The following is a 115343-nucleotide window of genomic DNA, read 5'->3' on the forward strand; positions in this document are numbered from 1 at the left end:
TCATGTATTCAACACTCCCATGCAATTTTAAAAAATAAAAAACCTCTTCAAATAAGAAGAGGTTAAGGGCTTTAACAACTTCTTATTTCTCAGCCATCGGTTCTGGCTGCAAGAATTAGCACCGTGTCCACCATTGGACCGGTTGCCGGGTATCATAGGGCTTGTCCCTCCACCTGCTCTGAATAAGAAAGATATGAAATTGGGTAAGTTTTTTGGGCTGGTCCTACTTATAGAATCTCAGCGTAAAAAGAAATGATCGTTCGAAATGATAGAACTGCTTCAATAGAGTAAAGTAATTCTGATTATTTCATGCGCACCGAAATCTGTCAACAGCATTGTTGCAAAATTGTTTTTATTTAAAAAATGTGATTGACAGTCAATTCTGAATCGTGATAGGATTCATTTCAGAACTTAATAGCACGACAAGCAGTACTCTTATCAAGAGCTGGCAGAGGGATTTTGGCCCGATGACGCCCAGCAACCGACCGTAATACCGTTGTGAGACGGGGCGCTTTGGCGCCAGGATGAATATCCTGTAAGGCACGGTGCTAATTCCATCAGAAATTTATTTTCTGAAAGATAAGAGGCATGGGATCTCTTATTCTGGCCTCTTTCTTTTGGAAAGAGGCTTTTTATATTGCAGAGAAAGGGAGATTGACCATGACACTTACGGCTCCAACCACCTATAAATCATTAACCGAAGAAGCTGCCATCGAATTGGCGAAAACTATTCAAGCATTTGATCATACAGCTCAATTGACGTGCCGGGAAATCGGCGACGGCAATTTAAATTATGTTTTTCAAATTGAAGAGGCAGCCACAGGCAAGAGGCTGATCATCAAGCAGGCTTTGCCATATGCCAAAGTCATCGGCGAAAGTTGGCCGCTGACATTGAAGCGTGCGACGATCGAAGCCAATGTTCTGAAGAAGCACGGCGAGTTTGTGCCGTCTTTGGTGCCGGCCGTCCATGCAACGGACGAAGCATTGGCTATAACGGTGATGGAAGATTTATCGCATCTCGAAATTGCGCGGGAAGGCTTGATCAACGGCCGGCAATTTCCAAGGCTGTCACAGGATATCGGCGAATACCTGGCACAGACTTTGTTCCACACTTCTGATTATGGGCTGCATCCTTTTGAGAAAAAACGCTTGGCTGCTGAGTTTTCCAATCCGGAGCTATGCAAAATCACAGAAGACCTGATTTTTACCGATCCATTTTTTGATGTTGATACCAATGATTACGAACCACAGCTGCAGGCAGCAGCAGAAGCGATTTGGAACGACCGCAAACTGCAGCTGGAAGTGGCGAAATTGAAGAAGAGTTTCTTGACTGAAGCGGAAGCGCTGCTTCACGGAGACCTTCACACCGGCAGTATTTTTGCGGGGCCGGCCGAAACGAAAGTCATTGATCCGGAGTTCGGCTTTTACGGCCCGATCGGCTTTGATGTCGGATTGTTTCTGGCCAACTTGATTTTCCAAACGATTACACGGGAAGGCGAGGAGCGCCAGGAAATCGTAGCCCACATTGAAAAAACATGGGAAGTATTCGCTTCTTCATTTACGGAACTGTGGCAAACGCAGAGCGTTGAATCGTTCAAGGAGACCGAAGGATATCTTGAATATGTCCTCGGCAAAGTACTGGCCGACGCCGTTGGTTTCGCAGGCTGCGAATTGATCCGCCGGACGATTGGCCTGGCGCATGTCAAAGACTTGGACAGCATCGAAGACAATGATAAGAGAATTTCCTTCAAGAAGCAGGCATTGCAGACTGGGCGGGAATTAATCCTTAAGCGCGAGCAAACTGCTTCCATCAAAGACTTGGTGGAAATTCTGAAGGAGGCACGCATATGAGCATTCCGTTATCCATCAAATGGGATGGGCAGCAGCTGACCATCCTGGATCAGCAGAAACTGCCGCATGAGATTGACTATTTAACACTTGAAACGGTAGAAGATGTGTACAACGCGATTTTCTCCTTGAAGGTGCGCGGAGCTCCGGCCATCGGCATCACCGCTGCGTATGGATTAGCGATAGGAGCACAGCGGCACGAGGCAGTTTCCTTGGAAGCTTTTCAGCAATACGTCGAAAAAGATGCAGCGTATTTGAATTCTTCACGGCCGACTGCCGTTAACCTGGGCTGGGCGCTCAGCCGCTTGAAAGACAAGGTGCAAGAAGCGGAGAACGTGCAGCAGGCAAAATTGCTGCTGCTTGCGGAAGCTGTGAAAATCCATAAAGAAGACGAAGAGTCCTGCCGCAGCATTGGTGAACACGCTTTGGTATTGCTGCAAGGAAAGACGAAAGTCATGACCATCTGCAACGCCGGTTCGATTGCTACCGCTAAATACGGTACGGCTTTAGCGCCATTTCATCTTGGCAGCGAACGCGGCCGTGAGTTTGAAGTATTTGCCTGTGAAACCCGTCCGGTTTATCAAGGTGCACGCCTGACAGCTTGGGAGCTTCAGCAGTCAGGGGTTGATGTCACATTGATCACGGACAGCATGGCGGCGCACACCATTGGAGCCAAAGGAATTGAAGCCATCATTGTAGGCGCGGACCGCATTGCAGCCAACGGCGATACGGCCAATAAAATCGGGACGTATAACTTAGCTTTGTTAGCCAATGCTTTCAGCATCCCATTTTATGTAGCGGCGCCGGCATCAACATTCGATTTGTCGATTGAGGACGGAACCGTGATTCCGATCGAAGAACGAAACCCGGAGGAGATTACCCATACGAACGGACAGCCGGTCGCACCTCTTGGCACGAAAGTGTTTAATCCGGCATTCGACGTGACGCCGGCACATCTCATCACCGCCATCATCACCGAAAAAGGCATCATCACTGCAGAATACAAAAAAAACATCCCTGACTTGCTTGGTGCATTTACAGGAAAAGGAGAAATACGATGAAAAAACAATCCATCTGGCTGCTTGCCGCACTTTTATTTATCAGTATTTTATTAACCGCCTGCCAACCAAAAGGGAATGTCAGCGAGGAAGAAACTTCTTCAGATACGAAGGCTGAGGCTTCAGACCATCCACTTGCCGGCAAAGAAATTGCCTTGATCATGCAAATCAATTTAGGGACATTCAGCGCCCAATACATATCGGGTGTAGAAGAACAGGTTGAGAAATTCGGAGGCAAGGCAACTGTTTTCACTTCTGAAGGGGATTTGGCGAAAATGGCCTCTAACCTGGACGCAGCCATCAATCAAGGTGTCGATGGCATTTTGATTGACCATGGAACAAAAGAAGCATTGAACCAAGGTGTTGAAAAAGCGCTTGAAGCCGGAATTCCGGTTGTGGCGTTTGATGCAGGCATCGATGTTGAAGGTGTAGTTTCTTTGGAGCAAGGCGACCAGCAGATGGCCGAGATGACCTTGGAGAAACTGGCGGAAGACAATAACGGCGAAGCCAACATCGTTAAAATATGGACAGCGGGCTTTGCCCCGATGGAAAGACGCCAGATAGCTTATGAAAAATTCCTATCCGACAACCCCGGCATCAAGGAAGTGACAGCATTCGGTGCCGCTACGAACAATACGGCACTGGATACGCAATCACAGATGGAAGCAGTTTTGAAACAATACCCGAACGAAGGGGAAATCACTGCAGTATGGGCCGCGTGGGATGAGTTTGCGAAAGGTGCTGTCCGTGCCATTGAACAAGCAGGACGTACAGACATTAAAGTATATGGCATCGATATGAGCGATGAGGATCTGCAATTGATGCAAAAAGAAAACAGCCCATGGCTCGCTTCGGCAGCAGTGGATCCGACGGATATCGGACGCATTCAAGTTCGTTACTTATATCAGTTGTTGAATGGCGAACAGCCGGAAGAAAAAGTGATTTTAGAGCCGGTTTTTGTTGAAGCGGAAAGTTTGCCGGAAGAAACGGTGACAACCGATAAGTTAAGCGAATACGTAGATGGCTGGGGCGCAAGCGAACAGGGCTACACGGATGAATTGCGCGAATTGGAAGGCCAATAATCTTCATCATTTCGAGCTGTCCTGAAAGATGGGACAGCTCTTTTATCAGAAAGGAGGCGTTTCTATGGCACAAGCTTTACTTTCGATGACCGCCATCGGAAAAACTTTCGGTGCAGTGACGGCGTTGCAAAAAGCCGAGTTCCATTTGGAAAAAGGAGAAGTCCATGCCATTCTTGGCGTCAATGGTGCAGGAAAAAGCACGCTGATTAAAATCCTGTCAGGCGTTTACCAGCAGGATGAAGGAACGATTAAATTGGATGGCGTCGATATTCGGCTGGAATCGCCGAAGGCAGCCAAAGAACAGGGGATTTACTGTGTTTATCAAGAAGTGGATACAGCCATTGTTGCTGAGCTGACTGTGGCAGAAAACATCCTTCTCGACACATTCGCAGGGAAAGGCAATTTATTCGTTTCCAGACAAAAAATCAATGAACGCGCACGTCTTGCTTTGCGCGAGCTGCAGGCGGACAACATCAATGTCCAGCAGAAAGCGGCGAGACTGACTTTGGCGGAAAAGCAGATGGTGCTGATTGCCAGAGCCTTGGTCCATTCGGCGAAAATCATTATATTTGACGAACCGACAGCTCCTCTGTCTATCCATGAATCAGAGAAACTATATGCAGTCATTGCAAAGTTAAAAGCACAGGGCGTCGGCTGCGTCTTCATTTCCCACCGTTTGCCGGAAGTATTTGAAATCAGCGACCGGATTACAGTGATGAGGGAAGGGACGCTTGTCAAAACCTACGATACGTCAGAAGCCGATCAGGATGGGGTGATTGAAGCGATGCTCGGTGCAGCACTGAGTCATGAATTAGAGCCGAGGGCGCATGAGATTGGGAACCCTTTGCTGGAGGTTGAGAATTTATCGGATGGCCAGAAGCTCAAAGATCTGTCGCTGACGGTTGCAGCAGGTGAAGTAGTGGGTGTCGTCGGATTGGTCGGCGCCGGTAAAACGGAGCTTGCCAAAGCCTTGTTTGGAGGAACGCCTTTAACCTCAGGTATGATGAAGCTTTCGGGGAAAACAGCCAAAATCAAACATCCGGCAGACGCCATCAAAGCAGGAATGGCGTTGATTCCGGAAGAGCGCCGAAAAGAAGGGTTATTTGTCCAGGAATCACTGGAAACCAATGCATCATTCCCTAACCTGAAAAAGTTTTCTAAGAATTTGTTGTTGGACCGGAAAGCCGAAAAGCGCTTTGCTGATGAAATCATCGAGCGTTTGCGCATCAAAACCGATAGTACAGAAACGCCTCTCGTTCACTTGAGCGGAGGAAACCAGCAGAAAGTGGCGATCGGCAAATGGATCTCCCTCGATTCGGCCTTGTACCTCTTCGATGAACCGACAAAAGGCGTCGACATCGGAGCCAAAGTGGATATTTTCAAATTGATCCGCCAATTGGCTGAAAGCGGCAAAGGCTGTCTGTATTTTTCAAGTGAAATTCATGAAGCCATCGGAATTTCCGATCGGATTCTCGTTATGTACAACGGTCAAATCGTGAAGGAATTATCACGACAAGAAGCGACCCAAGAAAGGATTTTATTGTATGCAAGTGGTGGAAAAGAAGAACTTGGGGAAACACAAAAGCTCGGTGAAAGACAACGCGATTCAGTTTCTGTTTAAATATGGCGCCATCGCATTACTTATTTTCATCATTTTTTACTTCAGCACAATCAGTGACGCTTTTTTCACATATGGTAACTTCACAGACATCCTGCGCTCCATTTCCATTGTCACGTTACTCGCTTTAGGTGTAACGTTCACGCTGGTAGTGGATGGTTTCGATTTGTCGGTAGGTTCGACGATGTCTTTATCGACAGTCGTTTCCGCATCTCTGATGGTTTGGTACGATATGCCGTTATGGCTCGTCCTTCTCCTGCCGCTGTTGATCGGGGTGTTGGTCGGAGCAGTCAATAGCTTTCTAATTGTGGTTATCGGCATTCCGGATTTGCTGGCGACGCTGAGCATGATGTACATTATTGCGGGCTTGCACCGTACGTATACAGAAGGCTACTCGATCTACAACAATATGCCATTGACTTCAGGAGGAACCGCACCGGGTCAATTGTCGGAAGCGTTTCTGTGGATTGGGCAAGGGCAGATGCTGGGCCTGCCGGTTCCGGTTTGGATCATGCTGGTGATGGTCCTGGCTTCCTATGTAATTTTGAACCATACACGCTGGGGCCGAGTGCTTTACATGACCGGCGGGAACGCTGAAGCCGCGACGCTGTCCGGCGTCAGCGTCAAAAAAGTGAAATTTGCCGCTTATGTGGTATCGGGAATTTTTGCTTCAATGGCTGGCATTTTGTTTACTGCACGCGTAGGTTCCGGACAAATTGATGCAGGGGCTCCGTTGATGATGGAGGCGGTTGCGGCAGTATTTGTCGGTTACTCGGTGTTAGGAGCGGGCAAACCGAATGCGCTGGGCACATTTTTTGGAGCTGCAGTTATCGGCATTTTGTTGAACGGCTTAACGATTCAGAATCTCCCTTATTATGCTTTTGATATTATCAAAGGAGGCGTACTGGTTGCTGCACTGGCAGTCACTTATGTTTACGCCAAAAAGAAATTCAGCAAAAACTAAGCACAAAAAAGAAAGCCTCCCGTTGCAGGAGGCTTTCTTTTTCTGTTTTATTTGTCTGGTGTATAACTGGCAATGAGCACACCTGAATCTGTTGAACGGATGTCCCGTAAGTTGAACATTTTCTGATCAGCATTTTCCTTGAAAAGCCGTTTGCCTTCTCCTAAAACGAGCGGAAATGTCATCAAATGAAGTTCGTCGACCAAATCATGTTTCAGCAAAGTTTCAATGAGTTCAGCGCTGCCATAAACCAACAGACATTGTCCGGTTTTTTTCAGTTTGGCGACTTCCTGCGCTACATTGCTGGTAATCAGGCGGGCATTCCATTCCGTGCGCTTCAGAGTGGTGGAAGCCACATACTTGGGTATTTTATTCATCCGGTCGGCAAACCCTTCTTCATCTTCAGCAGCGGGCCAAGCGGCTGCAAAACCTTCATATGTCACTCTTCCAAGCAGCAATGCATCACTGCCAAATAACAAATCCAGCTGGAACTTCGCGATTTCGTTATCCCAGTAAGGGGCAGTCCATGACGGCTCTTCCATAACCCCATCAAGCGTCAAATACATCGCAACAACGATTTTTCCCATGATCATTCTCCTTTGTGAATGAAATAACAGCGTGCCGTTCTTTTTAAATGGACAACAACTCGGGTAATCTAGAGCGGTTTCTGCTTATGGAACAGTTTCTTTTGCCTGTTAAACGATGAGCGGCAAGTTAATGTATACATTCTTCACCGTCGAAAAAAAACCTCTTTTTCCGACGGTTAATCATCGTGTAACAGATGCTTCAGTTTTGCTAATAAAACAAGAACAACTCTTTTCACATTAGCGATTTTTTATTTTTTGTATAAAATTGTTAACTATTAACTAGTGAAATAAAGTAAAATGGAACTACCAAAATTAAGGAGGAAACGGATTTGCAATGCAATAATTGCTCCGTAACGGAGTTGAAGTTTGAGATTAAAATAGAAGGCGACTCCAATTTGTTGGCATTGCCGCAAATTTATAGCCATTTGAATAGAAGAGACATTGATATAGTGACGACGGAAAATGGACTTATTGTAGATGAAGCAGGAGCCAAAGAGTTAATGGATTTTTGCCGTCATTTTATGGATTTGGAACAAGTCGTTTTCCGAATAAACCGTGAAGCGTGGAAGCCGTTTTCTGAAATTGAAACCGTGTTGGATATGCAATGGATTGATAAAGTGATTCAAAAAGAGCTGATTTCCTGCCATTATCAGCCGATTGTGAATGGAAATGAAGAGATTTTTGCATATGAAATGCTGGCGCGTTTCCAAAATGAAGACGGATCGATGATCTACCCGAATGAAATTTTTCCGGCTGCCAAAATCCGCGGGCGCCTGTATGCATTGGATCGGGTATGCAGAATGACAGCTGTAAGGTATGCAGCCAAACTTAAAGGAGAGAAAGCGTTCATCAATTTCATTCCGACTTCAATTTATTCCCCTGAATTTTGCTTGCGTTCGACAATTTCTTTATCAGAACAGCTAGGGGTGGATCCGAAATCCTTAGTATTTGAAGTGGTGGAAACGGAAAAAGTGGATGATTTGGATCATTTGAAGAAAATCTTGGCTTACTACAAGGAAAAAGGATTCGATTACGCGTTGGATGACGTGGGTGAAGGTTACAGTACGATTGAAATGCTGGCAGACCTGAAGCCGAAATACATGAAGTTGGATATGCAATATGTCCAAGGGGTGGCAATGGATCCGGCAAAGCAGAAAGTGGCGGAAAAGTTTTTGAAGAAAGCGCTGGAAATCGGCTCCATTCCTTTGGCCGAAGGCGTTGAAACACGTGAAGACTTTAAATGGCTTAAGCAGCGGAGGTACCAATTATTCCAGGGTTATTATTTCGGGAAGCCGGCGGCAATGCCTCTGTATGAGAAGAAAATCGAAGTATGAAATACCAGGCTAACAACCGTTAGAGTTGGTGGCTTTATTCAGAAGTTAATGGATAACAAACAGAAAGAAAATAAAAGCTGTAGAGAACAGTTAAGTTCTCAACAGCTTTTATTTTTTCAACAGCAAGTAAATGAAATATGGAGCTCCGATCAATGCAGCCATGATGCCTGCTGGGATTCCGGAAGGCTCGAGCAGGTTCCGGCCGACGGTATCCGCCAGCAGCAGCAGCCAGCCGCCGATCAGGATGGCAAGCGGCAAGAACAGCTGATGGCGTGGACCTACAATGGATTTAGCGATATGAGGAGCCATCAGGCCAATGAAGGCGATTCCTCCGGTAACTGACACAGCGGACGCCGCCAACGCGACAGCCGCCAGCAAAAGGACGACCCGCTCTTTCTCAATGGATACGCCGATGCCGACAGCAACAGGATCGCTGAGACCGAGGACGTTCATCCGATTGGCTTTGTACAAAGTGAACGGAATGAGCACCAGCAGCCAAGGAAGGATGGCCACAATAAACGGCCAATCGGCTCCCCAAATATTGCCGGCCAGCCAATTGGCGATAAAATCGACTTTTTCTGGTTCCGCCGAAGAAATCAAGACAATCATGACTCCCGACAAGGCCATGGAAAACCCGATTCCGACAAGCACAAGGCGGATCGGCTGCAAGCCTGTGGTGCGGGAGTAAGAAAAGGCATAGATCAATGCAGCGGTCGCAAGGGCTCCACAAAATGCCACGATTGGCATCAAATAGACAAAAGATCCGGCCTCTACCGGAATGAACAAGAAGAAAATCGCAATGGCGACGCCGGCACCGGAATTGATGCCAATGATTCCCGGGTCTGCCAGGTCATTGCGCGTTACGCTCTGCAAAATTGCACCTGACAAAGCCAGTGCCATCCCGGCCAGAAGCGTGATCAAAATGCGCGGCAGCCGGATGGAAAACAGGATAAATTCTTCTTTAAATGTGCCTTGACCGAGAATTGCCGGCACTAATCGATCATAGGAGATAGGGGAGTAGCCAAGCCCCATGCTGGCAATGGCCGTCAACAAAATCAATGCCAGCAAAGAATAATACGAAATTCGTTGTTTTTTACGCAAGCTTGGGTGCATCATGCGAATGCTTTGCCTCCTTTACGGACAATGACCAGGAAGAACGGCAAGCCGATAATCGCGATGATCGCTGCCACCGGCGTTTCAAACGGTGCATTGATCGTCCGGCCGATCAAGTCGGCGAGCAGCATGAAAATAGCTCCAGCCACTGCCGACATCGGGATGATGAAACGGTAATCGGTCCCGACGATTGCCCGTACCACATGCGGAATCATTAAGCCGATAAACGCCATATTGCCGGCAAGCGCAACGGCAGCACCCGCAAGGAGCGTAATGACGACAAAGAGAATCGCCTTGACCTGAGCCGTTTTCTGGCCGAGGCCGATGGCGGCTTCTTCACTTAAGCTGAGGATGGTCAGCTGGCGAGACAGCAGCAGCGCAATCACCAAGGACACGGCGATAAACGGAACCACTACCTGCAGCTGGCCCCAAGAAGTGCCGATCAATCCGCCGGCTGTCCATTGGGAAACATTTTTGGAGATATTGAAATACAGGCCGATTCCTTCAGCAATCGCTGTCAGGAAGGCAGATATGGCTGCACCGGCAAGAACAATCCGGAAAGGCGAAAATCCGCCTTTTTTTGCGGCACCAATACCGAACACTAAAGCAGCACCGGCTGCAGCTCCGATAAAGCAGGCAATCATGATGCCGAAATAATTGGCAGCCGGAATGAAAGCCAACGTGAAGGCTAACGCCGCGTTAGCACCTGCGGTCAAACCGAGAAGGCCTGGGTCAGCCAGCGGATTACGGGTCATGCCCTGCATCATCGCGCCCGATACAGCAAGAGCAGCACCGACAAAAATGGCGGCAATTTCGCGCGGCAGCCGGATCTCCCGAATGACCCCAATGCCGTCACTGGAGCTGGTTGAAAATAACGCCAGCCCTACTTCTTTCAGACTGATATCTGCCGCTCCAAAAATCAAGGAAATGACCAGTGTCAGCACTAGCAGGAGCAGGCTTAAAATAAATTTAATGGGAAAGGAAACTTTAGGGCTCATTCATCATCATCTTTTCCTGAGAATAAAAGAGGAATTCTAAAATCAGAATTCCTCTTCTTTGGTATAGAAGTTTAGTTTTTGTTAGGTTACTTCTTTTAAATCCGATTCTAAAGGAGTTGCAAACCAGATTTAACGTAAAGCAGCTGGTTACTCGCCTAAAAAGTTTTCAATGAAGAATTCCAATTGGTATTCCAATGTAATCGGGTCATTGAAGTAGAACTCTTTAGCATTGGCTTCAAAAATTTGGCCGTTTTTAGCTGCGGGTGTGTTTTTGTACAGGTCGGTTTCCTGGAATGAGTTGTCCTGTGTGCTGTCTTTGCTGAAGATGACATAGTCACCCATGTATTCCGGCAAGACTTCCTGGGACAGCATATAATAACCGTCTGCTAAAGCCATTTCTTCCACTTTTGCAGGCATTTTTAATTTCATTTCCTGGTAAAGGATTTCAGTTCCGCGTCCCCAGTTGTCTCCGAATACATACAATTGCTTGTCGAAGTTCTCAATAACCGAAACGGTTGCGTCTTCACCGATTTTCGCACGGATATCTTCACCGGCTTGCTGTGAGCGTTCCTGGAAATCTGTAATCCATGCCTGTGCTTCTTTTTCTTTGTTCAACACTTTACCGATTTCCAAGTGTTGGTCCAAGTAGCCCAATTTACCGTAAGTGAACGTGACAGTTGGTGCGATTTCTTTCAATTTGTCGATGTTGTTGATGGTTGAACCGCCAAGGATCAAGTCAGGTTCCAATTCAATGATTTTTTCAAGATCTGTATCTGCTACTTCTTCCACGTCTTTCAATTGTTCTTCAAAACGCGGGTTGTTTTTAGACCATGAATCGACGCCCACTAAAGGAACGTCCAAGGACATGACGTCACCGCCATAAGTAGAAAGAACGATGACGCGCTGTGGATCTGCAGGCACTTCAACAGGTCCGTTTTCAGATTCGTATGTAATGGTTTCAGGTGCTTTGTCAGCTTCTGCAGCGTCTGCTTCTTCAGTGGTTGACTCAGAATTGCAGGCACCCAGGATCAGCAGCAATGTTAATAGAAAGAAAGGCAAGAATAATTTTTTCATGTCGGTTAGACTCCTCTGATTAAGTTATAGGTTGTGCACATCGGTTTTTGTGTACGCGGATCCAAGCCGATTTCTGCATCGATCCGGAAAACTTCTTTCAATACAGGTTGTGTAATGACTTCGTGGCAATTGCCGGCTTTGACGATCTGGCCGTCTTTCATGGCGATGATGTGGTCGGCAAAACGCGCTGCCTGGTTCAGGTCATGGAGCACCATAATGATGGTCCGTTCCTGTTCACGGTTGAGTTGCTGCAGCAGTTCTAAAATCTCCAGCTGGTGAGCCATATCCAGGTAGGTCGTCGGTTCATCCAGAAAAATCATTTCCGTTTCCTGTGCCAATGCCATCGCAATCCAAACACGTTGGCGCTGACCGCCGGATAATGCGTCAACCGGGTGGTATTTAAAGAATTGCGTCCCCGTAACATCAAGTGCCCAGTTGATGATTTCGTAATCTTTCTTGGACAATCGCCCAAAGCCTTTCTGATAAGGGAAGCGGCCGTAGGAAACCAGTTCACCGACCGTCAATCCGGCGGCGCTGTCAGGTGTTTGTGGAAGGATGGCCATTTTTTTCGCCAGCGATTTCGTGTTTTCCTGGGCAATATTGCTGCCATCCAATACCACGGATCCGGATTGATGCGAGATCACCCGAGTAATCGCTTTTAACAGAGTCGATTTGCCACAGCCGTTGGAACCGATGATCGTTGTAATTTTCTTGTCCGGAATTTGGACCGTCAAATCTTTGACAATCAGCCTGTCTCCATAACTGATATTCAGCTCCTCGGTGAATAAACGCACCATTCAAAAACCTCCTTTTCAAAATTAATACTTTTTATCATTGATAATGATTATCATTTTCAGTACAATCAACACTATAAGACTAATTATTTTTATTGTCAATAAAAATATGGATGGGCAGGAGTGAAGATAGATGGGGGAAAAAGAACTTTTTGATGTAACAATTATAGGTGGGGGCCCAGCAGGATTGTATTCAGCTTTTTATAGTGGTTTACGTGAAATGAAAACGAAAATTATCGAATTTCAGCCGGAATTGGGCGGCAAAATTCATGTCTACCCGGAAAAAATGATTTGGGACGTTGGGGGACAGCCGCCGATTCAAGGAGCTAAGCTCATCGACCAATTGGTTGCACAAGGGCTGACATTCCACCCGAAAGTCGTATTGAATGAAAAAGTTGAGTCCATCGCAAAAAATGAAAAAGGCATCTTTGAAATGATCGGTTCTTCCGGTGAAGTGCATTTATCAAAAACGGTGATTGTCGCTGTCGGTGGAGGCATCCTGAATCCGCAAAAATTGCAGATTGAAGGAGCGGAGCGTTTTGAAGTGTCGAATCTGAATTACACCGTCAAATCACTGGAGCGATTCAAAGGCAAAACGGTCTTGATTTCAGGCGGCGGAAATTCTGCCATCGACTGGGCAAATGAATTGGAACCGATCGCCAAGCAAGTATACGTCACCTACCGCAAGCCTGAGCTTGCAGGACATGAAGCGCAAGTGACGCAGCTGATGAACGGCTCTGCCATCTGCTGCCTCCATACGAATATCACGCGTTTGATCGCTTCGGATGGCCGGGATGCCATCGAGTTTGTTGAATTGACGCATCAGGAAACGAATGAAAAACAAGTTCTGCCGATTGATGAGATGATCATCAACCACGGCTACGAGCGCGACATCAGTCTGCTTGGAAACAGTCCGTTGAATATTGAAATTGCCGACGATTACTACATCGCGGGCACGCCAAGCAGCGAATCATCAGTTGAAGGCCTCTATGCAGCGGGTGACATTCTGCAGCACGAAGGCAAATTGAATCTGATTGCCGGAACATTCCAGGATGCAGCGAACGCAGTCAATAAAGCCAAGCACTACATCCAGCCGGACGCGAATAGAATCGCCATGGTGTCTTCTCATAATGAAGTGTTCAAAAAGCGCAATAAGGAATTGGTCAAGCAGTTATTGGTGTAGCAAAGAACTTTTCCGGATAGTTTGAGACGGCTGAGACTGAGGTATAGAAAGCTGTAAAGATAATTCGGAGGAGGAATAGGCTATGGAATTAAAAGATTATGGAGCAGAATCGTTTGTGGTGAATATCGAAGAGGCGACCAAGCAAAATGACACATTCCGCACCGCTCTATGGACAGGCAAGAACCTGCAGGTTACCGTCATGAGCATTGAAGTGGGAGACGACATCGGCCTGGAAGTCCATGAAGGCGACCAATTTCTGCGGATTGAAGCCGGAAAAGGCTTTGTCCAAATGGGGGACAGCGAAGACAACCTGACCTTTGAAGAAAATGCTGAAGACGATTACGCCATCATGATTCCAGCAGGAAAGTGGCATAACGTCACAAACAAAGGCGATCAACCGTTAAAAATATACTCCATTTACGCGCCGCCGGAACATCCTCATGGCACCGTGCATGAGACCAAGGCGATTGCTGAGAAAGCTGAAGAAGAAGAGGAGTAACTGATCCGATAAATAAGCCGGATTATTAGCAGTGTGCAATGGTAAAATAGGATATAGAAATGGCCATCAATTCGTAAGTGAATTGATGGCCATTTTTTATTTCTAAACCAATGCCGCTGCTTCTGCACGTTCTTTTTTGCCGTGCATCAAATAATACAAGACGGCAGTTGCAAGCACCGCAAAGCCCAGGATGCCGTAAAGTGAACTGTAACCAATCAGGGGGATGACAAAGCCCAGCAAGTACGGGCCGAAGCCGAGCCCGGCATCCATTGAGATAAAGAATGTCGAAGTGGCAAGGCCCATACGGTGAGGCGGCGTCAGCTTGACCGCGACTGCTTGCGTCGTCGATTGCATATTGCCGAAGCCCAAACCAATCAAAGCACCGGCAACCAATAACCCTGTACTGCTGCTGGTGACGCTTAACAGGAAAAGTCCTGCTGCAAAAATGGCGAAAGCAGGATACATGACGAAGTTTGCGCCTTTCAGGTCCATCAGTCTTCCGGTGAACGGCCGGGAAACTAATATCGCAATGGCGTAAACAAGGAAAAAGTAGCTGGCTGCCTGCACTAAATCTTCCTCCATCGCAAAGAAGTTGATAAATGACAGAACGCTGGAATAGCAAAGGGCGATGGCCAGACAAACGAGTGCAATCGGTACAGCTTTCGGTTCGATGTAATCTGAAATCTTAAACCCTTTCGTTTCGTCAGTTGCAGGTGGCGCAACGACTGGCGGTACATAAACAAATAAAGATACGGCCAAGCTGACCACGCCGAGCGCCAAGCATACCGAAAAAATCATTTCATAGCTGCTGTACTGGCTCATCATCAACCCGATGAAGGGGCCAAAAGCCGTCGCTAAAGTCGAACTGAGGCTGAAATAACCGATCCCTTCGCCTTTGCGTCTCATTGGAATAATTTGAGCAACGATGGTTCCGGCTGCCGTGCTGGCCATTCCCAACGTCATCCCGTGAAGAAAGCGATTGAGCATGAGGAAAGGAAGTCCGAAATTCAGGAAATAGAAGAATGTAGTCAAAGTGAATAGCGCAAGGCCGATGACCAAGGTCTGTTTGCGGCCAATTTTGTCGATTGTACGGCCGATGACCAGCCTTCCCGCTAAAGCGCCCAGAATGAAAATTCCGGTAACCAGGCCGGCTTCGCTTGTTGAAGCCCCATATTCCTCAACAGCATAGACGGCGATTGTGACCATCAGTAGATAGAAGATAAGAACTAAGAAAAAATTCACTAAAGCAGTGACGATAAAGTCTTTTGTCCATAAAGGAGGATTGTTTTTATTCATTTGGAATTCTCCCTGCTGATTAAATTCATGCGTATGGTTTTCATCATCTCAATCCCTGCAAGCTGATCTTCTTCCGGGATATGAGCCAGAATTTCTTTTTCAAATTGATCGATAGTGACACGAACATCCTCGTATACTTTTTTCCCGTGGGTAGTAAGCTGCATCCGTTTTTCACGTCTGTCTTTGCCGGGGATGTGCTCTAAGTAACCTTGCTCTTCCAATCGGGTTACGGTGCGTGTCACGGTCGGTTTTTCAATCCGTTGATAATGGGCAAGCTCAACTAACGTTGCGGAGTCATTATTGGCTATATAATACAAAATTGACCATTGAGCCCGGTAGAGCCTATGCTTGCCAAGTTCGTTATTCAAATGATGTTCAAAAGGCCTGGACAGTAAAAGAAACTGATGGAAAAACTCTTGAAAAGCTTTAATGAAAAACACCTCTTTATAATGTTGATGACGTTTGTTATCAAGGGTAACCATATCAAAAGATAGAGACTGAAACAACGTTTTAAATCATAAAGAAAGTGAAAGCTTCTGTACTTTTGTTAAAAACCCTGTATAATAATTAGTTATCTTGGGTAACTAATTTACTTCTGTAATGGATAGTAATTGTCTAGAAATCATATGGAGGCAGGTGAGTAAGAAAAATGGAACAGAAAAAAGAACCATTATGGACAAAAGATTTTCTGCTTGTTTTTGGCGTGAACTTCTTATTGTTTTTAAGTTTTTATTTATTGGTAGTCATCATTCCGGTTTATGCAAAAGGGGAGTTTAATGCCTCCACCAGTATGGCCGGTTTGGCTTCCAGTATTTTTGTGGTCGGTGCATTGATGGGCCGGCTGTTCGGAGGATCAGCTATTGAACGGATAGGAAGAAAAAAACTGTTGTTTATCGGCTTGGCTGCGTTTCTCGTACTGACGCTATTGTATTTCATCATCAACAGTTTGGCCGTGCTCTTGTTTATCCGCCTCTTCCACGGTATCGCGTTTGCGCTGGCTTCTACAGCTACAGGCACGATAGCCGCTAGCCTGATTCCCAATTCCAGACGTGGGGAAGGGACGGGGTATTACGGCGTCAGCATTATCATCGCCTCTGCGATCGGACCGTTTATTGGTCTACTGATTACGGACCGTATTTCGGCAGAAGCCAATTTCATTATTTGTAGTGTGCTGGCGCTTGTCACTTTGCTTGCTGCATTGTTCATGAATATTCCGCGTCTTGTATTGACCGCTGAACAAATGAAAGAAATGAAAGGACTTAAATTGTCCAATTTTCTGGAACCAAAAGCTGTCCCAATTTCAATCATCAGTTTTGTCATGGCCTTGGGCTATTCAAGTGTACTCTCCTATCTGACCTTTTATGCCAAGGAAATAGATCTTGTCGAAGCCGCAAGCCTATTTTTTATTGTCTACGCTGTGGTGGTAATCCTGTCCAGACCGTTTACGGGCCGCTTATTTGACGTTAAAGGCGTCAATATTGTGATGTATCCGGCAATCATCGCTTATGCCATTGGCATGGTACTATTGAGCCAAGCACATAGCGGGATCATTCTGCTCCTTGCAGGCGTATTTATTGGTCTTGGATACGGTACATTGCAGTCCAGTTCTCAAGCCTTGGCGATTAAGCTATCGCCCGCACATCGAATGGGGCTGGCAACCTCCACTTTCTATATTTTTGTGGACATCGGCATCGGTTTTGGACCGTTTGCACTCGGGTTCATCACGCCGCTTGTCGGATTTAGGGGAATGTATTTATTGATAGCGGCCATGCTTGCTGCCAGCGTGGTTTTATACCATCTGCTGGTTGGCAGACAACAAAAGAACGGCTGGGAAAAAGCCGAAGGCGTCTCGGTCGAATAAAAAAAATCAATTGAACACTGTCTCATTTTAAAAGTGAACATCAAAACAGGCACTTTCCCGATAACGGGAAAAGTGCCTGTTTTTACATTAAAGTTTAAAGCAATTCATTTCTTATGCTTGCTTTTTCGGTGTAGCTTCGATAGTAGAAGCCACTTTAGCGATGACCAATTCACTGCCAAGCATTGGAGATTCTTTTGGTGGTTCATTGGAGTTTTCTTCCGGACGCTTATGGGATTGTTTGAAAGCGTCACTTGATTTCCAAGCTTCAAAGCTCTCAAGGTTCTCCCAATACATATTGACGTTCAATTCATCGTGTTCTTCCAAGTTCTGAGTGATGGTCGCTTCAACTTTAACGAAGCCTTCCATTTCCTGCAAAGCACCTGGACGAGTGAAGTTAGGAGCCATCTTTTCTGCAAATCCTTTTTTCATTTTAATGCGGTTGGTTACTACATACATTAAGAACCTCTCCTTTTCAGATTGTATTTTGTTTTTCACTGATATAAATTTTATCACATTCTTCAGATGGATGTGTGTACTGGCAGTGTGCATCTTCTTTCTCTACTCAATTTGATTAATGTTGATTATAATTGAAAGAATATTGAGGAATGGGGTTATGACATGGTGAAACAAAGAAAGCAGTTCAGTTGGATCGGCAGTGAGCATACATATATCGACCAAATGGACATACTGCCTTTGGGACATATGGTACTTGGCCGATTCGGTGGAAACTCGGCTGCCGGCCAGTCTAAAAATGAAGACGGCTGTCTGATTTGGTTGGAAGATAAAGAAGACTGGGAGTTCGTGATGGTTCTGGATGCGCATAATTCTGCCCAAAGTGCCGAATTAGTCATCAGTCAAGTTGAAAATCATAAAAAACAAATCGCTTCTCTACTGTCGGGTAAGGTCAGTGTTAGCTTGTTCAAGGGTATTGAAAACGTTCTGTTGCAGTTGTTTCAGGAGGATAGCTTTAAAGAAGATTGCCGGCAGGTGCAAGGCGAAACAGCTTGTTTGATAGTAGTCAGGAAAGGGAAATACCTCTACTGGTTTTCTGTCGGCGATTGCCTGTTATACCTTTTTCATCCCGAACTGGCCGCTTTTGGACAATACCAACTAAATCAGCGCCACTTCTATGAATGGGTCGGCCAAGTGAATACCTTTGCGCAAGAAGCTCCATGCTACAGCAGCGGAACCAGGGAGTTGCGGCAAGGCGAAAACCAGATCTTGCTGACGACAGACGGGTTGGTAGAGTGCCCAGGGGGGATATTTGCTGAACCCGAAAGTATCTGGCAGGAGTGCAAAGATACCGATACCGCAGCGGGCGTCGCTGCCTTACTTATCCAAAATCCAAAAAAACCACGTCCGTGACAGCACGACAGTGGTTTTCTGGAAAGTAAATATAGAGGAAGCAGCTAGTAAGGCCAGTAATCAATAGCTTTCACTTTTCTGCAAATGGACGGTGCAATTATACAATGAGCAATTCCACTGGCTTTCGGCATTTTTTAAAATCGTGATGGACGTATTGTCCATGGAAGTTTCCTGGAACTTCTCCGGCATAAGTTTTTTTAACGTCAAGCCGATCAACGCTCCGTGGCTGACAATCAGTACACGCTGTCCGCTGAAATTTTCCAGTATATCTTCAATGCACGCCAGTCCGCGATCGGCTGCCTCTTCTCGGCTTTCCATCGCCAAATCAAGTTCGCGCCAATCAGCTCCCCATTTTTCCAGACGTTCTTTTTCCGTCGTGCCTTCGATTTTGCCGCCGCTTCGTTCACGCAGCCGCGTGTCAAAATGGCTGACCGGCAAATGAAGCTTTTTGCCGATGATTTCCGCTGTCTCTTTGGCGCGGGACAAATCACTGGAGATGATCAGATCCCAATCCTCTTCTCTCGAAAGCCGTTCTGCAAGCGCATCGGCTTGCTGTCTGCCGGTTTCATTCAATGGAATATCCGCCGACCCTTGCGCGATGCCTTGTATGTTCCAATCCGTGATGCCATGCCGTACCAACCCAATTGTCGTCAATAAAGCCATCTCCTTTGGTGTGTTACTTAACAGGATAGCGAAATGCGTTTGTCAGAACAAGTTGAAAGAATAATAGGCCCTAAAAAAGGCTGCCGGAAGGGCAGCCTTTTTCGGAGTCATGCAGTTTTTCGTTTCTTTTCATTTTTATCAATTACAGTGGTTCCTACCAAGTCACCGGTTACGTTCAATGCCGTACAGCCCATCCCAACCAGTGCATCGATGGCCGTCAGCAACGCGACAGCTTCCATCGGCAAGCCCAGTTGGACGAAAACAGTGGCAATCATGACAATCCCAGCTCCCGGGACGCCGGCGGTTCCAATGGAAGCCAAAGTACCGACCAGCACAACCAGCAACATCTCGGAAAGACTTAAAGGATCTCCGACGAGGTTCGCGGCGAAGACGGCTGAAACGGCAATGCGGATGGCGGCTCCGTCCATATTGATGGTTGCGCCGAGCGGCAGGCTGAAGCCGTACAAGCTCTTGGACAGCCCTAGGTTTTTAGCGGCAGTCAACGTCAGCGGCAGCGTTCCAGAGCTGCTTTGAGTAACAAAAGCGGTCAGCATCGGTGTGCGCGCCTGCTTGAAAAATTGTCCCGGTTTGACTTTGAACAGTACCAAGATCAAGGTATACAACAAAATCTGGACGATCAAGGCAACGTAGAGGACGAGCACCATTTCACCAAGGGACAACAGTGTATCGAAGCCCTGGTTGCCGACAGTCTCTGCCATGATGGCAAAAATTCCAATCGGCACATACTGGAGAACGGCTTTTAAAACCAACAAAGTCAGTTCATTCAAGGCAGTGACGGTTTTATACAAATGATCGCCGAGACTTTCAAATTCACTGGATTGGCGCATATAGGACAGCGCGATGCCAAAAGCGAAAGCAGTGAAAATGATGCCAAGCAGATTAAGTTCCGTAAAAGCGGTGAAGATGTTGGAAGGGACGATGTTCAACAGAACACTGACAAGCCCTGGATTTTCCGGAACATCGAAAGTTTCATTGCTCTGCAGCTGCATGCCGGTTCCAGGCTGAAAGAAGCTGGCGACGGCCAAACCGACAATAATGGCAAACGCGGAACTGAGGGTATAGTAAATGAACACTTTACCGCCCATACGTCCGAGATCCCCAATCGAGGATTGGTTGATTCCGACCATCATGGTAAAAAGAATCAAAGGGATGATCAGAAAGGTCAGCAGATTCAGCAATAAGTCACCGAAGGGCGCTAACACAGCAGCCTGCTCTCCAAAGATAAGGCCGACAGCGATGCCGAGAATGAGTGCAATCGTGATTTTTAAAATTAATGAGGCATCGAGATACCGTTTCCATAAAGTTTTCATTTTCTCTCTCCTTTTCCAAGAAATAATAATTCTTATAAAATCTATCGGAATTGACTTCATTAACTTATACCAGGAGAAGGAGAGGTGTCAAAACCCCTGCTTCGCTTTCTGATAAAACGTTGCAGGTTCAATTCGGCCGTTTCAATCCGTTTTCCGATTTATCGAAGCAGCAGTAAAAGCAGGCAGCCTTGATGGAGGGCTGCCTGCTTGAGGTTAAAAATTAAAATTGTCCGGGTCTGGTCCAATACGCTTGTTTTCATTCAATGCCGAAATCCGTTCCATGTCTTCGTCTGTCAGTTCAAAATCAAAGACCTGTGAGTTTTGAATGATTCGGGCTTCTTTGATGGATTTTGGGATGGTCACCACGCCATTCTGCAGGTCCCAGCGAAGAATGACCTGTGCGACTGTTTTTTCAGTTTTCGCAGCGATCTCCACGAGCACCGGGTGATCCAGCAGCTTGCCTTGCATCAATGGGGACCAGGCTTCCAGTTGAATGTCGTGAGCTTTGCAGAATGTATGCAATTCCGCTTGCGTCAGGAAAGGGTGGTACTCCACTTGATCAACCATCGGGGTGATTTCCGCATCTTTCAGCAATTCCTCTAAATGATGGATATGAAAATTGCTGACGCCGATCGCTTTAACACGATTTTCTTTATACAAGGTTTCGAGTGCGCGCCATGCTTCTTTGTATTTCCCTTCAACTGGCCAATGGATCAAATAAAGATCCAAGTAATCCAAGCCCAGATTTTTCAGGCTGGTTTCATAGGCGGCAAGGGTCGACTCGTAGCCAAGATCGGAATTCCATACTTTTGAAGTGATAAAAAGTTCTTCTCTGGTAATGCCGGCTTCCGCCAATCCTTCACGGATGCCTTGGCCAACGCCTTCTTCATTGCCATAAGCGGCAGCTGTATCGATGCTGCGGTAGCCATTGATGATCGCGGTTCGGACTGCATCGATAACTTCCCCTCCTTCGCTGACTTTGAATACACCCAGACCGAACCAGGGCATGTTAACTCCGTTATGCAAAGTGGTGGTGTCTTGTAAGGTTTTCATTATTCTCATCCTCCATAAAATTAGTTGATTGATGTTTCATGTAAATTTCGTAAAATGGTTTTGCTGCTGGTTTCTTTGTTCTCAAGATGCCGGCTCCAGCCGCTCAATAAGACCGCACCGAACACCATGAGGGCGCCAATCCATGAAGTATGGATAAGCCCTATCGAATCGGCGACAACTCCACCGACAAATGCGCCGATGGCAATTCCTGCGTTAAATGCTGAAATGTTGATGGCTGATGCAACATCCACGGCAGTTGGTACATACCGTTCTGCCAGCATCACTGCATAAACTTGAAGGCCCGGAACATTCATGAAGGCGAAGAGGCCCATGACGATGATAGTGATTAACCCTGCAATTTTGAATGGAGCAGTGAAAGCCAAAATCAATAAAATGCCGGATTGGATCAAAAACATATAAAACAGTGCTTTGATCGGGTTCTGATTGGCCAGCTTTCCGCCAATTGTATTGCCGACGGCTATGGCAATGCCGTAGGCCACCAATATGAGAGTGACAGTTCCCGCCTGAAATCCTGTCACTTCCTGCAATAATGGCGACAGATAGGTGAATACTACAAAAGTTCCTCCATAACCAAGGGCTGTAATGCTGAAAACCAGCAACAGCCTGCCGTTCGTCACCAGTTTGACTTGATCCCGGAAAGAAGTACGGACAGCTTTTTTTAAGTCAGAAGGAATCCATATACTGTTTCCGATAAATGCAATGATGCCGATAACGACAATGGCCATAAAAGCAGCACGCCAGCCAAATTGCTGCCCAAGAAATGTACCAAAAGGAACACCGGTGACAGTAGCAACAGTCAAACCCGTAAACATAATCGCAATAGCACTGGCCCGCTTGTTATCAGGAACCAAATCTGCGGCGATAGTAGCACCGATAGCCATAAATACCCCATGGGCAAGAGCTGAAACTACCCTTGCTATCAATAATACGCTTACGGTAGTGGCAGTCGCTGCAAGTACATTGCCGATGATAAAGACCACCATAATCCATAGCAGCAAGGATTTTCTGGACATATTGGCAGTAACTGAAGTCAAGACAGGAGCACCGAACATTACGCCTAAGGCATACAGAGATACCGTCAGTCCGGCTGTCGTTACACTGATGGTTAAATCCTCCGCGATCATCGGCAACAGGCCGACACTGATGAATTCGGTGGTGCCGATGGCAAAGGCGCTGAGTGCCAGCGCCAATAAGGCTAAGTTGCTTCTTTTTTTATCTAGAGACATATTTTTCTCCTCCAACTAGTTTTTCTATCGATCAATTCCAATCGATAAATGTTAGTATGTGTTATGGAGTAAATTAAGGGAAGTACGCACTTTAAAGTGCTGTAGGTACTTTTTAGTACCTATAGAAAGGGGAGAAGGCCGTTGGACAAGAAATACAATATATCCGTAGAAGCGACACTGGAGGTCATCGGCGGGAAGTGGAAAACCGTCATTCTTTGCCATTTGATGCGCGGCAAAAAGCGGACCAGTGAATTAAAACGGCTCATGCCTGACATCACCCAAAAAATGCTGACCCAGCAATTGCGCGAATTGGAAGCAGACGGTGTCATCAACCGCATTGTCTATAACCAGGTCCCGCCAAAAGTGGAGTATGAGCTCAGTGAATACGGCATCAGTCTGGAAGGTATCCTAAATTCCCTTTGTTCTTGGGGAGATATGCACCTCACGAAAGTCTATGGAGACAAATCTGCAGTGTTGCAGGAAGGCATTTTGAACGAATAAACACTAAAATAATATGTACAAGCATTGGGGAAAAATGCTAGGATATAAAAAATAAAATGCCTTGAAGAGAAGAGTAGATCAATCCATTCTTTCCAGAGAGTTCCGGAAGCTGAAAAGGAACAAGAAGAAATGACCGAAGCAAAACTCTGAGCAGCACATCGGAACCGCTTTAAAGGGGATGGTGTGACAGGAGCTCCTGTTACAGAGCTAAAGTATAAGCAGGCAACCTACCGTACTTGATGAGTTCGATATGGTGACATGTCGAAACAACTGGAGTGGCACCGCGAAACCGATTCTCGCCTCCAAGACAATGGTCTTGGAGGTGGGATTTTTTTATTTTCCAAATAAAAAAGGGGAGCGGGGAATGAAGGATGAAAAATTGGAGAGCGCCAGTGATTATGCTGATGGCCATTGGAATAGCAAATATTGGAGCATGGATTTACCTGATCGCCATGAACCTGCTGGTGCTGGAGATGACAGGAGGATCGGCCCTGGCGGTTTATGCATTATTAGACATAGAAAGAGCAAAGCTCGACTATCCGACTGAAGTTAATAGATAGCAAATAAGCTGAGCGATAAAGCCTTCAACTGTAATCCTTTCTGCTTTGGACTGGTGTTAGGAGCCTAAAGGGTAGATAAATAAAAAGCTCGTTCCTTTATAGTAGGAACGAGCTTTTTCACGGCTATAACCGCTTGCGCGACATCGCTTCACGCATATCCTGAAGGGATTTTTTGCCTTCATTGCCGCGGGCGATCATCAGATTGGTATAGAGCGCATCAATCAAACTTAATTGCGCAATGCGGGATGACAAGGCTTCAGAACGGAAATCGGTTTCTTCTGACAGCGTGTATAGGGCGATATCCGCTTCTTTGGACAAAGGGGATTTGGCGAAATTGGTGACGCAAATGATGGTGACGCCTTTTTCTTTCAGAATCCGCAGCACATCCAGGACATCAGTGGTGGAGCCTGAATGGGAAATAACAATCGCCACATCGTCCGACTGGAGCTGGGAAGCGGCCATCAACTGCATATGAGAATCCAAATTCATGGAAACATGAAGACCTAAGCGGACGAATTTATGATAACCGTCCATGGCCACCATGGCTGAACCGCCATTTCCGTAAAAATCAATTTTCCGGGCGCTCATCAATTTTTCAATTGCCGAATTCATCGCTTCTGCATCAACAATCTGAAGGGTATCCTCAAGCGTTTTGATATTGGAGCGGAATACTTTTTCAGTGACAGCACTGATGCTGTCGCCTTCTTCAATTTTTTCATGAATGTCCTTTAAAGGAGCCACAACTTCTGCGGCGAGCGAAATCTTAAAAGCCTGGAAGCCCTTAAAACCAATCCGTTGGCAAAAGCGGAAGATGGTTGATTCAGCCAGCCCCAGATCATCGGCAATCTGGTTAATGGTCAAATGAATGATATTTTTTGGATCGTTCAAAACATAATCGGCGATCTTTTTTTCTTTTTCACTGAAATGGCGGTAACTACCGCGTATGGCAGCCAGCGCAAATTGCTGTTCTTTCATGATCCGCGCCTCGTTTCTAGGGAAGTATTTTTATCTATTATACTTTAACATGTTGCGTACGGAAAAATATTTGATACAATGGACGAAATAAGGAAAAAAATTCTTTTATTCTGAAGGAGGATTCCACAATGGAAATTGGAATTATTGGGTTAGGCAAAATGGGATTGAACTTGGCACTGAATTTAACGGATCATGGCCACAAAGTTATCGGTTACGACAGCTACGCAGCAATTGAAGAAAGCGGTTTCACGCAAGCTTCTTCTATTGAAAAAATGGTGAAAGAGCTGAAAGCTCCCCGTACGCTTTGGCTGATGGTGCCGGCTGGCGAAATCACCGAATCAGTTATCGGACAATTAATGCCTTTGCTTGAAGAAGGAGATACCATCATTGATGGCGGAAATTCGAACTACAAAGACACAGTGCGACGGGCGGCGACTTTGAAAGAGCACGGCCTCTTCTTTTTTGACTGCGGAACGAGCGGAGGAACTGAAGGAGCCCGCCACGGGATTTGTGCAATGATCGGCGGCGATGCAGAAAAATTCAAAACCATCGAACCGCTATTGAAGGATATTTCTGTACCGGATGGCTATTTGTATACAGGCGAAGCGGGCAGCGGACATTTCCTGAAAATGATCCACAACGGCATTGAATACGGCATGATGCAGTCGATTGCGGAAGGGTTTGACATCCTCAACAAAAGCCCGTTCGACTTTGATTACGAAAAAGTGGCTGACGTTTGGAACCACGGATCCATCATCAGTTCATATTTGATGGAAATGACGAAAAACGCATTTTCAAAAGACGCCAAACTGGAAAGCATCAAAGGTGTCATGAATTCTTCAGGTGAAGGCAAATGGACTGTAGAAACGGCGCTTGACTTGAATGTTCCGGCACCGGTTATCACCTTGTCGCTCATGATGCGCTATCGCTCATTGGAAGAGGATACCTTTGCAGGAAAAGTCGTGGCAGCACAACGCAATGAATTCGGCGGCCATGCAGTAGAGAAGAAATAATACTTGGTTTAATCAGCAATTAGCGATTGCCCAAAGTAGTTTGTGCAGACATGCGCTGGCGCATCCGGGGGATGAACGCCAGCCAGGCTAAAAGTGAAGGAAATAATTTCTGATCCAGCTGAACAGGCTGGAGCTACATAATAAGGGGGAGAAGATTTGTCAGGTTCAATGTTGATCATGGTCGCACTTGCAGGTATATTCTTATTATTATTTTTGGTCATCCGAACTAAATTGCATGCCTTTGTGGCTTTGCTGCTGGTCAGTTTGCTGGTGGGGATAGCCGCTGGCATGCCGCTTGGCGAAGTGATTAATTCCATCCAAAACGGCATGGGCGGCACACTCGGCTTTGTTGCGGTAGTGGTCGGCCTGGGTGCCATGTTCGGTAAAATGCTGGAAGTGTCGGGTGGTGCAGAACGTTTGGCCGCTACGATGATCAGCAAATTCGGTGAAGACAAAGCGCAATGGGCGCTGGGCGTCACCGGCTTTATCGTGGCGATTCCGGTATTTTTCGATGTCGGTTTCATTATTTTGGTGCCGATCGTTTACGGTTTGGCAAGAAAAACGGGCAAGTCGCTGTTGCATTACGGGATTCCGCTATTGGCAGGATTGGCCGTTACACACAGTTTTATTCCGCCGACTCCGGGACCGATTGCGGTTGCGGAACTGGTCGGGGCAGAACTTGGATGGGTCATTCTGTTTGGGGTACTTGCGGGGATTCCGGCGATGATTTTAGCCGGACCGGTATTCGGGCGTTTCATCGGCAAAAAGATTCATATTGCCATCCCCGATTACATGGAGTTGGAAGAAAAAGAATACGATAAAGAGTTGCCGAGCTTTGGCATGATCACATCGTTGATCCTGATTCCTCTGGTTCTCATCCTATTGAATACTTTATCCGGTGTTTTACTGAATGAAGGAAATATGGTGCGTGAAATCCTGACATTCCTCGGGCATCCTTTCGTGGCATTGACGATTGCGACGATGTTGACGTTCTATTTGCTCGGGACAAAGCGCGGCTATTCGCGTCAGGAAGTGCAGGATATTGCCACCAAAGCGCTTGAACCTGCCGGGATCATCATCCTCGTAACAGGCGCAGGCGGTGTTTTCAAGCAAGTGCTGATCGACTCCGGTGTCGGTGATGTGTTGGGTGAGATGATGGGGGATTCGGCTTTGCCGCCAATCGTTCTGGCATTTTTGATTGCGACTGCCGTGCGTGTAGCGCAAGGTTCCGCAACGGTTGCCATGGTGACTGCGGCCGGTTTGATCACACCGCTTCTTGAAATGGTCGGCATGACCGGACCGGCTTTGGGCTTGATCGTTATTGCCATTGCTTCAGGCGCAACGGTCTTGTCCCACGTCAACGACTCAGGTTTCTGGCTCGTTAACCGTTACTTCGGCATGGACGTCAAAGATACCTTGAAATCCTGGACCGTCATGGAAACCATTATCGGTCTTACCGGGTTCGTGGTAGTGTTGATCATAAGCTTTTTTATCTAAATTAAACCTGAAGAGAAAAAGGAGTGATTCCTTTTTCTTTTTCTGCTATATAGAGGAGGGCTCTTATGCCTGAACAGTCATATTATTTGGGAGTAGACATCGGTACCACTTCCACAAAAGCCGTTTTGTTCAACAAAGCGGGCGCAGTATTAGAAGCCGATACCGTTTTTTATGCCCTGGAAACGCCAAGTCCACTGATTGCGGAACAAGATCCGGAAGAAATTTTTCGTGCAGTATTGACCGCTGTGCGCAAAACCATCCGCCAAAGCGGCATTGACGTGCAACAGCTGAAACTGGTGTCATTCAGTTCAGCGATGCACAGCCTGATTGCGGTGGATACGGCGGGAAATCTGCTGACACAAAGCATCACCTGGGCAGACACAAGAAGCTCGAAGCATGCCAAGCACATAAAAGCACAGCTGAACGGCCATGAAATCTACTTGCGTACGGGGACACCGATCCATGCGATGTCGCCGCTCTCAAAGTTGGTCTGGCTGAAAGAGGACAAGCCGGAAGTATATGCGCAGGCAGCGAAATTCATTGGCATCAAAGAGTTTGTGTTCCACCATTTATTCGGCGAATACGTCATCGACCATTCCATTGCTTCGGCAACCGGGCTCTTCAACCTCCAGCAGCTGAATTGGGATGAAGAAGCGTTGGCAGTGGCTGGTGTTGCGCCTGCGCAATTGTCGCGGCCGGTTCCGACAACGCACCAATTGAGAGGACTCGCTCCGGAACATGCCTTGTTTATGGGAATTCCGGAAGAGATTCCGTTTATCATCGGCGCAAGCGATGGCGTCTTGGCGAACCTTGGCGTTGATGCCATTGAACCAGGTGTACTGGCCGTCACAATCGGCACGAGCGGCGCTATCCGCACCGTGACTTCGGAACCGAAAACGGATCCGAAAGGGCGGACTTTCTGCTATGCATTGACTGAAAACCACTGGGTGGTCGGCGGGCCTGTCAACAATGGCGGCATCGTCCTGCGCTGGCTGCGGGATGAGTTCGCTTCATCCGAAGTGGAAACGGCGAAACGCCTCGGCATCGATTCCTATGACGTGCTGACGAAAATTGCCGAGGGCGTCAATCCTGGAGCAGACGGCTTGTTGTTCCATCCGTATTTGACTGGGGAACGGGCGCCATTATGGGACTCGAATGCCCGCGGATCGTTTTTCGGGCTCAGCATCCATCACAAAAAACAGCATATGATCCGTTCTGTGCTGGAAGGCATTGTCTTTAACTTGTATACAGTGCTGCTGGCTGTCGAAGAACTTACCGGGGAACCGGTGCGCATCCAGGCATCAGGCGGCTTTGCCCGTTCGGAAATGTGGCGCCAATTGCTTGCCGATGTGTTCGGCAAGCCGGTAGTCATTCCGGAGAGCTTCGAGAGCTCCTGCCTTGGCGCTGTCGTTCTCGGCATGTACGCCACAGGGGAAATCGAGGATTTCAGTATCGTCTCCGAAATGATCGGCCAAACGCACACGCATGAGCCAGATGAAGCGGTGGCAGGCGTCTATCGGGAGCTATTGCCGATTTATATCCGCTTATCACGCCTGCTGACAGAAGAATACGAAAGCATTTCAGACTTCCAGCGGAAGCATTTGGAATGAGACGCGGCATCCGGGACCAGAAAGCTGGTTTCGGGTGTTTTTTAGGTTGATTGGTTGGAAATATTTTCTTTATTTATTCTAATAGAATCGGAAATTGCTTTTGCCTAATCTTATGCACGCTCAGCAAATTATATGCACGTTCAACATAAAATGCGAATGCTTGGCAATCTTTACGCACGTTTAAAATAAAATACGCACGCTCTGCAGAATATATTCCTGTAATAAATCAAACAATCAGAAAACAACTAAAAATATCTATAATTTTCCAAACCCGCATGATACGATAAAGACAAACTTCAAACTATGGGGAGTTACTCCTCAAGATGGAACAACAGTGCTTAATCATTCAACATCAAGGGGGATGTACGGATGGAATTTGATGCGATTATTGTGGGGGCAGGCCTTGCGGGGCTTGTGGCGGCAGCGGAAATCGCTGACGCAGGCAAAACAGTATTGCTGTTGGATCAGGAGCCGGAAGCGTCTTTTGGCGGACAGGCGTGGTGGTCGTTTGGCGGCCTGTTTTTAATCGATTCGCCTGAACAGCGGCGCATGGGCATCAACGATTCAAAAGAATTGGCTTGGCAGGATTGGCTTGGGGCAGCCGGTTTCGACCGGGAGCAGGATGAAGATTACTGGGGAAAGAAATGGGCGGAGGCTTATGTGGATTTTGCAGCAAATGAAAAGCGGAGCTGGCTCGCCGGAATGGGCGTCAGATTCTTTCCAGTCGTTGGCTGGGCTGAACGCGGCGGTTATTTGGCGGAAGGGCACGGCAATTCGGTGCCGCGCTTCCATATCGTCTGGGGAACAGGACCGGGAATCGTTGAGCCGTTTGAACGGCGGGTACGCGAACATATGAAGAACGGACTGATTGATTATCGGCCGAGACATCAAGTGGATGAATTGCTCACCAAAGATGGAGTGGTGACCGGTGTAGTGGGGTCGCTGCTGGAGCTTAGCGATGCCCAGCGGGGAGAAGTCAGTTCGCGGCAAGTAGTCGCCAATTTCCGATGCGAAGCAAAGGCCGTCGTCGTTACAAGCGGCGGCATCGGAGGCAACCATGACTTGATCCGGAAAAACTGGCCGAGCCGCATGGGTAAGGCGCCGGAAGCCATGTTGTCTGGAGTACCCGAGCATGTCGATGGCAGGATGCTCGCCATTACGGAAAAAGCTGGCGGGCGCATCGTCAACCGGGACCGGATGTGGCATTATACCGAAGGCATCAAGAATTGGAATCCGGTCTGGAGCAAACACGGCATCCGGATTCTGCCGGGGCCATCTTCCATGTGGTTCGATGCCACAGGGGAACGTTTTCCCTCACCGAATTTTCCAGGGTTCGATACGCTTGGAACACTCGAGACCATCCAGAAGACCGGCTATAGCTATTCCTGGTTCATTTTGACGCAAAAAATCATCGAAAAGGAATTTGCGCTATCAGGTTCGGAACAAAATCCGGATTTGACGGGCAAAAGCATTCCACAGGTATTATCGCGTGTCCGTGCCGGAGCGACGGCACCGGTGCAGGCCTTTATGGACAAAGGGGAAGATTTTATTGTAGCGGATACACTCGAGGAACTGGTCAAAGGAATGAACAGCCTGACTGGGGAAGAGCTATTAGATTTTGAACGAATCAAAGAACAGATCGAAGCGCGTGACCGCCAGCTCGACAATCCCTTCTCCAAAGATTTGCAGATCACAGCGATGCGCGGCGCACGGAACTACCGGGGAGACCGGCTGATCCGCGTAGCGGCACCTCATAAATTGCTGGACCGCAAAAAAGGGCCGCTTATTGCGGTTCGCCTGAATATTGTCAGCCGCAAAACCTTGGGCGGCCTGCAGACGGACTTATCCGCCCGAGTGTTGAATGAAGCCGGAGAGCCGGTGCCTGGTCTGTATGCCGCTGGAGAAGTAGCGGGATTCGGCGGTGGCGGTGTCCACGGCTACCGGTCATTGGAAGGAACTTTTCTTGGCGGATGCCTGTTTTCGGGCAGAGTAGCAGGCAGAGCTGTGGCTCAAAGGGGAGGTTCTTGAAGTGTTGTTTGAAGGCATAGGATGGCGCGTGATTCTTTTTATAATGGGAGTCGGAGCCAGTACTTTCTTAGTGAATTCAGTCTTGCGAAGAATTTTCGGGGTGGAGAGAAAACCGTTCTTTTCCAAAGATGAAGAGTATGAGGGCCAGAAAAAGTGGGACAGGATATTTAACGGGCTATCCGCGGTTGCGGCGTTTTCCGTGCCGTTGCTGGTCTACGAATACGGCGCTGCCAGCCTTTATGTTTTGTCGATTTCGATTGTCATCGGCGCAGTCCAGCTGATAATCCGCGCAGCATTTCAGAAAAAGCATGCAGAAAACCCGCATGAGTATATGTACACCTTATTGGAATCGCTTACGGGTGCCGTTATTTTCGTTACTTTTGGGTTAAGTTTATTCCCTGAGTTTTTGGAATACGTCTACAATATCTAAACGGATTGGAGGAGAGAAGAATGGGAGATATAATCGCCGCAATCTTTATTTTAGTACCCGCTTTTATTGCTGCATTCGCATTGAGATGGATCAGAATCATGCGCATCAATTCAGAAAAACAGGTGGAGCAGAATGAAGAAATCATTAGCTTGCTGAAAGCGGGCGCACGGGAAGGCAACCGTTAAAGCCGCAAACTTGTTTCACGTGGAACTTTGTCACGCAAAGGAGTGATCCAGTGAAAGGCGAAAAGGTGTACGTCAGGTTTTTGCGTTCCTCCGATGCAGCGGAAAAGCTAAAACTTGAGATAGAAAACAGGGGGTTTTTCGAGGCGTACGCGATGACCCGTTACCCTGACTTTTATACGCTTCCGCTTCAGCGGGAATTGATTGAAATTTATGCGGAGCAGAAAGAAGATGACCAGGCTTACAGCTTTGGAATCTTCGAAAATGAAACAGATCGATTGGTTGGAACCATCAGTCTCGTGCAGGTGATGCGGGGGCCGCTTCAAAGTGCAGTTCTCGGATATGCCCTCGATCAGAAACATAATAATAAAGGCTATACCACGGAAGCGGTAGAGCTGGTTGTAGGCTATGCTTTTCGGAAGCTGGCGCTGCACCGCATTGAAGCGGGTGTCATGCCGGGAAATGATGCATCTATTCGGGTTCTGGAAAAAGCTGGTTTCCACAAGGAAGGAATTGCGTTGCAGAACGTCCAGATAAACGGTGAATGGCAGGATCATCAAGTGCTGGCCATCATCAATCCGCGGGATCTCTGAAAGACAGAAGTGAGAGAAGGGTGGTTCTATGCACATTCAATCAGATAGGCTCCAGTTCCGAAATTATACAGATGAAGATTTCCAGTTTTTATGGTCGCTGTTAGCCGATCCGGAAATGATCCGCTATATCGGCAAAGGGCAGACGCGAAATAAAAGCGAAGCTCTCGAATTCCTCTACTGGATTTATCGTTACTATAAAGAAAATCCGAAGAGTGGCTTAATGCTGCTGGTACGGAAAGAAGACGGCAAGCGAATCGGCCATGCCGGACTGGTGGCTCAGACCATCGAAGGAATTGATGAATTGGAGGTTGGCTATTGGGTAGCTAAGGAATTTTGGGGCCAGGGTTACGCCAAAGAAGCGGCAGAGGCTTTGCGCGACTATGGGCTGCATCAGTTAGGAGAAAAACGCCTCATTTCTTTGATTCAGCCAAGGAACACCGCTTCACACAAAGTGGCACAGCATATCGGCATGACAATAGAGAAAGAAGTTATCCTGTCCGGACAAAACGTCTGTGTCTACGCAATTGAAAAGGAGGGACAAAATGGACTTCCCGCAATTGGAAACGGAAAGGCTGTTGTTAAACAGGATTGAGGAACGTGACGCTGAAAGGTTCTTTGATATCATGTCGCGCGATGAAGTAACAATTTATTGCGGCATGGATAGTCTGGTCCACTCCGAAGAGGCTGTTGAAATGATCCGTTCCTTCCAAACCAGTTTCAATTTAAAAAGAGGAATGCGTTGGGCAATTCGTCTGAAGGAGACTGGCGATTTTATCGGAACTATCGGTTTGAACAATTTGTATCTGGGCTCCAAAAAAGCGGAAATCGGCTATGAACTGCATCCGGATTATTGGCGCCAGGGGTTCACGCAAGAAGCGATTCGCGGCGTATTAAGCTACGCTTTTGCAGAACTTGGCCTGTACCGGATCGGAGCTGTGACCTTTCCGGAAAACAAGTCATCAAACCGGCTGTTGGAAAAGCTAGGCTTTACGTGGGAAGGGCGATTGCGTGGCTATCTGCATCAGCGCAAGCAATCCCATGACGCTTTTATTTTCTCCATTCTCAGCAGGGAATGGATAGGGGAAGAAAAAGTTGAATGATGAACAGGGAATTTTAAGGAAGGAGGAAAGAGCTTGATCGTTGAAGCGCTCCTATTATGTTTGGGTTATATTGTCGTCAACTTTTTTATAAGGCGTTATGTAAGAAAACACTGGGACATTACAGAGCGCAAAGAATGGTTGTATTGGCCCTTGAACCGGATTCATGCATTGGTTGAAGCATTCTTGATGATTGCTTTCCTGGTCGGGGCATTCACGTTGGGGAATCAATTAATGGGGACCATCAATTGGGTGTATTACCTTTTTCTCTTTTTCTTCATCAGTCTGGTCAGTCGCGCTTTTATGGAATGGAAATACGCTAAAAGCGATAATATGTGGATCAGCCAATTATCGGAAGCAGGTATTGTGGCAATCCTGTTGCTCAGTTTCTTTGTACTCCCCTAAAGGGGAATCAATTTCGGCCTCTTTTTTGAACGGCTGTAGAGGGTTTAATGCCCGAGGATAGGGGAATAGCAACTTCAATATGCTCCATCCCACCGAAAGGAGAGAGGCCATTATGAAGAAAGAAAAGACTACTGAATCAGAAGTAAGTGGTTATATTTCAGGGTTATTCCGGACGCATTTCGGGAAAGGCCCAGCCTCCGTATTCGTTGCGATCCGTAAACCGTTCGTTGTCATTCATTTGCGTGAATTCCTGGCTCCGACTGAAAAAGTACTGATGAGCCAAAAAGAATCGGTCAGAGTACAAGAAATCAGGGGTTTGCTTATGAGAGATTTGAAAGAACAAATTAAGTTGGATTTGCTGAAGTCAGCGGAACTGGAAATCAAAGAAATTCATGCGGATTGGAATTTGGAAAATAAAACCGGGTTATTGATTCTGGTGTTGAATGGAGAAGCTGAAGAAAAAGCGCAGGAATGGCCGAAAGATATCGACAAAAAAGCTTTTTATCAAGAAGTGGCGGATGCCAGCAAGAAAGCTCAAAAAGAACCGGATAAGACAGAAGTCGTTTGGCTGAATGAGCGGACGGTATTGATCCGAAGAGAAGGAATTTTGATTGAGATTGAAAAGGAATTGATCAGGAATAACTTCACGGAACAATTGAAATTGGCCAAGCGCCCACTGGAAGCAAAACTCATCTATAATTCCTCGTTGGAGCAGCTGCTAAACAGGAAAATAACCGAGGCCTTTACCGATTGGGATTTTAAAGACGATATCGGTTACATGGTGCTGCTGATTGAAGCGAAAAAGTGAACAAGAAATCCTGAATAATAAAAAGAGAAGCGCCGCATTAGGCGCTTTTCGCGTAGGTTCACTCGATTTCGATCATTTTTTTCATCAGTGGCATAATCTGTTCTTTATCTTTTACTTGTTCTTCCATCCAAAGGTATTCTTGTCTCAACAGCTGTCGGATCTGCGAAGCGGCTTGTGCATGATCTGCCGGGGTCATCTTACTGGAAATCTGTTCGATTTCTGAAAAGACAGCTGCCGGCAATGAACGGCTCACTGCTTTCAAGCCTAATTGCGTCCGTTCTGGGGCGTATCGGTACAATAAGACCCGCGCCAAATGTTCCAGCACATGCGACAGCATCTTCACTGCCCACACCCCGTTTCCTCTGGCACCCGCTTTTCGGTACTGAAATAAAAACCACGCGACATCAATGACATGATCTTTATACTCGGCTGGAGTGATTTCCAGACTCTGCGATTCTGTGAATTGTTCCAGCAGGTTTTCAGGGTCATAAACGACTCTAAAGAAATCTTTTGCCGTAAATGATTCCGCTGTCACCGTAAACAGGTCGATGTGCAGCAAATTATCAAAGATCGCTATAAGCTGCGGAGCAATGATGAAAATGTCATCCTGAAAAAGCACCGGCCGGTATGCTTGAAGATGCGCGAGGCGCTCAGCCAGGAAAGCTTCTTCCTGCTCTTTTTCGACAAGGCAATACAAATCAATATCTGAATGTTCGTCGTGTTCATTTCTGCCCATGGAGCCTTTTAGGAAAACAGCTCGAACATGAGGGCTTTGTATCAAACTGGCTGTGATTTTTTCTACCGCGACTTCCTGTACAAGCATAAGAATCCCCCGATGGCTGATTTTTTTCTTATTACTATAGCATAGAAGGATAAACCTTCCAATTTGAAGAATAAAGAGAAAAAGAAACAAAGAAAGGTGAGAAATATGCGTCAAATTATTGCTATGGGCGGTGGAGGGTTCTCGATGGAACCTGATAATCCATTACTTGACCGATACATATTGAAGCAAGCCAATAAACCCTGCCCAAAAATCTGCTTTATTCCGACAGCGAGCGGAGATGCAGACAGCTATATCGGAAAGTTCTATGATTTTTTCAACCAGCAGAACTGCGTGCCAAGCCACCTGTCTTTGTTTAAACCGCCGACACGGGATTTGGAACAGTATGTACTGGACCAGGACATCATTTATGTAGGCGGCGGCAATACCAAAAACCTGTTGGTGCTCTGGAAAGAATGGGGATTGGACAAAATGTTAAGAAAAGCCTGGGAGCAGGGAATCGTCTTAGCTGGCCTCAGTGCCGGCTCGATCTGCTGGTACGAAGAAGGTGTTACGGACTCCTATGGAGATACACTCGAACCGCTCCAGGCATTGGGTTTTCTGAAAGGCAGCCATTGCCCGCATTATGACGGAGAAGCCGATAGAAGGCCGGCATACCGGCGGTTCATCACTCAAGGAATCCTGCAAGCCAGGGATTGCGGCGGATGATGGAGCGGCCATCCACTATATTGGACAAGACATCAAGCGGATTGTTAGTTCGAGACCGGCTGCTAAAGCTTATCGGGTGAATACGGACGGGGAAGAAGCGTTGGCAGTGGAGTATTTGGAACAGTAATAGACATAAAGAGAAAGTGGTGCCCTCATGAAAATCAAATTGGAAAAAGCGACTGCCTTGGATGCTCCCGCTATTCTGGCCATGCAAAAAGCGGCTTTTCTGCCGCTGTTGGAGCAGTATCAGGATCATGACACCAATCCAGTGAACGAAACACTGGAACGGGTACTCGGCAGAATCAGTGATCCTGCTTCAATTTACTATAAGATTGTCGCGAAGGAATACATGGTCGGAGCAATTCGGATCAAATGGGAGGAAGAACGCCGGTTTTGGGTCAGCCCGTTGTTTGTGGACCCTCTTTATCAAGGGCTTGGCATTGCACAGAAAGCGATGGAACAGGTGGAACTTCTGCATGCGGAAGCGGAAACTTGGGAACTGGCCACAATTTTAGAGGAGGAAGGGAATTGCCGGTTCTATGAAAAATTGGGTTACCTGGCAACTGGTGTCACCAATCAGTTAAACGATAACGCCACTCTGGATTATTTCAAAAAAACAGCAAAGGACGTAATCTAAATGAAACTGACCGCAGAGCTTTCGCGATTCAAAGTCAAACAAGGAAAAATGGAAGCAGTCGAACAATGGATGGCTTTTTTGAATGATCATATGGGCCATGTACTGCTGACACTTGATGATGAAAAGATGTTCGTCGAAACCATCTTCAAAGAAGAACGGGACGGTGAAGCCTATTTATACTGGTACTCGGTGCAGGGAGAAGGCGGAACCGAATTGGAGAACTCCAGCCACGAAGTGGATAAAAAACACATGGAGTTCTGGAATGAATGCATCGATTCTGCCTATGATTCAGTGGACATGGAGCCTCAGGTTGTCATGATTCAAGAAAAAGTAAGAGCAGCTATGGAATAGATCCGTTTGTGTGGAATTGACCGCAACTTCGTACATAAACCATGTTCCAACATCCAAGCTTCTGCTATAGTGGCAATAAGGGCGGTATCGTTGTTGAACTGCACCCGTATAAAGACACTCAACAATTGCATAGTTCTGCCTTGATCTTACATCGACAGGGACGGAGAAAACCACTGATACTTATTCTGCCCGTCTGTCCAGTTTTGGAATGGATGGGCTTTATTTCGGTTTTCCTCCCAAAAGGAGAGAAAAAAATGAAGAATACAGCCTCACTCATTAAAATGAAAGTACAAAATGAAAAAATCGCCATGCTCACCGCTTATGATTATCCGTCAGCGAAGCTTGCCGAGCAGGCTGGCGTGGATGCGATTCTGGTCGGCGATTCTCTTGGAATGGTCGTCCTGGGATACGATTCCACTGTGAAAGTGACGGTCGATGACATGATTCATCACGGCAAAGCAGCCCGTCGCGGTGCACCCGATACTTTTTTGGTGGTGGATATGCCTTTCGCTTCGTTTCATGGCAGCCTGGAACGCACACTGGATAACGCGGTCCGTATTTTCCAGGAAACCGGAGCGGAAGCGGTAAAGCTTGAAGGTGCGGATGAAGTCGTGGAGGTAGTGAAATTGCTGACACGGACCGGCATTCCGGTTGTCGCGCACCTCGGTCTGCTTCCACAGACAGCAGGGGTGCTGGGCGGCTATAAAGTACAGGGGAAAACAGCAGACGCCGCGCAAAAGCTGATCGATGATGCGCGGGCATGTGAAGCGGCAGGAGCCTGCATGCTCGTTCTCGAATGCATCCCTTACCAATTGGCGCAAAAAGTAACCGCAGCATTGATGATACCGGTAATCGGCATTGGAGCCGGCAGCGAAACAGACGGACAAGTCTTGGTTTATCACGACGTCCTGAAGTACGGAACCCATCATTTGCCGAAATTCGTGCGTTCTTACGCGGAAACCGGGGACTTGATGAAAGACGGCCTGACCCAGTACGTCGACGAAGTAAAAACCGGCGCTTTTCCTGCAGAAGAACACCGCTTTACAATGAAAGAAGAAGAACTCCAACAATTGTACGGAGGAAAAGAATAGAAACAAGAAAAGCCCGTCATCTTGAAAAAGATGACGGGTTTATTTGTGTATTTATTGCAGAACCATATACGGATTCTTACGGGAAAATAGCCATTAATAAAAATATTATTATATTAAGTATAAGTTTACTTTACTTTAATAAAGAATTGATTTATTATATTTTCTAAGAGGTGATGATCATGAAGAAAGATTTTGGGGACTCGATATCCAATAAGGTTTATGAATATCGGGTGCTTGCCAGAATGTCTCAGCAAGAATTAGCGGAAAAAGTGGGAGTTTCCAAACAAACCATCTTTGTAATGGAAAAAGGGAATTATGTCCCAACCTTGCTGTTAGCTTTCCGAATTGCCGACTTTTTTAAGGTTGATGTAAACGATGTTTTTACTTATTTAAAAGGAGATGGTCAAAATGAATGATTTTTTCGCGAATATCCATCACGCTATTTTCGATCCTTTTAGGGCTTGGGCTGAACAATCTACTGGGAATTGGAATATTCTCATCGGGATTGGGTTTTTACTGCTCATGGGCAGTCTGATTCTTCTTTATGTGTCTTATAAGAAGATGGGGGAAAGTGATGAAAGGACAAACCTGTTGTCTTTAAAGAGCTGCTACTGGATGCTGTTGGCCATCATTTTATGTGACATCATCTTTCCGAAAGAGTATATGTGGACCATCTTTTTCCTGTTTAAATATTCGTTGGCATTTTTAGCTGGCGGTATCTACCTGACTGTCCAATACAAAAGGGATTTTGCATAAAAACTATTAGACATGGATAGAGGGGAGAGGATGTGGATTGATTACATCCTCTCTTCTTTTTGTTTATGCAGAGGACTTCAGTGCTGCACTGAAGTTCTTTTTTTTTGTTTCTTAAAGGCCCTCCTTTACTAGTTTTGATTTTAATTAAAAAAATATTCATAGAACTAAAGATGGGAAAAATCTATGGAATGATAAGGGAAAGAAAATTTATTAAAAGATTTTGTAACGAAATAGATGGTGGCGGTATTAATACTAAGAACAGCAAGAAAGCGAGGGCAGTTATGAATAGGCTTAATGAAGAATACGAAAAACTTCACCCAAAAATCTATGCGTTTTTCTATGCTAAGACAGGCAATCAAGCGACGGCTCAAGACCTTTGCCACGATACCTTTTATGAAGCGTGTAAAAATATAGCGTCTTTTAATAACCATTCCACACTGTCCACGTGGATCTTCTCGATTGCGAATAACTTACTGAAAAAACATTACCGCAAAAACAAGTATCAACAAAGCTTAATGCAAAAACTCGCAGAGATGCCAGAGGCTGAAATCCATTCGCTGGAAGAGTTGGCCGAAATCCATGAAGACACAAAACTACTGTGGCACCACATTTCGAAACTGGACGATGCTTCAAGAGAAATCGTGTTGCTTCGGATATATGGAGAGCTGAGTTTCGCAGATATCGGCGTCTTAATCGGCAAATCAGAAAACTATGCGCGTGTAACATTTCACCGTTTGAAATTAAAAATTCAAAAACTGCTGGAGGTGACGTTATGAATAAGGAATGTGCGATTGTGCAAGATCTTCTGCCTTTATACGAAGAAGAGTTATTGCAGGTAGAGACCAAACAATTTATCGAAGAACATTTGAAAAGCTGCAAAGAGTGCCGCCTTATTGCGGAACAATCACAGATTCCATTGCCCGCCGAAGTAGAACCGGGAGAGCCTTCGAAAAAGATGATCCGTAAAATAACCTTACGGCTGACCACAATTCAGATTTTCTTTGTGGCGATTGCCTTTATGTTAGCGATGGGTACAACCGTTATGAATGACAATGCAGGTTTTATCCTGACCTACACTATCTTGGGAGTGGTCACGTATCTATTTTACCGGTCGGTCCTTATTGCCGTTCTGCTTGCAGGCGTGCCGAACTTCATCTGGAATTGCCTGTTGTACATGACGGATCTGCTCGGTGAGTTCTATGCGGAAAGTTTTTGGGAAGCACTTCAATTAGCGCTGTTTTCACTAACCATCCATCTAGTGTTTACGATGATCGGCATCGTCATCGGTTTCTGTATTCTTAAAATAATGGAGGAAAATTAATATGAAAAAGAAAATAATATACGGGATGATCGCGATTTTATTGATTGCTGGGGTCGTGTTCGCTTATATACAAATGAGCGGAAATCCATTTGAAAAAAATAGAGCGAAAGAGAGCTTGGAAACGTTTTTGGACCAAGCGTATCCGGACATGGACTACGAGATTAAACGGTCGGCAGACTATGGATGGACCGATGCCACTTTTCGATTTACCGTGATGGAAACGGAAGCGATAGGAGTGGAAACGGCTTATGAATACAATGTCTCTGCTATCGAACCATACGAGATTTTAGGCGACACCATCCACTTCTCCAAAATCGACAAAGAAGCTTCGAAAAAATTAAATACAGAGGCAGAGCAATACATTCTAGCGCTTCTTCAGAAAAAAGTTCCAGAAGTCGGTCGTGTGGCCACAGATGTAGAGGTTTACGACAAACAAGATGAAGAATGGACACCCCAAACGAAAACACCCAAATCAATTTTGGTTATGCTGGAAATTGAAAAAGGAGATTTGTCGAAAGAGCAAATGCTGCAACAAAGTCGGGAAATACAGAAGCAATTGAACAGTGAATCCATTGATTATTATCTAGCTGAAGTGGGATATCACAGCGTTGTTGATGGCGAAGAAATTTATGACTATACCAGCTTTACACCAGAGCAGGAATTAACGATAGACGATGTAAAGTAAAAAGATGCTAATAGGTTGAAGAATATTGAAAGAGGGGAAGCTGAAAAGCTTCTTCTCTTTTTTGCGGTTCTTCTTCAAAATAAAAAAACTTCTCTGAAATAGAGCAATTCCTCCTTTAAATGGGTATAATAAGAACAAACGTTCTTATTCAAGGGGAGTGTAGGGTATGGAGCAAAGAAGCATTACCGGCAAAACAAATGGAAGAAGACAAACGCGATGGGATGGCCTTTTCGTATCGGAACATGCTTGGAATTCCATTAATGATCCGCAGCCGATGCTCAGCGCCGATGAACAAGGAGCCATCATTGATATGCTGATAGTAGCCTGCGAAAGGCAGTGCACGGTATTTATCCAGTCCTGGCAGGACCGTCATTTCCACTATCACCGGTGCACAATTCAAAAGCTGGACCAAGAGCAATGGACCATCACCTATGAAGATGCGTTCGGCGAGCGGCGACTGCCAATCGGTATGATTACATCTATACATATGCTTGACTGAATGATAAATTCTTTAAATCTATATAAGTTGAACTAAAGAAATAACATTTTATATACCACTTCGACTCTGAGAAAAAACTCTAAAGATATGGAGTAAAACAGCGAAGAAGAGCGTACTGCTCCTGCATCGCTTCGCTGCTTCGTCGCAAAGACGTAGCCTCGCAAGCTTCGGCTACTGTCTTTCCTGCGGCTTAGCGAGACGACCGATACACCGCAGGGAGCGCAGCGGACGAGGAGGATTGGGCGCGAGCCCGCTGGCAGGCGGCACCGCGACGTCCTGTCGCGCCGGCTGCATGACCCACATCCTGTGGGCCCGAAAGCGTAGCTGTTTTACGGAATATCGGCTCCTACAAATCATTAGTTCAATTTATATAGACCTTATTAGCGTAATGAAAAGATGCAGTTAAAGTAAAACTTACAGTAAAATAAACTTGAATTCGAGGAGGAGAAAAATGCATAGAATCAGCAAACAGGAAGAAAACGAATTCCCCCTATTTACTACTCATGAAGAAGCGATAACTTTTTTTGAAGAGAAGTATGGAGAAAAGTTTGTATTTGAAGAGTCTTCAGATACCAGTGATGGATTGTGTTTCTTCTATCGGTTAATTACAGATGAAGAGGCCTATATAAAAGGGATATCAGAATTGAATTCTACTGGATATATGGGGATTGATTTTAAGAACAGCTATCAGCCGATTCGAATTATGGAGAATGGCAGTATACAAATTGATCATTGAGAAAAATATTCAATCGAAGCATTCAAAACGATTAAACTGCTACATAGAGAAAAATAGAAAGAAAAAACCGGCATCTCCTGAGAGAAGCCGGTTTTTAATATGTTATCGAACGTAAGGAGCAGGGTTGACCGCGTTTGAACGTGCACCATTCCAAGGTCCTACGTGAATTTCAAAGTGAAGGTGTGTTCCTGTAGAACGGCCTGTGTTACCCATGCCGCCCACTTGCTGGCCTTGTCCAACTGATTGTCCAACGGATACATTGATCGAGCTCATGTGGCCGTAAACGGTTGCGTGTGTCTGGCCGTTGATGGAATGTGTCAGGATGACCACGTTTCCGTATCCGCCCATATTGCCGGCGTAGGAAACCATGCCGCTTGCTGCGGCAACAATTGGTGTTCCAGGTGAGTTCGCGATATCCATTCCAAGGTGTGATTCTGCTCCGGCTCCGATGTCACGGCCGCCGAATCCAGAAGTGAAGCGTCCTGTTGAAGGAAGGATAAATGTTGAGCTGCCGGCTTTTGAAGATACCGAAGCTTGTGTAACGGTTGAAGCAGGTGCTGATGCAGAAGCTGCTGCCTGGCGTTGAGCTTCCGCTTTGCGTGCTGCGGCTTCTTTAGCCAATCGTTCCTGCTCTGCTTTTCTGGCAATTTCCGCAAGACGTGCTTGTTCTGCGCCAATTTTCTTCTCGAGGTCTGCATTGATGTTCATCGTTTTCGCATGTTCTGCTTGCAGCGATGATTTTTCGTTAGCTAAGCGTGCCTGCTCTGCTTTCAAATCTTTCTCAAGCTGAGCCTGTTCGTTTTTCTGTGCATCAAGTGAATTTTTCAAGTTGACCAATTCGGCTTTTTTAGCTTCCTGTTCCGCTAGTTTTGTTTCCACTTCCGCTTTTTGTTCAGCCAAAAGTTTTTTGTCGGCTGCTTGCTCACGCATGATTTCGCGATCTGCTTCGATTAAGATGTTGACTGCTGAAAAACGGTCAATGAAATCTACAAAGCTGTTTGCTCCAAGAAGTACATCTATGTAATCAACTGAACCTCCGCTCAACTGAATAGCACGTGCGCGTTCTTTCAAAAGCTCTTCACGTTCTGCAATTTTTCTTTCCAATTCTTCAATAGACTTTCTCAATTCATCGATTTCGATTTTGGTTTGATCGATTTCTGCTTGAGCAACGTCGATTTTGGTTTGTGTTTCGATGATTTGGTTATCTAACTCGCGGATTTTTGCGATGATTTTTTCGAGTGTGGATTGGTTTTGGGAGATTTCGTTGGTTTTCTGTTGAATCCCGGAGTTCAATTCACTTTGTTTCTGTTGAATTTCTTGTTGCTTTTTCTCTAAATCACTTAGTTTATCAGCGCTTGCAGTTGGTAAGAACATGGTTAGCGCCAGTAAAGCCGATAATGCGATCATCAGACATTTAGCTAATGGTTTCAAACTCTTGTGCTCCTTTCGATTTCCGTGGCTATTTATAATTATCGTGAAAAATTATTATGAGTCGATTGATTTTTCTTGGCGGTTGCCAAATGAAAAATCCAGCAGACCCATTGTAACACCACATAAACGTCTTTATTATTACAGTTTCTTATCATTTTGACTGCTAAAATGACAAAGTGTCTGATAAAGGGCGCCAAAACAATGATTTTTAATATAAATATGACATTTTGGTGAAATATTAATTGAAGGCGATAAAACTTTGGTGATTATTTGCTTTTTTTGGTAGTAGATTTACTGGAGGAAGGAAGTAGCGGAAGGTAAAGTAGGAAAAAAGAACATAAAAAAACCTTTCCCTTATTATCTTTTAGGGAAAGGTTGCTGTTTAGTTTTCAGTAAATAAGTCTTCCTGGTCTCTGCGGACAACCAATACGTCGCATTTTGCTGTGCGGACAATTCGTTCGGAGACACTGCCCATGATAAAGCGTTCAGCTGCGTTCAGACCAGTAGCGCCACAAATGATGACATCGACATTCAATTTAGGAGCCAACTCTTTAGGGATGGCAACTTTAGGGACACCGTATTCAATGATGACGTTTACATTTTCAACACCTGCTGCTTCTGCTTCTTGCTTGTACTTGGAGAGCAATTCCTCAGAATTTTTCATCGTGCGATCAGCAATTGTGCGGTCATAGGCTTCAATTGAACCGAACGACCGGTTGTCGATAATATGTGCCAAGTGCAAAGTTGCATTGTTGCGGACCGCTGCGGCCGCCCCTTTTTTAAAAGCTAATTCTGATTCTTTGGAACCGTCTACCGCTACCAGTATGTTGGAATATTTTAAAGTCATTTAGCATTCCTCCTCAATCTCTATACTAGGAACTTCTCTACCGGAGAATAAAGTTCCTTCTTATTTGATATATTCTTTTGGCAACAAGTGTCGGAATGATGAATTTGTACCTTTCTAGAAAGAAATTCATGGTAAAATCATTTTAATAGGAATGATTGTATAACGGGAAGGCGGTTGCACTTTGAAAACGGGTACCGGGAACGCAGAGGCATTGATGGATATGAAAGAGTTATTGTCTGTACGCCATCAAGTTAAGGAATTAAAGAAAGACAATTATTTGTTTCGTGAAGGTGATGCCATCGGCGGTGTTTACATCATCCGGTCCGGTAAAATCCAAATTGAAAAAGTGACGCCGAACGGCCGTGAACTTACGTTGAAAATTTGTGGTCCAGGGCAGCTTGTTGGAGAAGTGACCCTTTTTTCTGATAGGCCCAAATACATGCTGGATGCACGTGCGGTCGAAGATGCAGTATGCCTGCATATTTCAATTGATGATCTGGAAGAGGCCTTGTTATCGAACGCCCGATTGTCTGTCGCTTTTATGAAATGGATGGGAATCGATCAGCAGAAAACCCAGACGAAATTCCGTGATTTAATGCTTCATGGCAAAAAAGGGGCACTGTATTCAACCTTGATCAGGCTTTCCAATAGCTATGGGGTGAAAAAAGAGAATGGTGTGTTGATTGATCTCGTATTGACCAATCAGGATCTTGCTAATTTCTGTGGAATGACACGGGAAGTGGTGAACCGGATGCTGGCTGAGTTGAAAAAACGCGGCGTTCTGACATTGAGTGAAGGAAAAATACTGCTTCATGACATTCAGCATTTAAAGGAAGAAACCAATTGTGAAGACTGTCCAATTTATTTATGCAAAATCGATTAACAGGAGAACTTGCCCATTGGGCAGGTTCTTTTTTTGTCTAAAATTTGTCATTTCATTAAAAAAAGGCCTTAAGTGTGAGAAATGTCACAGTGCTGGAGAAGCCGATAGAATAGGCTGAAAGTAAGAACAAAACGCGTAAGAGGTGAGAGGAAATGGGTCAAGAGAACCGGGAGCCGGAGACCAATCTGAAAGGTACATTAGTCAGTGTTTTTGTAGTGGGGCTGATCATTATTGTCATGTGGGTCGCCGTTTATTTATTGTATGTAGCCCGTTAAGGCGGAACGAGAGGAGAAGACTAAAATGCATCTTCATAAATATGAAAAAATTTGGCTGGTGTTCGGTATTGCATCGCTGATTGTATTTTTAAGCGTTGTTGGGGTGAGCGCATTTTCACAGGACCATACCCCTGCAGGAGGAATGGAAACAATCGATCCCAAAAAAGTAAGTGAAACGGCACCTTTTGATAATCCGGGAGTCACGCAATTGGACGACGATACATACCAGGCGACGATTGTGGCTATGGCATTCGGATATCAGGCACCGGAATTGAAAGTTCCGGTTGGAAAAGAAATTATTTTTAAAGTAACCAGTACCGATGTAGTCCACAGTCTGACGATTGATAATACAAAAGTCAATATGATGGTCGTTCCAGGCCGGATCACGACAAAATCCTACACGTTTGAAGAACCGGGCACATATTTGATTCTTTGCAATGAATACTGTGGAACGGGCCACCATATGATGTATACAGAGATAGAGGTGTATGAACAATGATTGCTGTGCAAGATCGAAAAATTGCTTTATGGAATATCGGCGTGGCGTATACCGCCTTTTTAATCGGCACCTTATGTGGGCTGCTGCAAGTTTTTATCCGCAATGACGCGCTTCAATTACCGGCTTGGCTGGACTATTACCAAATTCTGACCGCACACGGCGTTTTACTCGCACTTGTATTTACGACATTTTTTATTTTCGGCTTCTTTATTACCGGTATGAGCAAGAGCCTTGGAAGTTTCGGTCCGAAAGTCCGTTTGTTTTCGTGGATCGGCTTTTGGGTGACCTTGCTTGGAACAGTTATGGCAACAGCGATGATCGTGGCCGGAGAAGCTTCAGTGCTGTACACCTTTTATGCACCGCTGAAGGCAAGTGGCTTTTATTATGTAGGTCTTGCTTTGGTGATTATCGGTACGTGGATCAGCAGTTTTGCGCTGGTCGGACATTACAGAGTATGGCGGAAAAATAATAAAGGGCAGTTGAGCCCACTTTTCGCTTTCATGACCATCACGACCATCATCATGTGGATCATTGCATGTCTGGGCGTCGTGGCAACGGTCCTTTTCCAATACATCCCTTGGGCATTCGGCTGGACCGATACCATTGATGTAGAACTCAGCCGCACCTTGTTCTGGTTTTTTGGCCACCCATTGGTGTATTTCTGGCTGCTGCCGGCATACATGGCCTGGTACGTTATCGTACCGAAAATCCTGGGTGTAAAAGTATTCAGTGATTCATTGGCACGTCTGTCTTTTGTTCTTTTCATCCTGTTTTCCATTCCTGTCGGTTTCCATCACCAGCTGACAGAACCGGGGATTTCGAACTTCTGGAAATTCCTGCAGGTGGTCTTGACGTTTATGGTCATCGTACCTTCCTTGATGACGGCATTCTCGATGTTCGCGACATTTGAAATTGCCGGACGCAAAAATGGCGGGAAAGGCCTGTTTGGCTGGTTTACAAAATTGCCTTGGAAAGATATCCGCTTCACTTCTATTTTCATTGCCATGGCGTTCTTTATCCCCGGTGGAGCTGGGGGAATCATTAACGCAAGTTTCCAATTGAATGAAGTGGTCCACAATACCTTATGGATTGTCGGGCATTTTCATATCACTGTCGGCACTCCGGTAGCGATGACGTTCATGGGCTTGACGTTCTGGCTGATTCCATATTTAACAGGCAGAAAATTCACCAAATCCATGAAAGTGCTTGGGCTTGTCCAAATCATTACTTGGTCGTTCGGCATGCTGCTGATGTCAACAGCGCAGCATCTGCTGGGCCTTCTCGGAGCGCCAAGAAGAACCGCTTATTCCGGCTACAACGATCACCCCGCTGCATTGGAATGGTTTGACGGAATTCTGACCAACCATGTGACGATGGCCATCGGCGGCAGCATCTTGTTCGTTTCGGCAATGATTCTGATTTATATCGTCGTCATGACGATGTTCCTTTCGCCTAAAGCGGTGGAACCGAAAGACATCGTAGATTTCCCGCTGGCGGAAAGCGACATGTCCCGTACCCCGAAATGGCTTGAAAACTGGTGGATTTGGATCGGGCTTGCACTGGCACTCATTGTCATCGCCTATGCGATTCCAATTAGCCAGATGATCCACCATGCACCACCAGGTTCAGAAGGATTCAAAACGTGGTAGGAGTTGAAGGATAATGTTCACAATGGTGCTCTCGTTAATGGTTGTTTTTATCGCATTCACTGCGATGCTGGTCGAAATCTCTTCCATTGAAGATTAAATGGGAAGCTAAGCGGGGGAATTTGATGTAAAGACGCCCTGCAGCTACAGTTTTCACCTTTTTAAAGAAAAGATATAGATAAAATGTAGTGAAGGAGTGCTTTGCCAGGTGGGCAAAGCGCTCTTTTCTGGTTTCACGCTAGTCGTCCAAGTTTATTTGGCAAGGGGTAGAAATTGTATTGTTTCGAAATGTTCTATATATTGGAAGGAAAAGAACAGGAAGTTGAGGCCTCTTTTATGACGATGATTGAATGGATTTTTACAGCAATAAGCTTGTTTTGGCTCAGTGAATTTCTGATTTTCCGAAATCGCGGCATCGGCCAAGGTGACCCATTGGAAAAACGGACATTCTTCACCATCTTTGCAGTTTTGATCGCGACCATTCTTATCGCGGCGGTTTTGCAGGAATTGATGGCGTTCGAGACGATAGCTAGGATCAGTCAAGCAGTGGGAGTTATTTTGCTGGCTTCAGGGGTTTTCCTGCGGTTTTGGGGAATCGTCCATTTGAAATCACAATTCACACGTTACGTGACCGTTCGTGAAGGTGATGAAATCGTCAGCACCGGACCTTACCGAAAACTTCGCCACCCGCTTTACACCGGGTTGTTGTTCATTACTCTCGGAATGGCCTTGTTTTTCACCAGTGCAATTGCTGCCGTTCTTGGTGGCCTGGCAATGGTATGGGCTTTGCTGAAGCGAATAAACTATGAAGAGCAGCTGCTGATTGAGAAGTTCGGACCGGATTATCAGCAATGGATGAAAAAGCGTGCACGCTTGATTCCTTTTATTTATTAGAATCGATCTTTCCCAAAAGACTTTATTCGCCAGGACGGTGAATAAAGTCTTTTTTCGTGTGAGCATATGTATTTACATCGCGTACGATTCAGTTTAAAGTAGATCGTGTAAGATATATATGGACGGAGGAAAACACATAATGAAAACACTATTCGAAACAACAATGATCAATACAGGCGGAAGAGACGGTGCGGTTTATTCACCGGACAATATTTTTTATTTGGATGTAGCAAAACCACAGGCTCTTGGAGGTTCAGCAACAACGGCAACAAATCCGGAACAGCTATTTGCTGCAGGTTACAGCGCATGCTTCAACAGTGCATTGGAATTGGTGCTGGAAGCTGGTAAAGTGGAAATTGAAAAGAGTGAAGTAACAGCAACTGTTGCCTTGATTGGGGATAAAGACAACGGCGGCGTTAAACTGGCGGTGAAACTTGTCGTCGACATCACAGGCATCGATGAAGAATTGAAACACGAATACGTAGAGAAAGCGCATCAGTATTGCCCATATTCCAAAGCAATCAAAGGATCTGTGGATGTGGAAATCAGCGTTCTATAATAATTAGCATAGGTGAGATGCAAATGGAAAAACCAACGAAACTCGAACAACAATTGTGCTTCGAAGTCTATAAAGCCTCCAGCAATTTTTCAAAAATGTATGCAAAAGCGTTGGAGCCTTTCAATCTGACGTTTCCACAGTATCTGGTGCTTCTTGTCTTGTGGGAAGAAGACGGACTGTTGACTAAAAATATCGGTGAACGGCTGGGGCTTGGCACCGGAACTTTGAATCCGATCATCAATCGTATGATCGAACAGGGGCGGTTGGTTAAAGAACAATCCCAATCAGATAAACGTGCATTTACGATTTCATTGACGGAAAAAGCCAAAAGCGAACAGGCGGCAGTCGAACAGGCTGTCCTCGACAAACTCATCAGCTGTGACTTTATGGGAGTCAACGCCATCACCTTGATGAAAAACTTGAAAGAGCTGAATGCTTCTTTCAAAACCATGGATTTGTAATAGAAGAATGAATAAGGAGAGATGCCGCATGAATATTTACGATATTGCCGTACCAAAGCCGAACGGGGAAGAATACCACTTAAGCCAATACAAAGGCAAAGCCATGCTGATAGTCAACACAGCGACAAAATGCGGTTTGAGAGATCAATTCGACAGTTTGGAAAAAATGTACGAAGAATACAAGGAACAGGGATTAGTGGTTCTAGGCTTTCCGTCTGATCAATTCGGCCAGGAAAAAGGCAGTGGAGCAGAAGCACAGGAAGCTTGCCGCATGACGTACGGCGTTACTTTCCCTATGCACGACCTGGTCAAAGTTAACGGCAAAGAGGCACATCCACTGTTCAACTATTTGACCACTAACACAAAAGGATTTTTATCAAGCGCCATCAAGTGGAACTTCACAAAATTCCTGATTGATCAAAATGGCAATATCGTTTCACGGTTCTCTCCAAAAGATAAACCCGAATCATTTGAAAAAGACATTCAGAAAGTACTTGGCAAGTAAGGGCAGGAGAGCGAGCGAAACCTCAAACACAGAGGTTTTGCTCTTTTTTTATGGTTTGATGTGACAGCGCGTCGCTTCCCGGTGGACATGTGACACAGTGTCATGTTAAGCTTGCTTTACGAAATGTGACACGGTGTCATTCGAAGATTATAAGCAATAAATAAGTGAACGTTATGAAAAAAGGGGACGACGAGATGGAAGCCGGTTTTACCGATGATCTACGGAAGATGAAGGGCTTAAAAAAAGAGATGATGCGATTTATGATGGGCTATAAATTCGCTCTGGAAGAAATCAATACAAAAATCAGTATACTGCAACAGGAATTCCACTATATTCATGACTATAACCCGATCGAAAATGTCAGTTCCCGTTTGAAATCTCCTGAAAGCATCATGAAAAAAGCCGGCAAAAAAGGAGTCGGCCTTTCTTTAGTGAATATTAAAGAAAATGTTAGAGACATTGCGGGTGTTCGAATCACTTGTTCATTTGAAGCTGATATCTACCGATTAAGCGCCATGCTGCAGAACCAGGATGATTTGAAGGTTCTTGAAGTGAAGGATTATATCCAGAATCCCAAGCCGAATGGTTACCGCAGTTTGCATTTATTGCTGGTGGTGCCGATTTTTATGTCGGACCGTGTAGAAGAGATTTGCGTGGAAGTACAGATTCGTACCATCGCCATGGATTTCTGGGCAAGCCTTGAACACAAAATCTACTATAAATACAACAAAGAAGTGCCCGCTGACATTATCCTTGAACTGAAGGAAGCAGCGGATTCTGCGACCGAATTGGACCGGAAAATGGAAAAGATCCAATTGCGGATGAACAGGCTCAAGGATCAGGTGAGTGCTGACGAAGATTTCTCTGAAATCTTGATTGATAAAGAACGTTTTCATTTGCCGAATAACTTTATCCTAAGTGGACCTGATAGCACAGACCGATTGAGAGGAAGAGAAAAGTGCCAAAACTGACCTTTTATAATTTGCCAAAAGAAAAACAACAGCTATTGATCGAAGCGGCACAGCAGGAATTTTCGAATGCCTCTTTGTCTGAAGTCTCCATAGCCAATATCGTCAAAACAGCCGGAATTTCCCGTGGAAGTTTCTATCAATATTTTGAAGGAAAAGAAGATTTGTACTTCTACTTGTTGAATCGCTATACTGCCAGGCGCAAACGGCTCTTTAAGGCGACGCTGGAAAAAAACAGCGGAGATTTATTCCAGACGATCAGGGAGTTTTATATTTCCACTGTGAACGAAGATGAGCTTCTAGACTTTAAACGGAATGTCCTATTGAATATGACAGAACAAGTCGAAACAAAATTCATCAAAATCGTCAATGAAGAAGAGTCTGAAGAGGAATTCAACACAATCAGCAGACTTATGGATGTGGACAAGCTGAATGTGTCAGGGAATAAGGAATTGTACCATTTGCTGAAAATCCTTATGACCGTAACTATCAGAAATTGGATCGAACATTTCGCCAGAAACTTGGCTGTGGAAGAGTCGATTGCAAACTATGAACTGGAACTGGAGCTATTGAAAAAAGGGCTTGCCCGTTCGTAAACGAACATTTCTGTTTCACTCTGAGCCTTGATGTGATAAGCTGTACATCATCGTAGCAGTAATGGAGTGATTATAATGAGCAAAGCAAAAGCAAAAGCGAAAAGCGGTACAGGCCAGGGAACCGGCAAAAAAGGATGGACGCGCTGGAAAGCAGGAGCCAATAAAGCCAATAGTTTTAAGCCTTACACCAGCAAAACCAATAAAAAAGCCGACGAACCAAAAACAGAGAAAGAAATAGCTTCTCAATGGGTCGATGCATAAATAGCAAGGTAAAGGTTGTCCAAATGGGCAACCTTTTTTTTGCCCTTTATTCCTTTTTGAAAAAACCCTTTACTCCGCGAGTAATGGGTTTTCTGCAGGTCCTTCTATTTCTTTGGCAACGGGTTGTTGGATGGAAGCTTCTTTTTTCGGCGGGTCTGCCAGCAAAGCTGCCACGATACCGAAAATCGGGAAAATCATCAATGCCCAGAGGATTTCGGTATAGCCGCCGAATAAATCGAAAGCGATGCCGAGCGGCAACGGACCGAGCGCAGATCCCGTGACGACCATCGCCATCGAGATGCCGCTGATGCTGCCGATGTGCTTACGGCCGAAATAATTGGGCCAGACAACAGCCATGACAATCCGTTCGATTCCCATGCTGACGCCCCAGACCAATCCGAAGACCATGGCAGTCGCCAAAAAATCAGCTTTCTGCAGAAGAAATAACGACACTAGCTCGCCTGCAAATACCAGTGTCAGCATATACTGGACTTTTACTTTTTCCAGCAGAATTCCTGTGATGAAAGTGACTGGCAAGCCGATCAATGCCGTTAAACTTAAAATGCCGGCTGCAGTTTCAAGAGACAGGGACTTTTCAGCGAAAATGGAGACCAGGTGGAAGGTCAAACCGGTATTGACGATGCCCGGGATGGCTGCACATAGCAGCAACAGCCAGAAAGCACGGGTTTTTGAAGCTTCTTTCACTGACCAACTGACTTCTTTTATGAGTTTCTTTTCAGGCTCCGCCTTAAGCGCAGCGCCGTTATCCGGCAGCAAGCCCATTTCTTCAGGAGAGTTTTGAATGAGGAAAAGAGCAAGCGGCGTAAAGCAAACAATGATGATGATTCCTAAAATCAGCCATGAACTGCGCCAGCCGAATGACTCGATCAGCCAAACGTTCAGCAGGGGAAAAGCGGCAGAACTGACTAAGCCGCCGATTGCGGCAATGCTGATGGCGCGGCCCCGTTTTTTGACAAACCATTGCGGAATGAGTGAGCTTGATATAAGTGCCATAGAGCCTTGGCCCAACAAGCGAATAAAAAAGAAGCCGATAAACAGCATGACGAGACTTGTTACGAAGCTGTTGAAAAAGCAGGCGACGGCAAGGGCGACGGATACGGCAACGGCCATTTTACGTGAGCCGTTTCGGTCAATCAGGCGCCCGACGAAAAACAACAGGAATCCTGCCGTCAATGTCGCAGCCGAGTAGATACCGGAAACCGTGGAACGGCTCCAGCCAAAATCTTCTATATAATAATCAATAAAAATTGAATTCGAATAAGTTTGTCCGGGACCAGAGAAAAATTGAGACAAGGCCGCGATCGCGATAATGACCCAGCCGTAGTGAAAAGCGTTTCCTGTTACTTGTTTCATCGTGCATCTCCAATAACTCTAACCTTAAGGTAGCGTATTTCCAAAAACGGCATCTAAAAATATGTTAAAATCACAGCTTATTATCATAACATAATATTTTTCCTTTACAAGATTTGAAATAGAACTGTAAAGAAAAGAATCATTCAGAAATCTTGAGGCTTTTGCCGCGACTGAAAGTTTTTCTGAAAAAGTGTAGAATAGAGGAACTGGCAGTTTCTTAGTCAAAAGGAGTGAAAGAAAATGCTAAATGCAGTACCTGAAAGACCCTTAGGCATTAAAGAAAAAGAAGAAATTTACCAACAAATCACGGAGTATTCCGATGAAACAACCATTATTCATTCGAATCAGAAAGTCTTATATATAAATCAGCCCGGATCGGAATTCTTCAAAGCCGATAAGGATACGCTTATCGGTGCAAACATCGTGGATGTGTTTACGGATGATTACAAAGAATTCATTGCGAAACGCATCCGTACAGGCATGGAGGATCGCACCATTGGAGAATTGGTTGAGACTACTGTTAAGCGTTTTGATGGAACTCAAGCCGATGTCGAACTGTATTGCTACCCGGTCCAATATGGAGAAACGGTCGCAATCCAGTCCACTATCCGCGACATTACGACGCAGAAGAAAACTGAACGAGATCTAATGCAATTAAAAAATGAGATATCAACTCCCATCGTGCCGATTATTGATGGCTTGGCAGTTTTGCCGCTCGTAGGTTCAGTAGATGGGGATCGCAGCCATCTGCTTCTTGATATCATTCCGCAAAAAATTCAAGGAGAAAATCTGCATTGCCTTATTATTGACGTGTCCGGCATCTACAATATTGATAATGTCGTGGCAGAATTTCTTTATAGAATCGACCACATTATGCGCTTGCTCGGAATCAAACTGATTTTCACGGGAATCCGTCCCGAACTCGCATTAAAAGCGATTGAAGCGCGTGTGGACTTTAGCCAATTGACGACGATGGGCACGGTGAAACAAGCCTTGAAGCGTTATTTGACGGCTGACTGAAACTTTGACTTAACGGCAGGAATGAAGAAGTTCTTGTCAAAGGCAACAAAGTGATTTATAGTGTATGAATACAAGATTTAGTGATTGGTTAAAATTATTCACTATATATAGTAGAACCGATAACGAAGGTGCCTGAAAAGGCTTAATAGGGAATCCGGTGAAATTCCGGAGCTGTTCCCGCAACTGTAAGTGCTGACGAGCTATCGCAATCCACTGTCTAATGGACGGGAAGGAGATGGCAGAGGATGACGCACAAGCCAGGAGACCTGCCATCGTTATAGTTTATGATCTTCTCCGGGAGCTGGGAAGGATAACGAAGGTATTCTGTGTGGGCAGCTGTTTTTTGCTGCTTCCATCCGATATTCTGCGTATCTAACCCCATCCTCCCTGAGAGGATGGGGTTTTTTCTTGTATATCAGAGATGGAGGAATGGATACTCATGACAAAACCATTAGCAGCAGGGGTGGCCAGAACCATTCAGACACGATTGGTCCTACCCCCGGACACCAACCACATGGGGACCATATTCGGCGGCACCGTATTGGCGTACATAGATGAAATCGCCGCCATTACAGCCATGAGGCATAGCGGAAAAGCAGTTGTGACCGCTTCGATCGATACGGTGAATTTCCTATCTTCGGCAAAAGTTGGGGATATCCTTATTTTAGAGGGAGTGGTGATCTCAACAGGCAGAACATCTATGGAAGTGTATGTTAAAGCTGAATGCCAACAAATCGAAACAGGCACAAGGAGTTTGACGACTACGGCCATTTTGACGATGGTGGCAGTCGACAGCGAAGGCAAGCCGACACCAGTGACTGGCGTGATTCCCGAAACACCCGCTGAGGAAAAATTATTCAAAAGTGCACAGGAACGGAAACTGCGCCGTATGAAAGTAAATGAAACCGCAAAGGAGTTGTGCTGACATGAATACAAAGACTGAGATAACCGAAATGGACGCAGTGGAAAAGGCCCTTCAACGGGCAGCAGAGGTATACGGGCTGGAAACGCGAGAACTATTGGAGCGGACAGCGAACTTAGCTGAGCAGGCAAAAGGAGAGCAATCCTTGCTGTATGCGTTGAACCGCATCACGATGGACGAGCCTGATTGGACGTACACCGCAGCAGAACTGTATGCCGGCGAATTATACAAAAAAGCTGGAGAAAGCCGCAATTTTCCCGCTTCCCAGAAGTATGGCGACTTCTATCTCCTTATTGAAGAGCTGACAGGAATCGGCATTTATTCGGGAGAGCTTCTTGCGGCTTATTCGCAAGAGGAAATCATCTTATTGGGTGAGGAAATCGAACCTGAACGGGATCTCTTGTTCAACTACATCGGCTTGTTCCTGTTGGCTGACCGCTACTTAGCGAAAGACTATGAAGGAAGATTATTTGAGCTTCCGCAGGAGCGTTTTCTTGTCATTGCGATGACGTTGATGCAAAACGAACCAAAAGAGCATCGCCTCGAGTTGGTGAAAGAAGCATACTGGGCAATGAGCCAGCTGTATATGACAGTAGCCACGCCGACTTTATCGAATGCCGGTAAAAGTTTCGGACAATTGTCCTCCTGTTTTATTGATACTGTCGATGATTCACTGGACGGCATCTATCTGAACAACTGGGATATCGCACGCCTCAGCAAAGACGGCGGTGGCATCGGGATCTATTACGGGAAAGTTCGGGCTTTAGGATCGGATATCAAAAAATTCAAAGGCAATTCTTCAGGAGTTGTGCCATGGATCCGTTTGGTCAACGATACAGCGGTCAGTGTCGATCAGCTCGGACAGCGCCAAGGTGCAGTGGCGATTTATTTGGATGTCTTCCACAAAGACATCATGAACGGATTCCTGGATTTGAAAACCAATAATGGCGACGAGCGCCGTAAAGCGCACGATATTTTCACCGGCGTGTCGATTCCGGACCTGTTTATGGAGCGGCTGCAGGAAAAAGACGAAAACGGCCGCAGCATCGGCGAATGGCATACGTTCTGTCCGCACCAGATTAAGCAAGTGATGGGCTGGACAGATGAAAACGGCAATGCGCTTGGACTTGAAGATTTTTACGATGAAACCGGTGAAAAATACTTCAGCGACAAATACCAGGAAGCTGTGGACCATCCGCTATTGCCGCGTAAAACTTACCGTGCAATGGAGATCATGGCGCGCATCATGGTTTCCCAGTTGGAAACCGGCACACCGTATATGTTCTACCGGGACGAAGTGAACCGCCAGAATCCGAACAAGCACACAAGAGGCAGAGGGCTGACATCGATCTACTGTAGTAATTTGTGTACGGAAATTATGCAAAATATGTCAGCTACTACCATTATGAAAGAATATACCGATGAAGACGGCAACCTTGTCATGGTCCGCAAACCGGGTGATTTCGTTGTCTGCAATTTGTCTTCCATCAACTTGCCGAGAGCGGTCAAGGCGGACGTGTTGGAGCGGGTGATACGGGTTCAGGTGCGCATGCTGGATAACGTCATCGACCTAAATACGATTTCCGTCGGACAGGCCGATGCCACGAATAAAAAATATCGCGCCATTGAGTATCCAGTGGCTTAAGGGGGTAACCCTTTAAGAAAACCCTGTTAAACGGGGAAACTCTCAGACGAGACAATCCCGTGCTAAATTATCTCAATTGAATCTAAAGGAAAGGAGGACAAAATAATGAAGGGAATTTATTCGATTTTAAATAACGTAACGGGTAAGTATTATATCGGAGAAACTGTAAATTTAAATAGGCGGAAAATTTGTCACTTTTCTGAACTAAGAAAAAATAGACACAAAAACGATCACCTTCAAAAAAGTTTTAATAAGTACGGAGAAGAAGCTTTTGTTTTCACTGTAATAGAAGAAAATGAAAAGTTCACCCAAGAAGAACTTTATACTCTTGAGGCATATTATGTCATGAAATATAACAGTTTTGCTCACGGATATAACTTAACTTTAGGTGGTACAGGAACAAAAGGTCGGCTATTTTCTGAAGCAGAGCGAAGACTCAAATCAGAAAAAATGACAGGAAGTGGAAACCATTTTTATGGGAGAAGCCACTCTGAGGAAGTTAAAAAGCTACTCTCAGAAAAAGCTTCTTTAAAAACAGGAGAAAAAAATTCTTTTTTCAGGAGAACTCATGTAAGTAACTGGAAAGAAATAAGAAGGCAGCTGTATAAAGAAAAAAGTATAAGCGGATGGGTTTCAAGTAATAAAGGAGTTCCTAAGCCTAAGTTGGCTGTGGAAAGTATGAAAAAAAATATGCCTCATAGAAAAGAAATCTTAGTTGATGGAATTTGCTATCTAAGCATATCTGAATGTGCAAAATTAACCGAGATTAAGCGTACTACTATCCGAGCTAGACTAAAAAACGATAATTTCCCAAATTATTTATATAAAACAGTTGAGGTATAAAAGCCTAACGACTATCGAAACCACTCCTCATAGGAGATAAGGGAGTAGAGTACACTATAAGTTTATGATAGTGGAAAAGCAGGGGTTCCTTAAAAAAGGAACGTGATATAGTCTAATCTGCATGGTGACATGCAGCAGTTCATAAGAGAACGGATAAAGGCTTACGACCTTTATTGAATAGAAATGAGGATTAGGAACTTTCGGTTGGCACCATCTCTTGGCACTTGAAGGCATCCATTGGGAAACGGAAAAAGCCGTCGAGTTTGGGGATACGCTGTACGAGGAAATTGCCTACCAGACCATCCGCGCCTCAATGCAGCTGGCTGAAGAAAAAGGGGCGTTCAGCAAATTTGAGGGCTCTGAATGGCATACAGGCGAGTACTTTGAACGCCGGAACTACAGCAGTGAACGCTGGAACAAGCTGCAGCAGGAAGTTGCATCGACCGGTGTCCGCAACGGTTGGATGATGGCGGTCGCACCAAACTCATCGACCGCCAAAATCGGCGGTTCGACAGATGGCATCGATCCCCTTTACGCCGTTGAATATGCGGAAGAGAAGAAGAACTTCAAATTTAAGGTGACAGCGCCTGACCTGGACCACAACACGTACGATTATTACCGCCGTGCACGCCACGTGCTGGACCAGAAATGGAGCATCCGCCAAAACGCGGCGCGTCAGCGGCATATCGATCAGTCCATCAGCTTCAATTTTTATGTGCCGCATACCATCAAAGCAAAAGAGTTGCTGGAGCTTCATTTGGAAGCATGGAAGCAACACTTGAAAACGACTTATTACGTCCGCAGCACATCACAGGCGGAAATCGAAGAATGCGAAGCATGCCAAAGCTAAAGGAGGATTTTCATGACCATACATGAACCGCTGACAAAGATTAAATTACTGAATCCGGAACATCCGAACAAATCGACTGGCGTCTTGAACGGCCAGTCTTCAGGTTTGTTGAACTGGAACGATATTGCTTACCCCCAAATGTACGACTTGTATCAGGCGCTATTGGCCAACTTCTGGAAAGCGCAGGAAATCAATATGCAGGACGACATCAAGCAATGGGACAGCTTGAGTGAAGTGGAGAAGGACGTCTTTTTGCGCATCAATACGCAACTGGCATCGCTCGACAGCCTGCAGACCCCGACAATGAGCCAGGCGATGGATTACGTCACGGACTCCAGCTTTAAAGCTATTTTTGCGGTCATTTCCCAGCAGGAAGCGGTCCATACCGAGTCGTATTCCTATATTTTGAGTTCGCTGGTCTCGGTGAGCGAACAGAATGCGCGCTTCAATCAGGCGAAAAGCGATCCGGTTGTGCAAAAACGGAATGACCTGATTTTGGATGCCTATGAAGCGTTCCGCCAAAACCCGACGCCGCAGAACTTGTTCAAGCTGAGCGTCAATTCCATTAACCTGGAAGGCATTTATTTCTATGCCGGCTTTGCTTTTTTCTATCATTTGGCGCGCCAGCAGAAAATGCTGAAGACCAGTACGATGATCAGCTATATCCAGCGCGACGAAATGCAGCATGCGTATTTTATTGCCCAGTTTATCCGGATCATGCTGACGGAAAATCCAGAGTTGAATACGGATGAAAATATTCGATACATCTATGCGACCATCGATCAGGCTGTGCAGCTTGAAAAAGAATGGGCGCATTACATTCTGGCGGATATCGATGGGCTGGATCTTGAGGAGTTTGCCGGTTATGTGGAGTATTTGGCCAACAAACGCCTGCGCCAGCTTGGATTGGATAATCTATACGAAGAACGCAGCAATCCAATGCCATGGATCCAGGTCTTTGGCGACGAGATGATGAACGAAACGAAATCCGACTTTTTCGAACAGAAATCCCGGACCTATACAAAAGTATCGCAGTCCAATGGCTTTGACGAACTCTAGCCTAAGACTGGCGATTGTCTATTCCTCGGTTACCGGCAATACGGAACAGCTGGCTGAGATGATCCAGAAAGCTGCGTTGGATCAAGGGTTCAGAACTGAACTGTACAGAATAGAAGAATTTTCGCTGGCAGCAATATTGGATTACGATGTGGTGCTGATCGGCACCTATACGTGGGGGAGCGGCGAAATTCCGGAAGAAATGCATTCATTGTATCAAGCCGTCGAAAAGTTGGGCCGTAAAGAGCAGTGGACAGCCGTTTTTGGAACCGGTGACAGCTTTTTCGCGGAATTCTGCGGAGCTGTCGATCGCTTCCGTGACATGTTATATGTAAAGACGCAGCTGGTTGCGACCCTGAAAGTGGAGTTAACGCCGCAGCAGAATGATGTCTTGCGATGTGAGAAATTGATTGAACTGATCAGGGAGAAGGAAATGCAGATGTTTTCTTCAAAAAAACACGGGTATAGATAATTATAAAAAGGATATTTAAGGAGCGATGCACATGGCTCAAGCAAAATGGTTGAAGCTGGGAACTGCTGCGTTTTTATCCATTGGTATGTTAACCGCCTGCGGCAACAGCGAACCAGAAGCGCCGGACGGAGAAGATGAAAAGAAAACGGAACAGCAGGAAGACGATTCATCTGAAGACCAGGATGATGAAGGTGAGTCCGAAGAGGAAGATTAAAGATTCTACACTGATAAGAAGTAAAATAGAGTCTGTTTAAAATCGCCGAAAGGCGGTTTTTTGTTTTATTGAAAAGTGTTTAATTTTGAAAAAGGGGTATATAAAAAGTAAATAAAACGCATTTCTGCTACGGCCAGGGGTTTTAGGGGAAAGTGAAGGGCAGCTGGTTTTTACTTTTTTGACTGTAATGCTAAGTCAATCTTCCAATTTCTTGTCTAAGGTTTTGGTTCAAAGGTTTTACACCTGTTTCGAAAGGTGTTAAATTGGGAACGAACGAAAAACCACTGCGTTTTCGTTAAATCCAAATTGTATATACTTATCGCTTAAAAATAGATAAACAATCGAATAACCATTTGGCTGGATGCAACAGACAATTAGGGCTGTAAACAACGCCGAAAAGAATTCAACGATTCTTTTCGGCGTTTTTGTATGCCAGCTAACTTATTTATCCATTTTCCGGAAGTGTTCTGGAAAAAAAGAAAGGATGAGAAGGATGGAACAATTAGAGCAGTTGGCTGAACAAGTGGGCATGCTCATGAACTCGAAGGTTGAACTACAAGCAGGTGAATGTTTAATCAAGAGAAAAAGAACCATTGACATATCCTCCCACGGCAAAAATTTCAGTTGTACGTTGGATCACGATATTTCTTTTAAAAACTTAAAAGATAATGGAAAAGCCATGAACCGAGCGGAAATATTTCTATTGCCGAGTGAACTGGCATCCTTTATGGATGCGCTTCACTGGCACCCGATTCCTTTGCCGACCAATTACCAACAACGGATGGACGTCAATCCGGATATCATTTGTGTTTATTTGGCGTCAGAAGAAGCACCAGAAGATTTCGCCGGAAGATTGTCTGCCGCTTTTAATGCCATCGAACAGAATACGCTGGTTTGAACAGCTGCTGAAGGAAAGGAGATTCCAATGCTGACCAGATATAAACGCTCGCACGAAAAAATCGCAATGGGCCTGTTGTCATTCATGCCTAGAGAGCGGGATGTAAAACAATTGAAAAAAACCATGGAGCTATATAATGAACGTCCGGACTGGCAACTTTTTCTCTGGAAAGCCGGCGATGATTATATCGGCGCTATCGGCATTCATATAGAAGATGATGAAAGTTTCACGGTTCAGCACATTTCCGTAATTCCTTCGTATCGCGGAGAAGGGATCGGGCATAGAATGGTCGAACGTGTTGAACGGCTGATGAATGGCAGGAGACCCAAGCCAAGTGAAGAAACCATGCCATTCCTGATGAAGTGCAGGGTTTAAAATACAGATTAAACTATTAAATCAACTAACGATTCAGTTTATAAAAAGGCAGAAACCCGACTTCTCGGTATTTCTGCCTTTTTTCGTATTTTATACATTTACGTTCTCAATAATTGTAGCAATGCCCATGCCTCCAGCGATACACAACGTGACCAAACCATATTTCTTTCCGGTACGTTCCAGCTCATGTGTTAATTTCGTTAAGAGAATCGCGCCTGTTGCACCGATAGGGTGGCCCATCGCAATCGCACCGCCATTTGGATTGACCTTGTTGCGGTCCAGTCCTAGTTCATTGATACAGGCAACGGATTGGGAAGCAAAGGCTTCATTCAATTCGACGATATCGATGTCTTCCACCTTTAAGCCCGCTTGTTTCAAAGCCTTGAAACTTGCTTGAACGGGACCCATTCCCATCAGTTCAGGAGAACAGCCGACCGAGGCTTGGGCAAGAACGCGAGCTTTTGGCTGATAGCCACGCTTGGCAGCTTCATCTTCCGACATGACCAATAATGCTGCAGCTCCGTCATTCCGTCCGCTGGCATTTCCTGCGGTAACAGTACCGCCTTCTTTAAAGACGGGCTTTAAGAGCGATAATTTCTCTAGCGTAGTTTCACGTGGATGTTCATCCGTTTTGAACTCAATGGTTCCTTTTCTCGTTTTTACCGGATACGGTGCAATTTGCGCTTCAAAATATCCTTTTGAAATGGCATTCGCTGCTTTTTGCTGACTTTCCAAAGCGAATTCGTCTTGTTCCTGGCGGGAAATACCGTATTTTTCTGCAACATTCTCTGCCGTGATGCCCATGTTCAGTTCGCCGTAAGTTTCACGGGGCTGTGAACCCGGTTGGCTTGCCGTATTAGGATCTTTCAACAGGACATCTCCGGATTTCGTACCGAATCGCACACTGTTCACATAATAAGGAGCAGTGCTCATTGATTCGGCACCTCCGGCGATGATGATGTCGCTGTGGCCGGTCTGAATCTGCTGGGTTGCTGAGTTCAATGCCTGTACACCCGATCCGCATTGGCGGTGGATGGTATAGCCAGGCACTTCAATGGGGATGCCTGCGCGCAGCATGGAGACTCTCGCCAAGTTGGAAACATCCGCACTTTGCTTAGCCTGACCCAAAATGACTTCTTCAACTGCGGAAGGTTCGACTTGTGTCCGGCGAAGCAATTCTTCAATGACGTGGGAACCCAGAAAATCGACTGTCTCATTTCCGATGCCGCCGCCTAACTTGCCGATTGCCGTCCGGACTGAATCTACTATCACTACGTTTTTCAAATCGTCATCTCCGTTTCTGATTGGAACTTGCGTGCGTAATGCTTCACTTTTTCTTTGTCGATTTCCATTCCGAAACCCGGACCATCCGGAACAATCACTTCAAAGTTTTCAAAGCGGATATCGTTGAGCGTAAGGTTGTCTTTAAAAAGCAAAGGGCCGAATATTTCGGTTCCAAATTTCATTTCAGGAAGAGTGGCATATAATTGGGCACACATGGCTGTCCCGAGGCTTGATTCAATCATTGTGCCGCCATAGAGACCAAGTCCAGCTGCTTCCGCAATGCCGGCTACTTTTTTCGTTTGCGTCAATCCGCCATGCTTGCAAGGCTTCAAAGCGATGGAATTTCCGGCGCGGTATTTGGCTATCCGGAAAACGTCCTGGATGCTGGTTGCCGCTTCATCTGCCATGATCGGCACTGTGAATTTAGAAGTCAAACGGGACATGCCTTCAAAGTCCCATGCCTGCAGTGGCTGTTCTACCATTGAAACACCGGCATCCTGCAGGGAAGCGATGCAGTAATTCGATGTATCCTCGTCCCACGCCTGATTGACGTCGACAGTCAAGCGTACCTGGTCTCCAAGTGCTTGCTTGATTTTCCGGACATGCTCCACGTTTTGGTATGGATCGCCTTTGCCGATTTTCAGCTTGAAGATGTTGTGCCGTTTCTTCTCTAGCATCTCTTTGGCTTCTTCGATATCCGTTTCCGTATTTCCGCTTGCCAGCGTCCAAGCAATGGGCAATGATTTATGAATTTGCCCGCCGAACAATTCAAAAGCAGGAATGTTTTTGGATTTGGCTGCCAAATCGACAATGGCACCTTCGACCAAGGCTTTTGCAAAGTAATTGCCGCGAACCAGTTTTGATACGTCGTTCATGATTTTATTAAAATGGATGGGGTTTTGCCCAAGTACCAGTGGTGTGATGTAAGCATCGATATTGGCTTTGATCGCTTCAGGAGTAGATTCTCCATAGGAAGCTCCACCGATTGTCGCAACTTCTGCCCAGCCTTCGCGTCCATCTTTGTCTGTAACACAGCCAAGCAATATTGTTTGCGAGACAATGGTATGCATAGCTAATTGATGTGGACGGATCGTGGGAAGATCTACTATATAAACGTCAAACGAATGAATTTTCATGCGTATAAACCCTCTTTCTTTTTACTCTGTAAAAGCGGCTTCAGTTTTTTCACGGACTTCTTCGATTGTCACGCCAGGCATCAGGTCAACTAACTTTAATTGGCCGTCTGTTACTTTGAATACCGCGAGTTCTGTGAAAATCATGTCAACTTGACGCGTTGACGTAATTGGATAGGTGCATTTTTTCAATAGTTTGGAACTGCCGTCTTTGGATGTATGGCTCATCGTCACAAATACTTTTTTTGCACCGACCAGTAAATCCATTGCACCACCGACACCCATGATGTTCTTGCCAGGTACGGCCCAGTTGGCGATCACTCCGTTTTCGTCTGTCTGAAGAGCACCGAGAATGGCTACATCCACATGCCCGCCGCGAATCATGGCAAATGAATCCGAGCTGTTAAAAAAGGATGCGCCAACTGCTTCGCCGACCGGCATTTTGCCGGCGTTGACCAGGTTCGGATCGATTGCTTCATCGTCTACATCCGTTACTCCGAGCAACCCGTTTTCCGTGTGGAGGTAAATATTGTCCTCTGTCATATACTCCGCCACCAACGTCGGAATTCCGATTCCCAGATTGACGATGCACGGCCCTTCCAATTCCTGTGCCACGCGTTCGGCAATGGCATGCTGCATTTCTGATTTGTTTAGTTGGACAGTCATACAGTTACCACTCCTTCTTTCGTCAGCACTTGTTGGGCTTTGACGATTGTATCGATATAGATAAAGGGTGTTACCACTTCTTCCGGGTTCAATTCGCCCGCTTCAACGATTTCATCGACTTCCACAATGACGGTTTTCGCTGCGGTAGCCATTAACGGGTTGAAATTGCGTGCCGTTTTGTAATAAACCAAATTCCCCAGAGTGTCCGCTTTATGGGCGCGAATCAATGCAACGTCTGCACGAATCGCTTTTTCGAGAATATAAGAGATGCCGTCGATTTCGCGTTCTTCTTTGCCAATCGCCAAATCTGTGCCGACACCTGTCGTTGTATAGTAGCCACCAAGGCCAGCGCCGCCTGCGCGGAGTGATTCAGCAAGTGTGCCTTGTGGAAGCAGCTCCAATTCAATTTCGCCGTTCTGGTATTTATCGCCGACATCGCGGTTGCTGGTGAAATAAGAACCGATCCCTTTTTTGATTTTATTTTGATTCAGCAGAATCCCCAACCCTTTGCCTGACTCCCCCAGGTTATTGCTGACGATGGTCAATTCGTTGACATCACGTTCAGTCAAGCCGTCGATCAAGGTAAGCGGAGCTCCGATTAAGCCGAACCCTCCGACTAAAACCGTGTCTCCAGATTTGATGCAGTCCAGAGCTTGCGTAATATCTTGCTGTATTTTTGACATCTGTAATCCTCCATTCGGTGATTATTCGGTTGTTTTCAGTGAGTCACTCAATTCGAACCATGCGGGAATGCCGGCAGTCAAAATACAGATGTAGCCGATATCCGCCAGGTCCGCTTCCGATGCGCCGGCTATCCGCGCTTTCTCTATCCAAGGGCCAGCGCCTTTGCCGTTCAGTTCAACGATGAAGTTGCCTGCCATGTTCAAATGTTTTAAGCGGGAAGACAGCAGTCCATCTTGCAAAATTCGGGCTTGCACATCCTCGGCATTCCCTGAGAGGAGGAGTGCCAGAATTTCTTCCAGGTAAGTTGTGTCTTCGGCGTCGAGCCAGTTAATGATCAGCTTCAGTGAATCAGTCGCCAGTTCCGGAGCTTGTGCTGGCTGGACAGCCGATTTCCCCTGCAATTCAAGTGCATAGGAAACCGCTTCAAGTGCCAATTTCAAGGCGGCATCGCCTTTGTATAAATAGGAAGTCAGGAAAAACTCAACGAGCTCCGGTGTTGTGTATCCAAAGTCGATGGCTCCTTTTGTATGAAACAGCATGCTTCGGGAATACAAGCGGGCTGCGTTCATACTAGCGATCAGTGCATCCTTTTCCTGACGGGACAAAGCACCGTTCTGCATAATTTCACCGCGTATTCCTGTGTAGGTGTCCAAGACAGCTGGACTGTAATCGTGCATCTTCTGGACCCATCCAGGCACCTCATCGTACACTTCTTTGAAATAATCTAACGCTTTACTCATATTCTCACTCCTGTTTTTTATTTTAAACTGTCCGGATATTCGTGCTGGTTAATGCCGAATACGACAGGAAGGATGAAGTAGACAAATACAACAATCAGAATGAAAGCCAGTACCGTCAGTCCTGAGCCTTTTCTCAACATGTCAATCATCGTAATTTTTCCGGTCGCAAAGATGATGGCGTTGGATGGAGTACCAATCGGAAGCATGAACGCAAAACCGGCACCCATTGCAACAGCGGTCATCAATGGCAATGGATGGACATCGATCGCCAGGGCAAGTGCAGCAGTAATCGGTACAAGAATCGTTACTGTCGCCGTATTGGGCGTCACTTGCGTCATAGCGATGCCAAGCAAAGTCGTTACAGCGAGAATCAGCAGGTAGGAAGTGCCTTCAAGCAACAGCAATTGGCTGCCGATCCAAGAAGCCAGGTCCGTGCCATTAAAGCCGGATGCCAGTGCAAGACCGCCACCGACCAACAGCAGAACGCCCCAAGGCATATTTTTCAGTGAATCTCCATTTAGAATCCGTTCACCCGAATCGCCTGAGGCGGGAATCAAGTGAAGAAGAATGGCCGCAACCATTGCAATCATGGTGTCGCTCAGACCTGGAATAATGTCGCTCCAGATAAAGGTTCTTGTCATCCACATAAAAGCAGTAAAGCTGAAAATGGCTAAGACAATTTTTTCTTCGTAGCCCATTTTGCCAAGCTCTTTCTTGCGTTCAACGACAAATTGTTTGCCGTTTCTGATGTTTTTAACTTTCATCGGATAGGCGATTTTTGTAATATAGAAAATCGAAACGATCATCAACAATGTTACGAGTGGAAAGGCGAAAATGAAGAACTGTGCGAAAGAAATTTCAATACCGAGCAGTTCACTCGCTAATCCGGCAAGCACCAGGTTTGTAGGAGTTCCAATCAAAGTAGCACTGCCGCCGATCGTTCCGCCAAAACCGATGGCAAAAATAATGGACTTGGTGAATTTTGTTTCTTCTTCTTTCGTGTAGACGTCATCTTCTTTCATTAACGTGACGACTTTCGCGATAATGGCCAAGCCGATTGGAATCATCAGCATGACCGTAGCCATATTGGAAACCCACATCGACAGGAAGCCGGTTGCCAGCATAAAGCCGAGTACCAAGCCTGACGTGCTGGCGCCCACTGCGCTGATGATGGACAATGCGATTCGTTCATGAAGGTTCCAGCGTTCCAGCGCCAAAGCGAGAGCGAATCCGCCGATGAACAGGAAAATCAGGTTATCGCCATAGCTGGAAGCGACAACGCCGGCTTCTACTGTCTGAAGTAAGGGAAGAAGCACCAGCGGCATCAAAGACGTAATTCCAAGCGGCATCGCTTCAAGAATCCACCAGACTGCCATCCAGGCAGTTACGGCCAATACTGCTCGGCCTTCTGTGCTGAGTCCGGGAAGAGGCAGTAAGAACAAAATCAGCAAAAATAAAGCGGGTCCTAAGAAAAGACCGATTTTTTGAGACAGGTTATAGGATTTCTTTCGGCGAACTTTTTCGCTTCCCTTATCGATGGATTCATTCCCCGGAAACTCGGCGGCTGCCACCCCAGCACCGCCTGAATTTCGCAGCTCTGCCATTGTCAGCAGATCTTTCGTTTGCTTGTGTGATTTCCACATACTTTTGTTTAATGTCTTCAATGAATATTTCATAGATGATTTCCCCCCATACACACCCCTTTGCAGGATGCTGTTCTACAATTTTTTCAGGAAGCTGTCGGCTGCCTGCAGAATCTCTTCGCGTTTTTCAAAAACCATAGTGTAATGGTTGGCGCCTGAAACGATGGTCTCGATCCGCTTCGTGTGTTTTTGCGTTTCTTCGTAATCTGCCAGGTAAAATAGAGGCGGCATGGAGCCAATCTTTCCTTCTGCGTATACCAGCAGGACAGGACACTCGATCTGCGGACATATTTCTGCTGGATCAAAAGAATAAAAACTGTCGAAATCCATCACGATGCGCGACTCAGTGGCTTTATTTTCCCAATGGCCATCCACGGGGCCGACTTCGTATTCCGCTGTCTCCTGCAATATGTCATTCCACTGAATTCCAAGATTCGCGTAAATCTTTTGGATTTCTTCCGTGTAATGCTGTTGAGAAGTGAATTCGCGGCTGATTCTACCAAGGGAAGGCTGGACAATTCCTCTTTGGTGTTCGGATGCCTTTGCAGCCCCGTCGAGCAAAATCAGCGCTTTGACTGATTGGAGCCGGCTGGCGACAATCGCTGAAATGAAAGCACCCATCGAATAGCCGAGCAAGATCGGATTGACGATCTTCAATTCTTCAATCAAGCCCAAAATATCATCAGCGTGCTTGAAGATGGAAGTGTCGGAATCCGCTGCCGCGCTGTTGCCGCGTCCGCGGAGATCTAACGAAATAAAACGATATTCGCCTTTAAACTGTTCGGCATAATAATGCATATTCTTGTGCGTCCCCGTTAATCCGTGTATCGCGATGATCGTTCCTTTTTCCCCTGGATAATCGGCTACTTGAATTTCGTTTCCATTGACCTCTACTTTATAAAGTTCCACTTAAATCCACTCCAGTTTATATTTGTAAGCTTCTGTATTAAAAAGAAGCAGCTGCCAGAAAGATTCCGGCAGCTTTTAATTGGCTTATTCAGTTCTCATAACAAAGTTCAATGAGGCCTCTTTATGATCGCCATGGTCTTCAAGCTTCGTTAAAAGAGAAGAACGGACGCCGCCGGCAACATCTGTCTCGAGCCATTCATCGCCTTCGAAAAATACTTGCGTGATCAAGGTCTCGTGTCCTTCATGCTCGAACTTGATGTGGATATGGGCTGGACGGTAAGCGTGGTAGCCCGCTGCAAAAGTGAATTCACCAGTTGGGCCGCTTGTCGGGATCTGGTAAGGGATTGGTACGATTGAATGCACTTCAAAATCACCGTTCTCGTCTGTATGGAACTGGCCGCGCAAATTGAAGTCCGGCGCAGTTGAATCATAGTTTGAATACAAGCCATCTGCATCATCCTGCCACCATTCGACTTTCGTTTTTGCCAAAGGTCCGTTGATGGAGCTTACATTTCCGCGGAACGTCAATTTGTCGCCAGGTTCGTCTTCTCTCTGCGGCATCACAAACGGTGATTCCTCAAGAACAGGCGCTCCTTCTTCGTAATAAGGTCCAAGCAGAGAAGGTTCAGTTCCTGGAGAATCTTTGTATTTAGATTCCAGTACATGGGTTTCCACAAAAACATCAAGGAACAAAGGAATCTCTCCGCTGCGTCCTAAGCGATCGGCCCATTCAACGAATTTCGTGTATTCTTCATGATTGAATTGCTGCTCATCCAGGAAGTTTTTTAAATGCTTAACGAACCCTTCATAAGCTCCTAACACGCGTTCGTTTACTACTGTTTTTTCTGTCATCTTAAATTCCTCCTCATAATGGGATAGTATTTTAAGTGTGAAGACGAGAATGTAAACGCCTTCACAACCGGTAAAAAATAAAATGCTTGCAAGTAAATGAAATAAATTGTACGATATACGTACGATGTATCGTTATGCGTACAATGTCATCTTAGCATAGGGGGTAGTGGTTTTGTCAATAAAAGAATCAGACAATTTTAAAAATAGTGGGGATTATATTCAGTCATTGGACCGGGGATTGCAGGTAATTCAAGCTTTTTCACAGCAAGACCGATCGCTTACTGTAAGTGGTGTTGCAAAGAAAACTGGCTTAAGCCGCCCGACGGCCCGCAGGATTCTGTTGACCTTGGAACATTTGGGATTTGCGGAATCAGAAAACAATGCATATTCACTGACAGCACGGACTTTGTCACTCGGCTATGCTTATCTATCATCGAATAACACATGGAGTTTGGCTCATCCCTTCATGAGAGAATTCGTTGCAAAGACAGAGGAATCGTGTTCGATTTCCATTTTGGACGGCACCGACGTTCTGTATGTCGCTCGGGTTTCGACGAAACGCATTATGTCCATCAATCTGGATGTCGGTTCACGTCTTCCAGCCTATGCCACTTCAATGGGGCATGTGCTTTTGGCTTATTTGGAGGAAGATGAATTGGAGAAATACATGGATGCCATTAATTTTGAACAGTATACAAGCAAGACGATTACGGATAAAGAGCAATTGCGTCAAGTTCTGGCTGAAGTGCGCGAGCGGGGCTGGGGAGGCGTAGATCAGCAGTTTGAAGAAGGTCTTCGTTCCATAGCAGTTCCTTTGCGCAATGAGACAGGAAAAGTCATTGCGGCAATCAATTGTTCCGCACATGCTGGCAGAACCTCAAAGGAAATGCTTCGCGAAGAATTTTTACCGATCCTTAAAGAAAGCGCTGAAAAAATCAATCAGGCAATTGCAGCTACAAATACTGCAAATTTACTTTAACCAATGTGAAAAAAACCGCTCTTGAGGCGGTTTTTTTTTGGAATCGTAAGGGATGAAAGTTGACATCCCTATGGATAAATTTCCATTCATGCACGTGCACAGCGTATAATCAAAATAGCTGACCCATGCAAGTAACGAGTAGAGTAAAGAGGTGCCATCCATGATCATCATCATCGATAACCAGGATTCATTCACCTATAACCTGGTCCATTATTTTGAGCAGCTGGATCAAAGTGTGCTTGTTTTTCAAAACGACGAATTGACTGCAAAGCAAATAGAAAAGTTGATGCCGGAACTGGTTGTGCTGTCCCCGGGTCCGGGCCGGCCAGTTGAACAAGGGGCAAGCCGGGAAGTGCTGACAGAATTGAGTGGAAAGATTCCGGTACTGGGCGTTTGCTTAGGGCATCAAACCATCATTGAACATTTCGGGGGGCGGATCGTCAAAGGGCGCCAGCCTATGCACGGAAAAGTCTCTGTGCTGGTGCATTCGGGCAAAGGCATCTTCGCAGGCATTCCCAATCCAACGACCGTGACCCGCTACCATTCACTGGTTGCGGAAGAAGCTGCGTTGCCTGCCTGCCTGGAAGTGACAGGCCGCTCTGATGATGGCGCTATTATGGCTGTCCGTCATCGAATGCTGCCTGTGGAAGGCATCCAGTTTCACCCGGAATCGATTTTGACGGTGGAGGGGTTCAAGATGCTAAAAAACAGTTATGAATTTGCGAAGCAGTGGAAAAAAGACAATAAGGGAGGTGCCGGACATGTCAAACCCTTACCTATTGTATGAGTTCCGTAGTGAAGATGGAGAGATTGAACCGCTTCTTTTCACCGATCCTTTGGAAGTTTTCGAAACTCATCTACTTGCTGAAGTGCCGACGATTCTGGAAAAGCTGGAGCAAGCACTTAACAAGGGATTTTATGCAGCCGGCTATGTTTCCTATGAAGCAGCCCCGGCTTTTCAGGCAGAAATGGTGACGCAACCGGCAGGTGAAATGCCGCTCGTTTGGTTCGGGATTTTCAATGCCCCCCAAAAAGCGCCTGTTTTATCTGAAGAACAGGAACCTTACAAGGTTTCGGAATGGAAAATGGCCAGTTCTGTGGAACATTATCAAAAAGGCATTCAGCAAATCAAGCAGGCGATTGAAGAAGGAGACACCTATCAGGTCAATTACACGGAACGCCTGTCAGCGGAATTTTCCGGCAGCGATTTGGCATTTTACCGCCAATTGGCCAGAAATCAGCAGGCGGATTACGGTGCCTATCTGAATCTTGGCAGGTTCCGCGTGCTTTCTGCATCTCCGGAACTGTTCTTTAAAGTCCGAAATGGCAAGCTGACCGCCAAACCGATGAAAGGCACAGCGCCTAGGGGACGCACGACACAGGAAGACCAGGAACAGGTTGCGGCTTTGCTGGCTTCGAAGAAAGAGCAGTCCGAAAACCTGATGATTGTCGATTTGCTCCGAAACGATATGAGCCGGTTGGCCAAACGGGGATCAGTCAAAGCCGATCCGTTATTTACAGTGGAAACCTATCCGACAGTCCATCAGCTGACTTCGACCATCGAAGCGCAGCTGGACAAAGAGACGACAGTTTTGGAATGGTTTCAGGCTTTATTTCCATGCGGTTCCATTACCGGTGCACCTAAAATCAGTACGATGAAGTACATCGCCGGATTGGAACAAACTCCCCGGGAAGTCTATTGCGGCGCAATCGGTTTCATTACGCCTGATAAAGACGCTGTTTTTAACGTGCCGATCCGGACGGTCGTCATCGATCGGGAAAAAGGAACTGCGCGTTATGGTGTGGGCGGAGGAGTCACCTGGGACTCTACTTCTGAAGGAGAATACAAGGAATTGCAGACAAAAGCGGAAGTGCTGACCGCCAAACGGCCGGTCTTCAGCCTGTTGGAATCGCTGAAACTGGAGAATGGGCAGTACCCATTGCTCGACTACCACTTGGCCCGTCTGCAGGATTCTGCGAATTATTTTCATTTCCCGGGAAATATTCAACAAGCTGAAAGTGAATTGATGAAACTCGCAGAAAAACACCCGCAAGGCATTTACAAAGTCCGGCTGTTGCAAAATAAAGCAGGCAAACTAGAGCTGGAAGCGCAGGAAACTGCAGCCATTGGGCAACCGGTTAGATGCGCAATCGCCCTTTCTGCAGTTGACGGCAAAAACCCATTCCTGTTCCATAAAACCACCCATCGCGTGGTATACAACAAGGCAAGCGAAGGTTTGCCCAAAGACGTATTTTCGATTCTGCTCTGGAATGAAAAACAGCAGCTGACAGAATTTACGATCGGCAACTTAGTGCTGGAAAAGGCGGGCTGCTTTTTCACGCCGCCAATTTCCTGCGGATTGCTGGCTGGTACGTTCAGGCAGCAGCTGCTGGACCAGCAGCGTATTGAAGAGAAAATCCTCGATAAAAAAGAGTTGGAAACTTGTGATGCCATCTGGCTGATCAACAGTGTGCGGGGCTGGCTGAAAGTAGAATTGATAAACCAGCCTTCCGAGATCATTTAACTGAATCTGCAATAAAGCCCAGCCGGATAGTTTCCGGCTGGGCTTTATTTTTATTCGAAATCGAGTTTGTAATCGGAGGCTTTGATCATTTTCAGCTTGCGTGAGAAAACGAAGAGCAAACCGATGTTTAAAAGGATCGGCAAGACCAGGAAGGTGCTGATCATGACGGCGATATTGCGGCTGTTCCAGCCGCCTTCCGCAAGATTCATGTAATTCAGCGGTCCGACAAGGCCGGACAAGCCGAAACCGGCACTGTAAGGTGTGCCTTGTATGTTCAGGATTCCTGCGAGTGCACCGAGGACAGCTGCTGTAATCAGCATGGGAATGGCAATCTGCGGTTTCATCAGAAAGTTTTTCATCTGAATCTTTGGAGATCCCAATACATGTGCGAGCGCTGTTCCCATGGAATTGGCTTTGTAGCTGGAAATGGCCAGCCCGACACCGGCTGCAACGATTCCAAGATTCGCAGCGCCTGCCCCGATGCCCGAAAGCATAATGACTGTGGCGACACCGACCGTTGAAATCGGCAGCAGGATAATGGTACAGAAAATCATCGCAATCAAGGCCCCCATCACTACCGGTTGCAGTGAGGTGATATGCGCAACTGCTGTGCCGATTATGCCCGTTGATTGTTTCATGAACGGCAGCAGCAGGTAACCGACCATTCCGGGAATGAGGATGCTCAAAGTAGGCATCAGGAGAATGGCGTAAGCCTTTAGTTTATCTCCGAGAAATTGGACAAACAAAACAGTTAAGGCCGCCGTGATTCCGATATTGATGACAATGCCGATGCCGTTCAACGTCATGACGCCTTCAGCGGTCTTCTGAATGACGCCGCTGCCGACCATGGAAGCGATCCCGACACTGGCTGTCTGGATTGGAGTCAATTTAAACGTAATGCCCACCATAACACCGATCAGGACCGGCAATAAACTCATGGTAAAAACCGTAATATCAAAAAGATGCTGCAGGGGAGGAAAATGGGGAATCAGTAATTTCAGTATTTCTCCTAATAATGCGTTTGGAATCAAAGCGACGACAATGCCGATGCTCATTCCGTTTAATAACTTACTGATGAATTCTTTCATAGCTGCAGCTCCTGTCTAAGTTGTTTGAAATATGTTACTACTATAATGAATATTCTGAAATAAATCAACAAAAAGTTTGTCGCATTAACGCGTTGGTGCGCGAAAGCGTTTTAGGGAGGGCAGCCTCTGTGCACGCCGTTTTGCCATCGACTTTCACATACCTGCTATCCTGGACCTTTCTCCGGTCCGAAATCAATTTTTCAGTAGCAGTGGCTATGGGGGCGGCAGCTGGGGCAGGGGGTATCGGATTTGAATTATTCATGGCTTCCGGTTTCTATTTCGATTTAAGCGAAGTGGGAATGATTACTTATATGATACTGGTTTTCGCCATTGTTCTGGAATTCCTTTCGACCAGAATGAAGAACCGCTATTTCCCGGCGACAATGAAGTAAAGACAGAGGTTCTGCTGATGCACCCTAATAGATGTTGTAATATTCAGACCACTGGGGTTTAATAAGAGTGAACATTTTTTTCAACACAAGGGGGCAAAACAGATGGAATTGACAGGGAAAACGGCAATTGTTACAGGTGGAGCATCCGGCATTGGGTTGGCGACAGCGAAAGCGTTTCTTGAAAAAGGGGCAAAAGTCGTCATCGCGGATTTCAATGAGGAAGGCGGCAAGCAAGCTGAGCAGCAACTGAAGCAAGGAGATGCTGAAGTGGTCTTCGTCAAAGTGGATGTGGCCAGCGAGGAATCGGTTGAACAATTGGTCGCTGCAACAGTCGAACGTTACGGAAGAGTTGACATCATGGTCAACAATGCCGGTGTTGGCGTCTTGGGTGTGACGCATGAGCTGACGTACGAGGATTACCATAAAGTAATTTCCATCAACCAGGATGGGGTCTTTTTCGGTGCCAAGCACGCCATCAAGAACATGCTGGAAAATGGGGATGGCGGCGTCATCATCAACACATCTTCGATTCTTGGAACTGTTGGAGAAGGCGGTGCTTTTGCCTATAACGCAACGAAAGGCGCGGTCAACCTAATGACCAAATCATTGGCTTTGCAATATGCTGAACATAACATCCGCGTCAATGCCGTGGCGCCGGGCTATGTGGAGTCAGGCATGGTCAGCAAAGAAGCATTGGGTGATTTTTACGATGCGTTGGTTGCTAAACATCCTGTCGGCAGACTGGGTCAGCCGGATGAAATTGCCCATGCAATCGTCTTCCTGGTGGAAAATGAATTTGTTACAGGCAGTACATTAATGGTCGATGGCGGATACACCGCTCAATAAAATGGACGATAGGAGAGCTGCAGACTGCAGCTCTTTTTTTATAGACGTTTTACTTTTTCTGAAGAGGGAAATTTTAAGCAAGGATGTCTTTAAATGAAATTCATCATCATGATAGAAAAAAAGAATAATCAGGAGGGGCGGCATGAAAAAACTTGGCATGATTGGTGGTACGGGACCCGAGTCGACGGTTGATTATTACCAATCCATTATCAGTAGATTCCAGGAAGACACAGGCAGCAAGGAAAGCCTGCCGGAATTATTGATTTACAGTATCAACATGTACAAAATATTTGATCTGCTCCAAAACAATCAGGAAGAAGAACTGGCGGAATATTTGGCTGCCGCGGTGTTGAGCCTGGAAAGGGCTGGAGCGGACTTCGCGGTCATTTCAGCCAATACACCGCATATCGTTTTCGATAAGGTCCAGCAAAAAGTGAACATACCGATGATCAGCATTGTGAAAGAAAGCTACCGGACAGCCCATCAGCTGGAAATTGATAAGATTGGCTTGCTGGGAACCAAATTCACCATGGAAAATGATTTTTTCAAAGAACCATTCATGGCGAACGGAAAAGAGATTTTTGTGCCGAATGAACAAGACCAGCAATTTATTCACGAAAAAATCGTCAAGGAACTGGAACGTGGAATCGTCAATGAGGAAACGAAGAAGGAATTTCTGGCGATTGCTAAGCGGATGATCGAACAACATGACATTGAAGGGCTGATTCTTGGCTGTACTGAGCTTCCAATGATCTTTAAGCCGGAGGACCTGGATATTCCGCAATTGAACACAGTAGAGATCCATGTTGCCAAAATTGTCGACATGATTACAGCAGATTGAAGAATTTAGCGAGAAAGGGGCTTTCCACCGGGAAAAGTCCCTTTTCTCGTTTTTCAATAACTAAACAAAAAAAATCCGGAAATTCTGTAACCCCTTTCTTTATGATAACGTCAGCTATTTTTCCCTAAACCCTTGCAGCAGCACGCAAATTTTGCCATTGCCGATACAAAATAGAATGTTTATAGTGAACAATATGAACCGAATACGGAAGATTTAGACTAATTCGTTTTTTTCGGTGGTCTACGGACTAATTAAACGGCAGAGAGGGTGTACGGATGAGCAAAGTTATGGAAACAGCCAACAGTTTACCGCTTTGGATTATTGCAGGATTGGTGGTCAGCATTGTTATTTTTCAAGCCATCACGTTTATCAGGTTGGCTTCACGGACAGCTTCAACTGTCGGGATGAACAAGCTCGAAGTTAAGACAGCCCTCAGAACAGGGGCCATCAGTTCCCTTGGACCTTCTTTCGCTATTTTGATCGTCGCTATTTCCTTGCTGACACTGATCGGCAATCCGGTCACCTTGATGCGCATCGGCATCATCGGTTCAGCGCCGGTTGAAACAATCGGGGCGACAGTGGGAGCACAGGCAGCAGGATCTGACCTCGGATCAGCAGAGTTCACCCATCAAGCCTTCACCAACGCAGTATGGGTCATGTGCCTGGGTGGAGTCGGCTGGCTTTTGGTAACCGCGCTGTTCACTAAATCGCTCAGCAAAGCTCAAGCGAAAATTGCCGACAATGGCCAGAAAAGCGTGACGCTGTTAAAGGTGATTTCAACAGCTGCTTTACTGGGCGCTTTCAGTTACCTGGGAACGACACAAGTAATCAAAGGGATGAACGAAGCGATGGTGTTTCTTGCTGCATTTGCAGTCATGCCGCTCATCCTTTGGTGCGCTGCCAGATTCAAGCTGAACTGGCTCAGGGAATGGTCGCTCGGCTTGATTATCCTTGTGGGAATTTCAGTCGGTTATTTCATATCCTAAAAAGAAAAGAGGAGACGGCGTATGACCTTGAATAAGGAAGTGCAAAATGAAACACTGGAACAGGGACTTGAAGGGCTTAGAGAGACAGCAGGAGTCAAGACCATCAGTTTCGAGAAATTCCATGACCGTTCCCATTTTTGGGGAAGGCTGACCATTTGGGCAGTTATCGTCCTTTCCCTGGCTTTGCCGTTATACTTATCCTATGGCCTGGGTTTTCATCCGGGCTGGTCGGCGATATTGTCAGGTTTTCTGGCCTATGCCGCAGTCGTAGGGGTTTTATGGTTTGTTGAACCGATCAGCTATTACCCGATTTTAGGGATTTCCGGCACCTACTTAGCCTTTCTGACAGGGAATATCGGCAATATGTGTTTGCCGGCAGCTTCTATCGCCCAATCAGCCGTAGGCGTAGAACCAGGTACGAAAAAAGGTGAACTGACCGCTACACTTGCCATGGCAGCTGCATCAATCGTCAACATCGTCATGCTGCTGTTCATCGTACTGGGCGGCTCATATGTCGTCACTTTATTGCCGCAGTCGGTTGTGGATTCGCTGGTATTCGTCTTGCCGGCGATTTTCGGAGGGCTTATTGCGCAACTGGCTATGCAAAAGCCATTGTGGGGAGTGATCGGCATCGCTTTGGCGTTGGCCGTCAATCTGGGACCGGTACCGACTTCATTGAAAGCCTTCTGCTGTATTTTCGGCCTGGTGATCATCTGCCTGCTGCTGGAAAAACTGAAAAAGACCAAAGAAATCGCTTGAATACATCAACAAGGAGGAAGATAAAATGGTACAGCAAGCCCACTCATCTCAGCTTAAGGAGCAATTAGTGAACATGCTGGAAAGTCGGAAGGATGAAATGATCCAAATCCGCCGCCATCTTCACCAGCATCCCGAGCTGTCATTTAAAGAGGAGAAAACCGCGCAGTTTATTGCGGATTTCTATAAAGGGAAAGACGTTGAAGTCCAGACACATGTTGGAAACGGCTATGGCATCATCGTCACTATCAAAGGCGGCAAGCCCGGCAAAACCATTGGCTTACGCGCGGATTTTGATGCACTGCCGATTCAGGAAGAAGTGGATGTTCCATTCAAATCGCAGAACGAAGGCGTCATGCACGCCTGCGGCCATGATGGCCATACCGCCTATATGCTGGTGCTGGCGGATTGCCTGATCCAGTTGAAAGAAGAAGTATCCGGTACCATCAAGATTATCCATCAGCATGCGGAAGAAACGCCGCCGGGCGGAGCGAAAAGCATCGTGGAATCCGGAGTGCTCGATGACCTGGATGCCGTCTTCGGCACCCATTTGTTCCCGACTCATCCGGCAGGCACCATCGGCTACCGCAGCGGATACGCCATGGCCGGAAGAACGTATTTTAAAATGAAAATCCAGGGGCGCGGCGGCCATGGATCGTCTCCGCAAAACGCCAATGACCCGATTGTCGCCGGTGCCCATTTTATCACCGCCGTGCAGACTGTCGTCAGCCGCCGCCTGAACCCGTTTGAAATGGGCGTCGTGACCATCGGTTCTTTTGACGGCAAAGGTTCCTTTAACATCATCAAAGACAGCATCGAAATCGAAGGTGACGTCCGGTACATGAACGACAAGACACAGCAGCTGATCGACCGGGAAATCCATCGCATCGTCAGCGGCATTGAACTGCAGTTTGATGTGGCGTGCGATTTGGTCTACACTGCCGATTATCCGCCGCTTCGCAATGATGAAGCCGTAACGGAAGAAGTCGTTGCCATACTGAAAAAAGCGGCGGATTCCGATATCAAGGAAGTCGTCGAATATCCGGTGTTTTCGGGTTCGGAAGACTTCGCTTATTACTTGGAGAAAACGCCGGGCCTATTCTTCAATATCGGCTGCAAACCGAAAGGCCGGGAAGAAGTCTTTTTTAACCATCACCCGAAATTCGATATCGACGAAGATGCTTTGCTGGTTGCCGCTAAAGCAGTTGCTTACGTGGTTTGTGATTACGGAAGATCCAATTGAAGTGAAGCATAGCCGTTCCCATCTAGGGAGCGGTTATTTTTTGTGCTGATTTTCAACGCTTCTGGAAGCAATCCCTTGGATGGAAAATGGCCGCTGGATAAAGTATGATAAAGAGAAACTCAATCAGTGGGAAGTTTCATTCCCCCACTGACCGTTAAAGCGGGATGAAAATACAAGTAAAACCCCTATCTTCAAAGGAGGTGGTATCAGATGACAATCGCGGTTCAATTGTCAGCGTCAGGAAACACTCATGCAAAGCCTGGTATTTGGAATGGCGATACTTTGCATGGGGAGACAAGCAAGTTTTAATCGCTCCCGCAAGACCCAGCCGTTCTTTATGCCAGGCTTTCTTCCTTATACATCCGGTAAATAAAACATAAGGAGTGGGCTCATATGATCCATACAAAAGAAACGAACGACAATAGTGGCAGCACGGCGGAAAATCCAAAAGCGTTTATCCGGAATGACCAATACAATTTTATTAAAGACCAGACGAAAATACTGGTGGCTGGGCAAGCCAGCGTCAATGATGCAGAAGTGCTCAATGTCCTGCGGCACTTGGCGCATGAGAAAGTCTATAAATTGTTCCCATCATTGACTGAGGAACAGAAGAAAATCCTCAATCCATTGGTGCAGGTGAAGGAGCTCGGCGAGGCGGAAGCATTTCTGGAAACACTTCAGCCCTACATCATTCCATTTAAATCAGTCGGCGTCCCGGGACTGAAGAAATTGTTCCCGAAAGCGAAAAAATTCAAAGGTCCAAAACTCGAAACGATCAATTTCAACAGAACTTCCTACCTGGCTTGGACGGAAAGTTCCAATCTGATGTATTTGGTCACTGAAGAAGATGACCGGTTGATCGGCATTCAAGGCAGTTTTACACGCAGCGGCAAACAGGGCATCTGCACTATCTGCAACCGCCACAGCGAAGTCGGCATGTTCATCGCCAAGACGAAAAGCTCGGGGCAGGATCAGTTTATCAAGCGCGGCAATTACATCTGCCAGGATGCTGCAGCCTGCAATGACCATATTAAAAGCTTGGACAAGCTGCATGAATTCATTGGCCGCTTAAAAAAATAAGAAAGTAAACAAAAAGTTTTCCGGCGCAACCGGGAAGCTTTTTTTATTGGATAATGAAAGAATACATCAAAACAGTTAGTATCCCTCTAATAAATAATTGAATTTTCTGTTACTGTTTAACTAAACAGTTTTAAAAGGGGGAATGGACAGATGCGTTTAGCGACCATCAGACAGGAAAATCAAGAAAGCGCAGCGTTGGTGCTTGAATCCGGAGTGGTCCCGCTTAAGCGATTAAACGAAATCTTCAACCAGCGATGGGCAACCGATCTGTACGGATTGATCGAATCAAACCAATTGGACGCCTTGAATCATTGGTATCGGGATGAGTTTCAGCAGAAGATAAAAGAGGAAGCCTTTAAGGAACTGATCATCCCGTTCGATCAAGTCACGTATGCGCCGCTGTATCGACACCCGCGAAAGATTTGGGGAATTGGTTTGAATTATGTGGAACATGCCGCTGATCTGCACGAAGTGTCCCCCAATACCGAACCGGCAAGCTTTATGAAACCTGATACGGCGATCATCGGTTCAGGCGACACCATTCAAGTGCCTATGCAGTCGGAACGAACCACTGCCGAATCCGAATTGGGCATCATCATCGGCAAAACATGCAAAGATGTATCGGAAGAAGACGCGCTGGATGTCGTGGCAGGCTACACGACAATCATCGACATGACGGCGGAAGACATCCTGCAGAAAAATCCACGTTATTTGACGCGTGCCAAAAGCTTCGATACATTTTTCAGCTTTGGTCCTCAGCTGGTTACGCAGGATGAAGTGGACGATGTCCTTGAACTGAAGGTGGCGACCATCATCAACGGCAGCGTGCATCGCGAAAATACGGTTTCGAATATGACATTCCAGCCGCAGTTTCTGATTTCATTCCATTCCAAAGTCATGACCTTGTTGCCAGGGGATATCATTTCAACCGGAACGCCGGGTGCGGTGGTGATTCGACAAGGGGACATCGTGAGCTGCCGGATCGACGGTTTTGAACAACTGGACAATCCGGTGGAGGACCTAAAGGAGGCTGGAAAGTAAGACTGCTGAAAAAAAAGACCGCTGTTTTCCCCGTAGGATGGGAGCACAGCGGTCTTTGGCATGAAAGGGAGCACACCTTTAAAATGCATATTGGAATAAAGCGTAATAGAGAGGGCCAAGGAGAACCAGCATCATTACACCCGAAATGACGGTCATGGACGCACTTCCGGCTTCCGGTTCGGTTTCCGTAAAATAAGCCTTGATAAAGAAGAAAAACAATAAGTCCCACAACACCACAGCTGCAAGAACCACTTGCCAGACGAATGGCGTGAAAATCTGGTAATGGGTTACAAAACCGAACAGGCCGACCCAGGCGATAACGGAGAATGCCAAATCAATCAGGAAAATAGGGCTCTTATAGCCGCCGTGAATGAAGAATCCGATTGTGGACGTAGCCAAAAATGCAGCGTATATGTACCAAAAAATTTGTATCATGAGCATAATCCCTCTTTCATAGACATCTTATCCATTATAAGAGATGGGGGCAGGAAATAAAATTCTTCCGTCTGTAATTTTTTTCGGACCATAAAGATAAGATTGAGGAGGCACAGGGCAACTGAGCATTATAGAATGAAGAAAAGGAAAAGCCGAAAGCTGAAGAAAGTCGCGTACCGGCATATAATAGAGGAAAGGACAAGACATCGTATAGGCAGTTCAAGTGGAGGAGGGATAGAGATGGAAAGAGCTTATTTTACTTTTGATGAAATGTGGGGAAAAATCATTGCCTGCGACCGGAGATATGACGGTCTTTTTTATACAGCTGTTAAAACGACCAAAATCTATTGCCGGCCTTCCTGCCGCTCGCGGAAACCTAAAAAGATCAACGTCGAGTTTTATTCGACTATGGCCGAAGCCGAAACGAAAGGATTCCGTGCCTGCAAAAGATGCCGGCCTGAAACCGACTATACGCCGGATGAAGAACTCGTCCACAACGTAATGGCTTACCTGACCGCCCGTTATAAAGAAAGCATCAGCCTGCAGGACATCGCAGTTCATGTCGGCCTAAGTCCATCTTATCTGGAACGTGTGTTCAAGCAGGAAACAGCGGAAACGCCGCATGCCTGCCTGGAGAGAATCCGGATCGACAAGGCAGCGCATCTGCTGACACACACCCGTTTATCCAACCTTGACGTCTGTTTTGAAGCGGGATTCCAAAGCCCGTCCAATTTCTATAAAATCTTCCGCAAACGCAAAGCCCATTCACCGAGCGAGTTCCGCAAGTTGAGCGAGGCTGTTCCTTCATGAAGAGAGTGCACGAAGAACAGTATTCAGAGATTGCAACGCCCGCGGATTTTAATTTTGAGGAATGCCTGGTTCATCTCGGCAGGTCGTCGCAGGAGAATTTGTACCGGCTTGATGACAGCGGGATCACGAAACTGTTGAAAATCGGCGGACAGCTTGTGTTGTTTCGCATCGTGCCGGCAGCCGGTGCCTTGCGAATCGAATTTCCTCTTGGCGTGCCGGCTTATCAGGAAAGAGACGAGGTTGCTGCCTATATCGAGGATTGGTTCGATCTGCAGACGGACCTGCAGGGATTTTATGCCATTGCGGAAACAGATCCAGTGTTGAAGAGTGTGGTCCGGCAGCATTATGGTTTGCGGGTCATCGGCGTACCGGACTTGTTTGAAGCGCTGGTCTGGGCAGTAATGGGCCAGCAGATCAATCTGACATTTGCTTACACATTGAAGAAACGGTTCGTTGAAAATTTCGGGGAATCCCTGTTTTATGAAAATGAGCGTTATTGGACATTTCCAAGTGCCGAGAAAATCGCCTCGCTGAACGTCGCTGATTTGCGTGCCTTGCAGTTGACCGTCAGAAAATCCGAGTATATTTTGGGGATTGCGCAAGCGATGGCGAGGGGCGAATTGCAGAAGCAGCGCTTGCTTCAGGAACCGGACATGGAACGCGTGTTACTGGAAATCCGGGGCATCGGCGCCTGGTCAGCCAATTACGTCATGATGAAATGCCTGCACAGCCAGTCGGCCTTTCCGCTCGCGGATGTTGGTTTGCACAATGCATTGAAAGCCCAATTGCAGCTCGACCGAAAACCGACACCGGTAGAAATCATGGAGCTCGCGAAAAATTGGGAAGGGTGGCAGGCATACGCCACATTCTATCTATGGAGGTCTTTATTATGAATCAAATACATCGTGCAGAATTCCAATCGCCGATCGGCATCGTGGAAATCACCGGAACAGATAGAGCAATCCTCTCCATTCTGTTCAGCGAAAAAACCGACGTGGAACATCCAATCGGTCCGGACAGCCCGGCGGTCATCGTAAATTGCCAGCGGCAGCTGGAAGAATACTTTAAAGGAGAGCGTACAGAGTTCAGCATTCCCTTCACTTCTGCAGGCACTGAATTCCAGCAGAAGGTCTGGTCGGCTTTGACCAGCGTGCCGTACGCGGAAACCGTCTCCTACGGGGCAATCGCTAAAGCGATCGGCAGCGATAAAGCCGTGAGGGCAGTAGGGAACGCCAACAGCAAGAACAAACTGACCATCGTCGTGCCTTGCCACCGCATCATCGGGTCGAACGGCAAACTGACCGGCTACGCCGGTACGCTGACCCGCAAAGAATGGCTGCTCCGGCACGAAAAAGAAGTGGAGAAAAAGCGTCAATCTGCTGGTTTGGTATAACGAAATACATGAAGAAAAAACGATAAGACCGCCAATTCGCAGCTGAATTGGCGGTCTTAAAATGTTGTCGAATTGAAGCCTTTATTCCTGTATGGCTTGATTCAACCCATCCTGGTCATCGAATTGGATTTTTCCGATCTTTCCTTTTTCCGGAACAATGGAGTTGCCTTCGAAACTGTAGACACCGGTTTCGCCGGACTCATTTTCATAGTTGACATCGAAAGTGAAATTATAAAGCGTAGGTTCGTTTTCGCTTTGTGTAATTTCAAGGTCATCGGTGTTGAGTGTGTAGTCCTTTTCAGAAAAACTATACGCAAAAGCACCCGTTCTGCTGAAGGTTTCGTATGCATTCGCAGTGAAATAAGGAGCATACGTTTCTTCCATGTAATTCAGCAGTTCCTTGTATTCAGGCGTTTCCTGGAAAGCGTTATATTCTTCCTCATCCATGTCATCTGTCTGGAAAGCCATTGCGGCTTCCCACAATTCTCTGTACTTTTTGTCAGGGCCATTAAACTCTTTCTCGATGACCGCCTGAATCGCTTCTTTATTTTCATCAGCAACATTGTTCTGCTGGGCTTTCCCGCTTTGCGAACAACCGGCGACAGCCAGAGAAACGCAGGCCAGAAGCAGTATAAGCATTGATTTTCTAAAAGATAACTTCAAACCATTCATCACAATTCCCCCTTTTAAAGAATAGGTTAAAAATAAAACCAACCCGCTAAAGCTAAGAAGATGGCACTTAAGATCAGCTTACTGATCAAAAAGGCTTTCTTTTTCTTAACAATCAGCTTCTTTTCCATATTTCCAAGAAAAATAATCATCAACCAAAGGCCTGCGAAAGTCAAAATATACCCTGGGCTGTCCTGGATTTTTAGGAATCGAAGTGCGCCCAAACCGATAAGAAAGAAACCTGCATATCCGATAAGAAAGGAGAGCATAGGGTCCTTTTGTCTCTTTTCCATCAGCGTCCTCCTTTTTTAGTATCCATACCTTTAATACGAATGGAGTCCCAAGAAGTTCCATTTAATATCAAATCAAAAAAAGAACACACTCAGTCCGCGTTTCAGGTTAATGAAAACCATGCGGACAGGGGTGCTCTTTCAATTATTTGGTTGTTTACTTTACCTGGGCTTGCGCTTTTTCGGACTCGTTCAAATCGACATCAACCGAAGTGACGAAATAGCGTTTGGCCTCATCCGTTTTGAGTTCGACTTTCTTTCTGTCGAACAAGGAAACAGTTTCGATTTTCTTCATTTCGCCTGTCTGGATATCTTCTTCATAGATGCGGTATCCAATAATGGCGTCATCACGCACCGCATGCCAGGAAACATTAAATGCCGTAGCTACTACGTTTTCTGGAGGTGCTGGCTGAGTTGTTTCAAGGCTTGAATCGGAAACCAGCTCGGCAGTCACCACCAGGCGCTCTTCATGGGAGCCGATGTCGCGGTTAAAATCACCCGTACACGTAATGAGATTGATCATCCGTTTGTCCGAGTTGCCGAAAATCTCTTCAATCGGTGCTTCGTCCGTTTCATAGCTGGTCAGGTTTTTTACCTCAAATACCATCTCGCGTCCATCCGCATCCGTCAGAATTACGGTTTCTCCAACTTTTACATCTTTCAATTCATAAAAGACAGCCGGCCCCGTCAAACTGTCGACATGGCCAGCCAGCACGGCATGGCCTTTGGCGCCGGCTTTAAAGCCAGGTTCAAACCAGCCGACCTGATCGACATCTTCCGGCACACCCATTTCGCCATTGTCCAGAATGCCAGTCGCTTCGATCTTTGCCTTTACTCCGATGGAAGGAACTTCAATCTGGGCAGGTTCCATGCCTTTGATGCTTTCCTGGCGTTCCCGCTGCAGCATCTCCAATTTTTCCCGCTGTTCCGGAAAGATCGGAAACTCCGCAATCTTATCTGTGTCACTGCCGGAAGCTGTATCCTCAGCTTCTGCTTTCTCACTTTGTTCTTCGGGTTCAACAGCTCCGGCTTGTTCTTCAACAGTCGGACTGGCGGCTAAAGGCTTTAAAATAATAAACAGCACCAGGCATAGAACGATGGCTGTTCCCATGGTGATAAGCTGCTTCATCTGCGATCTCTCCTTCCCAATCAGGAACAGAGAGAGCCAACTTGGCCCTCCTTGAACAATTATTGCTGGTTTTTACTTTGACGATAAGTGATGGTGCCAGCTGCCAATAAAATCATCAGGCTCAATGTAATCCAAAGAACCATGGTGTTTGTTTGTCCAGCTGTGCCGCCAAGCCCTGTTGCCGGCATTTTTTCAGGTGCGGTGTTCTCGAAGTTCTCAGGGAATTGATCGACCACTGCGCCGCTCAATCCTTTGCCGATATCAAACATGATAGCATAGCCTGTGCGGTAACTTTCATAAGATGCTGTGTAATCTCCCGCTGCGTATTGCTGGAACGTGTCAACAACAGATGTTTCATGTGCCTGTACACCGGCAATGGTTTCATCCAAAGGCATGCGGTCTTCAGTTGCGCTGTTCAGGAAGGTGCCAAGGTCAGTCGCAAATGTGCTGGTCAAAGTAGAAGTAGCTTCTTCAACAGCGGCTTGATCGTCAGCTGCTGCAGCGGTAGCCAAATCACCTTGAACGGAAATGTGTTCGTTGTTCCACAGCTCGGCAAATTGATTGCTTGCTTCTTCACCGTAGACAGAAGCAAGTGCTGCACGGAATTCCTCGGTGTTCTGATCTTGTGCCCAATCGGCAAAATCAAAGTCATCAGATCCGTTATAGCCTTTGGTCATGCTCAGTTGCGCCAAAGCGAAATGCTCGGCCGCAATGCGGTTCACCGTCGAACGGAAATCACCGGCTGGAGTGTTCGGATCGGAAAATTGGTCAGGAAACTGAGTGGAAATAGCTCCGCTGATGGCACTTCCTGCTCCAAAGATTTGTGTGAAACCTTCCAGGTAAGAAGTATAAGCGGCTTCAAAATCACCGGCTGCGTAAAGGTCGAACGTGTTCTGAACAAAATCTTCGTGTTGGCGAAGCGCTTCAGTCGCTCCGTCTTCCGGCAGGTTGCCTTCAGTTGCTGTGCCAAGGAAGGCACCCATGTCATCAACGAATGACTGGATCTCGTCCAACGCTTCCTCCTGCATCTCTTCGTCGCCAGCTTTAACAGCTGCGGCGTAATCGTCGGTGCCTGTGTTGTGCTTGTCAAAAATCTCTACAAAAGCGGCTCCGCCTTCTTCACCATAAACAGAAGCGATGACCGGCTCCATATCTGCTGTGTTGGCATCAAGTGCTGCCATCGCTGCTTCTGCCGCTTCGTCTTCGTCATAAATCTTCATCATCGAATCCACAGCCAGCGCGTAATGCTCCGACAATAAAGAATCCAATGTAGCGCGAAGTTCCACGCCCGTCGTTTCCGTCGGCGGAAGTTCATCCGCGAATGCCGCCGTTCCCATGCCAGGTACTAAAAGTGCGGCTCCCAATACAGGTGCCATTACTTTTTTCCAATTCATCTAAACCACTCCTCATTTTTTAATTCTTACAGACATAACGGAGTGGATTGGAAATTAGATCACATTTTTTGCGGGAAAAAGAAGGGTGTTTCGTCCGTGAGCGGATTTTGCTCACGGACACAGGCAGTTTGCTGAGGCAAACTGTTTCCATTCGGGCCTTTTTTGTTGGGAATTTGGGTTTCTCTAGGAAATTGGGCGTTTGGAAAGTATTTGGACTGTATTGGAAAGTAAGGAAGCGGTTTTGGAAAGTATTTCGTTTGGAATGGAAAGTATTTAAGCGATTCCAGAAAGTATATCCAATTAACTGGAAAGAACGTTCTTATATAAAGCAATAAAAGCTAAAATTTCAACATAGTGCGGCCATAGATAAAACAGCGGTTAATGAAAAAACTTTTTCTGGATGATATTTCCCCTTTTTGTTAAGACTTAATGACAATCTTTATTGAAGCAATCTCAAAACACATAAAATAATTATCTAAATAGTGTACTATTCTCCTATTTTTTATAATAGACAAGGGAAGTAAGTCGATAATTAGTTCTTTTCAATTTTTAAATCAACTCATTCAGCTCTTTTTCAACAAAGAACGAATTTTTGTATATAAATAAGGAGATTGGGACATTGTTAACGTAAACGGATTGTATTTAACTCGTTTTGGGCTGAATATCCATTTAATAGAATGAAAAATGGGAGAAGTTTAAATCCAAAACACTTTCTTTGCTAGCTAGAAAAGAAGCGTACATATTAAAAAACAAAGACTTATAAAAGATAGTCCAATATAGCTTGACATCAAAGGAAAAACAAGTAAAAATTAAGTAAAACAATTTACTTAAGTCTTTTTAAATAATATGGAGGTGAAAACTTTGGCAACAATCAAAGATGTTGGGGAAAAATCCGGATTTTCTATTTCGACAGTGTCGCGTGTATTGAGCAACGATCCAAGCTTGTCGGTACCGGAAGAAACCCGCGAAAAAATATTTGAGGCTGCGGAACAACTGGGTTACCGCAAAAAAACGATTAAATCCTTAGTGAAAAATATTGCTTTTTTGTATTGGCTTACTGACCGCGAAGAGCTGGAAGACGTTTACTTTAAAACAATGAGAATTGAAATAGAGAAAATGGCCAAACTTTCCAATGTGGAATTGACGACTTATAAAATAGATGGCGGTATCAGCCAAATCCCAGACTATATTGAAGGGTTTATCGCAGTCGGCACATTTTCAGATGTTGAAATTGCTCATTTGCGAAAACTGACACCTCATGGGGTGTTCATTGATTCGACACCGGATCCGGAGCATTTTGATTCTGTAAAACCAGATTTGGCTCAGATCACTAGAAAGACAATTGATTTTCTCATTGAAAAAGGTCATGAAAAGATTGGTTTTATTGGAGGTACCTATCACAATCCGAATACCGATGGCGATGAAATGGATATACGTGAAGTGACTTTTCGGGATTATATGGAGAAGAAAGGATTATTGGAGAACCGGTATGTCTATTGCCATAGAGGATTTTCGGTAGATAATGGATACCGACTGATGACAAAAGCGATTAATGAGTTAAATGATGAGCTGCCTACCGCCTTTTTTATTGCGGCAGACCCCATTGCAGTCGGCTGTCTCCAAGCGTTGAACGAATACGGTATTCAAATACCGAAGAGGGTCAGTGTGGTAAGCATAAACAATATCAGCATTGCTAAATACATTTCTCCGCCTTTAACCACTTTTCATATTGATATTGCAGAAGCGTGCAAAAATGCGATTTCTTTATTGCTGGAGCAATTGTTGGAAAAACGGAGCTCTACAAAAACCTTGTACTTGGGAGCGAATTTAATAGTGAGGAAAAGCACTAATTAAGGAAACAGCCTAGTAAAATAGGCTGTTTTTTATTTTCGTAAAAGTTTTTACTGTTTTCAGTAAATTAATTGTTTACAGTTTTTTCTAATGGTGCTATATTTATTTTCAGGAAGCGCTTTCATCAGAAACTTGTGGAAGAGTTTTGAAAATGACTTGAAAGGGTGTATATTCGTGAAGAAATCTAACAAGTATATCGGTTTGATGAGTGGAGTTGCGTTAAGTCTGTCTTTAGTTGCATGTGGACCTCAAGAAAGTGGAGACGGGTCTTCCGGTGGAGAAGCGGAAGCGCAGGATCGGGAATTAGTTATTTGGGAAGATATCGAGAAATCCGATGGCATTAAAGATGCGGTAGCAAAATTTGAGGAAGAAAACGACGTCACAATAAAAATCGTTGAAAAGCCATATGCTCAACAAATTGAAGACTTGCGCCTGGATGGGCCGGGCGGAACCGGTCCGGATGTTTTGACAATGGCAGGGGATCAGATCGGAACAGCAGTTGTTGAAGGATTGGTTAAAGAAGTAGCAGTGGAAGAAGACGTTCAATCCATCTATACGGATGCGGCGATGCAATCGCAAATGGTGGATGGAAAAGTCTTCGGATTGCCTAAAGCAGTAGAATCGACAATTCTTTATTACAACAAAGACTTGATTACTGAAGAAGAGTTGCCGGCCACTCTTGAAGAATGGTACGACTATTCGAAAGAAACGACAACGGGTGACCAGTTCGGATTTCTGGCATTATTTGACCAGATTTACTATGCACAAAGTGTCATGAGCGGATACGGCGGCTATGTCTTTGGGCAGGATGCTGATGGCAATTATGATCCAACAGATGTGGGATTAAATAGTGAGGGTTCTCTGGAAGGTGCCAACTATATTCAGAAATTCTATAGTGAAGGTTTATTCCCGGCTGGAATCATTGGGGAACAAGGCATTAACGTGTTGGAATCCCTGTTTACAGAAGGGAAAGCAGCTGCGATTATTTCTGGCCCATGGAATGTTGATCCTTTTACCGATGCAGGCATCAACTTCGGAATGACAAAATTGCCTGAACTGGAAAATGGCGAAAACATGAGCTCCTTTATCGGCGTGAAAAGTTACAATGTCAGCGCTTATTCCGAAAATGCGGAGCTTGCTGAAGAATTGCTTGTATTCCTGGCAAATGAAGAAAATTCCCGTACACGCTTTGAAGAAACACAGGAAGTTCCTGCGATAGAAACTCTAGCCAACGATCCTATTGTTGCAGAAAGCGAAGTTGCACAGGCAGTTGCGGAACAATCGATTTTTGCTGAACTGACACCGAATATCCCGGCTATGAATGAAGTGTGGACTCCGGCAGACTCAGCGTTGCAGACAATTGCAACGGGCAAAGCACAGCCGAAAGATGCATTGAACCAAGCGGTAGAAACAATTGAAGGACAGATAGAAGCCACTCATAGCGGTAACTGATCTGTAAATGAGATAAATGGTATCAAACAGTTTTAGCGTTTGGCACCATTTGTTATAAAATCCGGTAAGCACGAGGTGCAGCCGGAACATACATAAATGAGGTGAGAAAAGTGCAAGTTCGTAAAATCGCTTTACTGTTATCAATCATTCCGGGAATCGGCCAATTTTACAATAAGCAGTGGATTAAAGGGCTGTTGTTCCTCGGTTTAGCCATTTCTTTTGTCTTGGTATTCGGAGATCTCTTGAATATGGGATTCTGGGGACTTTTTACACTTGGGACTGAAGTGCCGCGCGACAACTCGATTTTTCTTTTAGCAGAAGGTCTGATAGCTGTTATTGTGACAATTTTCGGCTTGGGCTTCTATTATGTGAATTTGAAGGATGCTTATAAGAATGGCAAACTCCGTGATGAAAATCAGCCGCTGAGTTCACTGAAAAGAGATTATCAGAACCTGTTAGCAAACGGTTACCCGTATTTAATCAGTGGACCATCTTTGTTCATCTTGATTTTCGCGGTCATTTTCCCGATTTTGTTCAGTTTTGCCCTAGCTTTTACAAATTATGATTTATACCATTCCCCTCCGGCCAATTTAGCTGATTGGGTAGGTTTTGATACATTTGCCAAGATATTCACTGTCGACATCTGGCGCTCAACTTTCTTCAGTGTTTTGGGCTGGACGGTCATCTGGACGCTTGTCGCTTCTACTTTCCAAGTCGCTTTAGGGATTTTTATGGCCGTGTTAGTCAATCAAAAAGACCTTCGCTTCAAGAAATTTTACCGGACGGTTCTGGTGCTGCCTTGGGCAGTTCCGGGATTCGTAACGATTTTAATTTTTGCCGGTTTATTTAATGACAGCTTCGGCGCCATTAACAACGACATTTTATCCATGATGGGAATCGATGCCATTCCTTGGCTGACGGATGAGAACTGGACAAAAGTGGCGTTGATTCTGATGCAGGGTTGGCTGGGCTTTCCGTTTATCTTTCTGGTTACGACAGGGGTTCTTCAATCCATCCCGGATGACTTATATGAAGCTGCACGAATTGACGGTGCCTCGATTTTTGCACAGTTCCGCAATATTACCATGCCGATGATTTTGATTGCCACGTCACCGGTGATTATTACGCAGTATACGTTCAACTTCAACAATTTCAATATCATTTACTTATTCAATGGCGGAGGGCCTTCTGTTCCAGGCTCTACAGCCGGCGGAACAGACATCCTCGTATCATGGATCTATAAGTTGACGCTGCAATCAAGCCAGTATTCGCTGGCGGCGGCATTGACGATACTGCTTTCCGTTTTCGTTATTGCGATTGCCTTATGGCAATTCAGACGGACTGATGCATTTAAGGAGGGAGCTTAAGAATGAACAAAGCAAAATTTTTTCGGCTCCTGGCTTCCCATGCAATTTTAATTTTTATGGCCGTCATTATTATCTATCCGTTGCTATGGACAGTGGGTGCCAGTTTTAATCCCGGCAACAGTCTTATTAGTACGACCATGATTCCCCAGAACCCCACATTGGCCCATTACCGGGAGCTCTTCGCCGGTAGTGAAAGCCTGCAATATGTCCAATGGTACCTAAATTCTTTGAAAATCAGTTTCTTTACGATGGTCGGGGCCGTGTTTTGCGTCTCCTTCACGGCTTATGCTTTTTCGAGATTCCGATTTAAAGGCAGGCAGAATGCATTAACCTTGTTCCTGTTACTGCAAATGATTCCTCAGTTTTCCGCGTTGATTGCGCTTTTCGTTTTAGCACAGATTCTGGGGATGATGAACAGTCACTGGCTGCTGATTTTGCTCTATATCGGCGGGTTGATTCCGTTGAATACGTATTTGATGAAGGGCTATATGGATTCCATCCCGATGGATTTGGACGAAAGCGCCAAAATCGATGGAGCAAGCAATACCCGGATTTTTTTGCAGATTATTATGCCATTGTCAAAACCGATGATTTCTGTAGTGGCGATGACCGGCTTTACAGGTCCGCTTGGAGATTTTATCCTGGCGTCGACGATTCTGCGTTCGCCTGAATATTATACCTTGCCGATCGGCTTATATAATTTAGTGAATGATGTCATGGGTGCCAGCTTTACGACCTTTGCTGCGGGCGCAATCCTCATCAGTATACCGATTGCCATTATTTTTATACTGCTTCAGAAGAACTTTGTATCTGGCTTGACGGCAGGGGGAACAAAAGGCTGACAGCAGAAGCTGCAGCAATTGGAAGGAGAACATTATGCTTAAAAATGAAAAAACTTTTACCACAGCGGCTGATTTCATGCTGCACGGCGGAGACTATAACCCTGACCAATGGTTAGACCATCCTGAAATCTTACAGGAAGACTTAAAGCTGATGAAGCTTTCGAACAGCAATACGTTTTCACTGGGGATCTTTGCATGGAGCACACTTGAGCCCCAAGAAGGCGACTATCACTTCGAGTGGTTGGACAAGATTATCGACAACATCCATAGCATTGGGGGACGCGTCATTCTGGCAACGCCGAGCGGCGCGCGTCCATCTTGGATGTCTCAGAAATACCCTGAAGTCCTGCGGGTTGACGGAGCACGAGTGAAGCAATTGCACGGAGGCCGGCATAACCATTGCTTTACATCGCCGGTTTACCGTGAAAAAACTGCCCAAATGAACCGTCTGTTGGCGGAGCGCTATGGCAAACATCCCGCTTTGCTGATGTGGCATATTTCTAATGAATATGGCGGTGAATGCCATTGCGAAAGATGCCAGGACGCTTTCAGAAACTGGCTTAGAGACAAATACAAAGAAAATTTGAAAGCCTTGAATGATTCCTGGTGGGGGCCTTTCTGGAGCCATACCTTCAGCGATTGGTCACAAATTGAATCGCCTTCTCCAATTGGTGAAAACATGGTCCACGGCCTGAATTTGGATTGGAAACGCTTTGTGACAGACCAGACAATTTCATTTTTTGAAAATGAAGTGACAGCAATCAGGGAGTTGACGCCAGAAATTCCGATTACCACTAATTTCATGGCTGATACCCATGATTTGATTCCGTTCCAGAGTTTGGACTACAGCAAATTTGCCAAACACTTGGACGTCATCAGCTGGGACGCTTATCCAGCATGGCACAACGATTGGGAAACGACAGCCAACCTGGCAATGAAAGTCGGCTTCATCAACGATCTGTACCGGAGTTTGAAACAGCAGCCGTTTCTGCTGATGGAATCTACGCCAAGTGCCGTCAATTGGCACAAGATCAACAAAGCCAAACGACCAGGTATGCATCTGCTGTCTTCGATGCAGATGGTTGCCCATGGTTCTGACAGCATCCTGTATTTTCAGTGGAGAAAATCGCGTGGTTCCTCAGAAAAATTTCACGGCGCCGTAGTCGACCATGACAATAGCGTGGATAATCGAGTCTTTAAGGAAGTGTCAACAGTCGGCGAGACGTTAGAGAAGCTGTCTCAAGTGGTCGGAACCAATCGCCCGGCAGATGTTGCGATCCTTTATGATTGGGAGAGCAATTGGGCGCTCAACCATGCCCAAGGTTACGGAACAGAAACCAAATGTTATCCGCAAACGCTGCAGGAGCATTACCGGACATTCTGGGAACAGGATATTCCTGTTGATGTCATTACGAAAGAACAGGAGTTTTCAAGATATAAATTGCTGATTGTCCCCATGCTGTATCTGGCAAGCGAAGAGACAATCGCCCGGCTTAAACAGTTTACGGCTGAAGGGGGCACCTTGGTTATGACTTATATCAGCGGCATCGTCAACGAGCATGATTTAACTTATTTAGGAGGATGGCACCAAGATCTGCAGGCTGTTTTCGGAATCAATCCAGTTGAGACAGATACACTTTATCCGGGGGATAGAAACTCAGTCCAGTATAGCAACCGTTCATATGAATTAACCGATTACGCAACAGTGATAGAAACACATTCGGCAGCTGTCGATGGCATATACGAAGCAGATTTTTATGCTGGTTCACCAGCCATGACAAAGAATAGCTATGGAAAAGGGCGAGCTTACTATATTGGAGCCCGTTTGGAAGAGCAGTTCAACCGTGATTTCTATCAAGAGTTGATCACCGATTTATCGCTCCAATCAGTATTGCCTATTGAACATGGTCCTGGCGTTTCGGTTCAGGTACGGCAGGATGGAGATGTTAATTACGCATTCGTTATGAATTTCACCGAGCAGGAGCAAACCGTGTCAATCCATGTGGTAGCGAAAGACTTGATGACAGGTGAAGAGCTTTCGGGTGAACTATTGTTGGCGAAGTATGAGGTACGGATTCTAGCGGTAAAGTAGTTTAATGGAAATTAATTCGCTGATTTATCCCTTAATCCACATTCAACACGGACATTCAGCAAAGAAATCTGCTGTCATGTTGTGTTTTGTGGCAGTTCTTTCAATGCCTGACAATTCTACAGGCAAATTAAATCCCTTATATAAATGTCACCAACATCCGCTCTTATAGGAAAACTATCAAGCGGGTGCTTTTTCTTCAGTTATAAAAGGATGTTCAGCATCTTTTTTGGCGATAAAACTAAAGGATGTGGAAAAAGGATGAGAAAGAATGGGAAATGGAAAGCTTTACTGGCGGCTGTTTCTGCAGCAGTCATGATAATGGGTTCATTTGGTTTCAACCAAACAGCAGCAGAGGCGGCACCGTCCGAACCGGTAAAAGGGGATATCTTTGTAGAAAAGATTCCTGGAATCGATGATGACTTCATTAAAGGAGTCGATGTTTCCAGTATCATTGCGCTGGAAGACAGTGGGGTAAAATTCTATAATAAAGCCGGGAAAAAACAGGACATTTTTAAGATCCTGGAGCAATCTGGCGTCAATTACGTCCGTGTACGCATCTGGAACGATCCCTATGATTCAAAAGGAAATGGTTATGGCGGCGGCAACAACGATATCGAAAAAGCCATTGAAATCGGCAAAAGAGCTACCGCCAGCGGCATGCAAGTCTTAATGGATTTTCATTACTCGGATTTCTGGGCGGATCCTGCCAAGCAGCAGGCACCAAAATCCTGGGCAAACTTAAATTTTGAAGACAAGAAAAAGGCCCTTCACAACTTTACAGTGGATAGTGTCCAAGCGATGCTGGACGCTGGGGTGGACGTTGGGATGGTTCAGATAGGAAACGAAACCAACGGCTCTGTGGCTGGAGAAAAAGACTGGACGAAGATGAGCCAATTGTTCAATGAAGGCAGCCGGGCAGTGAGGGCAGTTGATCCGGAAATCCTGGTGGCACTGCATTTCACCAATCCAGAAACAACCGGAAGATATGTCTCTATTGCAATAACACTGAAAGACAATAAAGTAGATTATGATGTGTTTGCCAGCTCATACTATCCATTTTGGCATGGGACGTTGACCAATTTGACGGCTGTGCTGAAAAATGTGGCAGATACTCATGACAAGCAAGTCATGGTGGCAGAAACTTCCTACGCCTATACAGCAGAAGACGGCGATGGCCACGGAAACACGGCGCCGAAAAGTTCAGGGCAAACATTGAATTACCCGATCACGGTGCAAGGACAGGCCCACGCGATTCGCGATGTTGCGGCAGCTGTTGCCAAAGTAGGCGATGCGGGACTAGGCGTATTTTACTGGGAACCGGCGTGGATTCCTGTTGCGCCTGATAAAAAACTGAAAAAAAGCAAGATGATATGGGAAAAATATGGCTCGGGCTGGGCGACCAGTTATGCTGCGGAATATGATCCGGAAGATGCGGGTGAATGGTATGGCGGCAGTGCGGTAGACAACCAGGCGCTATTCGATTTTTATGGCCGCCCTTTGCCATCCCTTAATCTCTTCAAGTATTTAGAAACAGGAGCAACCGCTCCTTTGAAAATTGATGAAGTGAAAGACCTTTCGCTCTCTCTTATTGAAGGAGAAACGGTTGTTTTGCCTGAGACAGTGACTGCCATTTACAACGACAGAAGCACAGGTTCAGTTGCAGTTGTTTGGGACAATGAAGCGCTGAAGCAAGCAGTTTCCGGCGGTGCCGGCAGTTATGTGATTGAAGGCAAACTGACAGACGGCCATCTCGTTAAAGCCAATCTGCAAATTAGTCCAAAAAACTATGTGAAAAACGCCGGATTCGAAAATAGCGATCGAAGCATGTGGGAAATTACGCATCGAAACGGTACAGATGCCCACACAAGCTATCAGAACAAGGCTTCCGATGCAAAGTCCGGAAACTATTCATTGCATTTCTACTCAGCCGACACCATCGATTTCCAGGTTGAGCAAACCATTACAGGTTTGGAACCGGGATATTATAAGCTTTCTGCTTTTGTCCAAGGAGGAGATGCAGCGGCTTCGGAGATGTATATTTATGCTGAAGCAGCTGGCCAGCGCTATACCATGAATACCTCAGTAAAAGGCTGGGCCAACTGGAATCAGACTGAGATTGGTGCCATTCCTGTAGAAGATGGAACGTTGAGGATTGGCGGAAGCGTCAAAGCCAATGGCGGCGCTTGGGGAAGCTTAGACGACTTTTCTTTGTACCGTGTACAGGATTCTGGATCAGCCGATTAATAAATACAAGTTCAATGGAGGAATTAAAGAGCATCGAGTCGGGAGTGAGCGTAAGCGCTCACGGACACAGGCAGTTTGCTGAGGCAAACTGTTTCCATCCGGCTCTTTTTGTTGGGAATTTGGCTTTTTCTAGAAAATCGGGCGTTTGGAAAGTATTTGGACTGTATTGGAAAGTAAGGAAGCGGTTTTAGAAAGTATTTCATTTGAAACGGAAAGTATTTAAGCGATTCCAGAAAGTATATCCAATTAACTGGAAAAATAGCTCTCATATAAAGGAATAAAACATAAATTTCAGCTTCCAGCAAATAACCTCCTAATATAAAATGAAAAAAACCGCCACATTGGGCGGTTTTTTTCATTTTGCGCGAACATCTTCGAATGCATCAAGCTTCTGGACATCTTCTGGAGAAATGCTGAAGTCCAATTGGCTGTTTTCGATAATTCGTGCTTCATTAGTCGATTTCGGAAGCGGCAATGTGCCGTGCTCCAAACAATAACGAATGCACAATTGAGCAGGCGTTACGCTATATTTAGCAGCCATCTCTTTGATTTCAGCACTGTCTAAAATCTGTCCGGTTGCAAGTGGCGAGTAAGCTTCGACAACAATATTGTGTTGTTTGCAGAATTGCAGCAGCCCCGCTTGATCGCGGCCGATATAGAATGGAATCTGGTTGGCCATCGGTACAATGTCGCAAGTATCCAGAAGTGCCTGGATATCGCTTTCGGAAAAATTGGAGACACCGATTGCCCGGATCTTGCCGTCTTTGTACAGCTTCTCCATCGCTTTCCAGGATTCGATATTGCCTTCTGTACAATCCTTGCCAATTTCATCCCATGGCCAAGGCGCATGAATCAAGTAAAGATCCAAATACTCTACACCGAGATTTGAGATGGTTTCTTCAAAAGCCGACAGTGTTGCATCATAGCCTTTGATTTGAGCCGGCAGTTTGCTGGTGATAAAAACCTTTTCCCGGGAAATATCAAAATCCCGGATTGCTTTGCCGACGTTTTCTTCATTCTGATAAGCTAAAGCCGTATCAATATGTGTATAGCCATTCTTAAGGGCAGTCGTCACTGCCGCATATGCCTCTTCATTCGGAATCTGCCAAGTGCCGAATCCGATGTCTGGAATTTTCACCTCATTATGGAATGTAAAAAATCTGTCGTTTGCCATTGATAAATTTCCTCCCCTTTGCTCAACGTTCTTTCTCATTGTAAAGCTCATACGGTAAAAGGGTCCAGAATTTAGGATGCTGAAACGAATGAAGTCTTCGAAAACCGAAACTTCCATTAACCTGAACCGTAAAGTTAGATACAGATCTAACAAAAGGGGGGTGGTCGATTATGTGGCCAACCATATTCACTTTACTAATACTCATCGCATTCGGATTTTCTATTAAAAAGATCATCACGAAAAGGAAAGCAGCATCAATTACAGGCTGGAAATCCCTCGGGACGTCCCTCTGCTTTTTCCTGATTGCTGCAATCAACTTATTGGCATACTGGTTTGATTTGATCGGAATCATTTCACTGAGCCTGACAATCCTGCTTCTCATTATAGGGGCGTACTTTACCCGCTACTTGCCAGCAAACTATGAGAATGGAAGGAGGGGGAACCATGCCAAACTGTGAAAACTGCGGCCGGAAATGGCAATGGAAGACGATTGTCTCAAAAACATTGAAACTCACCAATAAAGTAACTTGTCCATATTGCGGAAAACCCCAATACATCGTACCGAAGTCCAGAGTCCTCACCGGTTTTTTCAGCTTTTTGCCCACTTTTATCATCATCATGATCGGAATGGTTTTTGACATTAATGTATGGCAGGTCTTGTTGAGTGCGGCGGGGCTGCTGCTTGTGTTTTTGGCTATCTATCCATTTACCATGAAACTCGCCAGCGAAGATAAATCACAAACTCTTCTTTAGAAAAAGCCGTTCCTGAATCAACAGGAACGGCTTTTTTCTTGTTTCATTCATCAGTTTCAGGAAACTGCTTTTCATAAATAAACTGGACCATGGCATAATCTTCGTCCCATTCAGCTTTGGCGTCAGCCATTGCCAGCCGCTTGGCTTCGGTATCAAGTGTTTGGGCTTCAATCCACTGGTAAGCTTGAAGCTGCCGTCTATATTCATGGCGAATTACAATGTAATTGTCGGGGTAATCTACTTTAGCTATCTCAATCAATCGTTTTTCGAGAGGCGGAAGACGGCTATTGTTTATTTCCTCATAAGCTGCAAGTTGATCCATGTACTCGGAATGCATATTGCGGAAACTCGGCACCATTTCCTGGATGGCGTTGTTCAACAGCGTTTCTTTATGCGGTGCATCGATTTCCATTGCTGACAGCTCCGACAAAGCGGTCATTTGCTTTTCGCTAAAGTCGTCCTGTAACCGTCGGTTGTCAGGCCATTCCTCTTGAGCCAATTGCTTAACAGCAAGGCTTGCTTCGGATGAATTGATCAAAGTGAGCGTATTGACCAGTTCATCGGCTCTGTATTGTTCCTGGCGAATTTTTTGGGCCTCCGCCACTTGTTCTTCAATGGTCGAACTCGCGGACAACGGTTCCGATTCTGCCATATCGCTTTTATCCAACTCCTGCAATTGCGTGTATAACAAACCGATCTCCATTAGAAAAACCAAAGCGGAAATGCCGGCGACACGTCCACCGTAATGAGGCTTTTTCGTGACGCTCCCGACAATCATCCAACCGATGCCGATTAAAATGCCGACGATTCCTGCCAGTAAAAGCATGAGTATTAATTCCATCAGACCAGCCATGCTGCCGCTCTTCTCAGAAACGTCTATTGAACTTAACCTTAGAGAGTTTTAACGGATTCCGCAACGGAAATTGGCAATAATTTCTTTCTTCTTTCAAATTAAAAGAATATTCAAAACATCATATATTTGAAAAAAAGAAGACATGGATGTTTGGAAATGAAAAATGAGGAGGAATTATGAAAGGGGTATTTTCTTTTAAATTGTTTAAGAGAGGCTTTTCTGCCGCTTCCTGACCAAATCAATTGATGATTCGAAGTCTCTCATCAAAAGCAAAAGGACCAAATTATTATTTTTGGAAAGAAAAGTACTATTTTCAATTAAACCAATAAAATGGAAAAAACTTTGTGATACCATTTTTTACGTAGTCATTCTATTTCGAGTAAACATTCATGAGGGACTGCAAAACTAAAAAATGGGGGCAAGACACATGAGAAAAAGAATGGAAAAATGGTTGATCGCATTAACTGCTTTATTCTGCTTGAACTTTGCGTTTGTGCAAGGAGCATCTGCACAATCTGCGGGTGGAACAGAATTACAGCTTTCGGATCTGACTGCGGAAAAATTAGAAGCATTAGGCAACAGCATTTATTTTGATGTCGACAACAGCTTGAAAATTGATGAGAAAAAAGCACGCCAAGCGTACAAGAAATTTACTGGAAAAGAACTGAAAAGCATTGCCGGACAATTAGCGGCGATCCCTGAAGAACGCGTTCTTGAGTTAAAGCAAATTGCTTTGGCTGAACAGGCAGCAGGCGAAGGCGAAGTTCAAGTAATGGCCATTCCGTTGATTGTTTGGGCAGGCATTGGAGTAGCCGGCATTTTGGCAGGCGGTGCAGCCATTTACTTTACCGGTAAATACATGAGCTGGCAGGAAAAGAAATACTTAGTGGACACTTGCTATGCAGCGGGCGGACGTCCAATTCTTGATAGTGGGGATACAGCCGGCATTAATTCGGCTCCTAAAAAAGCATGGTGGAAATTCGGAAGCACGTACAGCTTCGAATGTGCAAAATAAGTCAGGACATGAAAAAGCCCTTTCCCTCAACAAGCAGGGAAAGGGCTTTTTGAATCCACTTTTAGTTTTGGCTGCAGGTCACGGAATTGAGTCCGTACCAATTGGTTTCTTCACTGACAACAGTTCCACCATTATCCAGGCATTTTTCTGCCTGCTCCAGGTTGGCTTCATGGGTACTCTTCATTTGGAAAATGGCAGTGGCGGTAATCGCTGCTACGAGAACGAGTATACCTACAACGACCAAAGGAGCAGTCTTCCGCAGATTCTTTTTCGTCTGAACCGGCTTTTTAGGCGCAGGCGTGTCATCCGCATAATCGGTATCGCCTGAGAAGTATTTGCGGACTTCCAGGTAATACAGCAAGTTCTGGATGATGAACACCAGGCATAAAGCGACGATGAACACGTAGCGGTTGAACGGAAAAAGCATCAGCAAAATGATCAAGGGCAGGAATTGCCAATAGAACACATATACTTTTCGTGTGGCATTTTGCGTCACTTGCTGAAGCATTTCATCGTCATCGATAAACTCACCGGGTTTGAACAAGGAAAACCCGTCAATCTGCTGGTGAGGGTACCGTTTATTGTGCTTATGTATTTTCACTGCATATAGAACAAGGAACAGGAGCATTAGGAAAGTTCCACCAAATAGAGCGGTGATTGCGGCAATGTTCCAGTTGTGGGATTCCAGCCCGTTCATCAGAAGGTCCACGGCATAGATCACCCCGTAGGTCCAAATCATGAAAATGAACCATAACGCGATATTCCATAAAGGGAATTGGACACGAAAATCGTTGTTATTCATCAAATTCCTCCTCTTCCAACCAAAAGATATCATCCACTGTTGTCTCCAAATGAGCCGCCAGGCGAAGCGCCAATGCAACAGAAGGCGAAAATCCGCCTTTTTCGATAAAGCCGATCGTTTGACGGGTGACGCCTACACGTTTCGCCAATTCAACCTGAGAAAACCCGTGGCGTGCCCGTAATTCTTTTACACGATTTTTAAGCATAATGGAGTCCTTTCGATTTGGTATTGGTTAACTATACTATTCATAATGTATAGTATAATTAACATAATGTCAAGAATACTTGTCCTGCTATCTTAGAAAAACCTCTCACAATAAATAAAAAAAGCTTTTCCAATCCGGTTGGAAAAGCTTTTTCAAAACTAAAATTCATTAACGATGTTTCTTGATTTCCTGCGTCAATTCATTGAATCGCCGGTCAAGCTCCCCGTACTGAGGATCTTTTGCTGTCATAAAACTCAATTTTCCCAGCACTTCCTGCCGCTCCGTTTCAAGCCGCATCAGCAATTCGCCCGTGTCATCGCGCTCCGGAGCCGGAGCATCGAGCTGCTTCTCAATCCGGTGATCTGCGATGACCAATTTGCTGGTGGTGGTTTTCTCGCGGAACGCCTGGTCATGGGAGACAACCAGCAAAGTGCCCGTATAGTGGGACAGCGTTTCCTCAAGCTGCTCGCGTGACGGCAAATCAAGGTGGTTGGTCGGCTCATCCAGAATCAGCGCATCCCGTTCTTCCAGGATATAGAGCATCAACTTGCATTTGATGCGTTCGCCCATGCTCATGGCGCTGATGGGCTCGTTCCACTGCTCCGCCGTGAAGCCGAGATGCCTCATGAGGTTCTGGACCTTTCCGCGCGCTTCGAAGGTTTCCTTATAGAACAGCTCTGCCGGTGTTTCCTCAAGCGGCAAGTCAAACACTTCCTGCGTCAAGTAGCCGACACTCGCCGAAGGGGACATCCAGACTTCGCCGTCTGCGGTTTCCTGTCCCAGCAGAATTTTCAGCAACGTCGTTTTGCCGCTGCCGTTTGGGCCTTCAATGGCGACTTTTTCACCGTGGAGAATGGTGAAATCCGCTTGATCGAACAGCAGATTCCCGTCAAATGATTTCGACAACCCCTTCGCTTCGAGAAACCGCTTGCCGGTTTTATGCGTGGCTTTCATGGAGAAGTTGACTTCGTATTCCGGCTCGAGCGGTTCAGCGTTGATTTTCTCCAACTCTTTTTCCAGCCGCTTCTGCTTGGATTTGACCTGCTTGTCCATGCGTTTCGCTTTCAGGCGGTAATGTTCTTTATAGCCTTCCTGTTTGGTCGATTCGGCATGCGCTTTGTGCGACCAGGAAGTCAGCTCGTCCATCTGCGCTTCGATGCGCCCGACCATTTTCTGCTGCTGGTCGTATTCGCGCTGCTGGGCCAGCCGTTTTTGCTGCCGCGCTTCCATATAGCTGGAGTAATTGCCTCGGTGCTCGATAAGCTTCCGGTTTTCCAAGGACCAGATCTTGGTTGCGACAGCGTCCAGGAAATGCCGGTTATGCGACACCAGAATGAGAGTTCCGGGATACTTGCGAATCTGGTTTGTCAGCAGCTCAATGCTGCCGCTATCAAGGTGATTGGTCGGTTCGTCCAGCAACAACAGGTGGGCATTTTGTGCAAAGCCTGCAGAAAGCCGGGCTTTCAGTTTTTCCCCGCCGCTGAGAAGCGAAAAGTCGTGTTCCGGCACCTGCCACCTGTGCAATAAAACCGTTTCGGAAGCGGACACCTCATCGAACGAGTGGGTTTCCGTTTCCTGTTCCACAAAAACAGTTTCCGTATTTGGCTGAAGCCAGTCCAACTGGCCGCCTGATGGAACCAATTCTCCGGCGATCAAGCGAAGCAAGGTCGACTTGCCGGCACCGTTTTTGCCGATGATGCCGATCACGTCGCCTTGCTGGACGCTCGCATTTACTTCTTCAAAAATCACCAGATCCTTTATTTCGTATCGTACATTTTGCAGTTTCAGCAATTCTTTCATCCAATCAATCCCTTCAGGAGAGGGAGAATCAAAAAATCCTCCCAAATAAATTTGGAAGGATTAGCCGTATCGTGCCCGTTCTAAATAAGCCATCAACGTACAATGGCTCGACAGTTGTTGCAGGTGGGCAGACTAATCCTATTTCGCGTGAGTTGAAATCTGTAATTTCAGCCGCTAAAACAAGATTAGTTACGCATCGTCCACCCATCAGCCTTTCTGTCGTTTGATAAGGCCAGTATAACATAAGAAATCATCCTTTTACAGCAGGGCTGTCCATCCCAATCCGCTGTTTTGTAAAGCAGTCCAACGGGTAACCTAAGACTGTCTTGTTTTTAAAAATACAGTTTTCAGGAGGCTATCATGGAATATATCTATCTCGGAAATTCAGGTTTGCGGGTTCCGAAGTACATACTCGGGACGGTCCCTTTCAGCGGAACAAACGGTTTTGAAGCAGCCGGCAACATCGATGACAAACTGGCGCGCCGCATGGTCGACATGTCACTCGAAGCGGGCATCAATATGTTCGATACGGCGAATCTCTATTCGAAAGGGGATGCGGAACGGGTCTTGGGTTCAGCCATCAAAGAGCGCCGTGAAGACGTATTGCTGACATCGAAAACCGGTTTCCATATGGAAGACAACCCTAACGCAAGAGGAGCTTCAAGAAGCAACATCCTTCGGTCCATCGATCAAACGCTTGAACGTTTGGGAACAGATTACCTCGATTTGTATTTTGTTCACCTGTGGGACGGGCAAACACCGGTCGAAGAAACCGTCGAGACGATGACCAGTCTCGTGAAGTCCGGAAAGATCCGCCATTGGGGCGTATCCAATTACAGCGGGTGGGCACTGGCACGGACGTTCACCGTCGCAGAGCAAGGCGGCTATATCCCGCCGATCACACAACAGATCTATTACACGCCGGAAGCGCGGGAAGCGGAATACGAACTGCTTCCGGCAGGCCAGGAGCTCGGCATCGGTTCAATGATCTGGAGTCCGCTCGGCGAAGGGCTTTTGAACGGCAAAATCGGACGCAACAAACAAGCGCCTGAGAACACGCGCCAAGGTGCCGGATGGCCGGAGCCTTGGGTGCAGGACCAGGAGCGGCTTTACCAGGTCATTGATGCATTAGAAGAAGTTGCAGCTAATCACAATGCTTCTGTGCCGCAGATCGCCTATGCATGGGTACGCGACCGTCCGAACGTCGGGCCAATTGTCATCGCAGCGCGCAACGAAGAACAGCTGAAGGAAAACATCGCTTCTTTCGACATCAAGCTGACGCAGGAAGAACACGACCAAATCGAAGCCGTCGCACGTCCGGTGCCGATCTACCCGAACTGGCACCGTGCCATGAGCTCGTTCGACATGAGCAGTTCGTCCGAGAAAGTATATTTGGAAGGCTATAAGAAATCAATGGGGATAGAAGAATAAGAAAACGCACCGGTCCTGAGCGCTAAATGCCTCTGGATCGGTGCGTTTTTTGATTTTGTAACTTTTCACCAGGCGAAAGGTCTAATGGATGCGAAGGGGGCAAGAAAATGAAATTCAAGCAGTTAGCTCTGGCCGTGGGTATCCTGCTGGTACTCGCAGCATGCTCAGAAGAAAAAGCGGCAAAACCCGCTGATCCTGTCATGGAAAGCAGAAAGGATGTGGAAGAAGCACTTCCAATCCTTGACGTAACGATAGATGGAAGGGAGCAACCGACTATCCGGGGCGGCTATAGCTGGAGCTTCTTTGACGAGAAGGACAATGCGTCGGCAACAATCGAAGCGGAATCCCTTTCGCCTTTGGAGTTGGCCGAGAACCAGAAAGCGCCGAAAGTGAATGGCGAAACGACGATCGATCTCCATTTCAACAAGCAACCGGACAGCTGCTATGTGCAAATCTGGGATTCGGAAGGCGTTGCCAGGGGACCTTTTGATGACATCGTGCTTGGGGAGTCCAGCGGGAAAATGGTGTATCAGATTATTGCGGAGTGGGAACAGGGGACGGCTACATATATTTTCTCGCTGACGCTTGAATAGCAGATGTTCTCACGGACATACCGGGTTTCTGTAGAGAGGATAAGCTGTCAGAAAATTTACATTCTGAAAGGGCAGGCTGTGATAAACTGGAATAGGGAGAGGGATATTCACCTGAGATAAAACCGGGACTCAAACTGAGCCAGCAGAATAAATTCTCTGTGCGGCAAGCAATCGAAGATTGAATTCAACAAAGGCAGGCATCATGAAACAAGCGAAAAGGGGTTGGGACGGATGGGCGAAAACGAAGACTTGTTCAGCAGAAAACCGAAAGAAGAACGCAGATTAGGGGAACCGACCGGGGCGTTTAAAGGCGCAGCCTGGGGCTCATTGCTGATCGGGGTATCGGCATATTTGATCGGACTGTACAATGCGCTGATGGAATTGAATGAAAAAGGCTATTATATTACTTTACTAATTCTTGGGCTTTATGCCGCAGTCTCCCTTCAAAAAGCAGTCCGCGACCGCGACGAAGGAATCCGGGTCACCAACCTGTATTTCGGCATCAGCTGGTTTGCACTGATTGCCGCGATAGCGCTTATGGCAATCGGTCTGTTCAATGCCGGAAGCATCACCTTAAGCGAGAAAGGCTTTTACGGCATCTCGTTCGTCTTGAGTTTGTTCGCAGTTGTTACTGTGCAGAAGAATGTAAGGGATACGGAAGAGGCGAATCAGGATAAGTAAATTGTTATTCAGAAGGACGTCTTAGTAAAAGAAAAAAGCGGAAAACACCTGACTTTTTTGAGTCAGGTGTTTTTTGTGAGGATTTAAGTTTCCAGTGTCAACACGCCGTCTTCCGTGCGGTAGACTTTATCGCAAAACTCAAGTATACGCTCATCATGTGTCACCATAATGGCTGCTTTGTTGCGGTCTTTCACTTCTTTTCGGATTTGTTTAACGACTTCAAAAGCACGGTTCGAGTCTAAGCTTGCTGTAGGTTCATCCGCTAGAATGATGTTGGAATTGTTGACGAACACAGGGGCAACCGCAACGCCCTGACGTTCCCTCCTGGATAACATGGAGCCCAGAACAGAAACAATCAATAGAATCCCATCATAAATCAAGACCATTTTAAAGTCCAGATTGAACGGCATGCCTGCTGGGAAGAGCAGCGCCGTCAAATAGGTCAATGCGATACCGGCAATGATGCTGACCAATGACAACACAAGAACACGGCAATGATAACGGCTGAGATGACGAACAAGAAAGTAAGCATTATGTAGATTGTCGCGTTTTCTTCTTTATAGCCCGGCATACCCCATCACGGCTTCTGATTTCATGAACGTTTCGATTGCATCGTAATTGCTGTTGGTTTGATTTCCGTCAATTGAGTCGCCCTGAAGCGCAATGATCGTTATGGAATTTTCAAGGCCATTGTCAGACCTGGGTGCGGCAAATGCATACGACTGCCAAGTTTCAAGATTTCCAAAGACAGTCGGCAAATGGTTGAACGTTTCGTCTTCTGTGAAGCCGATGACTTCGAGTTTGATATCGTAGCCTTTTTCATGTAAGTATTCATCAATTATAACACTGAATGAATCGTTGGCATCAAGCTGCCGGCCTTCTACAACTTCCGGCTCGATAAACTTGCCGGGTTCGATACGATAAAAGTGACGTCATTTTTTCTTTCGAATCTGAAACGACTTCGTTTTGGACAATGATTGTAGATTGTCCAAACTTCGCAGCGTTGTTGACACCGTAGTTGCCTTCGATATCATCCGCAATCGTGCCCGTCAATTTCGTTTTCATCAACGCTGCTTCAGAGTCTTCTAGAAAATATAAAAGGTTCTTAAAAAGGATACAGAAAGAAAAGGTTGACTAATTTTGGTTAAGGTTAAATAAAGAAAAGTTTATTATTAGAATATAATGTAAATTAAGACCTCATATTGTATAATTATTAAAACAATTTATTTTATGATAAATTTTTGTAAAGTTTATTTGTAGTTTAGATAGATGGAAGGTGAGATTTATGAGGGATATAAGTAAATGGACATATAAATGTAATAGTGAATATTTAGCTTTAGAAGAGTGGATGTTATTTGCTATGGGAATTGGTGGGTATATTCGTGACTACTCAAAAAAAAATAAGAGTGAAATACACATTTACTTATCATTACCGAACAGTTTATTATTCTCTTACTTTATTGCAACAGGTATTTTTAATGAAAAAATGTCTGAAGAAGTAACAGATGAAACTATATTAAATTATTTTAAAAAGCTAACACATGGTGATCAAATTTATTATTTTGATAACGAGGAGTGGAAACGCTGTTCAGTGATTAATCTTATCCAAGGGAAGACGAGAGAAGATTCTTGGCATTTACTAATTCGTAATCATAAGCAGATTGCTCATTACATTCCTTTGAGCCAGTGGAAAGAAAAAATTATTATCTCAGGGAATAGAACATCTGAAATAAAAAATGCACTAGTAATTAAAGATTTTAAACGTGCAAGTACAGGAAATCTACAATATGTATATCCAGAAAAATCTTTACAGTCACATGAGCTTCTGAATGAAGTATGTGTAAATATTGCTGGTACTAAGTCAGAGTTTCTTATGTATTCAAATGCTATTTCACTGAAGATTAATCAGAAGGAATTCACCTTCGCGGACTTCTTATATGATGGAAGTTCAAGTGAATTTAAGAACATTAAATGGATTTCTAAAGTTCCTGTATTAGAAGGAGAAATAACAATGTTTTTAAATGCCTCGAAAGGAATTTCTGACATGCATTACTATAAAAAAACCTCAAGAATCTTTTTGGATGACAGACATGATAATAGAGAGAAGTCCGAGTTACTACGAATGTCGATTGAACAAGAACTGATTCAAGGGAATTTGGAAATCATCACATCTTTCTTGATAGAGGAATTGAAAAAAAAATCAATAAAAGTTCCTCAGGGGGTGGAGATTCTTGCGTGGAAATAGAAAAGTAAACTTAGAAATGGTGAATTCTCATTTTAACTTGCCTAAGAGTATTCATTTTTTGTACGCGGATAGCCATGATTTAGAAAAACTTTATAGCTTATGTAAAGAGTTCTCTAAAGAAATCTGGAAAAGTTATGAGCATGAAGTATATTTGAAAGAAACTTTTAGTGAATTAAGAAGAACTATTAATCGTTTTTTTACTTCGATTGAAAATTACAGCGTTACAATAAGCAGGCATTTGAAGGACGTATTAAATTTATTGAAGAGTTTAAAAAGCGGATACCCTATTATATTTGAGAATTATTGTATTCCATTAGCGGCCTCTTTAAAAAAGATTCAAGAAGATTATGGAGAAATTAATTTTTTGCAGAATTCTATTAGAGAAAAAATAGCAACTCAGATTAATGGAAATACATATATTTTGACTAGGTTCCAAAACGGCATTGATCATATTTTGATAAACGGATATGAAGTGCCGGTATTAAGGGCCAATGATTTTATTAACAAGAATATTTTTGCTGATAATATTATATTTATTGGATCACCATATAACTTTGAAGAAAAGTTTTCTACTCTATTTTTTGCTAAAACCATCTATTTTATAAATTATAAAATGTTCGAGAATCAGTTGAGGGTAAAGAGTAACTTTAATAATTTAGGCATAAACGCTACATATAATAGCATTTATGAAAATGTAAGCATCAATAAGGGACTATTAGGAGAAAAAATGGAATTTGGCATTGATATAATTACAGAAGTTCTTGATGAAGACGAAGTATTGAAAGATTATAGAATGAACAATAAAGTGATAAATGAAATTGATAAAATAGAAACTCGTGTAATATTCTTAGCGAATAAATGCTATATTTTTGTACCCGTTTTATCAAAGATAAGGAAATTAGACAAAGTAACAGGCGAGTTTTTCTCTGCCGAATTAAAATCAATAGAAAATGACGACTTATTGTTATTCAGAAATAATAGTTCGGTTGATTTAATAGTAGAAGTTGCTAATGTGATAATGGGAGAAAAAGCTTCCATATATAGAAAGTACCAAAATATCTGGAAAAAGACTTTAAGGGGCTATATAAAGAAATATGGAGCGAAGAAGTTTGCATTGTATTTAAGAAATAGAGGTATACCGACTGCAAATGAAGTGAATCTGAGGAACTGGATTTCACCTGAAAATATTGCTCCCAATCACCTTGTAGAGCTGCTCACAATATTTCAATATAGTCCAGAACGTATTGAAAAAATAGTAATTTCAACAAAAAAAATAAAGTCTGCTCATTTAAGAGCGGGAATATATATTTCTAAGAAACTACTTGAAGAGTTAAACGAAGATTTATTGGAAGGCTTAGAAGATGAGGGCTATGTCACTTTCTCTTCTGAATTGTTCAAGGGAGCTTCATTTAATATAGAAATTGTAAAAAATATTAGTGAAAAAGTGATGGTCATTGATAGAAAAGATGTTCTTAAGATTTTTAGGGGGTAATTTTATGGGAGTTACAATGAAGAATGCTTTAGTCAATCGTGAAAAACTAATTAATGCAGTGAAAGTTGAAATAATTGGTCCTAGCGAAGTACATGAGAATTCAACTCAATTCCATCCACATGAAGAAATAGTTCTTAGTTATGATGAATCCCAAAAAAACTATTATTGGAATCACTGTGGAATAAAAGAGGAAGTGCTCCAAACAGATTTTCCTTCACGAAGGTATTCTGCAGGTATGCTTTATCCGATGAAGTCTATCCAAGCTGAACTTGTGAAGCTTGATCGTGTTTCGCCTTTAGAAAATGAAGAAAAGATAACGCTCAACGAAAACCTAGTAGAGAAGGATGAAAAGTATCTAGATAGCGATGCTACAACTGAGACGAAAGCAGTCTCGGAAAGTGATTTTTTACCTACCTCGCTAGGACTGACAAGCAGAGTTTCCAAAGAAACAAAGCAAATGAAAGTAAAATTTACAGGTGGCATATATAACAGCCATCGAGTTCAAATTGGAGATAAAAAATTCTTTAAAAATTGGTGGTTGAGAGAGACGATATCGGGTGAGTACACAATAGATTTTACAGAGCGGGATAGTGATTTTAAAGTATCGGAACCATTATTGATTTATAATTTATCGAGTGAGAAAATCGATAAAATAAATCTAACGATTGATGTGAAATGTAGAGTTTCAAGGGGCGAAAAGCTTGTTACTGTTTATATAACAAATAGAACAAATACAAGAAAAGAAAAAGGACAAGCTGATGAGGTAACAGTATTTCAATCGGAAATTAAAATTGAGTTGTTAGATGACACCTTTTTTCTGAACTATCCTAAACATTACCAAAGAAGTCTTCCAATGAATGAGAACCAAAAAAAAGATGAGCTATTGTATCGAAACAAAATTAATTATGCATTTGGACATGGATGTGCAGCACAATGGAATAATAATCTAAAAGATATTAAAGAAATAAAGACAACATTTCTTCCTACCTACGAAACAACCAGCATGACCCCAGACGTCAAGCTTAGTGTGCAAGGAGAAGAAAAACCACTTGAAATTAAGATGATTGATTTAGCGACTGCAAGTAACTTCGAAGAAATTAAAGGTACACTTGAACCATTAATTGAAGGATATCGCTCTTGGATTGAATATCAAAAAGATAATGAAGTGCCATCATTACCAAAAAACTTAAGAAAAGTAGCTTCTGATAATTTGGATTTATGCGAAGAGAGTCTTGAAAGAATGATAAGGGGACTTGATTACTTGCAGGATGAAAAAGTCCGTAGCGGATTTATACTTGCTAATAAAGCTATGTTGCTTCAACAAGTAAATGGAAAAAAGTTGAGAACACCTTATTTGACGTCTTTGTCTCTAGACTATGATATTACGCTAAAAGAAACTGTAAGTACTATTCAGGATTTAATGGATAGCAAAAATAAATGGAGAGCATTTCAAATGGCATTTTTCTTGATGTCTATTGAATCCATAGTCAATGAAAAATCGGAAGAAAGAGAGATAGTTGATTTGATTTGGTTTCCTACAGGAGGAGGGAAAACTGAAGCCTATTTGGCTGTTGCCGCATTTCAAATGTTTTACCGAAGACTTATAGATTCAAGTGATGCCGGTGTTGATGTAATTATGCGATATACTCTACGCCTGCTTACTACAGATCAATTTCAAAGGTCGTCAAGATTAATCTGTGCGATGGAGTACCTGCGGGAAGTAGAAGATATACCATTGGGGGACACCCCCTTTTCTATTGGAATGTGGGTTGGTAACAAGACTTCTCCTAATTCTAATAAAGAAGCAATAAGTCAAATGACTGAAATGAATCGTGGTAAACGAACAGAAGGATTTTTATTAAATCGGTGTCCATGGTGTGGGAGTGTTCTAGGGAAAGTGAAGGCTAAAGGTGCAAAACCTAATTCTAAATCAATTCTTTTTGGTTTTAGATCAGAAGAACAGAGATTAGTAGCTTATTGTCCTGATTCTAGTTGTCACTTTCACAAAGAAATTCCGGTTTATTTTGTAGATGAAACAATTTATCAAAAACGTCCAACATTTTTAATCGGTACAATTGATAAGTTCGTTCAGTTAGCTTGGAATCCCAATGTGCGTTCTTTATTTGGATTAGATTTAGATGGTAATCAAAAGGTCAGCCCGCCAAATCTTATTATTCAAGATGAATTACATTTAATTTCGGGGCCCCTTGGTACTCTATCGGGATTGTTTGAATCCGTGATAGAAGAACTTTGTACTAAATTTTCAAATGGAAAATTCATAAAACCGAAAATCATATCTGCAACTGCGACTATTAAAGAATTTCAACAGCAAGCAAAAGATTTATTTGCCAGAGAAGAAGCGAGGATTTTTCCAAGTCCAGGATTAGATATAGACGATTCTTTTTTTGCGAAAGTAGCGGTGGATAAAATAACGCAATTACCACTTCCGGGTCGGAAATATGTAGGGATTTTCACTTCAAATGTTGGTTTAATGATGTCGGAAGTCCAAACTTTTTCAGCAATATTGCAGGAAGCTAATCGATGGCCAAAAGACGAATGCGACCCTTACTGGACCCTTTTAGCGTTTTATAATAGTCTAAGAGATTTGGGCGCAGGTATTAATCTTTGTAACATGGATATACCTACCTATATGAAATCGATAGCTCGGCGAGAAAACTATGTAGAGAATCGATATATTAAAGAACCATTGGAATTAACTTCCCGGATGCAAAGTCATGAAATCGCACAAACGATTGATAATTTAAAAGAAGAGTTTGATATAAAAAGTAAGGTGAAGCCATTAGATGTTTGCTTAGCTTCAAATATTATTGAAGTCGGGGTAGATATAGATCGTTTATCGGTAATGGCAGTAGTGGGACAACCAAAAACGACGGCCCAGTATATTCAAGTTACAGGACGCGTAGGGCGTAGATGGGAAGAAAGACCAGGTGTTATATTTACCATCTATTCAAATCGCAACTCACGAGATAAGTCTCATTTTGAACATTTTATAGAGTATCATCAACGGCTATATGCACAAGTGGAAACAACTAGCGTTACTCCATTTTCTGATGCCAGTCTTGAAAGAGGACTAAGTGCAGTTGTCATTTCATTTATTCGTCAGCGCTTCTCGAAATTTATTGCCAGTACTCCTGATTCTCAAGAGTTTGCTAAGCTGAAAGAAACACGTGAATACAAGCATTTTAAACAAAGTATGGTCAATAGATTAAAATTGATAGATATTGAACAAGCGGAGGAATTTAAATCTATTTTTAAAAGAATCGAAGATACCTTATTGAGTGGAAACTTTACTTCTTGGAAAATAGAAGAAGGTAAACAAGGATTGATGTATATGAGTGGTGATCCAGTGGCCAAAGTAAATAATCCAAATGCGCTAGCGGTAATTAATTCATTAAGAAGTGTTGACGCAGAAAGTAGAGGGAAAATTAATTCAAATATAGTAAATCAAGTTTCAAGTGAGTCCGATGACGATTGGGGAGATTTTGGTTTATGAGAATATTGCCTTTAAGAAGAAGTCAATTAGTCGGTTCAAATGGTCCTGGCTCACTTGTTGTCAGTCCGGAAGGTGAGACGGCAATTGTTGGTGCACTAGATTATTGGTTTCAAAATTCTAGTGGAAAAGAGGTTACTTCACGTGCAGAGTTCGAAATTCATGAACCCCGTTTAAAAGGGTTTTTAGGAGTAAATAAGCTTTATTCTCCACCGGATTTTAGGGATGTCAGTAGTGACATCGCAAATTCAAAACTTTATATTCCTTTGTTAAGGTTTCCAAAATGGCATTATTGTTCATTCTGCAGCATGATGCGTGAGTTTAATTACACAATCGAAAATACAAGAAGTTATTGTAATGAATGTAATAAACAACAATATTTTAAACAAGTACCTTTTATAGTGATTTGTTCAAATGGCCACATTTCCGATTTTCCTTGGCACGAATGGGTACATGAAAATGAAGGTTCAACATGCAGAGGTCGATTGAAACTTATAACTATGGGGGGAGCCACTTTGGACTCCTGGGTTGTAAAGTGTTCTTGTAATAGCAAGAGAAGCTTAAAAGGAATTACTTCCAATGCCTCTGAGAAAAGGGGTAGTAGTGTTTTAGGGGAGCGATTGAATTCGCATAGTTCAGAGTATAAGTGCAGGGGGCATAAAGCGTGGTGTGGAGATGAATATGAAGAATGTCACGAAAGTCCTGTTGCTATTCTTAGAAACTCCATTAACGTCTATATGCCCCAAAAAGTTAGTGTAATTTCTATTCCAGGCGAAAAAAATATGGAAGTTGATAGAATATTAAATACTTTGGAAAAGAATATAGTTATTAAAGGTTTGCTTTCAACTACTGAAAACATTGATGAAAAGATAGAAATCTTATTGAATTCTTTAGGAACTCTTATTAATGCTGAAAGAGAAGATTATGAAAAGGCGATACTATATCTGGATGGAAGTATAGTTGAAAACGGAAATACTATTCAAACCGGCTCTCCAGCCTTATTAAGATCGAAAGAATTTGAAAAATTGCAACAAAATTGTTCTGAGCCTTATTTGAAGGTACTGGAAGAATGGATAAAAGATGAGGACGCTGATAGTCAATCCAATATATATGCTCCATACTTTGAAAAAATTAATCGCGTCACAAAATTACGTGAAACAACAGCATTATCTGGTTTTAAAAGATTGAGTCGGACAGACGAAGAAGGGCAATATTCATATTCAGCCTCATATGACTCTTTATACCATAAAAAGTTACCAAATAATCAAAAGTGGTTACCAGCTTCAACAGTATATGGGGAAGGTATTTTTATAAAATTTGATTTAAAAGAAATTGAGGAGTGGGAAAAACGCGGTGAAGTGCGCGATTACTTCAAACAGTATATGAAGAGAATCTCAGGTATGAATCAT

At 45.1% G+C, this 115343-nt stretch carries 118 protein-coding genes, 7 pseudogenes, 3 riboswitches and 1 other annotated feature (2 of these 129 cut by a window edge); of the genes and pseudogenes, 85 read left to right on the forward strand and 40 right to left on the reverse strand.

All coding sequences use genetic code 11. The annotated features are described in order from the left end of the window. On the reverse strand, positions 1-4 hold the 5' portion of the coding sequence (gene mtnW / locus H9630_RS06025) for a 2,3-diketo-5-methylthiopentyl-1-phosphate enolase (RefSeq protein WP_191714611.1). The gene continues 1211 nt to the left of window position 1, outside the view; the window shows 4 of its 1215 coding nt (coding positions 1-4); it begins with the start codon at positions 2-4; its stop codon lies beyond the left edge, outside the window. 75 nt (positions 5-79) lie between these two features. After that, positions 80-189: riboswitch (SAM riboswitch) on the reverse strand. A gap of 243 nt (positions 190-432) precedes the next feature. Further along, positions 433-586, forward strand: a riboswitch (SAM riboswitch). A 74-nt stretch (positions 587-660) separates the two neighbouring features. Here mtnW and mtnK point away from each other — a divergent pair. The 5 genes from mtnK (at position 661) to H9630_RS06050 (ending at position 6570) form a co-directional block, all read left to right on the forward strand. Then, a complete protein-coding gene (gene mtnK, locus H9630_RS06030; RefSeq protein ID WP_191714612.1) occupies positions 661-1851 on the forward strand; it encodes an S-methyl-5-thioribose kinase in 1191 nt (396 codons plus the stop codon). Next, positions 1848-2909: an S-methyl-5-thioribose-1-phosphate isomerase gene (gene mtnA / locus H9630_RS06035; RefSeq protein WP_191714613.1), complete on the forward strand. Its 1062-nt coding sequence runs from the start codon at positions 1848-1850 to the stop codon at positions 2907-2909. The genes mtnK and mtnA overlap by 4 nt, the downstream gene beginning before the upstream one ends. Further along, positions 2906-3988 (forward strand): sugar ABC transporter substrate-binding protein, encoded by a 1083-nt coding sequence (locus H9630_RS06040; protein ID WP_191714614.1) that lies wholly within the window; start codon positions 2906-2908, stop codon positions 3986-3988. Before mtnA ends, H9630_RS06040 begins: the two co-directional genes overlap by 4 nt. Before the next feature lie 64 nt (positions 3989-4052). Further along, positions 4053-5609 (forward strand): sugar ABC transporter ATP-binding protein, encoded by a 1557-nt coding sequence (locus H9630_RS06045; RefSeq protein ID WP_191714615.1) that lies wholly within the window; start codon positions 4053-4055, stop codon positions 5607-5609. After that, positions 5533-6570, forward strand: coding sequence for an ABC transporter permease (locus tag H9630_RS06050; protein WP_191714616.1), 1038 nt, complete (start codon positions 5533-5535; stop codon positions 6568-6570). Before H9630_RS06045 ends, H9630_RS06050 begins: the two co-directional genes overlap by 77 nt. Before the next feature lie 47 nt (positions 6571-6617). On the opposite strand, the gene H9630_RS06055 is transcribed toward H9630_RS06050, so the two are convergent. Continuing rightward, entirely contained in the window at positions 6618-7154 is a 537-nt protein-coding gene (locus H9630_RS06055; RefSeq protein WP_191714617.1) for a dihydrofolate reductase family protein, read from the reverse strand. Positions 7155-7483: 329 nt separating this feature from the next. Between H9630_RS06055 and H9630_RS06060 the strand changes: the two genes are divergently transcribed. Further along, positions 7484-8488: an EAL domain-containing protein gene (locus H9630_RS06060; protein ID WP_191714618.1), complete on the forward strand. Its 1005-nt coding sequence runs from the start codon at positions 7484-7486 to the stop codon at positions 8486-8488. Positions 8489-8596: 108 nt separating this feature from the next. Here the strand turns inward: H9630_RS06060 and H9630_RS06065 are convergent, their stop codons facing one another. The 4 genes from H9630_RS06065 to H9630_RS06080 all read right to left on the reverse strand — a co-directional run bounded on the left by H9630_RS06065 (position 8597) and on the right by H9630_RS06080 (position 12470). Next, on the reverse strand, positions 8597-9604 hold the full coding sequence (locus H9630_RS06065; RefSeq protein WP_191714619.1) for a FecCD family ABC transporter permease: 1008 nt from the start codon (positions 9602-9604) through the stop codon (positions 8597-8599). Then, a complete protein-coding gene (locus tag H9630_RS06070) occupies positions 9601-10599 on the reverse strand; it encodes a FecCD family ABC transporter permease (RefSeq protein ID WP_191714620.1) in 999 nt (332 codons plus the stop codon). Before H9630_RS06070 ends, H9630_RS06065 begins: the two co-directional genes overlap by 4 nt. 147 nt (positions 10600-10746) lie before the next feature. Continuing rightward, positions 10747-11673 carry an iron-hydroxamate ABC transporter substrate-binding protein gene (locus tag H9630_RS06075; RefSeq protein ID WP_191714621.1) on the reverse strand — a complete coding sequence of 309 codons (927 nt, stop codon included), beginning with the start codon at positions 11671-11673 and terminating at the stop codon, positions 10747-10749. Between the two features lie 5 nt (positions 11674-11678). Next, the gene (locus H9630_RS06080; protein ID WP_191714622.1) at positions 11679-12470 is read right to left on the reverse strand and encodes an ABC transporter ATP-binding protein; all 792 of its coding nucleotides are present in this window, start codon (positions 12468-12470) and stop codon (positions 11679-11681) included. Positions 12471-12600: 130 nt separating this feature from the next. Between H9630_RS06080 and H9630_RS06085 the strand changes: the two genes are divergently transcribed. Then, a complete protein-coding gene (locus tag H9630_RS06085; RefSeq protein WP_191714623.1) occupies positions 12601-13650 on the forward strand; it encodes an NAD(P)/FAD-dependent oxidoreductase in 1050 nt (349 codons plus the stop codon). Positions 13651-13732: 82 nt separating this feature from the next. Next, positions 13733-14149 (forward strand): annotated as a pseudogene (locus H9630_RS06090) (cupin domain-containing protein); the annotation flags it as partial. 102 nt (positions 14150-14251) lie between these two features. Here H9630_RS06090 and H9630_RS06095 read toward each other — a convergent pair. Next, a complete protein-coding gene (locus H9630_RS06095) occupies positions 14252-15445 on the reverse strand; it encodes an MFS transporter (RefSeq protein ID WP_191714625.1) in 1194 nt (397 codons plus the stop codon). Beyond that, on the reverse strand, positions 15442-15813 hold the full coding sequence (locus tag H9630_RS06100; RefSeq protein WP_318247983.1) for a MarR family winged helix-turn-helix transcriptional regulator: 372 nt from the start codon (positions 15811-15813) through the stop codon (positions 15442-15444). Before H9630_RS06100 ends, H9630_RS06095 begins: the two co-directional genes overlap by 4 nt. Before the next feature lie 281 nt (positions 15814-16094). Between H9630_RS06100 and H9630_RS06105 the strand changes: the two genes are divergently transcribed. Further along, a complete protein-coding gene (locus H9630_RS06105) occupies positions 16095-17306 on the forward strand; it encodes an MFS transporter (protein ID WP_191714626.1) in 1212 nt (403 codons plus the stop codon). Between the two features lie 111 nt (positions 17307-17417). Here H9630_RS06105 and H9630_RS06110 read toward each other — a convergent pair whose 3' ends face one another. Continuing rightward, complete coding sequence (locus tag H9630_RS06110; RefSeq protein WP_191714627.1) at positions 17418-17762, reverse strand: heme oxygenase; 345 nt, start codon at positions 17760-17762, stop codon at positions 17418-17420. 162 nt (positions 17763-17924) lie between these two features. Here H9630_RS06110 and H9630_RS06115 point away from each other — a divergent pair, with 162 nt between their 5' ends. Then, positions 17925-18671, forward strand: a complete 747-nt coding sequence (locus tag H9630_RS06115) for a protein phosphatase 2C domain-containing protein (protein ID WP_318247984.1) — start codon at positions 17925-17927, stop codon at positions 18669-18671. Between the two features lie 60 nt (positions 18672-18731). Here the strand turns inward: H9630_RS06115 and H9630_RS06120 are convergent, their stop codons facing one another. The 4 genes from H9630_RS06120 to H9630_RS06135 form a co-directional block, all read right to left on the reverse strand. After that, complete coding sequence (locus H9630_RS06120) at positions 18732-19325, reverse strand: histidine phosphatase family protein (RefSeq protein WP_191714628.1); 594 nt, start codon at positions 19323-19325, stop codon at positions 18732-18734. A gap of 116 nt (positions 19326-19441) precedes the next feature. Continuing rightward, complete coding sequence (locus H9630_RS06125) at positions 19442-20665, reverse strand: dicarboxylate/amino acid:cation symporter (RefSeq protein ID WP_191714629.1); 1224 nt, start codon at positions 20663-20665, stop codon at positions 19442-19444. Positions 20666-20878: 213 nt separating this feature from the next. Then, on the reverse strand, positions 20879-21721 hold the full coding sequence (locus H9630_RS06130; RefSeq protein ID WP_191715068.1) for an aldo/keto reductase: 843 nt from the start codon (positions 21719-21721) through the stop codon (positions 20879-20881). 17 nt (positions 21722-21738) lie between these two features. Further along, on the reverse strand, positions 21739-22965 hold the full coding sequence (locus H9630_RS06135) for an MFS transporter (RefSeq protein ID WP_191714630.1): 1227 nt from the start codon (positions 22963-22965) through the stop codon (positions 21739-21741). Positions 22966-23106: 141 nt separating this feature from the next. Between H9630_RS06135 and H9630_RS06140 the strand changes: the two genes are divergently transcribed. Next, positions 23107-23466 carry a winged helix-turn-helix transcriptional regulator gene (locus tag H9630_RS06140; RefSeq protein WP_191714631.1) on the forward strand — a complete coding sequence of 120 codons (360 nt, stop codon included), beginning with the start codon at positions 23107-23109 and terminating at the stop codon, positions 23464-23466. Positions 23467-23518: 52 nt separating this feature from the next. Then, positions 23519-23773 (forward strand) — a binding site (T-box leader). 64 nt (positions 23774-23837) lie between these two features. Beyond that, positions 23838-24026, forward strand: a complete 189-nt coding sequence (locus tag H9630_RS06145) for a hypothetical protein (protein ID WP_191714632.1) — start codon at positions 23838-23840, stop codon at positions 24024-24026. Positions 24027-24149: 123 nt separating this feature from the next. On the opposite strand, the gene H9630_RS06150 is transcribed toward H9630_RS06145, so the two are convergent. Then, positions 24150-25001: a MurR/RpiR family transcriptional regulator gene (locus H9630_RS06150; RefSeq protein WP_191714633.1), complete on the reverse strand. Its 852-nt coding sequence runs from the start codon at positions 24999-25001 to the stop codon at positions 24150-24152. Between the two features lie 128 nt (positions 25002-25129). Between H9630_RS06150 and gnd the strand changes: the two genes are divergently transcribed. From gnd to H9630_RS06205, 11 genes are all read left to right on the forward strand, one after another. Next, on the forward strand, positions 25130-26014 hold the full coding sequence (gene gnd, locus H9630_RS06155) for a phosphogluconate dehydrogenase (NAD(+)-dependent, decarboxylating) (protein WP_191714634.1): 885 nt from the start codon (positions 25130-25132) through the stop codon (positions 26012-26014). Positions 26015-26170: 156 nt separating this feature from the next. Next, positions 26171-27511, forward strand: a complete 1341-nt coding sequence (locus H9630_RS06160) for a GntT/GntP/DsdX family permease (protein ID WP_191714635.1) — start codon at positions 26171-26173, stop codon at positions 27509-27511. Positions 27512-27576: 65 nt separating this feature from the next. Then, complete coding sequence (gene gntK, locus H9630_RS06165; RefSeq protein WP_191714636.1) at positions 27577-29121, forward strand: gluconokinase; 1545 nt, start codon at positions 27577-27579, stop codon at positions 29119-29121. 369 nt (positions 29122-29490) lie between these two features. After that, positions 29491-31149, forward strand: a complete 1659-nt coding sequence (locus H9630_RS06170; RefSeq protein ID WP_191714637.1) for an FAD-binding dehydrogenase — start codon at positions 29491-29493, stop codon at positions 31147-31149. 1 nt (position 31150) lies between these two features. After that, a complete protein-coding gene (locus H9630_RS06175; protein WP_191714638.1) occupies positions 31151-31579 on the forward strand; it encodes a DUF4181 domain-containing protein in 429 nt (142 codons plus the stop codon). Between the two features lie 20 nt (positions 31580-31599). Then, positions 31600-31764 carry a hypothetical protein gene (locus H9630_RS06180; protein ID WP_191714639.1) on the forward strand — a complete coding sequence of 55 codons (165 nt, stop codon included), beginning with the start codon at positions 31600-31602 and terminating at the stop codon, positions 31762-31764. A gap of 50 nt (positions 31765-31814) precedes the next feature. Beyond that, positions 31815-32354 carry a GNAT family N-acetyltransferase gene (locus H9630_RS06185; RefSeq protein WP_191714640.1) on the forward strand — a complete coding sequence of 180 codons (540 nt, stop codon included), beginning with the start codon at positions 31815-31817 and terminating at the stop codon, positions 32352-32354. Between the two features lie 28 nt (positions 32355-32382). After that, a complete protein-coding gene (locus H9630_RS06190; protein WP_191714641.1) occupies positions 32383-32946 on the forward strand; it encodes a GNAT family N-acetyltransferase in 564 nt (187 codons plus the stop codon). Continuing rightward, complete coding sequence (locus H9630_RS06195; RefSeq protein WP_191714642.1) at positions 32897-33454, forward strand: GNAT family N-acetyltransferase; 558 nt, start codon at positions 32897-32899, stop codon at positions 33452-33454. Before H9630_RS06190 ends, H9630_RS06195 begins: the two co-directional genes overlap by 50 nt. A gap of 33 nt (positions 33455-33487) precedes the next feature. Beyond that, entirely contained in the window at positions 33488-33856 is a 369-nt protein-coding gene (locus tag H9630_RS06200; RefSeq protein WP_191714643.1) for a DUF4181 domain-containing protein, read from the forward strand. Positions 33857-33968: 112 nt separating this feature from the next. Then, positions 33969-34664, forward strand: a complete 696-nt coding sequence (locus tag H9630_RS06205; RefSeq protein WP_191714644.1) for a Na-translocating system protein MpsC family protein — start codon at positions 33969-33971, stop codon at positions 34662-34664. Positions 34665-34722: 58 nt separating this feature from the next. Here H9630_RS06205 and H9630_RS06210 read toward each other — a convergent pair whose 3' ends face one another. After that, positions 34723-35487: a nucleotidyltransferase domain-containing protein gene (locus H9630_RS06210; protein WP_191714645.1), complete on the reverse strand. Its 765-nt coding sequence runs from the start codon at positions 35485-35487 to the stop codon at positions 34723-34725. Positions 35488-35592: 105 nt separating this feature from the next. Here H9630_RS06210 and H9630_RS06215 point away from each other — a divergent pair. The 11 genes and pseudogenes from H9630_RS06215 (at position 35593) to H9630_RS06265 (ending at position 42229) form a co-directional block, all read left to right on the forward strand. Then, a pseudogene (locus H9630_RS06215) lies at positions 35593-36280 on the forward strand (Type 1 glutamine amidotransferase-like domain-containing protein). Positions 36281-36307: 27 nt separating this feature from the next. After that, a complete protein-coding gene (locus H9630_RS06220; protein ID WP_191714646.1) occupies positions 36308-36790 on the forward strand; it encodes a GNAT family N-acetyltransferase in 483 nt (160 codons plus the stop codon). Positions 36791-36796: 6 nt separating this feature from the next. Then, positions 36797-37141: a DUF6176 family protein gene (locus H9630_RS06225; protein ID WP_191715069.1), complete on the forward strand. Its 345-nt coding sequence runs from the start codon at positions 36797-36799 to the stop codon at positions 37139-37141. Positions 37142-37395: 254 nt separating this feature from the next. Next, positions 37396-38232, forward strand: a complete 837-nt coding sequence (gene panB, locus H9630_RS06230) for a 3-methyl-2-oxobutanoate hydroxymethyltransferase (RefSeq protein WP_191714647.1) — start codon at positions 37396-37398, stop codon at positions 38230-38232. Positions 38233-38411: 179 nt separating this feature from the next. Next, a complete protein-coding gene (locus tag H9630_RS06235; protein ID WP_191714648.1) occupies positions 38412-38648 on the forward strand; it encodes a helix-turn-helix transcriptional regulator in 237 nt (78 codons plus the stop codon). After that, positions 38641-38988, forward strand: coding sequence for a DUF2178 domain-containing protein (locus H9630_RS06240; RefSeq protein WP_191714649.1), 348 nt, complete (start codon positions 38641-38643; stop codon positions 38986-38988). Before H9630_RS06235 ends, H9630_RS06240 begins: the two co-directional genes overlap by 8 nt. Before the next feature lie 104 nt (positions 38989-39092). Beyond that, positions 39093-39764 carry an RNA polymerase sigma factor gene (locus tag H9630_RS06245; RefSeq protein ID WP_191714650.1) on the forward strand — a complete coding sequence of 224 codons (672 nt, stop codon included), beginning with the start codon at positions 39093-39095 and terminating at the stop codon, positions 39762-39764. Beyond that, a complete protein-coding gene (locus tag H9630_RS06250) occupies positions 39761-40309 on the forward strand; it encodes a zf-HC2 domain-containing protein (protein ID WP_191714651.1) in 549 nt (182 codons plus the stop codon). The genes H9630_RS06245 and H9630_RS06250 overlap by 4 nt, the downstream gene beginning before the upstream one ends. A 1-nt stretch (position 40310) precedes the next feature. Continuing rightward, on the forward strand, positions 40311-40994 hold the full coding sequence (locus H9630_RS06255; protein WP_191714652.1) for a YfjL-like protein: 684 nt from the start codon (positions 40311-40313) through the stop codon (positions 40992-40994). 166 nt (positions 40995-41160) lie between these two features. Beyond that, entirely contained in the window at positions 41161-41493 is a 333-nt protein-coding gene (locus H9630_RS06260; RefSeq protein ID WP_191714653.1) for a YolD-like family protein, read from the forward strand. A gap of 451 nt (positions 41494-41944) precedes the next feature. Further along, on the forward strand, positions 41945-42229 hold the full coding sequence (locus H9630_RS06265; RefSeq protein ID WP_191714654.1) for a hypothetical protein: 285 nt from the start codon (positions 41945-41947) through the stop codon (positions 42227-42229). Positions 42230-42331: 102 nt separating this feature from the next. On the opposite strand, the gene H9630_RS06270 is transcribed toward H9630_RS06265, so the two are convergent. After that, the gene (locus tag H9630_RS06270) at positions 42332-43636 is read right to left on the reverse strand and encodes a murein hydrolase activator EnvC family protein (protein WP_404825529.1); all 1305 of its coding nucleotides are present in this window, start codon (positions 43634-43636) and stop codon (positions 42332-42334) included. 406 nt (positions 43637-44042) lie between these two features. Beyond that, the gene (locus tag H9630_RS06275; protein WP_191714656.1) at positions 44043-44507 is read right to left on the reverse strand and encodes a universal stress protein; all 465 of its coding nucleotides are present in this window, start codon (positions 44505-44507) and stop codon (positions 44043-44045) included. Positions 44508-44721: 214 nt separating this feature from the next. Here H9630_RS06275 and H9630_RS06280 point away from each other — a divergent pair, with 214 nt between their 5' ends. The 11 genes and pseudogenes from H9630_RS06280 to H9630_RS06330 form a co-directional block, all read left to right on the forward strand. Then, positions 44722-45390, forward strand: a complete 669-nt coding sequence (locus H9630_RS06280; protein WP_191715070.1) for a Crp/Fnr family transcriptional regulator — start codon at positions 44722-44724, stop codon at positions 45388-45390. Between the two features lie 152 nt (positions 45391-45542). Further along, positions 45543-45665 (forward strand): cytochrome C oxidase subunit II, encoded by a 123-nt coding sequence (locus H9630_RS06285; protein ID WP_191714657.1) that lies wholly within the window; start codon positions 45543-45545, stop codon positions 45663-45665. 25 nt (positions 45666-45690) lie between these two features. Continuing rightward, entirely contained in the window at positions 45691-46164 is a 474-nt protein-coding gene (locus tag H9630_RS06290; RefSeq protein WP_191714658.1) for a cytochrome c oxidase subunit II, read from the forward strand. Beyond that, entirely contained in the window at positions 46161-47813 is a 1653-nt protein-coding gene (locus H9630_RS06295) for a b(o/a)3-type cytochrome-c oxidase subunit 1 (protein ID WP_191714659.1), read from the forward strand. Before H9630_RS06290 ends, H9630_RS06295 begins: the two co-directional genes overlap by 4 nt. 270 nt (positions 47814-48083) lie before the next feature. Next, on the forward strand, positions 48084-48704 hold the full coding sequence (locus H9630_RS06300) for a methyltransferase family protein (RefSeq protein ID WP_225218415.1): 621 nt from the start codon (positions 48084-48086) through the stop codon (positions 48702-48704). A gap of 139 nt (positions 48705-48843) precedes the next feature. After that, positions 48844-49263: an organic hydroperoxide resistance protein gene (locus H9630_RS06305; RefSeq protein ID WP_191714660.1), complete on the forward strand. Its 420-nt coding sequence runs from the start codon at positions 48844-48846 to the stop codon at positions 49261-49263. 23 nt (positions 49264-49286) lie between these two features. After that, on the forward strand, positions 49287-49724 hold the full coding sequence (locus H9630_RS06310) for a MarR family winged helix-turn-helix transcriptional regulator (protein ID WP_191714661.1): 438 nt from the start codon (positions 49287-49289) through the stop codon (positions 49722-49724). A gap of 28 nt (positions 49725-49752) precedes the next feature. Beyond that, positions 49753-50229, forward strand: coding sequence for a glutathione peroxidase (locus H9630_RS06315; protein ID WP_191714662.1), 477 nt, complete (start codon positions 49753-49755; stop codon positions 50227-50229). Between the two features lie 194 nt (positions 50230-50423). After that, positions 50424-51200 carry a GTP pyrophosphokinase gene (locus tag H9630_RS06320; RefSeq protein ID WP_191714663.1) on the forward strand — a complete coding sequence of 259 codons (777 nt, stop codon included), beginning with the start codon at positions 50424-50426 and terminating at the stop codon, positions 51198-51200. Then, entirely contained in the window at positions 51188-51793 is a 606-nt protein-coding gene (locus H9630_RS06325) for a TetR/AcrR family transcriptional regulator (RefSeq protein ID WP_191714664.1), read from the forward strand. Before H9630_RS06320 ends, H9630_RS06325 begins: the two co-directional genes overlap by 13 nt. A gap of 75 nt (positions 51794-51868) precedes the next feature. Continuing rightward, positions 51869-52000: pseudogene (locus tag H9630_RS06330) on the forward strand (DUF3934 family protein); the annotation flags it as partial. 123 nt (positions 52001-52123) lie between these two features. On the opposite strand, the gene H9630_RS06335 reads toward H9630_RS06330, so the two are convergent. Next, positions 52124-53428 carry an MFS transporter gene (locus H9630_RS06335; RefSeq protein ID WP_191714666.1) on the reverse strand — a complete coding sequence of 435 codons (1305 nt, stop codon included), beginning with the start codon at positions 53426-53428 and terminating at the stop codon, positions 52124-52126. 240 nt (positions 53429-53668) lie between these two features. Here H9630_RS06335 and H9630_RS06340 point away from each other — a divergent pair, with 240 nt between their 5' ends. The 10 genes and pseudogenes from H9630_RS06340 (at position 53669) to H9630_RS06385 (ending at position 61723) form a co-directional block, all read left to right on the forward strand. After that, a complete protein-coding gene (locus H9630_RS06340) occupies positions 53669-54448 on the forward strand; it encodes a PAS domain S-box protein (RefSeq protein ID WP_191714667.1) in 780 nt (259 codons plus the stop codon). 109 nt (positions 54449-54557) lie between these two features. Next, positions 54558-54736, forward strand: a riboswitch (cobalamin riboswitch). Between the two features lie 151 nt (positions 54737-54887). Next, a complete protein-coding gene (locus H9630_RS06345; RefSeq protein ID WP_191714668.1) occupies positions 54888-55373 on the forward strand; it encodes an acyl-CoA thioesterase in 486 nt (161 codons plus the stop codon). Position 55374: 1 nt separating this feature from the next. Beyond that, a pseudogene (locus H9630_RS06350) lies at positions 55375-56997 on the forward strand (ribonucleotide reductase N-terminal alpha domain-containing protein); the annotation flags it as partial. A gap of 123 nt (positions 56998-57120) precedes the next feature. Then, positions 57121-57858, forward strand: a complete 738-nt coding sequence (locus H9630_RS06355; RefSeq protein ID WP_191714669.1) for a GIY-YIG nuclease family protein — start codon at positions 57121-57123, stop codon at positions 57856-57858. 187 nt (positions 57859-58045) lie between these two features. Continuing rightward, positions 58046-58708, forward strand: a pseudogene (locus H9630_RS06360) (ribonucleoside-diphosphate reductase subunit alpha); the annotation flags it as partial. A gap of 12 nt (positions 58709-58720) precedes the next feature. Beyond that, positions 58721-59767, forward strand: a complete 1047-nt coding sequence (locus tag H9630_RS06365) for a ribonucleotide-diphosphate reductase subunit beta (protein ID WP_191714670.1) — start codon at positions 58721-58723, stop codon at positions 59765-59767. Continuing rightward, complete coding sequence (locus tag H9630_RS06370) at positions 59748-60236, forward strand: flavodoxin domain-containing protein (protein ID WP_191714671.1); 489 nt, start codon at positions 59748-59750, stop codon at positions 60234-60236. The genes H9630_RS06365 and H9630_RS06370 overlap by 20 nt, the downstream gene beginning before the upstream one ends. 31 nt (positions 60237-60267) lie before the next feature. After that, positions 60268-60450: a hypothetical protein gene (locus tag H9630_RS06375; protein WP_191714672.1), complete on the forward strand. Its 183-nt coding sequence runs from the start codon at positions 60268-60270 to the stop codon at positions 60448-60450. 493 nt (positions 60451-60943) lie between these two features. Then, positions 60944-61348, forward strand: a complete 405-nt coding sequence (locus H9630_RS06380; protein ID WP_191714673.1) for a DUF1259 domain-containing protein — start codon at positions 60944-60946, stop codon at positions 61346-61348. 27 nt (positions 61349-61375) lie between these two features. Beyond that, the gene (locus tag H9630_RS06385; RefSeq protein ID WP_191714674.1) at positions 61376-61723 is read left to right on the forward strand and encodes a GNAT family N-acetyltransferase; all 348 of its coding nucleotides are present in this window, start codon (positions 61376-61378) and stop codon (positions 61721-61723) included. Positions 61724-61813: 90 nt separating this feature from the next. Here H9630_RS06385 and H9630_RS06390 read toward each other — a convergent pair whose 3' ends face one another. The 8 genes from H9630_RS06390 to H9630_RS06425 all read right to left on the reverse strand — a co-directional run bounded on the left by H9630_RS06390 (position 61814) and on the right by H9630_RS06425 (position 69634). After that, complete coding sequence (locus H9630_RS06390) at positions 61814-63007, reverse strand: thiolase family protein (protein WP_191714675.1); 1194 nt, start codon at positions 63005-63007, stop codon at positions 61814-61816. Beyond that, a complete protein-coding gene (locus tag H9630_RS06395; protein WP_191714676.1) occupies positions 63004-64143 on the reverse strand; it encodes a muconate cycloisomerase family protein in 1140 nt (379 codons plus the stop codon). The genes H9630_RS06390 and H9630_RS06395 overlap by 4 nt, the downstream gene beginning before the upstream one ends. Positions 64144-64164: 21 nt before the next feature. Next, the gene (locus H9630_RS06400) at positions 64165-64806 is read right to left on the reverse strand and encodes a 3-oxoacid CoA-transferase subunit B (RefSeq protein ID WP_191714677.1); all 642 of its coding nucleotides are present in this window, start codon (positions 64804-64806) and stop codon (positions 64165-64167) included. Continuing rightward, positions 64803-65489, reverse strand: coding sequence for a CoA transferase subunit A (locus H9630_RS06405; RefSeq protein WP_191714678.1), 687 nt, complete (start codon positions 65487-65489; stop codon positions 64803-64805). Before H9630_RS06405 ends, H9630_RS06400 begins: the two co-directional genes overlap by 4 nt. Positions 65490-65510: 21 nt before the next feature. Continuing rightward, positions 65511-66230 carry a carboxymuconolactone decarboxylase family protein gene (locus tag H9630_RS06410; RefSeq protein ID WP_191714679.1) on the reverse strand — a complete coding sequence of 240 codons (720 nt, stop codon included), beginning with the start codon at positions 66228-66230 and terminating at the stop codon, positions 65511-65513. Between the two features lie 17 nt (positions 66231-66247). Further along, positions 66248-67906: an SLC13 family permease gene (locus tag H9630_RS06415; RefSeq protein WP_191714680.1), complete on the reverse strand. Its 1659-nt coding sequence runs from the start codon at positions 67904-67906 to the stop codon at positions 66248-66250. Positions 67907-67948: 42 nt separating this feature from the next. Next, positions 67949-68782 carry an alpha/beta fold hydrolase gene (locus H9630_RS06420; protein ID WP_191714681.1) on the reverse strand — a complete coding sequence of 278 codons (834 nt, stop codon included), beginning with the start codon at positions 68780-68782 and terminating at the stop codon, positions 67949-67951. 84 nt (positions 68783-68866) lie between these two features. Continuing rightward, positions 68867-69634, reverse strand: a complete 768-nt coding sequence (locus H9630_RS06425) for a dioxygenase family protein (RefSeq protein WP_191714682.1) — start codon at positions 69632-69634, stop codon at positions 68867-68869. A gap of 172 nt (positions 69635-69806) precedes the next feature. Between H9630_RS06425 and H9630_RS06430 the strand changes: the two genes are divergently transcribed. The 3 genes from H9630_RS06430 (at position 69807) to pabB (ending at position 73138) form a co-directional block, all read left to right on the forward strand. Continuing rightward, positions 69807-70613, forward strand: coding sequence for an IclR family transcriptional regulator domain-containing protein (locus tag H9630_RS06430; RefSeq protein ID WP_225218416.1), 807 nt, complete (start codon positions 69807-69809; stop codon positions 70611-70613). A 160-nt stretch (positions 70614-70773) separates the two neighbouring features. Further along, complete coding sequence (locus H9630_RS06435; RefSeq protein ID WP_191714683.1) at positions 70774-71400, forward strand: anthranilate synthase component II; 627 nt, start codon at positions 70774-70776, stop codon at positions 71398-71400. Further along, entirely contained in the window at positions 71375-73138 is a 1764-nt protein-coding gene (gene pabB / locus H9630_RS06440; protein WP_191714684.1) for an aminodeoxychorismate synthase component I, read from the forward strand. Before H9630_RS06435 ends, pabB begins: the two co-directional genes overlap by 26 nt. Before the next feature lie 50 nt (positions 73139-73188). On the opposite strand, the gene H9630_RS06445 is transcribed toward pabB, so the two are convergent. Continuing rightward, positions 73189-74226 (reverse strand): PTS transporter subunit IIC, encoded by a 1038-nt coding sequence (locus H9630_RS06445; RefSeq protein WP_191714685.1) that lies wholly within the window; start codon positions 74224-74226, stop codon positions 73189-73191. 128 nt (positions 74227-74354) lie between these two features. Between H9630_RS06445 and H9630_RS06450 the strand changes: the two are divergent. From H9630_RS06450 to H9630_RS06485, 8 genes and pseudogenes are all read left to right on the forward strand, one after another. Next, a pseudogene (locus H9630_RS06450) lies at positions 74355-74618 on the forward strand (phosphonate ABC transporter permease); the annotation flags it as partial. Between the two features lie 102 nt (positions 74619-74720). Then, on the forward strand, positions 74721-75464 hold the full coding sequence (locus H9630_RS06455; protein ID WP_191714686.1) for an SDR family NAD(P)-dependent oxidoreductase: 744 nt from the start codon (positions 74721-74723) through the stop codon (positions 75462-75464). 142 nt (positions 75465-75606) lie between these two features. Then, positions 75607-76305, forward strand: coding sequence for an aspartate/glutamate racemase family protein (locus H9630_RS06460; RefSeq protein WP_191714687.1), 699 nt, complete (start codon positions 75607-75609; stop codon positions 76303-76305). A gap of 275 nt (positions 76306-76580) precedes the next feature. Further along, positions 76581-77291 carry a DUF5058 family protein gene (locus H9630_RS06465; protein WP_191714688.1) on the forward strand — a complete coding sequence of 237 codons (711 nt, stop codon included), beginning with the start codon at positions 76581-76583 and terminating at the stop codon, positions 77289-77291. 21 nt (positions 77292-77312) lie between these two features. Beyond that, positions 77313-78050 carry a small-conductance mechanosensitive channel gene (locus H9630_RS06470; protein WP_191714689.1) on the forward strand — a complete coding sequence of 246 codons (738 nt, stop codon included), beginning with the start codon at positions 77313-77315 and terminating at the stop codon, positions 78048-78050. Positions 78051-78075: 25 nt separating this feature from the next. After that, the gene (locus H9630_RS06475) at positions 78076-79290 is read left to right on the forward strand and encodes an amidohydrolase (protein WP_191714690.1); all 1215 of its coding nucleotides are present in this window, start codon (positions 78076-78078) and stop codon (positions 79288-79290) included. 393 nt (positions 79291-79683) lie between these two features. Further along, positions 79684-80370 (forward strand): FusB/FusC family EF-G-binding protein, encoded by a 687-nt coding sequence (locus H9630_RS06480; protein WP_191714691.1) that lies wholly within the window; start codon positions 79684-79686, stop codon positions 80368-80370. Between the two features lie 150 nt (positions 80371-80520). After that, positions 80521-81411 carry a fumarylacetoacetate hydrolase family protein gene (locus H9630_RS06485; protein ID WP_191714692.1) on the forward strand — a complete coding sequence of 297 codons (891 nt, stop codon included), beginning with the start codon at positions 80521-80523 and terminating at the stop codon, positions 81409-81411. Positions 81412-81489: 78 nt separating this feature from the next. Here the strand turns inward: H9630_RS06485 and H9630_RS06490 are convergent, their stop codons facing one another. Then, positions 81490-81846 (reverse strand): hypothetical protein, encoded by a 357-nt coding sequence (locus H9630_RS06490; protein ID WP_191714693.1) that lies wholly within the window; start codon positions 81844-81846, stop codon positions 81490-81492. 240 nt (positions 81847-82086) lie between these two features. Here H9630_RS06490 and H9630_RS06495 point away from each other — a divergent pair, with 240 nt between their 5' ends. From H9630_RS06495 to H9630_RS06505, 3 genes are read left to right on the forward strand one after another with little or no spacing between them, the layout of a single operon-like run. Then, on the forward strand, positions 82087-82656 hold the full coding sequence (locus H9630_RS06495) for a bifunctional transcriptional activator/DNA repair enzyme AdaA (protein WP_191714694.1): 570 nt from the start codon (positions 82087-82089) through the stop codon (positions 82654-82656). Next, the gene (locus H9630_RS06500) at positions 82653-83549 is read left to right on the forward strand and encodes a DNA-3-methyladenine glycosylase family protein (RefSeq protein WP_191714695.1); all 897 of its coding nucleotides are present in this window, start codon (positions 82653-82655) and stop codon (positions 83547-83549) included. Before H9630_RS06495 ends, H9630_RS06500 begins: the two co-directional genes overlap by 4 nt. Then, positions 83546-84049, forward strand: coding sequence for a methylated-DNA--[protein]-cysteine S-methyltransferase (locus tag H9630_RS06505; protein WP_191714696.1), 504 nt, complete (start codon positions 83546-83548; stop codon positions 84047-84049). Before H9630_RS06500 ends, H9630_RS06505 begins: the two co-directional genes overlap by 4 nt. Before the next feature lie 81 nt (positions 84050-84130). On the opposite strand, the gene H9630_RS06510 is transcribed toward H9630_RS06505, so the two are convergent. The 4 genes from H9630_RS06510 to H9630_RS06525 form a co-directional block, all read right to left on the reverse strand. Next, positions 84131-84721 (reverse strand): hypothetical protein, encoded by a 591-nt coding sequence (locus H9630_RS06510; protein WP_191714697.1) that lies wholly within the window; start codon positions 84719-84721, stop codon positions 84131-84133. A gap of 26 nt (positions 84722-84747) precedes the next feature. Next, positions 84748-85011, reverse strand: coding sequence for a hypothetical protein (locus tag H9630_RS06515; RefSeq protein ID WP_191714698.1), 264 nt, complete (start codon positions 85009-85011; stop codon positions 84748-84750). Positions 85012-85165: 154 nt separating this feature from the next. Further along, a complete protein-coding gene (locus H9630_RS06520) occupies positions 85166-86137 on the reverse strand; it encodes a class F sortase (RefSeq protein WP_191714699.1) in 972 nt (323 codons plus the stop codon). A 59-nt stretch (positions 86138-86196) separates the two neighbouring features. Beyond that, the gene (locus H9630_RS06525; RefSeq protein ID WP_191714700.1) at positions 86197-87531 is read right to left on the reverse strand and encodes a hypothetical protein; all 1335 of its coding nucleotides are present in this window, start codon (positions 87529-87531) and stop codon (positions 86197-86199) included. Between the two features lie 861 nt (positions 87532-88392). On the opposite strand from H9630_RS06525, the gene H9630_RS06530 reads away from it, so the two are divergent. From H9630_RS06530 to H9630_RS06555, 6 genes are all read left to right on the forward strand, one after another. Further along, on the forward strand, positions 88393-89385 hold the full coding sequence (locus H9630_RS06530) for a LacI family DNA-binding transcriptional regulator (protein ID WP_191714701.1): 993 nt from the start codon (positions 88393-88395) through the stop codon (positions 89383-89385). A gap of 201 nt (positions 89386-89586) precedes the next feature. Then, positions 89587-90834 (forward strand): extracellular solute-binding protein, encoded by a 1248-nt coding sequence (locus tag H9630_RS06535; protein ID WP_191715073.1) that lies wholly within the window; start codon positions 89587-89589, stop codon positions 90832-90834. 110 nt (positions 90835-90944) lie between these two features. Beyond that, a complete protein-coding gene (locus H9630_RS06540; RefSeq protein WP_191714702.1) occupies positions 90945-92201 on the forward strand; it encodes a carbohydrate ABC transporter permease in 1257 nt (418 codons plus the stop codon). 2 nt (positions 92202-92203) lie between these two features. Continuing rightward, entirely contained in the window at positions 92204-93043 is an 840-nt protein-coding gene (locus tag H9630_RS06545; protein WP_191714703.1) for a sugar ABC transporter permease, read from the forward strand. 34 nt (positions 93044-93077) lie between these two features. Next, entirely contained in the window at positions 93078-95135 is a 2058-nt protein-coding gene (locus H9630_RS06550; RefSeq protein ID WP_318247985.1) for a beta-galactosidase, read from the forward strand. Positions 95136-95393: 258 nt separating this feature from the next. Continuing rightward, complete coding sequence (locus tag H9630_RS06555; RefSeq protein WP_225218417.1) at positions 95394-97379, forward strand: glycosyl hydrolase 53 family protein; 1986 nt, start codon at positions 95394-95396, stop codon at positions 97377-97379. A 355-nt stretch (positions 97380-97734) separates the two neighbouring features. Here the strand turns inward: H9630_RS06555 and H9630_RS06560 are convergent, their stop codons facing one another. Beyond that, entirely contained in the window at positions 97735-98553 is an 819-nt protein-coding gene (locus tag H9630_RS06560; protein WP_191714704.1) for an aldo/keto reductase, read from the reverse strand. Between the two features lie 170 nt (positions 98554-98723). On the opposite strand from H9630_RS06560, the gene H9630_RS06565 reads away from it, so the two are divergent. Together H9630_RS06565 and H9630_RS06570 are read left to right on the forward strand one after the other, a co-directional pair. Continuing rightward, a complete protein-coding gene (locus H9630_RS06565) occupies positions 98724-99011 on the forward strand; it encodes a hypothetical protein (protein WP_191714705.1) in 288 nt (95 codons plus the stop codon). Beyond that, positions 98998-99306 (forward strand): TIGR04104 family putative zinc finger protein, encoded by a 309-nt coding sequence (locus H9630_RS06570; protein WP_191714706.1) that lies wholly within the window; start codon positions 98998-99000, stop codon positions 99304-99306. Before H9630_RS06565 ends, H9630_RS06570 begins: the two co-directional genes overlap by 14 nt. Before the next feature lie 43 nt (positions 99307-99349). Here H9630_RS06570 and H9630_RS06575 read toward each other — a convergent pair whose 3' ends face one another. Further along, positions 99350-100159, reverse strand: coding sequence for a hypothetical protein (locus H9630_RS06575; RefSeq protein WP_191714707.1), 810 nt, complete (start codon positions 100157-100159; stop codon positions 99350-99352). Positions 100160-100586: 427 nt separating this feature from the next. Here H9630_RS06575 and H9630_RS06580 point away from each other — a divergent pair, with 427 nt between their 5' ends. Then, positions 100587-101174 (forward strand): hypothetical protein, encoded by a 588-nt coding sequence (locus H9630_RS06580; RefSeq protein ID WP_191714708.1) that lies wholly within the window; start codon positions 100587-100589, stop codon positions 101172-101174. Positions 101175-101235: 61 nt separating this feature from the next. On the opposite strand, the gene H9630_RS06585 is transcribed toward H9630_RS06580, so the two are convergent. The 3 genes from H9630_RS06585 to abc-f all read right to left on the reverse strand — a co-directional run bounded on the left by H9630_RS06585 (position 101236) and on the right by abc-f (position 103981). After that, entirely contained in the window at positions 101236-101976 is a 741-nt protein-coding gene (locus tag H9630_RS06585) for a hypothetical protein (protein ID WP_191714709.1), read from the reverse strand. Continuing rightward, complete coding sequence (locus tag H9630_RS06590; protein ID WP_191714710.1) at positions 101969-102181, reverse strand: helix-turn-helix transcriptional regulator; 213 nt, start codon at positions 102179-102181, stop codon at positions 101969-101971. The genes H9630_RS06585 and H9630_RS06590 overlap by 8 nt, the downstream gene beginning before the upstream one ends. Positions 102182-102349: 168 nt before the next feature. Further along, positions 102350-103981: a ribosomal protection-like ABC-F family protein gene (gene abc-f, locus H9630_RS06595; protein WP_191714711.1), complete on the reverse strand. Its 1632-nt coding sequence runs from the start codon at positions 103979-103981 to the stop codon at positions 102350-102352. Between the two features lie 360 nt (positions 103982-104341). Between abc-f and H9630_RS06600 the strand changes: the two genes are divergently transcribed. From H9630_RS06600 to yiaA, 3 genes are all read left to right on the forward strand, one after another. Then, positions 104342-105412 (forward strand): aldo/keto reductase, encoded by a 1071-nt coding sequence (locus tag H9630_RS06600; RefSeq protein ID WP_191714712.1) that lies wholly within the window; start codon positions 104342-104344, stop codon positions 105410-105412. 107 nt (positions 105413-105519) lie between these two features. Continuing rightward, a complete protein-coding gene (locus H9630_RS06605) occupies positions 105520-106005 on the forward strand; it encodes a hypothetical protein (RefSeq protein WP_191714713.1) in 486 nt (161 codons plus the stop codon). A 231-nt stretch (positions 106006-106236) separates the two neighbouring features. Next, positions 106237-106686: an inner membrane protein YiaA gene (gene yiaA / locus H9630_RS06610; protein WP_191714714.1), complete on the forward strand. Its 450-nt coding sequence runs from the start codon at positions 106237-106239 to the stop codon at positions 106684-106686. Between the two features lie 83 nt (positions 106687-106769). Here the strand turns inward: yiaA and H9630_RS06615 are convergent. The 3 genes and pseudogenes from H9630_RS06615 to H9630_RS06625 form a co-directional block, all read right to left on the reverse strand. Beyond that, positions 106770-107018, reverse strand: a pseudogene (locus H9630_RS06615) (hemin ABC transporter ATP-binding protein); the annotation flags it as partial. A 225-nt stretch (positions 107019-107243) separates the two neighbouring features. Then, positions 107244-107444, reverse strand: a complete 201-nt coding sequence (locus tag H9630_RS06620; RefSeq protein WP_191714715.1) for a hypothetical protein — start codon at positions 107442-107444, stop codon at positions 107244-107246. 106 nt (positions 107445-107550) lie between these two features. Continuing rightward, positions 107551-107751: a hypothetical protein gene (locus tag H9630_RS06625; RefSeq protein WP_191714716.1), complete on the reverse strand. Its 201-nt coding sequence runs from the start codon at positions 107749-107751 to the stop codon at positions 107551-107553. Positions 107752-107971: 220 nt separating this feature from the next. Here H9630_RS06625 and H9630_RS06630 point away from each other — a divergent pair, with 220 nt between their 5' ends. The 4 genes in view from H9630_RS06630 to drmB are tightly spaced (at most 4 nt apart) and all read left to right on the forward strand, a layout consistent with a single transcriptional unit that may run on beyond the window. Further along, positions 107972-108931 (forward strand): hypothetical protein, encoded by a 960-nt coding sequence (locus tag H9630_RS06630; protein ID WP_191714717.1) that lies wholly within the window; start codon positions 107972-107974, stop codon positions 108929-108931. Further along, the gene (locus tag H9630_RS06635) at positions 108918-110423 is read left to right on the forward strand and encodes a hypothetical protein (protein WP_191714718.1); all 1506 of its coding nucleotides are present in this window, start codon (positions 108918-108920) and stop codon (positions 110421-110423) included. Before H9630_RS06630 ends, H9630_RS06635 begins: the two co-directional genes overlap by 14 nt. A 4-nt stretch (positions 110424-110427) precedes the next feature. Then, positions 110428-113937: a helicase-related protein gene (locus H9630_RS06640; protein WP_191714719.1), complete on the forward strand. Its 3510-nt coding sequence runs from the start codon at positions 110428-110430 to the stop codon at positions 113935-113937. Beyond that, positions 113934-115343, forward strand: the 5' portion of a protein-coding gene (gene drmB, locus H9630_RS06645; RefSeq protein WP_191714720.1) for a DUF1998 domain-containing protein. The gene runs 447 nt beyond the window's last position; only the first 1410 of its 1857 coding nucleotides appear in the window; it begins with the start codon at positions 113934-113936; its stop codon lies beyond the right edge, outside the window. Before H9630_RS06640 ends, drmB begins: the two co-directional genes overlap by 4 nt.

The organism is Planococcus wigleyi (assembly GCF_014836985.1).
Lineage (GTDB): Bacteria > Bacillota > Bacilli > Bacillales_A > Planococcaceae > Planococcus > Planococcus notacanthi.

Excerpts from the sequence above, each read along its gene's own strand:
- H9630_RS06150 (WP_191714633.1), bottom strand. The coding sequence starts at position 25,001 with ATGAAAGAACAGCAATTTGCGCTGGCTGCCATACGCGGTAGTTACCGC.
- H9630_RS06400 (WP_191714677.1), bottom strand. The coding sequence starts at position 64,806 with ATGACTGTCCAACTAAACAAATCAGAAATGCAGCATGCCATTGCCGAA.
- mtnK (WP_191714612.1), top strand. The coding sequence starts at position 661 with ATGACACTTACGGCTCCAACCACCTATAAATCATTAACCGAAGAAGCT.
- H9630_RS06460 (WP_191714687.1), top strand. The coding sequence starts at position 75,607 with ATGAAAAAACTTGGCATGATTGGTGGTACGGGACCCGAGTCGACGGTT.
- H9630_RS06040 (WP_191714614.1), top strand. The coding sequence starts at position 2,906 with ATGAAAAAACAATCCATCTGGCTGCTTGCCGCACTTTTATTTATCAGT.
- H9630_RS06380 (WP_191714673.1), top strand. The coding sequence starts at position 60,944 with ATGGAACAATTAGAGCAGTTGGCTGAACAAGTGGGCATGCTCATGAAC.
- H9630_RS06135 (WP_191714630.1), bottom strand. The coding sequence starts at position 22,965 with ATGTCTCTAGATAAAAAAAGAAGCAACTTAGCCTTATTGGCGCTGGCA.
- H9630_RS06520 (WP_191714699.1), bottom strand. The coding sequence starts at position 86,137 with ATGAAGCAGCTTATCACCATGGGAACAGCCATCGTTCTATGCCTGGTG.
- H9630_RS06145 (WP_191714632.1), top strand. The coding sequence starts at position 23,838 with ATGAAAAATTGGAGAGCGCCAGTGATTATGCTGATGGCCATTGGAATA.
- pabB (WP_191714684.1), top strand. The coding sequence starts at position 71,375 with ATGTCAAACCCTTACCTATTGTATGAGTTCCGTAGTGAAGATGGAGAG.
- H9630_RS06535 (WP_191715073.1), top strand. The coding sequence starts at position 89,587 with ATGAGTGGAGTTGCGTTAAGTCTGTCTTTAGTTGCATGTGGACCTCAA.
- H9630_RS06070 (WP_191714620.1), bottom strand. The coding sequence starts at position 10,599 with ATGAGCCCTAAAGTTTCCTTTCCCATTAAATTTATTTTAAGCCTGCTC.
- H9630_RS06075 (WP_191714621.1), bottom strand. The coding sequence starts at position 11,673 with ATGAAAAAATTATTCTTGCCTTTCTTTCTATTAACATTGCTGCTGATC.
- H9630_RS06235 (WP_191714648.1), top strand. The coding sequence starts at position 38,412 with ATGAAGAAAGATTTTGGGGACTCGATATCCAATAAGGTTTATGAATAT.
- H9630_RS06410 (WP_191714679.1), bottom strand. The coding sequence starts at position 66,230 with ATGAGTAAAGCGTTAGATTATTTCAAAGAAGTGTACGATGAGGTGCCT.
- H9630_RS06250 (WP_191714651.1), top strand. The coding sequence starts at position 39,761 with ATGAATAAGGAATGTGCGATTGTGCAAGATCTTCTGCCTTTATACGAA.
- H9630_RS06320 (WP_191714663.1), top strand. The coding sequence starts at position 50,424 with ATGGAAGCCGGTTTTACCGATGATCTACGGAAGATGAAGGGCTTAAAA.
- H9630_RS06570 (WP_191714706.1), top strand. The coding sequence starts at position 98,998 with ATGCCAAACTGTGAAAACTGCGGCCGGAAATGGCAATGGAAGACGATT.
- H9630_RS06205 (WP_191714644.1), top strand. The coding sequence starts at position 33,969 with ATGAAGAAAGAAAAGACTACTGAATCAGAAGTAAGTGGTTATATTTCA.
- H9630_RS06290 (WP_191714658.1), top strand. The coding sequence starts at position 45,691 with ATGCATCTTCATAAATATGAAAAAATTTGGCTGGTGTTCGGTATTGCA.
- H9630_RS06365 (WP_191714670.1), top strand. The coding sequence starts at position 58,721 with ATGACCATACATGAACCGCTGACAAAGATTAAATTACTGAATCCGGAA.
- panB (WP_191714647.1), top strand. The coding sequence starts at position 37,396 with ATGAAGAATACAGCCTCACTCATTAAAATGAAAGTACAAAATGAAAAA.
- H9630_RS06640 (WP_191714719.1), top strand. The coding sequence starts at position 110,428 with ATGGGAGTTACAATGAAGAATGCTTTAGTCAATCGTGAAAAACTAATT.
- H9630_RS06625 (WP_191714716.1), bottom strand. The coding sequence starts at position 107,751 with ATGAAAACGAAATTGACGGGCACGATTGCGGATGATATCGAAGGCAAC.
- H9630_RS06485 (WP_191714692.1), top strand. The coding sequence starts at position 80,521 with ATGCGTTTAGCGACCATCAGACAGGAAAATCAAGAAAGCGCAGCGTTG.
- H9630_RS06395 (WP_191714676.1), bottom strand. The coding sequence starts at position 64,143 with ATGAAAATTCATTCGTTTGACGTTTATATAGTAGATCTTCCCACGATC.
- H9630_RS06385 (WP_191714674.1), top strand. The coding sequence starts at position 61,376 with ATGCTGACCAGATATAAACGCTCGCACGAAAAAATCGCAATGGGCCTG.
- H9630_RS06265 (WP_191714654.1), top strand. The coding sequence starts at position 41,945 with ATGCATAGAATCAGCAAACAGGAAGAAAACGAATTCCCCCTATTTACT.
- mtnA (WP_191714613.1), top strand. The coding sequence starts at position 1,848 with ATGAGCATTCCGTTATCCATCAAATGGGATGGGCAGCAGCTGACCATC.
- H9630_RS06480 (WP_191714691.1), top strand. The coding sequence starts at position 79,684 with ATGATCCATACAAAAGAAACGAACGACAATAGTGGCAGCACGGCGGAA.
- H9630_RS06555 (WP_225218417.1), top strand. The coding sequence starts at position 95,394 with ATGAGAAAGAATGGGAAATGGAAAGCTTTACTGGCGGCTGTTTCTGCA.
- H9630_RS06305 (WP_191714660.1), top strand. The coding sequence starts at position 48,844 with ATGAAAACACTATTCGAAACAACAATGATCAATACAGGCGGAAGAGAC.
- H9630_RS06170 (WP_191714637.1), top strand. The coding sequence starts at position 29,491 with ATGGAATTTGATGCGATTATTGTGGGGGCAGGCCTTGCGGGGCTTGTG.
- H9630_RS06445 (WP_191714685.1), bottom strand. The coding sequence starts at position 74,226 with ATGAAAGAATTCATCAGTAAGTTATTAAACGGAATGAGCATCGGCATT.
- H9630_RS06195 (WP_191714642.1), top strand. The coding sequence starts at position 32,897 with ATGGACTTCCCGCAATTGGAAACGGAAAGGCTGTTGTTAAACAGGATT.
- H9630_RS06470 (WP_191714689.1), top strand. The coding sequence starts at position 77,313 with ATGACCTTGAATAAGGAAGTGCAAAATGAAACACTGGAACAGGGACTT.
- H9630_RS06260 (WP_191714653.1), top strand. The coding sequence starts at position 41,161 with ATGGAGCAAAGAAGCATTACCGGCAAAACAAATGGAAGAAGACAAACG.
- H9630_RS06600 (WP_191714712.1), top strand. The coding sequence starts at position 104,342 with ATGGAATATATCTATCTCGGAAATTCAGGTTTGCGGGTTCCGAAGTAC.
- H9630_RS06525 (WP_191714700.1), bottom strand. The coding sequence starts at position 87,531 with ATGAATTGGAAAAAAGTAATGGCACCTGTATTGGGAGCCGCACTTTTA.
- H9630_RS06455 (WP_191714686.1), top strand. The coding sequence starts at position 74,721 with ATGGAATTGACAGGGAAAACGGCAATTGTTACAGGTGGAGCATCCGGC.
- H9630_RS06425 (WP_191714682.1), bottom strand. The coding sequence starts at position 69,634 with ATGACAGAAAAAACAGTAGTAAACGAACGCGTGTTAGGAGCTTATGAA.
- H9630_RS06355 (WP_191714669.1), top strand. The coding sequence starts at position 57,121 with ATGAAGGGAATTTATTCGATTTTAAATAACGTAACGGGTAAGTATTAT.
- H9630_RS06370 (WP_191714671.1), top strand. The coding sequence starts at position 59,748 with ATGGCTTTGACGAACTCTAGCCTAAGACTGGCGATTGTCTATTCCTCG.
- gntK (WP_191714636.1), top strand. The coding sequence starts at position 27,577 with ATGCCTGAACAGTCATATTATTTGGGAGTAGACATCGGTACCACTTCC.
- H9630_RS06080 (WP_191714622.1), bottom strand. The coding sequence starts at position 12,470 with ATGGTGCGTTTATTCACCGAGGAGCTGAATATCAGTTATGGAGACAGG.
- H9630_RS06475 (WP_191714690.1), top strand. The coding sequence starts at position 78,076 with ATGGTACAGCAAGCCCACTCATCTCAGCTTAAGGAGCAATTAGTGAAC.
- H9630_RS06065 (WP_191714619.1), bottom strand. The coding sequence starts at position 9,604 with ATGATGCACCCAAGCTTGCGTAAAAAACAACGAATTTCGTATTATTCT.
- H9630_RS06255 (WP_191714652.1), top strand. The coding sequence starts at position 40,311 with ATGAAAAAGAAAATAATATACGGGATGATCGCGATTTTATTGATTGCT.
- H9630_RS06490 (WP_191714693.1), bottom strand. The coding sequence starts at position 81,846 with ATGATACAAATTTTTTGGTACATATACGCTGCATTTTTGGCTACGTCC.
- H9630_RS06045 (WP_191714615.1), top strand. The coding sequence starts at position 4,053 with ATGGCACAAGCTTTACTTTCGATGACCGCCATCGGAAAAACTTTCGGT.
- H9630_RS06630 (WP_191714717.1), top strand. The coding sequence starts at position 107,972 with ATGAGGGATATAAGTAAATGGACATATAAATGTAATAGTGAATATTTA.
- H9630_RS06605 (WP_191714713.1), top strand. The coding sequence starts at position 105,520 with ATGAAATTCAAGCAGTTAGCTCTGGCCGTGGGTATCCTGCTGGTACTC.
- H9630_RS06115 (WP_318247984.1), top strand. The coding sequence starts at position 17,925 with ATGGTGAAACAAAGAAAGCAGTTCAGTTGGATCGGCAGTGAGCATACA.
- H9630_RS06240 (WP_191714649.1), top strand. The coding sequence starts at position 38,641 with ATGAATGATTTTTTCGCGAATATCCATCACGCTATTTTCGATCCTTTT.
- H9630_RS06125 (WP_191714629.1), bottom strand. The coding sequence starts at position 20,665 with ATGAAAACTTTATGGAAACGGTATCTCGATGCCTCATTAATTTTAAAA.
- H9630_RS06405 (WP_191714678.1), bottom strand. The coding sequence starts at position 65,489 with ATGTCAAAAATACAGCAAGATATTACGCAAGCTCTGGACTGCATCAAA.
- H9630_RS06095 (WP_191714625.1), bottom strand. The coding sequence starts at position 15,445 with ATGAATAAAAACAATCCTCCTTTATGGACAAAAGACTTTATCGTCACT.
- H9630_RS06375 (WP_191714672.1), top strand. The coding sequence starts at position 60,268 with ATGGCTCAAGCAAAATGGTTGAAGCTGGGAACTGCTGCGTTTTTATCC.
- H9630_RS06110 (WP_191714627.1), bottom strand. The coding sequence starts at position 17,762 with ATGTATGTAGTAACCAACCGCATTAAAATGAAAAAAGGATTTGCAGAA.
- H9630_RS06560 (WP_191714704.1), bottom strand. The coding sequence starts at position 98,553 with ATGGCAAACGACAGATTTTTTACATTCCATAATGAGGTGAAAATTCCA.
- gnd (WP_191714634.1), top strand. The coding sequence starts at position 25,130 with ATGGAAATTGGAATTATTGGGTTAGGCAAAATGGGATTGAACTTGGCA.
- abc-f (WP_191714711.1), bottom strand. The coding sequence starts at position 103,981 with ATGAAAGAATTGCTGAAACTGCAAAATGTACGATACGAAATAAAGGAT.
- H9630_RS06580 (WP_191714708.1), top strand. The coding sequence starts at position 100,587 with ATGAGAAAAAGAATGGAAAAATGGTTGATCGCATTAACTGCTTTATTC.
- H9630_RS06435 (WP_191714683.1), top strand. The coding sequence starts at position 70,774 with ATGATCATCATCATCGATAACCAGGATTCATTCACCTATAACCTGGTC.
- H9630_RS06180 (WP_191714639.1), top strand. The coding sequence starts at position 31,600 with ATGGGAGATATAATCGCCGCAATCTTTATTTTAGTACCCGCTTTTATT.
- H9630_RS06415 (WP_191714680.1), bottom strand. The coding sequence starts at position 67,906 with ATGAAATATTCATTGAAGACATTAAACAAAAGTATGTGGAAATCACAC.
- H9630_RS06105 (WP_191714626.1), top strand. The coding sequence starts at position 16,095 with ATGGAACAGAAAAAAGAACCATTATGGACAAAAGATTTTCTGCTTGTT.
- H9630_RS06085 (WP_191714623.1), top strand. The coding sequence starts at position 12,601 with ATGGGGGAAAAAGAACTTTTTGATGTAACAATTATAGGTGGGGGCCCA.
- H9630_RS06565 (WP_191714705.1), top strand. The coding sequence starts at position 98,724 with ATGTGGCCAACCATATTCACTTTACTAATACTCATCGCATTCGGATTT.
- H9630_RS06285 (WP_191714657.1), top strand. The coding sequence starts at position 45,543 with ATGGGTCAAGAGAACCGGGAGCCGGAGACCAATCTGAAAGGTACATTA.
- H9630_RS06500 (WP_191714695.1), top strand. The coding sequence starts at position 82,653 with ATGAAGAGAGTGCACGAAGAACAGTATTCAGAGATTGCAACGCCCGCG.
- H9630_RS06345 (WP_191714668.1), top strand. The coding sequence starts at position 54,888 with ATGACAAAACCATTAGCAGCAGGGGTGGCCAGAACCATTCAGACACGA.
- H9630_RS06050 (WP_191714616.1), top strand. The coding sequence starts at position 5,533 with ATGCAAGTGGTGGAAAAGAAGAACTTGGGGAAACACAAAAGCTCGGTG.
- H9630_RS06465 (WP_191714688.1), top strand. The coding sequence starts at position 76,581 with ATGAGCAAAGTTATGGAAACAGCCAACAGTTTACCGCTTTGGATTATT.
- H9630_RS06550 (WP_318247985.1), top strand. The coding sequence starts at position 93,078 with ATGCTTAAAAATGAAAAAACTTTTACCACAGCGGCTGATTTCATGCTG.
- H9630_RS06310 (WP_191714661.1), top strand. The coding sequence starts at position 49,287 with ATGGAAAAACCAACGAAACTCGAACAACAATTGTGCTTCGAAGTCTAT.
- H9630_RS06505 (WP_191714696.1), top strand. The coding sequence starts at position 83,546 with ATGAATCAAATACATCGTGCAGAATTCCAATCGCCGATCGGCATCGTG.
- H9630_RS06545 (WP_191714703.1), top strand. The coding sequence starts at position 92,204 with ATGAACAAAGCAAAATTTTTTCGGCTCCTGGCTTCCCATGCAATTTTA.
- H9630_RS06315 (WP_191714662.1), top strand. The coding sequence starts at position 49,753 with ATGAATATTTACGATATTGCCGTACCAAAGCCGAACGGGGAAGAATAC.
- H9630_RS06210 (WP_191714645.1), bottom strand. The coding sequence starts at position 35,487 with ATGCTTGTACAGGAAGTCGCGGTAGAAAAAATCACAGCCAGTTTGATA.
- H9630_RS06270 (WP_404825529.1), bottom strand. The coding sequence starts at position 43,636 with ATGATCGCATTATCGGCTTTACTGGCGCTAACCATGTTCTTACCAACT.
- H9630_RS06190 (WP_191714641.1), top strand. The coding sequence starts at position 32,383 with ATGCACATTCAATCAGATAGGCTCCAGTTCCGAAATTATACAGATGAA.
- H9630_RS06275 (WP_191714656.1), bottom strand. The coding sequence starts at position 44,507 with ATGACTTTAAAATATTCCAACATACTGGTAGCGGTAGACGGTTCCAAA.
- H9630_RS06295 (WP_191714659.1), top strand. The coding sequence starts at position 46,161 with ATGATTGCTGTGCAAGATCGAAAAATTGCTTTATGGAATATCGGCGTG.
- H9630_RS06510 (WP_191714697.1), bottom strand. The coding sequence starts at position 84,721 with ATGAATGGTTTGAAGTTATCTTTTAGAAAATCAATGCTTATACTGCTT.
- H9630_RS06585 (WP_191714709.1), bottom strand. The coding sequence starts at position 101,976 with ATGAATAACAACGATTTTCGTGTCCAATTCCCTTTATGGAATATCGCG.
- H9630_RS06220 (WP_191714646.1), top strand. The coding sequence starts at position 36,308 with ATGAAAATCAAATTGGAAAAAGCGACTGCCTTGGATGCTCCCGCTATT.
- H9630_RS06495 (WP_191714694.1), top strand. The coding sequence starts at position 82,087 with ATGGAAAGAGCTTATTTTACTTTTGATGAAATGTGGGGAAAAATCATT.
- H9630_RS06335 (WP_191714666.1), bottom strand. The coding sequence starts at position 53,428 with ATGAAACAAGTAACAGGAAACGCTTTTCACTACGGCTGGGTCATTATC.
- H9630_RS06575 (WP_191714707.1), bottom strand. The coding sequence starts at position 100,159 with ATGGCTGGTCTGATGGAATTAATACTCATGCTTTTACTGGCAGGAATC.
- H9630_RS06515 (WP_191714698.1), bottom strand. The coding sequence starts at position 85,011 with ATGGAAAAGAGACAAAAGGACCCTATGCTCTCCTTTCTTATCGGATAT.
- H9630_RS06590 (WP_191714710.1), bottom strand. The coding sequence starts at position 102,181 with ATGCTTAAAAATCGTGTAAAAGAATTACGGGCACGCCACGGGTTTTCT.
- yiaA (WP_191714714.1), top strand. The coding sequence starts at position 106,237 with ATGGGCGAAAACGAAGACTTGTTCAGCAGAAAACCGAAAGAAGAACGC.
- H9630_RS06280 (WP_191715070.1), top strand. The coding sequence starts at position 44,722 with ATGGATATGAAAGAGTTATTGTCTGTACGCCATCAAGTTAAGGAATTA.
- H9630_RS06340 (WP_191714667.1), top strand. The coding sequence starts at position 53,669 with ATGCTAAATGCAGTACCTGAAAGACCCTTAGGCATTAAAGAAAAAGAA.
- H9630_RS06055 (WP_191714617.1), bottom strand. The coding sequence starts at position 7,154 with ATGGGAAAAATCGTTGTTGCGATGTATTTGACGCTTGATGGGGTTATG.